This is a genomic window from Starkeya sp. ORNL1, from assembly GCF_012971745.1.
Classification (GTDB): Bacteria; Pseudomonadota; Alphaproteobacteria; order Rhizobiales; family Xanthobacteraceae; genus Ancylobacter.
In genome coordinates this window covers 4126425-4239926 of sequence record NZ_CP048834.1, presented here as the reverse complement: position 1 = coordinate 4239926, position 113502 = coordinate 4126425, and the positions used below count along the sequence as shown (strand labels likewise).

The 113502-nt window shown below is 65.2% G+C and carries 108 protein-coding genes and 2 tRNA genes (2 of these 110 running past the window's edge); 56 read left to right on the top strand and 54 right to left on the bottom strand.

Annotation, left to right across the window (positions count from 1 at the left end):
* The 4 genes from G3545_RS20195 to G3545_RS20180 all read left to right on the top strand — a co-directional run.
* Positions 1 to 1107, top strand: the 3' portion of a protein-coding gene (locus G3545_RS20195; protein WP_170015055.1) for an SRPBCC family protein. The gene continues 48 nt to the left of window position 1, outside the view; 1107 of the gene's 1155 nt are visible here — the last part of the coding sequence; its start codon lies off the left edge, out of view; the stop codon is at positions 1105 to 1107.
* Between the two features lie 4 nt (positions 1108 to 1111).
* Positions 1112 to 2284, top strand: coding sequence for an SRPBCC family protein (locus tag G3545_RS20190; protein WP_206151298.1), 1173 nt, complete (start codon positions 1112 to 1114; stop codon positions 2282 to 2284).
* Positions 2285 to 2374: 90 nt separating this feature from the next.
* Complete coding sequence (locus G3545_RS20185) at positions 2375 to 2695, top strand: 2Fe-2S iron-sulfur cluster-binding protein (protein WP_170015053.1); 321 nt, start codon at positions 2375 to 2377, stop codon at positions 2693 to 2695.
* Positions 2695 to 3912, top strand: coding sequence for an FAD-dependent oxidoreductase (locus G3545_RS20180; RefSeq protein ID WP_170018180.1), 1218 nt, complete (start codon positions 2695 to 2697; stop codon positions 3910 to 3912). The genes G3545_RS20185 and G3545_RS20180 overlap by 1 nt, the downstream gene beginning before the upstream one ends.
* 7 nt (positions 3913 to 3919) lie before the next feature.
* Here the strand turns inward: G3545_RS20180 and G3545_RS20175 are convergent, their stop codons facing one another.
* The 4 genes from G3545_RS20175 to G3545_RS20160 form a co-directional block, all read right to left on the bottom strand.
* Positions 3920 to 4738: an ABC transporter permease gene (locus G3545_RS20175; protein ID WP_170015051.1), complete on the bottom strand. Its 819-nt coding sequence runs from the start codon at positions 4736 to 4738 to the stop codon at positions 3920 to 3922.
* A gap of 21 nt (positions 4739 to 4759) precedes the next feature.
* Positions 4760 to 6019, bottom strand: coding sequence for an ABC transporter permease (locus G3545_RS20170; protein ID WP_246702922.1), 1260 nt, complete (start codon positions 6017 to 6019; stop codon positions 4760 to 4762).
* A gap of 124 nt (positions 6020 to 6143) precedes the next feature.
* Entirely contained in the window at positions 6144 to 7199 is a 1056-nt protein-coding gene (locus tag G3545_RS20165; protein ID WP_170015049.1) for an ABC transporter substrate-binding protein, read from the bottom strand.
* A gap of 40 nt (positions 7200 to 7239) precedes the next feature.
* Positions 7240 to 8343 carry an ABC transporter ATP-binding protein gene (locus G3545_RS20160; protein ID WP_170015047.1) on the bottom strand — a complete coding sequence of 368 codons (1104 nt, stop codon included), beginning with the start codon at positions 8341 to 8343 and terminating at the stop codon, positions 7240 to 7242.
* A gap of 273 nt (positions 8344 to 8616) precedes the next feature.
* On the opposite strand from G3545_RS20160, the gene G3545_RS20155 reads away from it, so the two are divergent.
* Together G3545_RS20155 and G3545_RS20150 are read left to right on the top strand one after the other, a co-directional pair.
* On the top strand, positions 8617 to 10014 hold the full coding sequence (locus tag G3545_RS20155) for an aspartate ammonia-lyase (RefSeq protein ID WP_170015045.1): 1398 nt from the start codon (positions 8617 to 8619) through the stop codon (positions 10012 to 10014).
* An 89-nt stretch (positions 10015 to 10103) separates the two neighbouring features.
* Entirely contained in the window at positions 10104 to 10976 is an 873-nt protein-coding gene (locus G3545_RS20150) for a bifunctional riboflavin kinase/FMN adenylyltransferase (protein WP_170015043.1), read from the top strand.
* A 112-nt stretch (positions 10977 to 11088) separates the two neighbouring features.
* Here G3545_RS20150 and G3545_RS20145 read toward each other — a convergent pair whose 3' ends face one another.
* The 7 genes from G3545_RS20145 to G3545_RS20115 all read right to left on the bottom strand — a co-directional run bounded on the left by G3545_RS20145 (position 11089) and on the right by G3545_RS20115 (position 16265).
* Entirely contained in the window at positions 11089 to 12018 is a 930-nt protein-coding gene (locus G3545_RS20145; protein ID WP_170015041.1) for a LysR family transcriptional regulator, read from the bottom strand.
* A gap of 141 nt (positions 12019 to 12159) precedes the next feature.
* Positions 12160 to 12837, bottom strand: a complete 678-nt coding sequence (locus tag G3545_RS20140; RefSeq protein ID WP_170015039.1) for a DUF1028 domain-containing protein — start codon at positions 12835 to 12837, stop codon at positions 12160 to 12162.
* 16 nt (positions 12838 to 12853) lie between these two features.
* A complete protein-coding gene (locus G3545_RS20135; protein WP_170015037.1) occupies positions 12854 to 13273 on the bottom strand; it encodes a RidA family protein in 420 nt (139 codons plus the stop codon).
* Positions 13274 to 13294: 21 nt separating this feature from the next.
* Positions 13295 to 14761 (bottom strand): 4-hydroxyphenylacetate 3-hydroxylase family protein, encoded by a 1467-nt coding sequence (locus G3545_RS20130; protein WP_170015035.1) that lies wholly within the window; start codon positions 14759 to 14761, stop codon positions 13295 to 13297.
* A gap of 42 nt (positions 14762 to 14803) precedes the next feature.
* On the bottom strand, positions 14804 to 15367 hold the full coding sequence (locus tag G3545_RS20125; protein ID WP_170015033.1) for a flavin reductase family protein: 564 nt from the start codon (positions 15365 to 15367) through the stop codon (positions 14804 to 14806).
* A 263-nt stretch (positions 15368 to 15630) separates the two neighbouring features.
* Positions 15631 to 15720 (bottom strand) — tRNA-Ser (locus G3545_RS20120).
* 212 nt (positions 15721 to 15932) lie between these two features.
* On the bottom strand, positions 15933 to 16265 hold the full coding sequence (locus tag G3545_RS20115; RefSeq protein ID WP_170015031.1) for a CsbD family protein: 333 nt from the start codon (positions 16263 to 16265) through the stop codon (positions 15933 to 15935).
* A gap of 229 nt (positions 16266 to 16494) precedes the next feature.
* On the opposite strand from G3545_RS20115, the gene rplU reads away from it, so the two are divergent.
* The 7 genes from rplU to G3545_RS20080 all read left to right on the top strand — a co-directional run bounded on the left by rplU (position 16495) and on the right by G3545_RS20080 (position 22295).
* Positions 16495 to 16803 carry a 50S ribosomal protein L21 gene (gene rplU / locus G3545_RS20110; RefSeq protein WP_170015029.1) on the top strand — a complete coding sequence of 103 codons (309 nt, stop codon included), beginning with the start codon at positions 16495 to 16497 and terminating at the stop codon, positions 16801 to 16803.
* A gap of 28 nt (positions 16804 to 16831) precedes the next feature.
* On the top strand, positions 16832 to 17101 hold the full coding sequence (gene rpmA, locus G3545_RS20105) for a 50S ribosomal protein L27 (RefSeq protein ID WP_170015027.1): 270 nt from the start codon (positions 16832 to 16834) through the stop codon (positions 17099 to 17101).
* 149 nt (positions 17102 to 17250) lie between these two features.
* The gene (locus tag G3545_RS20100) at positions 17251 to 17916 is read left to right on the top strand and encodes a GNAT family N-acetyltransferase (RefSeq protein ID WP_170015025.1); all 666 of its coding nucleotides are present in this window, start codon (positions 17251 to 17253) and stop codon (positions 17914 to 17916) included.
* A 157-nt stretch (positions 17917 to 18073) separates the two neighbouring features.
* Positions 18074 to 19108, top strand: coding sequence for a GTPase ObgE (obgE, locus tag G3545_RS20095; protein ID WP_170015023.1), 1035 nt, complete (start codon positions 18074 to 18076; stop codon positions 19106 to 19108).
* A gap of 126 nt (positions 19109 to 19234) precedes the next feature.
* Complete coding sequence (gene proB, locus G3545_RS20090) at positions 19235 to 20392, top strand: glutamate 5-kinase (RefSeq protein WP_170015021.1); 1158 nt, start codon at positions 19235 to 19237, stop codon at positions 20390 to 20392.
* A gap of 173 nt (positions 20393 to 20565) precedes the next feature.
* Complete coding sequence (locus tag G3545_RS20085; protein WP_170015019.1) at positions 20566 to 21513, top strand: ABC transporter ATP-binding protein; 948 nt, start codon at positions 20566 to 20568, stop codon at positions 21511 to 21513.
* Positions 21514 to 21533: 20 nt separating this feature from the next.
* Positions 21534 to 22295, top strand: a complete 762-nt coding sequence (locus G3545_RS20080; RefSeq protein ID WP_170018178.1) for an ABC transporter permease — start codon at positions 21534 to 21536, stop codon at positions 22293 to 22295.
* A 144-nt stretch (positions 22296 to 22439) separates the two neighbouring features.
* Here the strand turns inward: G3545_RS20080 and G3545_RS20075 are convergent, their stop codons facing one another.
* Positions 22440 to 22913 (bottom strand): DUF1579 domain-containing protein, encoded by a 474-nt coding sequence (locus tag G3545_RS20075; RefSeq protein WP_170015017.1) that lies wholly within the window; start codon positions 22911 to 22913, stop codon positions 22440 to 22442.
* Between the two features lie 341 nt (positions 22914 to 23254).
* Here G3545_RS20075 and G3545_RS20070 point away from each other — a divergent pair, with 341 nt between their 5' ends.
* The 4 genes from G3545_RS20070 to G3545_RS20055 all read left to right on the top strand — a co-directional run bounded on the left by G3545_RS20070 (position 23255) and on the right by G3545_RS20055 (position 27569).
* Positions 23255 to 24427 (top strand): extracellular solute-binding protein, encoded by a 1173-nt coding sequence (locus G3545_RS20070; RefSeq protein WP_246702492.1) that lies wholly within the window; start codon positions 23255 to 23257, stop codon positions 24425 to 24427.
* Positions 24428 to 24589: 162 nt separating this feature from the next.
* Complete coding sequence (locus tag G3545_RS20065) at positions 24590 to 25669, top strand: ABC transporter ATP-binding protein (protein WP_170015014.1); 1080 nt, start codon at positions 24590 to 24592, stop codon at positions 25667 to 25669.
* Positions 25666 to 26682, top strand: coding sequence for an ABC transporter permease (locus tag G3545_RS20060; RefSeq protein ID WP_170015013.1), 1017 nt, complete (start codon positions 25666 to 25668; stop codon positions 26680 to 26682). Before G3545_RS20065 ends, G3545_RS20060 begins: the two co-directional genes overlap by 4 nt.
* A complete protein-coding gene (locus G3545_RS20055) occupies positions 26679 to 27569 on the top strand; it encodes an ABC transporter permease (protein WP_170015012.1) in 891 nt (296 codons plus the stop codon). Before G3545_RS20060 ends, G3545_RS20055 begins: the two co-directional genes overlap by 4 nt.
* A gap of 140 nt (positions 27570 to 27709) precedes the next feature.
* On the opposite strand, the gene G3545_RS20050 is transcribed toward G3545_RS20055, so the two are convergent.
* From G3545_RS20050 to G3545_RS20015, 8 genes are all read right to left on the bottom strand, one after another.
* Positions 27710 to 30964 carry an error-prone DNA polymerase gene (locus tag G3545_RS20050; RefSeq protein WP_170015011.1) on the bottom strand — a complete coding sequence of 1085 codons (3255 nt, stop codon included), beginning with the start codon at positions 30962 to 30964 and terminating at the stop codon, positions 27710 to 27712.
* Positions 30961 to 32397, bottom strand: a complete 1437-nt coding sequence (locus G3545_RS20045) for a DNA polymerase Y family protein (RefSeq protein ID WP_246702921.1) — start codon at positions 32395 to 32397, stop codon at positions 30961 to 30963. The genes G3545_RS20050 and G3545_RS20045 overlap by 4 nt, the downstream gene beginning before the upstream one ends.
* Positions 32372 to 33211 (bottom strand): damage-inducible mutagenesis protein, encoded by an 840-nt coding sequence (locus tag G3545_RS29775; protein WP_246702491.1) that lies wholly within the window; start codon positions 33209 to 33211, stop codon positions 32372 to 32374. Before G3545_RS29775 ends, G3545_RS20045 begins: the two co-directional genes overlap by 26 nt.
* A gap of 131 nt (positions 33212 to 33342) precedes the next feature.
* Complete coding sequence (locus G3545_RS20035; protein ID WP_170015009.1) at positions 33343 to 33843, bottom strand: DUF1993 domain-containing protein; 501 nt, start codon at positions 33841 to 33843, stop codon at positions 33343 to 33345.
* Positions 33844 to 34078: 235 nt separating this feature from the next.
* Positions 34079 to 35599 (bottom strand): tripartite tricarboxylate transporter permease, encoded by a 1521-nt coding sequence (locus tag G3545_RS20030; RefSeq protein ID WP_348644586.1) that lies wholly within the window; start codon positions 35597 to 35599, stop codon positions 34079 to 34081.
* On the bottom strand, positions 35596 to 36045 hold the full coding sequence (locus G3545_RS20025) for a tripartite tricarboxylate transporter TctB family protein (RefSeq protein ID WP_170015008.1): 450 nt from the start codon (positions 36043 to 36045) through the stop codon (positions 35596 to 35598). The genes G3545_RS20030 and G3545_RS20025 overlap by 4 nt, the downstream gene beginning before the upstream one ends.
* 179 nt (positions 36046 to 36224) lie before the next feature.
* Complete coding sequence (locus tag G3545_RS20020; protein WP_170015007.1) at positions 36225 to 37214, bottom strand: tripartite tricarboxylate transporter substrate binding protein; 990 nt, start codon at positions 37212 to 37214, stop codon at positions 36225 to 36227.
* 80 nt (positions 37215 to 37294) lie between these two features.
* Positions 37295 to 38290, bottom strand: a complete 996-nt coding sequence (locus tag G3545_RS20015; RefSeq protein ID WP_170015006.1) for an ABC transporter substrate-binding protein — start codon at positions 38288 to 38290, stop codon at positions 37295 to 37297.
* On the opposite strand from G3545_RS20015, the gene G3545_RS20010 reads away from it, so the two are divergent.
* Both G3545_RS20010 and G3545_RS20005 read left to right on the top strand, forming a co-directional pair.
* Positions 38289 to 38432, top strand: coding sequence for a hypothetical protein (locus G3545_RS20010; RefSeq protein ID WP_170015005.1), 144 nt, complete (start codon positions 38289 to 38291; stop codon positions 38430 to 38432). The genes G3545_RS20015 and G3545_RS20010 overlap by 2 nt on opposite strands.
* A gap of 40 nt (positions 38433 to 38472) precedes the next feature.
* On the top strand, positions 38473 to 39198 hold the full coding sequence (locus G3545_RS20005) for an FCD domain-containing protein (protein WP_246702490.1): 726 nt from the start codon (positions 38473 to 38475) through the stop codon (positions 39196 to 39198).
* Positions 39199 to 39200: 2 nt separating this feature from the next.
* Here the strand turns inward: G3545_RS20005 and G3545_RS20000 are convergent, their stop codons facing one another.
* Complete coding sequence (locus G3545_RS20000) at positions 39201 to 39635, bottom strand: heme-binding protein (RefSeq protein ID WP_170015004.1); 435 nt, start codon at positions 39633 to 39635, stop codon at positions 39201 to 39203.
* Entirely contained in the window at positions 39613 to 40494 is an 882-nt protein-coding gene (locus tag G3545_RS19995; protein WP_170015003.1) for a sugar phosphate isomerase/epimerase, read from the bottom strand. The genes G3545_RS20000 and G3545_RS19995 overlap by 23 nt, the downstream gene beginning before the upstream one ends.
* Before the next feature lie 179 nt (positions 40495 to 40673).
* Here G3545_RS19995 and G3545_RS19990 point away from each other — a divergent pair, with 179 nt between their 5' ends.
* Positions 40674 to 41543 (top strand): fumarylacetoacetate hydrolase family protein, encoded by an 870-nt coding sequence (locus G3545_RS19990; protein ID WP_170015002.1) that lies wholly within the window; start codon positions 40674 to 40676, stop codon positions 41541 to 41543.
* A gap of 154 nt (positions 41544 to 41697) precedes the next feature.
* Here G3545_RS19990 and G3545_RS19985 read toward each other — a convergent pair whose 3' ends face one another.
* On the bottom strand, positions 41698 to 42621 hold the full coding sequence (locus G3545_RS19985) for a LysR family transcriptional regulator (protein WP_170015001.1): 924 nt from the start codon (positions 42619 to 42621) through the stop codon (positions 41698 to 41700).
* A 111-nt stretch (positions 42622 to 42732) separates the two neighbouring features.
* On the opposite strand from G3545_RS19985, the gene G3545_RS19980 reads away from it, so the two are divergent.
* Both G3545_RS19980 and G3545_RS19975 read left to right on the top strand, forming a co-directional pair.
* Positions 42733 to 43473 (top strand): SDR family oxidoreductase, encoded by a 741-nt coding sequence (locus G3545_RS19980; protein ID WP_170015000.1) that lies wholly within the window; start codon positions 42733 to 42735, stop codon positions 43471 to 43473.
* A 15-nt stretch (positions 43474 to 43488) separates the two neighbouring features.
* Positions 43489 to 44388, top strand: a complete 900-nt coding sequence (locus tag G3545_RS19975) for an SDR family oxidoreductase (protein WP_170014999.1) — start codon at positions 43489 to 43491, stop codon at positions 44386 to 44388.
* Between the two features lie 22 nt (positions 44389 to 44410).
* Here G3545_RS19975 and G3545_RS19970 read toward each other — a convergent pair whose 3' ends face one another.
* Positions 44411 to 44581, bottom strand: a complete 171-nt coding sequence (locus G3545_RS19970; RefSeq protein WP_170008857.1) for a hypothetical protein — start codon at positions 44579 to 44581, stop codon at positions 44411 to 44413.
* 165 nt (positions 44582 to 44746) lie between these two features.
* On the opposite strand from G3545_RS19970, the gene G3545_RS19965 reads away from it, so the two are divergent.
* The 4 genes from G3545_RS19965 to G3545_RS19950 all read left to right on the top strand — a co-directional run bounded on the left by G3545_RS19965 (position 44747) and on the right by G3545_RS19950 (position 47880).
* Positions 44747 to 44823, top strand: a tRNA-Arg gene (locus tag G3545_RS19965).
* 274 nt (positions 44824 to 45097) lie between these two features.
* A complete protein-coding gene (locus G3545_RS19960) occupies positions 45098 to 46192 on the top strand; it encodes an AI-2E family transporter (protein WP_170014998.1) in 1095 nt (364 codons plus the stop codon).
* Positions 46193 to 46376: 184 nt separating this feature from the next.
* On the top strand, positions 46377 to 47027 hold the full coding sequence (locus tag G3545_RS19955; protein ID WP_170014997.1) for a BON domain-containing protein: 651 nt from the start codon (positions 46377 to 46379) through the stop codon (positions 47025 to 47027).
* A gap of 187 nt (positions 47028 to 47214) precedes the next feature.
* Positions 47215 to 47880 carry a Crp/Fnr family transcriptional regulator gene (locus G3545_RS19950; RefSeq protein ID WP_170014996.1) on the top strand — a complete coding sequence of 222 codons (666 nt, stop codon included), beginning with the start codon at positions 47215 to 47217 and terminating at the stop codon, positions 47878 to 47880.
* 5 nt (positions 47881 to 47885) lie between these two features.
* Here G3545_RS19950 and G3545_RS19945 read toward each other — a convergent pair whose 3' ends face one another.
* From G3545_RS19945 to G3545_RS19930, 4 genes are all read right to left on the bottom strand, one after another.
* Positions 47886 to 49028: an AraC family transcriptional regulator gene (locus G3545_RS19945; RefSeq protein ID WP_170014995.1), complete on the bottom strand. Its 1143-nt coding sequence runs from the start codon at positions 49026 to 49028 to the stop codon at positions 47886 to 47888.
* 180 nt (positions 49029 to 49208) lie between these two features.
* On the bottom strand, positions 49209 to 50894 hold the full coding sequence (gene aspT / locus G3545_RS19940) for an aspartate-alanine antiporter (RefSeq protein WP_170014994.1): 1686 nt from the start codon (positions 50892 to 50894) through the stop codon (positions 49209 to 49211).
* 87 nt (positions 50895 to 50981) lie between these two features.
* Positions 50982 to 52682, bottom strand: a complete 1701-nt coding sequence (locus G3545_RS19935) for a transporter (RefSeq protein ID WP_170014993.1) — start codon at positions 52680 to 52682, stop codon at positions 50982 to 50984.
* 21 nt (positions 52683 to 52703) lie between these two features.
* Positions 52704 to 55334 carry a decarboxylase gene (locus G3545_RS19930; RefSeq protein WP_348644657.1) on the bottom strand — a complete coding sequence of 877 codons (2631 nt, stop codon included), beginning with the start codon at positions 55332 to 55334 and terminating at the stop codon, positions 52704 to 52706.
* Between the two features lie 622 nt (positions 55335 to 55956).
* On the opposite strand from G3545_RS19930, the gene G3545_RS19925 reads away from it, so the two are divergent.
* Complete coding sequence (locus tag G3545_RS19925; RefSeq protein ID WP_170014991.1) at positions 55957 to 56439, top strand: aromatic acid exporter family protein; 483 nt, start codon at positions 55957 to 55959, stop codon at positions 56437 to 56439.
* 208 nt (positions 56440 to 56647) lie between these two features.
* Here the strand turns inward: G3545_RS19925 and G3545_RS19920 are convergent, their stop codons facing one another.
* The 4 genes from G3545_RS19920 to G3545_RS19905 all read right to left on the bottom strand — a co-directional run bounded on the left by G3545_RS19920 (position 56648) and on the right by G3545_RS19905 (position 60472).
* Positions 56648 to 56974, bottom strand: coding sequence for a cupin domain-containing protein (locus G3545_RS19920; RefSeq protein ID WP_170014990.1), 327 nt, complete (start codon positions 56972 to 56974; stop codon positions 56648 to 56650).
* Positions 56971 to 57681 (bottom strand): ABC transporter substrate-binding protein, encoded by a 711-nt coding sequence (locus tag G3545_RS19915; RefSeq protein ID WP_170014989.1) that lies wholly within the window; start codon positions 57679 to 57681, stop codon positions 56971 to 56973. Before G3545_RS19915 ends, G3545_RS19920 begins: the two co-directional genes overlap by 4 nt.
* Before the next feature lie 25 nt (positions 57682 to 57706).
* A complete protein-coding gene (locus tag G3545_RS19910) occupies positions 57707 to 59497 on the bottom strand; it encodes a solute carrier family 23 protein (RefSeq protein ID WP_170014988.1) in 1791 nt (596 codons plus the stop codon).
* Between the two features lie 303 nt (positions 59498 to 59800).
* Complete coding sequence (locus G3545_RS19905) at positions 59801 to 60472, bottom strand: hypothetical protein (protein WP_170014987.1); 672 nt, start codon at positions 60470 to 60472, stop codon at positions 59801 to 59803.
* A 301-nt stretch (positions 60473 to 60773) separates the two neighbouring features.
* Between G3545_RS19905 and G3545_RS19900 the strand changes: the two genes are divergently transcribed.
* Positions 60774 to 61010, top strand: coding sequence for a hypothetical protein (locus G3545_RS19900; protein ID WP_170014986.1), 237 nt, complete (start codon positions 60774 to 60776; stop codon positions 61008 to 61010).
* A gap of 14 nt (positions 61011 to 61024) precedes the next feature.
* On the opposite strand, the gene G3545_RS19895 is transcribed toward G3545_RS19900, so the two are convergent.
* The 9 genes from G3545_RS19895 to pstS form a co-directional block, all read right to left on the bottom strand.
* Positions 61025 to 61261, bottom strand: a complete 237-nt coding sequence (locus G3545_RS19895) for a hypothetical protein (protein WP_170014985.1) — start codon at positions 61259 to 61261, stop codon at positions 61025 to 61027.
* 345 nt (positions 61262 to 61606) lie between these two features.
* A complete protein-coding gene (locus G3545_RS19890; RefSeq protein WP_170014984.1) occupies positions 61607 to 62035 on the bottom strand; it encodes a YciI family protein in 429 nt (142 codons plus the stop codon).
* Positions 62036 to 62320: 285 nt separating this feature from the next.
* Positions 62321 to 63055, bottom strand: coding sequence for an arsenical resistance protein ArsH (arsH, locus tag G3545_RS19885; RefSeq protein WP_170014983.1), 735 nt, complete (start codon positions 63053 to 63055; stop codon positions 62321 to 62323).
* On the bottom strand, positions 63027 to 64319 hold the full coding sequence (locus G3545_RS19880) for an MFS transporter (protein WP_170014982.1): 1293 nt from the start codon (positions 64317 to 64319) through the stop codon (positions 63027 to 63029). Before G3545_RS19880 ends, arsH begins: the two co-directional genes overlap by 29 nt.
* A gap of 114 nt (positions 64320 to 64433) precedes the next feature.
* Positions 64434 to 64853: a PadR family transcriptional regulator gene (locus G3545_RS19875; RefSeq protein WP_246702489.1), complete on the bottom strand. Its 420-nt coding sequence runs from the start codon at positions 64851 to 64853 to the stop codon at positions 64434 to 64436.
* A 55-nt stretch (positions 64854 to 64908) separates the two neighbouring features.
* On the bottom strand, positions 64909 to 65343 hold the full coding sequence (gene arsC / locus G3545_RS19870) for an arsenate reductase (glutaredoxin) (RefSeq protein WP_170014981.1): 435 nt from the start codon (positions 65341 to 65343) through the stop codon (positions 64909 to 64911).
* A gap of 87 nt (positions 65344 to 65430) precedes the next feature.
* Positions 65431 to 66138, bottom strand: a complete 708-nt coding sequence (locus tag G3545_RS19865; RefSeq protein WP_170018174.1) for an MIP/aquaporin family protein — start codon at positions 66136 to 66138, stop codon at positions 65431 to 65433.
* Positions 66139 to 66298: 160 nt separating this feature from the next.
* Positions 66299 to 67180 carry a helix-turn-helix domain-containing protein gene (locus G3545_RS19855; protein ID WP_170014980.1) on the bottom strand — a complete coding sequence of 294 codons (882 nt, stop codon included), beginning with the start codon at positions 67178 to 67180 and terminating at the stop codon, positions 66299 to 66301.
* Positions 67181 to 67230: 50 nt separating this feature from the next.
* The gene (gene pstS / locus G3545_RS19850; RefSeq protein WP_170014979.1) at positions 67231 to 68259 is read right to left on the bottom strand and encodes a phosphate ABC transporter substrate-binding protein PstS; all 1029 of its coding nucleotides are present in this window, start codon (positions 68257 to 68259) and stop codon (positions 67231 to 67233) included.
* Positions 68260 to 68340: 81 nt separating this feature from the next.
* Here pstS and G3545_RS19845 point away from each other — a divergent pair, with 81 nt between their 5' ends.
* Positions 68341 to 69543, top strand: coding sequence for a polysaccharide pyruvyl transferase family protein (locus G3545_RS19845; protein WP_170014978.1), 1203 nt, complete (start codon positions 68341 to 68343; stop codon positions 69541 to 69543).
* Here the strand turns inward: G3545_RS19845 and G3545_RS19840 are convergent.
* Positions 69536 to 70039: a hypothetical protein gene (locus G3545_RS19840; RefSeq protein ID WP_170014977.1), complete on the bottom strand. Its 504-nt coding sequence runs from the start codon at positions 70037 to 70039 to the stop codon at positions 69536 to 69538. The two genes, G3545_RS19845 and G3545_RS19840, sit on opposite strands and share 8 nt — an antisense overlap.
* A 249-nt stretch (positions 70040 to 70288) precedes the next feature.
* Here G3545_RS19840 and G3545_RS19835 point away from each other — a divergent pair, with 249 nt between their 5' ends.
* The 3 genes from G3545_RS19835 to G3545_RS19825 all read left to right on the top strand — a co-directional run bounded on the left by G3545_RS19835 (position 70289) and on the right by G3545_RS19825 (position 73671).
* Positions 70289 to 71239 (top strand): ELM1/GtrOC1 family putative glycosyltransferase, encoded by a 951-nt coding sequence (locus G3545_RS19835; protein WP_170014976.1) that lies wholly within the window; start codon positions 70289 to 70291, stop codon positions 71237 to 71239.
* A 328-nt stretch (positions 71240 to 71567) separates the two neighbouring features.
* Positions 71568 to 72257, top strand: a complete 690-nt coding sequence (locus G3545_RS19830; RefSeq protein ID WP_170014975.1) for a response regulator transcription factor — start codon at positions 71568 to 71570, stop codon at positions 72255 to 72257.
* Positions 72247 to 73671, top strand: a complete 1425-nt coding sequence (locus G3545_RS19825; protein WP_170014974.1) for a HAMP domain-containing sensor histidine kinase — start codon at positions 72247 to 72249, stop codon at positions 73669 to 73671. The genes G3545_RS19830 and G3545_RS19825 overlap by 11 nt, the downstream gene beginning before the upstream one ends.
* Here G3545_RS19825 and G3545_RS19820 read toward each other — a convergent pair.
* The 3 genes from G3545_RS19820 to G3545_RS19810 form a co-directional block, all read right to left on the bottom strand.
* Positions 73668 to 74437 (bottom strand): IS5 family transposase gene (locus tag G3545_RS19820; RefSeq protein WP_170009084.1). Its coding sequence is split into 2 segments (ribosomal slippage): positions 73668 to 74120 and positions 74123 to 74437, totalling 768 coding nucleotides; the frame shifts between segments, so codons are not numbered across the junction. The two genes, G3545_RS19825 and G3545_RS19820, sit on opposite strands and share 4 nt — an antisense overlap.
* Before the next feature lie 187 nt (positions 74438 to 74624).
* Entirely contained in the window at positions 74625 to 77393 is a 2769-nt protein-coding gene (locus G3545_RS19815; RefSeq protein ID WP_170014973.1) for a glycosyltransferase family 39 protein, read from the bottom strand.
* Positions 77394 to 77684: 291 nt separating this feature from the next.
* The gene (locus tag G3545_RS19810) at positions 77685 to 78083 is read right to left on the bottom strand and encodes a hypothetical protein (RefSeq protein WP_170014972.1); all 399 of its coding nucleotides are present in this window, start codon (positions 78081 to 78083) and stop codon (positions 77685 to 77687) included.
* Between the two features lie 413 nt (positions 78084 to 78496).
* Between G3545_RS19810 and G3545_RS19805 the strand changes: the two genes are divergently transcribed.
* On the top strand, positions 78497 to 79813 hold the full coding sequence (locus G3545_RS19805) for a multidrug effflux MFS transporter (protein ID WP_170014971.1): 1317 nt from the start codon (positions 78497 to 78499) through the stop codon (positions 79811 to 79813).
* A 117-nt stretch (positions 79814 to 79930) separates the two neighbouring features.
* On the opposite strand, the gene G3545_RS19800 is transcribed toward G3545_RS19805, so the two are convergent.
* Positions 79931 to 80161, bottom strand: coding sequence for a cysteine rich repeat-containing protein (locus tag G3545_RS19800; protein WP_170014970.1), 231 nt, complete (start codon positions 80159 to 80161; stop codon positions 79931 to 79933).
* Positions 80162 to 80513: 352 nt separating this feature from the next.
* Here G3545_RS19800 and G3545_RS19795 point away from each other — a divergent pair, with 352 nt between their 5' ends.
* Positions 80514 to 83351: an autotransporter outer membrane beta-barrel domain-containing protein gene (locus G3545_RS19795; protein ID WP_246702488.1), complete on the top strand. Its 2838-nt coding sequence runs from the start codon at positions 80514 to 80516 to the stop codon at positions 83349 to 83351.
* Between the two features lie 34 nt (positions 83352 to 83385).
* On the opposite strand, the gene G3545_RS19790 is transcribed toward G3545_RS19795, so the two are convergent.
* Entirely contained in the window at positions 83386 to 84408 is a 1023-nt protein-coding gene (locus G3545_RS19790; RefSeq protein WP_170014969.1) for an AraC family transcriptional regulator, read from the bottom strand.
* A gap of 76 nt (positions 84409 to 84484) precedes the next feature.
* On the opposite strand from G3545_RS19790, the gene G3545_RS19785 reads away from it, so the two are divergent.
* The 6 genes from G3545_RS19785 to G3545_RS19760 all read left to right on the top strand — a co-directional run bounded on the left by G3545_RS19785 (position 84485) and on the right by G3545_RS19760 (position 90337).
* Complete coding sequence (locus tag G3545_RS19785) at positions 84485 to 85684, top strand: MFS transporter (protein ID WP_170014968.1); 1200 nt, start codon at positions 84485 to 84487, stop codon at positions 85682 to 85684.
* A 120-nt stretch (positions 85685 to 85804) separates the two neighbouring features.
* Positions 85805 to 86956: a hypothetical protein gene (locus G3545_RS19780; RefSeq protein ID WP_170014967.1), complete on the top strand. Its 1152-nt coding sequence runs from the start codon at positions 85805 to 85807 to the stop codon at positions 86954 to 86956.
* Positions 86949 to 87704, top strand: coding sequence for an ABC transporter ATP-binding protein (locus G3545_RS19775; RefSeq protein WP_170014966.1), 756 nt, complete (start codon positions 86949 to 86951; stop codon positions 87702 to 87704). The genes G3545_RS19780 and G3545_RS19775 overlap by 8 nt, the downstream gene beginning before the upstream one ends.
* 183 nt (positions 87705 to 87887) lie before the next feature.
* Positions 87888 to 88190, top strand: a complete 303-nt coding sequence (locus G3545_RS19770; protein ID WP_170014965.1) for a hypothetical protein — start codon at positions 87888 to 87890, stop codon at positions 88188 to 88190.
* A gap of 123 nt (positions 88191 to 88313) precedes the next feature.
* Complete coding sequence (locus tag G3545_RS19765; RefSeq protein ID WP_170014964.1) at positions 88314 to 88667, top strand: diacylglycerol kinase; 354 nt, start codon at positions 88314 to 88316, stop codon at positions 88665 to 88667.
* Positions 88664 to 90337 (top strand): sulfatase-like hydrolase/transferase, encoded by a 1674-nt coding sequence (locus G3545_RS19760; RefSeq protein ID WP_170014963.1) that lies wholly within the window; start codon positions 88664 to 88666, stop codon positions 90335 to 90337. Before G3545_RS19765 ends, G3545_RS19760 begins: the two co-directional genes overlap by 4 nt.
* A 219-nt stretch (positions 90338 to 90556) precedes the next feature.
* On the opposite strand, the gene G3545_RS19755 is transcribed toward G3545_RS19760, so the two are convergent.
* The 5 genes from G3545_RS19755 to G3545_RS19735 form a co-directional block, all read right to left on the bottom strand.
* A complete protein-coding gene (locus G3545_RS19755) occupies positions 90557 to 91729 on the bottom strand; it encodes a mandelate racemase/muconate lactonizing enzyme family protein (RefSeq protein ID WP_170014962.1) in 1173 nt (390 codons plus the stop codon).
* A 63-nt stretch (positions 91730 to 91792) separates the two neighbouring features.
* On the bottom strand, positions 91793 to 93310 hold the full coding sequence (locus G3545_RS19750) for a tripartite tricarboxylate transporter permease (RefSeq protein WP_206151287.1): 1518 nt from the start codon (positions 93308 to 93310) through the stop codon (positions 91793 to 91795).
* A gap of 4 nt (positions 93311 to 93314) precedes the next feature.
* A complete protein-coding gene (locus G3545_RS19745; protein ID WP_170014961.1) occupies positions 93315 to 93911 on the bottom strand; it encodes a tripartite tricarboxylate transporter TctB family protein in 597 nt (198 codons plus the stop codon).
* A 7-nt stretch (positions 93912 to 93918) separates the two neighbouring features.
* Positions 93919 to 94890: a tripartite tricarboxylate transporter substrate binding protein gene (locus G3545_RS19740; protein ID WP_170014960.1), complete on the bottom strand. Its 972-nt coding sequence runs from the start codon at positions 94888 to 94890 to the stop codon at positions 93919 to 93921.
* A 432-nt stretch (positions 94891 to 95322) separates the two neighbouring features.
* Positions 95323 to 96573 (bottom strand): Hsp70 family protein, encoded by a 1251-nt coding sequence (locus G3545_RS19735; RefSeq protein WP_170014959.1) that lies wholly within the window; start codon positions 96571 to 96573, stop codon positions 95323 to 95325.
* Between the two features lie 257 nt (positions 96574 to 96830).
* Between G3545_RS19735 and G3545_RS19730 the strand changes: the two genes are divergently transcribed.
* The 4 genes from G3545_RS19730 (at position 96831) to G3545_RS19715 (ending at position 99835) form a co-directional block, all read left to right on the top strand.
* Complete coding sequence (locus G3545_RS19730; RefSeq protein ID WP_246702487.1) at positions 96831 to 97595, top strand: sulfite exporter TauE/SafE family protein; 765 nt, start codon at positions 96831 to 96833, stop codon at positions 97593 to 97595.
* A gap of 54 nt (positions 97596 to 97649) precedes the next feature.
* Positions 97650 to 98042, top strand: coding sequence for a MarR family transcriptional regulator (locus G3545_RS19725; RefSeq protein WP_170014958.1), 393 nt, complete (start codon positions 97650 to 97652; stop codon positions 98040 to 98042).
* Positions 98043 to 98118: 76 nt separating this feature from the next.
* Positions 98119 to 99432, top strand: a complete 1314-nt coding sequence (locus G3545_RS19720) for an MFS transporter (protein ID WP_170014957.1) — start codon at positions 98119 to 98121, stop codon at positions 99430 to 99432.
* Positions 99433 to 99454: 22 nt separating this feature from the next.
* Positions 99455 to 99835, top strand: coding sequence for a tautomerase family protein (locus tag G3545_RS19715; RefSeq protein ID WP_170014956.1), 381 nt, complete (start codon positions 99455 to 99457; stop codon positions 99833 to 99835).
* 142 nt (positions 99836 to 99977) lie between these two features.
* Here G3545_RS19715 and G3545_RS19710 read toward each other — a convergent pair whose 3' ends face one another.
* Positions 99978 to 100664: a GntR family transcriptional regulator gene (locus tag G3545_RS19710; RefSeq protein WP_170014955.1), complete on the bottom strand. Its 687-nt coding sequence runs from the start codon at positions 100662 to 100664 to the stop codon at positions 99978 to 99980.
* Between the two features lie 252 nt (positions 100665 to 100916).
* On the opposite strand from G3545_RS19710, the gene G3545_RS19705 reads away from it, so the two are divergent.
* From G3545_RS19705 to G3545_RS19660, 10 genes are all read left to right on the top strand, one after another.
* On the top strand, positions 100917 to 101732 hold the full coding sequence (locus tag G3545_RS19705) for a transporter substrate-binding domain-containing protein (RefSeq protein WP_170014954.1): 816 nt from the start codon (positions 100917 to 100919) through the stop codon (positions 101730 to 101732).
* Between the two features lie 151 nt (positions 101733 to 101883).
* On the top strand, positions 101884 to 102546 hold the full coding sequence (locus tag G3545_RS19700) for an amino acid ABC transporter permease (protein WP_170014953.1): 663 nt from the start codon (positions 101884 to 101886) through the stop codon (positions 102544 to 102546).
* A gap of 13 nt (positions 102547 to 102559) precedes the next feature.
* On the top strand, positions 102560 to 103225 hold the full coding sequence (locus G3545_RS19695) for an amino acid ABC transporter permease (RefSeq protein ID WP_170014952.1): 666 nt from the start codon (positions 102560 to 102562) through the stop codon (positions 103223 to 103225).
* A 9-nt stretch (positions 103226 to 103234) separates the two neighbouring features.
* A complete protein-coding gene (locus G3545_RS19690; RefSeq protein WP_170014951.1) occupies positions 103235 to 103960 on the top strand; it encodes an amino acid ABC transporter ATP-binding protein in 726 nt (241 codons plus the stop codon).
* Between the two features lie 49 nt (positions 103961 to 104009).
* Positions 104010 to 104906, top strand: coding sequence for a dihydrodipicolinate synthase family protein (locus G3545_RS19685; RefSeq protein ID WP_170014950.1), 897 nt, complete (start codon positions 104010 to 104012; stop codon positions 104904 to 104906).
* Positions 104907 to 105102: 196 nt separating this feature from the next.
* Positions 105103 to 106350, top strand: a complete 1248-nt coding sequence (locus G3545_RS19680; RefSeq protein WP_170014949.1) for an FAD-binding oxidoreductase — start codon at positions 105103 to 105105, stop codon at positions 106348 to 106350.
* Positions 106351 to 106366: 16 nt separating this feature from the next.
* Positions 106367 to 107368, top strand: a complete 1002-nt coding sequence (locus G3545_RS19675) for a 4-hydroxyproline epimerase (RefSeq protein ID WP_170014948.1) — start codon at positions 106367 to 106369, stop codon at positions 107366 to 107368.
* 11 nt (positions 107369 to 107379) lie between these two features.
* On the top strand, positions 107380 to 108480 hold the full coding sequence (locus G3545_RS19670; protein WP_170014947.1) for a cis-3-hydroxy-L-proline dehydratase: 1101 nt from the start codon (positions 107380 to 107382) through the stop codon (positions 108478 to 108480).
* A 137-nt stretch (positions 108481 to 108617) separates the two neighbouring features.
* Positions 108618 to 109652 (top strand): proline racemase family protein, encoded by a 1035-nt coding sequence (locus G3545_RS19665; RefSeq protein WP_170014946.1) that lies wholly within the window; start codon positions 108618 to 108620, stop codon positions 109650 to 109652.
* 95 nt (positions 109653 to 109747) lie between these two features.
* Entirely contained in the window at positions 109748 to 110593 is an 846-nt protein-coding gene (locus tag G3545_RS19660) for a universal stress protein (RefSeq protein WP_170014945.1), read from the top strand.
* 3 nt (positions 110594 to 110596) lie between these two features.
* Here G3545_RS19660 and G3545_RS19655 read toward each other — a convergent pair whose 3' ends face one another.
* Positions 110597 to 111586, bottom strand: coding sequence for a zinc-dependent alcohol dehydrogenase family protein (locus tag G3545_RS19655; RefSeq protein ID WP_170014944.1), 990 nt, complete (start codon positions 111584 to 111586; stop codon positions 110597 to 110599).
* Positions 111587 to 111800: 214 nt separating this feature from the next.
* Here G3545_RS19655 and G3545_RS19650 point away from each other — a divergent pair, with 214 nt between their 5' ends.
* Together G3545_RS19650 and fixJ are read left to right on the top strand one after the other, a co-directional pair.
* Complete coding sequence (locus G3545_RS19650) at positions 111801 to 113282, top strand: PAS domain S-box protein (protein ID WP_246702486.1); 1482 nt, start codon at positions 111801 to 111803, stop codon at positions 113280 to 113282.
* Positions 113272 to 113502, top strand: partial view of a response regulator FixJ gene (gene fixJ / locus G3545_RS19645; RefSeq protein WP_170014943.1) — the 5' portion only. It continues 393 nt past the right edge of the window; only the first 231 of its 624 coding nucleotides appear in the window; it begins with the start codon at positions 113272 to 113274; the stop codon falls past the right edge of the window. The genes G3545_RS19650 and fixJ overlap by 11 nt, the downstream gene beginning before the upstream one ends.

Genomic DNA, 113502 nt, shown 5'->3' with positions numbered 1-113502 from the left:
CCGTTCGAGGATGCGCGCGCGATGCCGCCGAGCGTGTATACGAGCCCGGAATTCCTTGCCCGCGAGATCGAGACGATCTTCTCGAAGGAATGGATTTGCGTCGGCCGCTCGAATGGGCTCGCCAATGCTGGCGACTATCTTACCTACGAGCTTGCCGGCCAGCCGGTCATGGTGCTGCGCGACAAGGACGGCCAGTTGCGCGCCTTCTCCAATGTCTGCCTGCATCGCATGTCTACTCTGCTGGAAGGCTCCGGCAACAAGCGTGCGATCGTCTGCCCCTATCACGCCTGGACCTATGGCCTCGACGGCCACCTGCGAGGGGCGCCGTTCATGACTGAGACCACCGGCTTCTGCAAGGACGACTACGTCCTGCCGTCGATCCGCTGCGAGGAATGGCTCGGCTGGATCTACATCACCCTCGACAAGGATCGTCCGAGCGTCGCCTCTGCGCTGCGCCCGCTGGAAGAGATGATCGCCCAGTACCAGATGGAAGACTACGTGGAGTGCTTCCGCGAGACCCATGTGTGGGACACGAACTGGAAGGTACTCGCCGAGAATTTCATGGAGAGCTACCACCTGCCGGTTTGCCATGCGGGCACCGTGGGCGGCCACTCAAAGCTCGAAGAGATGGAGTGTCCCCCGGGTCTGGCCGCCTTCAACTATCACTGGATCACCAAGGAGGCGTCGCTGCCGATCGGCAATGCGCACCCGGACAATACCCGCCTCGAAGGACGCTGGCGCAAGACCACTGCCCTGCTCGCCCTCTATCCCAGCCACCTCATCACGCTGACCCCCGGCTATTTCTGGTACCTGTCCCTCCACCCGAAGGGCACCGGCCAGGTGGCGATGGTGTTCGGGGGCGGGCTGTCGCCGGAATTCATGGCCGATCCGCGCGCCGGCGAATATGTGGCGACGCTCAAGAACCTGCTGGACGAGGTGAATGTCGAAGACCGCGGCTGCACCGAGAAGGTGTTCCGGGGCATGAACGCTGGCGCGGCGCGGGCCGGCCATCTGTCCTATCTGGAGCGCCCGATCTACGACTTCATGCACTACATCGCCGACCGGGCCACCGGCTTCGATCGCTCCTTCGCTCTTGCGGCGGAGTGAGGCAATGGCAATCGGTGCGCTCTCCGATATCGCCACGATGAACGAGACGTTGCGGGCGGTCGCCGCGCTCCCCGAGCACGGGGCGCAATGCCTGCCGGGCCGCTTCTACACCGATCCCGACTATTTCAGGTATGAGGTGGAAACCTTCCTCGCTAGGGAATGGCACTGCCTCGGCCGGGCCGACGAGATCCCGAAGCCCGGCGACTACTTCACCACACGATTGTTCAACGAGCCGCTGCTGGTGGTGCGCGGCGACGATGGCGTCGTGCGGGTGCTGACCAACCTCTGCCGCCATCGCGGCATGCCGCTCGCCGAGAACTCCGGCTCGACGCGGCGTTTCGTCTGTTCCTACCACGCCTGGAGCTATGGCCGCGCCGGCGAGCTGATCAACGCACCGCGCATGCGCGACAAGGGCGTGACCGAGGAAACCTGCAGCCTGCCCTCGTTTCGAAGCGAGATCTGGAACGGCTTCATCTATGCCAATCTCGATCCGGAGGCCCGCCCGCTGAGCCCGCGGCTCGGACAGCTCGGACAATTGCTCGCCAATTACGAAACCGCCGGGATGCGGATCGTGCGCACCTTCGAGGAGGAGTGGCAGACCAACTGGAAGTGCCTCGTGGAGAACTTCATGGAGGCTTACCATCTCTCGGTGGTGCATCCGGAGACGCTGCATCCGTATACGCCGACCGGCCTCAGCCGGAAGTCGATGTCGGATGACGCCTTCACCTCCTATTGCGCCAACTATCCCGAAACGGCGGCGGCGCGGGGCTTGGGCGCGCCCGGCCTCAGCGAAGAGGAGCGCCGGCGCTCCACGCTGTTCTGCCTGTTCCCCACCCAGATCGCCAGCCAGGCAGCGACACTGCTGGTCTCGCTCTCGATCCAGCCGCTGGCTGTCGACCGCATCCGGGTGCGTTGGACGATGTCGACCCATAGTGACGAACTCACCCAGGACGAGCTCGAAAGCCGGATCGCGCTGTGGCACGAGGTCAATCGCGAGGATCGCGAGAAGCTGGAGAAGATGCAGCGCGCCCTCTCCTCCCGCTTTGCCCCATCGGGACCGCTGGCGCCCCGCGACTATGAAGGCACGATCTGGGACTTCTACCGCTATCTCGGCCGGCAGCTGCCGGACGCAGCGCCCGCAAGCGAGCGGAACGTCGTGGCCTTTGTTGCGACCTAGAGACCGCCTGTCAGCCCATTGCTGAAATCTCGGCCGTCACCGACGGAGGCGATGGCGCATGCCTTGCGACACGACCCAGGGAGTATCCTGATGCCCCAAATAACCTGGCTTAGCGCCGATGGCACCGAGACCAGCGCGGATGTCGCCACCGGCACGAACCTGATGGAGGCCGCGGTGGCCGCGGGCGTTCGCGGCATCCACGGCGATTGCGGCGGCGCGCTCGCCTGCGCCACTTGCCACGTCGCGACCGATCTTGCATGGGCGGAGCGGCTCGGCTCGCCCGGCATCATGGAGGACGAGATGCTCGACATGATCGATGGCGAGCGCACGCCTACCAGCCGGCTGAGCTGCCAGATCCTTGCGCGGGCCGAGCTCGATGGGCTCGTCCTCGACGTTCCGGGGCCGGCATGATGGACGGTCGCGTGGTCATCATCGGCGCCGGGCAGGCCGCCGTTTCATGTATTGCCGCGTTGCGCTCCGCGGACGCCACCCGGCCGATCGTGCTCGTCGGCGACGAGGAGCACCTGCCCTACCGGCGTCCGCCACTCTCCAAGAGCTGCCTGGCGGAGGAAATCTCGATCGAGAACCTTCTGATCCGCCCGGCATCCTGGTACGACGGTGTCGACCTGCGCCTCGGGGCCGGCGTCGAGGAAATCTCGCGACGCGAGGGCCGCCTCGTGCTCCGCAACGGCGAGCAGCTCGCCTACGACCAGCTGGTGCTCTGCCTGGGAAGCCGCGCCCGGCCGCTCGGCCGCGAAGCCGGGGGCGATCTCGCGGGCGTCCATACACTGCGTTCGCTGACGGACGCGGCGCGCCTGCAGGCCGAATTCCGGCCGGGTCGGCGCCTGCTGGTCGTCGGCGGCGGCTATCTCGGCCTTGAGGTCGCCGCAGCAGCGCGCAGCCGCGGACTTTCCGTGCTGCTCCTCGAGGCGGGCGCGCGCATTCTCGGTCGTGTCGCCTCCGCGACCACTGCCGAACACTTCCGCACCATGCACGCGGCGCGCGGCGTCGAGATACGCGAAGCGACGGGCCTCGATGCGCTGAGCGGCGCGGAGCGGGTGCAGCGCGCGATCCTCTCCGATGGCTCGGAGCACGAGGTCGACCTCGTCGTCATCGGCATCGGCGGCCTCGCCAATGCGGAGCTGGCCGCGCATGCGAGCCTTGAGACGGCGAACGGTATCGTCGTCGACGCCGGCTGCCGTACCGCCGACCCGAATATCCTCGCGGCGGGCGATTGCGCGAGCTTTCCGCTCGGCGGGCGGACTGTGCGGCTCGAATCCGTGCAGAACGCCAGCGACCAGGGCGAGATCGCCGCGTCCAACCTGTCCGGCGGGCAGCGCGCCTATGCGCCGGTGCCCTGGTTCTGGTCTGATCAGTACGATACCAAGCTGCAGATCGTGGGCATCGGCCACGACCACGATTCCATTGTGGTGCGGCCGGGCCAGCGTGGCGACGCGAAGTCGATCTGGTACTTCCGTGGCGAGGAATTGCTCGCGGTCGACGCCATCAACGATCCTTCGAGCTACATGATCGGACGTCGCCTGCTCGCTGCCGGCGTCAGCCCGGCCCGGCGGGACGTCGCCAACGCCGACCTTCCGCTTTCGGCGATGCTGCCACCGCGCGGCTGAATGCGCCTCAGCGGCTCGGGGCGCTGTTGCGCCCCTGCAGCCAGCCGATCGCCAGGAACAGTACAATAGCGAATATCGTCAGCAGCCCGGCCATCGCCAGTATGGTCGGGTTGATCTGGTCGCGTATGCCCGCCCACATCTGGCGCGGAATGGTGCGCTGCTCGGTGCCGCCGATGAAGAGGATCACCACCACCTCGTCGAACGAGGTCGCGAAGGCGAAGATGCTCCCGGTTGCGACGCCCGGGAGGATCTGCGGCAGCATCACCCGCCGGAACGAGGTCCAGGGCGAAGCACCAAGCCCTGCCGCCGCGCGCGAGAGATTGTTGTCGAACGCCATCAGCCGCGCAGTGACGGTTATGACCACGAAAGGCGTACCGAGCGCGGCATGGGCAAGGACCACGCCGAGATGTGTGTTGATCAGCTGGAGGGGCGCAAACACCAGATAGAGGCTGACAGCGACGATAACGATCGGGATGATCATTGGAGCGATGAGGATCGGCACGATCAGCCCGCGGAACGGAAAGCTGGGTCGGCTGATGCCGATCGCCGCCAGCGTGCCGAGCACCGTCGCGATCGCCGTCGCGCTCAGTCCGATGACGAAGCTGTTGACGATGGCTGCCCGCCATTCCGCGGAGGAGAAGATGGTCTCGTACCAGCCCAGCGTCGCGCCGGTCATCGGATAGGAGAAATAGGTGCTCTGGTTGAACGAGAGCGGAATGACGATGAGCACCGGCGCGACCAGGAAGATCAGCACCGCCGCCGAGAAGATGCGCACGCCGCGCCTCGCGAGGCGTTCGGTGAGGACGGTTGTCGTGTCGACGCTCATGGACAGTCTCCGCCTCTTTTCCTAGCCGAGCCGAAGCCGGTCGACGCCGACCAGCTTGTTGAACACGACGTAGACCGCAAGCGTGAAGATCACGAGGTAGACGGAGAGCGCGCCGGCCAATCCCCAATTGAGCTGGCGGTCCATCTGCAGCGCGACGATCTGGCTGATCATCTCGTCGCCCGCCCCGCCGAGCAGCGCCGGTGTGATGTAGTAGCCGAGCGCCAGCACGAAGACGAGGAAAGTGCCGGTGCCGATGCCCGGCATGGTCTGCGGGACATAGACCCGCAGGAACGCTAGGGCAGGATGCGCCCCCAGCGAGACCGCGGCGCGCTGATAGACCGGCGGGATGCCGCGCATCACCGCGTAATTGGCAAGGATCATGAAGGGCAGCAGCACATGCGTCATGCCGATCAGCACGCCGGTGCGGTTGAACATCAGCGCGATCGGACCGCTCGTCAGGCCGCTGCCGACGAGCAGCGAATTAACGACGCCGTTGGGCTGCAGCAGCACGTACCAGGCGGTCGTGCGGACCAGCAGTGAGGTCCAGAACGGCACGATGACGAAGATCATCAGGAGATTGCTCTGCCGCGCCGGCAGGTTCGCGAGCAGCCAGGCGACAGGATAGCCGAGGATCAGGCAGATCAGCGTCACCGAGGCGCTGATCGAGAAGGTTCGTATGAAGGCATCGACATAGATCGCCTGCGACGGCTCGACCGGCACGATCGTCTGGCTGGGACCGACCTTGCGGTCCATCGCGGTGAGCAGGAAATCGGGCGTGTAGCGGGTCGCCGCGCGCTTCAGCAGCCGCCAGGTCTCCGCCTCGCCCCAGCGCTTGTCGATCTTCGGGAGTTCCTCGCTGTAGGGGCGCCCGCTGGTCGAGGGGAGCTGCCGGACCGTCTTCAGCAACAGGGTGCGGAAGCCAGGCTCGTAATTGTTCAGCCGGCGCGCGGCGGCGGCGAGCGAACCTTCCTGCTGCGCCTTCTGCAGGTCGGCGGCCAGCGTCTCGAAGGTCTGGGGTGACGGCAATTCGGGCGGGCCCGGCCATCCGGCGAGCAGCGCTGCGGTGCCGGGTACGGCGTTCACCACCTCCTCGCTCTGCACGCTCATCAGCAGGAGCTTGCCGATCGGATAGATGAAAGTGGCCGAGAGGAAGACCAGCAGCGGCACGGCCAGCAGGAATGCGCGCAACGCCTCGCGCCGCCGCGCGGCGCGATATCCGGCGCGCGGATCGACGGTCCGGCTTCGCGCACGCCCCGGCGATGTCAGCTCCATGGCGCTCATGCTCACGTCAGCGATCCCCCTAGTCAATGAAGCACGCGCCATGCCACGCGCGCCTGTCGTGGCGCGTGGCCGGCTTGTGTCTGGAAAGGCCGGGCGGTGGGTCGAACCCGCCACCCGGATGGGATCACTGGGCAAGCCAGCTCATGAAACGGCTATTGATGCTGTCGAAATTGTCCGCCCAGAACTCCGAGTCGATCTGGAGCCCGTTCTTGAAGTTATCCGGTGCGGTCGGCAGATGCGGGAGCACGGCCTTGTCGACCTGCGGAATTGCCGATTTGCGCGGCGGCGCATAGGGAATGTAGTTCGACAGCTTCCAGATATTCTCGGGGTTGGAAGCGTACTCGATCAGCTTCTTGGAGCCGGCTTCGTTCTTGGCGCCCTTGGGAATGCCCCACCATTCATAGTCATAGACCTGGCCGTCCCAGACGATCGCGAAGGGACGCTTGTCCTCGAGCTGGGCGACACGGATGCGGCCATTATAGGCCATCGTCATCGCCACCGCGCCGTCGGCCAGCAGTTGCGGCGGCTGCGAGCCGGCTTCCCACCACACGATCTGGCTCTTGATGGTCGAGAGCTTCTTGAAGGCCCGGTCGAGGCCTGCCGGCGTGCCCAACACCTTGTAGACCTCGGCAACCGGGACGCCATCGGCGATCAGCGCCCATTCCAGCGCGCCCTTCGGGCTCTTGCGCAGGCCGCGCTTGCCCGGGAACTTCGTCAGGTCGAAGAAATCCGCCATCGTCGTCGGCGCGGTCTTCATGCGCGAGGTGTCGTACGCATAGACCGTCGACCACACCATGGAGGCGACGGCGCACGGCAGCACGGCGCCCGGGATGTAGTCGGACAGGTCGCCTAGCAGCTTCGGATCGAGCTTCTGCAGAAGCCCTTCGTCGCAGCCAGCTATGGCGTCGTTCGATTCAAGATCGATGACGTCCCAGGTGGTGTTGCCTGCCTCGACCATGCCGCGCAGCTTGGCGAGGCCGCCATCATATTGCTCCTTGACGATGCTGATGCCGGTCTTGGCGGTGAAGGGTTCGAAATACGCCTTGGTCACGGCGTTCTCGAACGCGCCGCCGAAGGTGACGACCGTCAGGCTGTCGGCGGCGGACGCCGGCAGAGAGAGCGCCAGAAAACTGGTCGCGACGAGCAGAACTCGCCTTCCTGAATTCACGAGATCACGCATTTTATTGTCCTCTGTAGGTTTTTATTGGTGGTTGGTCTTCTCAGGCGCCTTCGTTCGCGACGATCTTGCAATCGTCCTGGCCCCAGGAAATCGTTGCGGCTTGCCCCGGCACCGGGGGCGCCATCGCCGTCTTGTTCGGGACCTTCATGATGAAGCCGTCCCGACCCGCGGCGGTGAGGTGCAGGCGCCAGTGGTCGCCGCAATATATGACTTCGTCGATCGTGCCGGTAAGCCGGTTGCCCTCGCCGGACGCCTCGCCATCGAACGACACGTTCTCCGGCCGGAGCGCCAGGACCGCCGGACCATCGGTTGCGATCCCCTCGCCGGCACGGCCGCGCACCGATATCTCGGGCGTCAGCGCCAGCGTCGCGTAATAGCCGTCATGGGCGGTGACCCGGCCCTGCAAGCCATTGTTCTCGCCGATGAAATTCGCGACGAAGGCATTGGCCGGGTCCTCGTAGAGTTCCTTTGGCGTGGCGATCTGCTGGATCCGGCCGTGGTGGAACACCGCGACCCGGTCGGACATGGTCAGCGCTTCGGACTGGTCGTGCGTCACATAGACGATGGTGACGCCGAGCCGCTCATGCAGGCGCTTGATCTCGTACTGCATCGACTCGCGCAGATTCTTGTCGAGCGCGCCGAGCGGCTCGTCCATCAGCACGAGCTTCGGCTCGAACACCAGGGCGCGCGCCAGCGCCACGCGCTGCTGCTGGCCGCCAGATAGCTGCGCTGGGCGGCGTTCGGCCAGATGCGCGAGCTCGACCATGGCAAGCGCGCGCTCGACCCGTTGTTGCTGTTCCGCCTTCGGCACGTGGCGAACCGACAGCGGGAAGGCGATGTTCTGCGCCACCGTCATGTTCGGGAACAGCGCGTAGTTCTGGAACACCATGCCGATGTTGCGGCGATGCGGGGGCGTCTCGTTGAGGCGGCTCTTGCCGAGCAGGATAGTGCCGTTGCTCGGCGCCTCGAAGCCGGCGAGCATCATCAGCGTCGTCGTCTTGCCCGAGCCCGAGGGTCCGAGCAGCGACAGGAACTCGCCCTCCTCGATCATGAAGTTGAGGTTGCGCGTCACGAAGGTCTCGCCATCGTACGTCTTGTCGATGCTCGAGAAGGTCACCAGCGGCTTCGAGACGGACGCAAGCATGGAAGACCTATCCGTTATGGACCCAAGCAGCGAAGCGCATCGCAAAATACGATGTTGCGTCGCAGCGCCTGCGAAATGCGCGCGATGCGAAAATGTGCAGCGCCGCCTTGCATCTGAAAAATTAAATTTTCTGAGGTGTTGCTGATAAAAAGCCGATACCGGCTCCGTTCGAGTGGAAGCGTGGCCCGGCCAAACTGATGCACAGCATCGGTTTTTCCCAATTTCGGCGCTCCTCCGACGAACCTAGGGTCATCCAGGAAACAGGGTGACGCTATGCCATCAGTCCGCACAGAACACGACACTCTCGGTATGGTCGAGGTTCCTTCCGAGGCACTGTGGGGCGCGCAGACCGAGCGCGCACGTCGCAACTTCGACGTGACGGGCCTGCCGATCGGGAGCTTGCGTGAGCTCGTCGGCGCGCTCGCCATGGTGAAGCGCGCGGCCGCGCGAGCCAATTTCCGCATTGGGCAATTGTCGCCCGAGAAGCTGCAGGCCATCGAGCAGGCATGCAACGAGATCGCCTCCGGCAAGCACGCGGCGGCCTTTCCTGTGGATGTCATTCAGGGTGGCGCCGGCACCTCGACCAACATGAACATGAACGAGGTCATCGCGAACCTCGCCAATGTGAGCCTTGGCGGCGCGCCGGGACGGTACGAGCCGGTCCATCCCAATGACGACGTCAATCGCTCGCAGTCCACCAACGACGTCTACCCGACCGCGGTCCGCCTTTCCGTCATCCTTGCCGCCGCGCCGCTCAAGGCGGCACTGGCGGACCTGGTCGCGGTGCTGGAGGAAAAGAGCGCGGCCTTCACCGCGATCGTGAAGCTGGGGCGGACGCAATTGCAGGACGCGGTGCCGATGACTCTCGGCCAGGAATTCTCTGCCTTCGCCACCGTGCTGCAGGAAGACATCGGTCGCATTGGCGAGATGGAGACCCTCCTGTGCGAGGTCAATCTCGGCGGCACCGCCATTGGCACGGGCGTCAACGCGGCGCCAGGTTACGCGAACCACGCCATCGCCGAGCTGCGCGCGATCAGCGGCGTACCCCTGCTACGCGCCCGCAATCTCGTGGAGGCGAGCTGGGACATGGGCGCCTTCGTGCTGTTCTCCGCAATGCTGAAAAGGCTGGCGACCAAGCTCTCGAAGATCGCCAATGATCTGCGTCTCCTCGCCAGCGGACCGCGCGGCGGCCTTGGCGAGATCCTGCTTCCGCAGATGCAGCCGGGTTCCTCCATCATGCCAGGAAAGGTCAATCCGGTCATTCCGGAGATGGTCAACCAGGTCGCCTTCCAGGTGATCGGCAACGACCTGGCAGTGACCCTCGCCGCCGAGGCGGGGCAGTTGCAGCTCAATGCCATGGAGCCGCTGATCGCCTTCAATCTTCACGCCTCGCTCCACCTCCTCACGCGCGCCGTAAGATCCCTGAATGTCCATTGCATTGCCGGGATTGAAGCGGACTCTGCGCGCTGCCGCGCTCATCTCGATGCCGGGGTTAGCGTGGTCACCGCCCTGGTCCCGCTGATCGGCTATTCCAACGCTGCCGCGCTGGCACTGGAAGCGCTGCGCCTCGGGCGGCCGATTGCCGAGCTCGCAGTGGAGCGTGGACTGTTCAACGCGGAAGACAGTCGCCGCCTGCTCGATCCGCTGGCGCTTGCGTTCCCGGCCGCGTGAGCGCTCGCCCTGACTGGAACGGTTTTGCTGAGGCGAGCGGTCATGTATTCATATTTTCGCTGAACCGTTCCGGCGCCCATACTCATGCCATGGAATGCGCTGGCGACACCGCCCTTTTCCCCTTCAGAGATACGCTGTCGGCCGCCGCGCCGATCCAGCGGCCTTTCGAGGTGCTGGAATCCGCGGATACGACGCCTGATCGCCTCGCCGGCAGCGTGCTGCTGCTCGGCAATTTCGATGGCTTTCATCGCGGCCATGCGGCGCTGCTCGATGCCGCCCGGCAGGTGGCGCGCGGCGCGCCGATCGGCATCATGTCGGTCGAGCCGCATCCGCGTCAGTTCTTCGCCCCCAATGCGGAAGCATTCCGCATCACCTCCGTCGGCACGAAGCTCGAGGCTTTCGCAAAACTTGGCTTCTCCTTCGCTTTCGTGCCGCGCTTCACCCATGCCTTCGCCGCCCAGTCCGCTGCGGACTTCGTCGAGGGCACGCTGGCGCGCGGCCTGCGGGTGTCGCATGTGGTGGCGGGAGCGGACTTCCGGTTCGGCCATCGCCGCGCCGGTGACGTTGCCGTCCTGCGCCGCATCGGTGGTGAACGCGGCTTCGGCGTCACCGAGGTGGCGACGTTCCATCAGCAGGATGCGGTCTGTTCATCCTCGCTCGTGCGCCAGATGCTGAAGGTCGGGGACATCGCGGCGGCGACGGTGCTTCTCGGCGCTGCGTGGTGCGTGGAGGTGGAAGCGCTTCGCAGCGACGGCTATGGCATCGAAGTGGCATGGCCGGCGGACGTCATCCTGCCGGCCGCCGGTGATTACCGGGTCCTGATCCGCGGTTCGGATGACCGCGCTTCGCAGGGCAGCGGAACATTGATTCATGGTCGGCGCGGCATGCATCTCCGACCAGGCCCCGGCACCGCCGCAATTCCCCGTCGCGACCGGCTCATGATCGAGTTCATCGCCTCCTGACGACGCAAGTTGTCGAGGTTACGCCTACGTCGGGCCTCGGCCTTGCGAGGGCGCACTGCAATAAGCGCGTGACGTGGGCGTGCTCGCGGCGGACGCGCCGCGTGCGGACGACTCAGTCTGGCCAGGAGGCCGTGCCGGGCAGACGCTCGGTGGAAATCGTCGCTCGGCAGTAGTCGATGAAGGCCTGAGCCGTGCGCGGCTTACGCAGGCCTCTCAGCGTGGCGATTCCGAGGACCATGGGCTCGTATTCGCCCTCGAGCCGCACATAGGCGAGCGGGAGGCCGTTCAGCGCTGCCTTGTTCACGGGGCGCGCCGTCAGCAGGGAAAAGCCGAAGCCACTAGCGACGTAGGACCGCACCGTTTCCGGATAATCCGAGCGTGCCACGATGTTCGGCGTAAGGCCGTTACGCAGGAATAGCGAAACGAAGTACTCGCGGCTCAGCGGCATGTCGAGCAGGATGAAAGGCTCCTCCACGATCTCGGCAAGCGCAAGCGAACGGCGCTGCGCGAACCTGTGATCGGCCGGCAGGACGATGTAGGTCGGCAGCAGCGCGAGCGGCTCGAAGTCGAGATCGGCCGTGACATTGAGCCGGTAGGTCAGGGCAAGGCTCGTCTCGGCGCGTCGGAGATTGGCCAGCAGCGATTCTTCATCGCCCTCCAGCACCGAAAGCTTGACGCGTGGGAAGAGGTCGAGGAACCCGCGGCAGAGTCCCGGCACCAGTAGTGGCGATTGTGTCCGGAACGATCCGACCTGCAGCGGGCCGGCGACCGCGTTGGCCACCTCGTCCGCGACCTCGTGCAGTTCCTCGGCCTGCAACAGCAGTGCCTTTGCCGCCTGCAAGAAGCGCTCGCCGGCCGATGTCAGCGACAGCCCTTGTGCATGATGACGCACGAACAGCTGAAGTCCGAATTCGGTCTCAAGCTGCGAAATGGCCGCCGATACCGAGGGCTGAGAGATATTCACGCGTTCCGAGGCCTGCGTGACGCTTCCTGTTTCACCGGCGGCAACGAAATAGGCGAGCTGCCTCAGCGTGAAGCGCATCGAGTAGGATTGTGAACCTGTCATGATCACGGTTGGGGGTCATCCGCCGGCGGAACAGGGAACCGGGCGCTTGACCGCGGTACGCGATTGATCACTCGGCCACTCCCGCGGTCAAGTCGCCAGCTTCGCGCGAACCGGATCTCAAAGGTTGCCGGGCACTCCATAGGAAGGCGCGGCCCGGGGATCGAGCGCGCGGGTGACATAGGCGTCCATTTGCGGCTGCCACAGCCGCCACAGCGCGGCGAGCTCACCGATCGGGTCGGCCTGCGACCAGTCGATGCGCAGGTCCGCGACCGGCCAGCCGACGGTGTCGACCAGCAGCATGCCGGCCGAATGCACCGGACCCTCCTCGCCGCCCGCCTCCAACGCCGCCAGCATGGCGGCGATGATGCGATTGCCGATGTGCTGGTCCGGACCGGCGAGGAAGGCTTCGACCATGCGCGCCGGCACGTCCGGATTGGCGAGCAGATTGCCGGCCGCGGCGGCATCGGGCGCCAGCGCGATGCGGTGCGTGCCGAGCGTGTGGGCGCCGGAATGGCCGGCGGCACGGCCCTGCCGGTCCAGCACCACCACTTGCCGGTAGTCGAAATGCGGCGCCTCGGTTGCGAACCGCGCCATCACCTCATCCGCCGACAATCCCTCAGTGAGCAGGGCAAGGCCGCGCGGTCCCAGCATCGGATCGGTGATGTTCTGCGTCGCCACCACGCCGACGCCGGCGCGCGCATGGGCGCAGCGGGCGGCGACACACGGGCTCGACGAGGAGACGGCGATGCCGAACATGCCGGTCCGGGAGCAGCGGGCGGAGATGGAGAAGGTCATTCCGGCTTCCCGCGCTTCACGAGGGATCGGGGATGACGGCGGTCACCTCGATCTCGACCACCCATTCCGGGCGGGCGAGCGCGGGCACGACGAGGCCGGTGGAGCAGGGGAACACCCCCTTCAGCCACTTGCCCATTTCCTGGTAGACCGCCTCGCGGTAGCGGATGTCGGTGAGGTAGACGACGATCCGGCAGATGTGCGCCATCTCGCTGCCGGCCTCTTCGAGCAGCAGCTTGATATTGGCCATCGCCTTGGCGGTCTGCGCGCCGGCATCACCGACATGAAGGCTTTCGCGGGTGTCGAGATCCTGCGCCACCTGGCCACGCAGGAACACCATGGTGCCCCGCGCCACCACGCCCTGCGACAGGTCGTTGTCGAGCTTCTGCTCGGGATAGGTTTCCTTGGTGTTGAACGGGCGAAGGCGCTTGTGGATCATTGAAGGCGTTTCCTGTTGAGATCACTCAGCCGCAGCGGCCGGGCGGCCATAGACGCGGTCCGACAAGCCGGCGGCTTCCTTGGTGAAGCGCAGCGAATCGTCCCAGTCGAAATTGCGGTAGACGGCGCCGAGATGGGCGAACGGAGGCGACTGTGCGAAAAGCTGAAAGGTCAGCCGATGGCCGGCATAGTCGGAATTCAGCAGGTCGCGGGCGAATGCCAGGAGCCGGCGGCGATCCTCCGCCTGCCAGTTGTCGTTCAACGTGTAATACTTGCTGAGCCATTTTCCGGCTTCCGGATCGCGGAATGAGGCCGCGTCCGGGGTCACGCAGATCTGGCCGCCGCAAAGCTCGCGCGCGAGATGCATCATATTGTGCAGCTGGGAGCAGGCGAGAACGCGGCCGGTCATCAGCAGTGACTGGTTCGGCATCATTAGACCGGCCGGGCTCTTCTCGGCGGTCGCGATGGCCGCGGTGAGGTGCGCATTGATCCCCTCGCGATAGCAGGCGAGCTCGGCCAGCTTTTCCTGCACCGCCTGCTGTTTTTCGAGGCCGGTCTGACGCACGTTCCAGAGCGCAGCGCCGATCATCATGTCAGCCAGCTTGAGATTGCGCTGAACGAAGGCGAACGCGGAGTAACGGTGCAGCGTTGCCCGGATGAAGCTGGCAGCGCGGGTGTGCTGATAGAACAGCACGTTCTCCCAGGGAATCAGCACGTCGTCATAGACGACGAGCGTGTCGACCTCATCGAACCGATTGGAAAGCGGGTAGTCCTCGATCGGCGCCCGGCCGGCGAAACCCGTGCGGGCGATGAAGCGAAGGTTCGGCGACGAGAAATCGCAGACGAACCCGACCGCATACTCGGAGAGCTTCTCGTCGCCCCAGTTGGCGATGGTTGGTTTGGTAAAGGCCTGGTTCGCGTAGGCCGCCGCCGTCTCGTACTTTGCGCCGCGCACGATAATGCCGGCATCCGTCTCCTTCACGACATGCAACAGCATGTCGGGATCCTGTTCCTGCGGACGCTTTGACCGGTCGCCCTTCGGATCGGTGTTGGCCGAGACGTGGAACGGATCGTTCTGAATGACGAGCCCGATGTGCCGCTTGATGTTCTCGGAGAAGCGGGGATCGACCTCATTGAGGACGTCCTGGCCGTCGAATAGCGACCACATTTCGCCGACGGTCTCGTCTCCCACGCGGGTAACGATGCCTTTTACGTCTTCCAGGATTGTGTCGGTTGCGCGCCTCTTAGCGTGCCAATCATCCTGCGTGTAGGGCAGCTTGAGGCCGATGGCGAAGCGCTCGCCGCCCTCCTCGTAGGTCATCACGTCCCTGAGCCGCGGCTCGTGCGCCATGTCGTATATGCGGGCGCGAATGTCGACCAGGGGCTTGAACATCGGATGCGTCGTCACGTCGGTGACGCGCTCGCCATTGATCCAGATGCGACGTCCGTCGCGAAGCGAGTCGCGATACTGATTGCCTGTCCTGATCATGTGGGACCAACCTTCAAAAGAGACATTATTTGCCGTGCGCGCTCAGGTTTGCGCGGCTATCGGCGATGCGGTGCAGTAGGTGCGGCGATGATGGGCCAGCGGGGTGTGCCCGGCGCCGAGTGCGTGGACCACACGACCGAAGAGCACGACATGCGTGCCGGCGTCGCAGACGTTTTCCACCACGCAGTCGAAGCTAGCGACTGCGTCCTTCAGAAGCTTGCAGCCGGTCGGCCCTTCACGCCACTCCGCGCAGCCGAAATCGAACGCCGCCCGATCGGGGGCGCGTCCAGCGAACACGTCGGACACTTGCGTCTGATGATCGGCAAGGAGATTGATCGAGAACACACCGTTGCGGCGGATGGCGTCCGCCGCCGGGCTGCGGCGATTAACGCAGGCGAGGACTATCGGGGGATCTGCCGAGACCGAGGCCACAGCGCTGACGGTGACGCCGAACTGGCCGGCCGGGCCTTCAGTAGCCACCACGTGGACCCCAGTCACCGCCCCGCTCATGGCAGCTATAAATGCCTCGCGGTCAGCGGAAGCCAGCGAGGCTCGTTCGCCTTCCTGGTGATGGGCTGTCGGTTGTAATTGTGCGGAAGCAGACATGGCGCCCTCCTCCAGACGTTGGCCGAGTGGCCAAAACTGACGCTGCAAGAGTAGGCGCACCTCAGGATTTGCATAATAATAGCTTCCGAGACTTTGCATTAGAAAAGCTGAGGCTTGCGGCAATCGGCGCGCAATTGCGCCGTCAATGGCGTTTGGAAACGCTACCTGCAGATGAATTGCTTCGGCCGCGGAGGCGGACGCGGTTTCCGGCTTCGTGAGCCAGATGGGCGTCAGATGACGTGAGAGGCTGAAAGATAGCTATTTGGCGGAGGGGGTGGGATTCGAACCCACGGTACGCTTGCACGCACAACGGTTTTCGAGACCGTCCCGATCGACCACTCCGGCACCCCTCCGCAGGGAGGCCACGGCAAAGCCGGGCCTTGGAGCCGGGGCTGAATAACCGAGGCCGGCGGATCGCACAAGGGCCAGAACAGGTTCCGCAAGACTTGGCAGGCTTTTGCGTTTCGAACATGCCCCAGCCTGGCGAAGCGAAAGCCGCGACATCGGCGAGCCACGCATAAAGGCCGCCGTCCTGCGACGGCGGCCTCGTCTCTGCCAGACAGCGTCAGCGCCGGTTGCTGTTGCTGCCCATCATCAGCCACGCGATCGCCGCGCCGGCGAGGCCGGCGGCCACCACCATGGCGAGGGGATGCGCGCCGGCCTGGCGCGAGAGGCTCGTCATGCCCTGGCCATAGAGGCGCTGGCCGGCCTCATAGGCGTCGTCGGCGAGATAGCGCGCCTGGTCTCTCGCCTGGCCCAGCGCGCGGGCGCCATAGCCGAGCGCCTCGTCATAGGCGCCCTCGGCGCGGCGGGCGGCTTCCTCGCTCGCGCTGCCGGCGACTTCCTTCAGCCGGCCGCTCATTTCCCGCGCGGCGCCCGTGATACGGTGCTTGTCCATCGATATGCTCCTGTCGAACCGGGTGGTGCCCGTCAACGCGGGCGCAACGGAATGGTTCGCCGCAAGCTGCGAAGACGCCGTGAAGTGGCCGCGAATCCTTGACAGAAACGGCTCGTCGCTTTAAGAGCGCCACCGCGTGGCATGAGCCGCGCAGTCCATCAACCGACCGAAAGAAGCCGGTCCAGCACTGACAAGGTGCGGAGATCGGGCTCGAACGAAAGGACATAATATGTTCGCGGTCATCAAGACAGGCGGCAAGCAGTATCGGGTCGCCGCCGACGAAGTCGTGACGCTCGGCAAGATCGAAGCCGAAGCCGGCGCGACCGTGACCTTCCCGGTGCTCATGCTCGGCGGGGATTCCCCCAAGATCGGCGCTCCGCTGGTCGAGGGCGCCGAAGTCGCCGCCGAGATCGTCAGCCACAAGCGTGGCGACAAGATCATCGCCTTCAAGAAGCGTCGCCGTCAGAATTCGCGCCGCAAGATCGGGCACCGCCAGGACTTCACGGTCGTCCGCATCACCTCGATCACCGGCGCCTGAGACCGCCAAGCGAAGATAGGAGAGCAATATGGCTCATAAGAAAGCAGGCGGTTCCTCCCGCAACGGTCGCGATTCGGCTGGCCGCCGTCTCGGCGTGAAGAAGTTCGGCGGCGAAGCCGTTCTTGCCGGCAACATCATTATTCGTCAGCGCGGCACGCGCTGGCATGCCGGTACCAATGTGGGCATGGGCAAGGACCATACCCTTTTTGCGCTCGAAGCCGGCAAAGTCGAATACCGAAACAAAGCCAACGACCGAACCTACGTCTACGTAATTCCGGCCGCCGAGGCCGCCGAATAAGGCGGTGAGATCCAAGGGTCCCACCGGTCTCGTCAAACCGGTGGAATCCTGGAGCCCGTAAATCCAGGTGCCCGAATGCCGGGGGAGGCGAGACCAACGCCTCCCCTTCGTCGTTCCAGGCACTTCGATCCAGGCACCAGGAGACCGTCATGACACTCGTTGAAGCGACCCCCGGGTCCACACTCGCCGAGAGCAGTACCGCCGTCCTCGAAACTGAACGGCTCGTGCTCCGCGCGCCGCGCATCGAGGACATGGCCTGGATCGCCGAGCTGGCGGACAACCGGAACGTCGCCGAGATGACGGCGAACATACCTCACCCCTATGGCATGGCGGACGCCGCCGCCTTCGTCGCCAATCTGCCCACCGGCGCCGGCGCGGCGACCTTCGCCATCTTCCTGCGTACCGATGGCTTCAACCCCATCGGCCCGCCGATTCCCGTGGGCATGTGCGGCTTCGTCTCGCGCAATGGCGAGCATCCGGAGATCGGCTACTGGCTCGGCGAGCCCTATTGGGGCCGCGGCATCGCCACCGAGGCGGTGCGGGCGCTGATCGACCACGCCTTTGGTGATCTGCGCCACGAGGCGCTGCTCGCCGCCGCCCGCGTCATCAATCCGAGCTCGCGGCGGGTGATCGAGAAGTGCGGCTTCCAGTGGACCGGCGCGGGCCTCACCCGCGTGCGCTCCATCGGCGCCTCGGTTCCGGTCGATCGCTTCCGGCTGGAGCGAAGCCTGTGGGCCTCGTTGCGCGCCTGGGGCGCAACCGCCCATCCGACGCGGGGCCGGCAGGTCGACCGGAGCTTGGATCGGCGACATTGAACAACCGGACGTAATTGCCCATCGTCCGTCATGCCCGGGCTTGTCCCGGGCATCCACGGGCACCCGCCGCGAGGTGGACACGAAGACGTGGATGGCCGGGACAAGCCAGGCCATGACGTGAGAAACTCAGTCATTCCGAACTGCCGCGTGAAATCAGATGAAATTCCTCGACCAGGCGAAAATCTATGTCCGCTCCGGTGACGGCGGAGCCGGCTGCCTGTCGTTCCGGCGGGAGAAGTTCATCGAGTTCGGCGGCCCGGACGGCGGCGATGGCGGGCGCGGCGGCGACGTATGGATCGAATGCGTCGATGGCCTCAACACACTGATCGACTACCGCTTCCAGCAGCACTTCAAGGCCAAGAAGGGCGGCTACGGCATGGGCAAGAACCGCGCCGGCGGCAAGGGCGACGACGTGGTGCTGAAGGTCCCGGCCGGCACCGAGGTGCTGGACGAGGAAGGCGAGACCGTGCTCGCCGACTTCACCGAGATCGGCCAGAAGATCCGCCTGCTCAAGGGCGGCAATGGCGGCTTCGGCAATGCGCACTTCCAGACCTCGGTCAACCAGGCGCCGCGCCGCGTCAATCCCGGCCTCGAGGGCGAGGAGCGCTGGATCTGGCTGCGGCTGAAGCTGATTGCCGACGCCGGCCTGGTCGGCCTGCCCAATGCCGGCAAATCGACCTTCCTCGCCGCCACCACCGCCGCCAAGCCGAAGATCGCCGATTATCCCTTCACCACCTTGCACCCCGGCCTCGGCGTGGTGCGGGTGGACGGGCGCGAATTCGTGCTGGCCGACATTCCCGGCCTGATCGAGGGTGCCAGCGAAGGCGTCGGCCTCGGCGACCGCTTCCTCGCCCATATCGAGCGCTGCCGCGTGCTGCTGCACCTCGTCGATGGCACCTGCGAGCATGCCGGCAAGACCTACAAGACCGTGCGCAAGGAGCTGGAGCTCTATGGCGGCGGGCTGGAGGACAAGCCGGAGATCGTCGCCCTCTCCAAGGCCGACGCGCTCGATCCCGACACGCTCAAGGAACAGGTCGCCCGCCTGAAGCGCGCGGCGAAGAAGACGCCTTTGGTGCTCTCCGCGCAGTCCGGCGAAGGCGTGCAGACCGCGCTGCGCGCACTCGCCCGTGTCATCACCCACGGCCGCGAGGAAGAGGTGGAGCGCGAGGTCCACGAGCCCTGGCGACCGTGACGGCGCGCCTAGAATAGCGACCTCATCCTGAGGTGGTGCAAGAACCAAGACGAAACGTCTCCCGCTGCTCTATAAGGGCACCGATTTCGCCGTCACCGACATCGCCTGCGCCCCGGCTTGAGACCCATGACCACGACCGCACCCCTGCTCCCTTTCCCAGCGTCCCTGCCCCAGCTGGCCTCCTTCCGCCGCATCGTGGTGAAGGTCGGCTCGGCGCTGCTGGTCGATTCCGCCCGCGGCCGGCTGCGCCATGCCTGGCTCGCCGCGCTCGCCGAGGACATCGCGGCGCTGCACCGCGAGGGTAAGGATGTGCTGGTGGTGTCCTCCGGCGCCATCGCGCTTGGCCGCAACATATTGAAGCTGCCGAAGCGGCCCTTGAAGCTGGAGGAAAGCCAGGCGGCGGCCGCGGTCGGCCAGATCGCGCTGGCCCGCAACTGGTCGGAGGCGCTCAACCATGAAGGCGTCGCCGCCGGGCAGATCCTGGTCACGCTGGGCGATACCGAGGAGCGCCGGCGCTACCTCAATGCCCGCTCCACCATCGCCAAGCTCTTGGAGCTGAAATGCGTTCCCGTCATCAATGAGAATGACACGGTGGCGACCAGCGAGATCCGCTATGGCGACAATGACCGCCTCGCCGCCCGCGTTGCCGGCATGGCGAGCGCGGACCTGCTGGTACTGCTCTCCGACATTGACGGTCTCTACACCGCCCCGCCCAATGACGATCCCCTGGCCGAGTTGATCCCGGTGGTGCCGCGCATCACCGCGGAGATCGAGGCGATGGCCGGCTCGGCCGGTTCGGAGCTGTCGCGCGGCGGCATGAAGACCAAGATCGAGGCCGGCAAGATCGCCACCACCGCCGGCGCCCACATGCTGATCGCCTCCGGCAAGGTGAAGAACCCGCTGCGGGCGGTGGAGAGCGGGGCGCGCTGCACATGGTTCCTCGCCCCCGCCAATCCCGTCGCCTCGCGCAAGCGCTGGATCGCCGGCGCGCTGGAGCCGCGCGGCACGCTGCACCTCGACGCCGGCGCCGTCGCCGCGCTGCGCCGCGGCACCTCGCTGCTGCCGGCCGGCGTGACCCGGGTCGAGGGCACCTTCCAGCGCGGCGACGCCGTGGTGCTGCGCGGGCCTGACGGCGCCGAGATCGGGCGCGGGCTGGTGGCGTATGACGCGGACTATGCCGAGCGGATCAGAGGCCGCTCATCGGATGAGATCGCGACGATTACGGGGTTCGAGGGCCGCGCGGCCATGGTGCACCGGGATGATCTGGTGGTTGGTGGAGGTTAAAGAAGCGACCGTGCAAAGGCGACCTACGGTCGTCGTCTGTTAGGGAGATGCCGAGGCAGCAGCCTCGGCTTTCACAAGATCGGGGATGGCATCTGGCGGATGGCTTTGCCCTCCCCCTCCTGCCCCAAATCCGCTAAACCTCCCGGCCCATCCCTCACCGGGAGCGTCGCTCTTTGGATTCCATCGTCACCATCTCCGGCCTGGAAAAAACCTACGCCACAGGCCATCAGGCGCTGAAGACGGTCAATCTCGACATCCGTCGCGGCGAGATCTTCGCGCTGCTGGGGCCGAATGGCGCCGGCAAGACCACGCTGATCGGCATCGTCTGCGGGCTGGTGCGGCCCACCGCCGGTACGGTGACGGCGGACGGTCACGACATCATCCGCGACTACCGCGCCGCGCGCGCCACGATCGGGCTGGTGCCACAGGAACTCTCCACCGACATGTTCGAGACGGTGTGGGGCACGGTGAGCTTCAGCCGCGGGCTGTTCGGCAAGAAGCGCAACCCCGGCCATATCGAGCGCGTGCTGCGCGACCTCTCGCTGTGGGACAAGCGCGACGCCGTCATCGCCACTCTGTCCGGCGGCATGAAGCGGCGCGTGCTGATCGCCAAGGCCCTCGCCCACGAGCCGACCATCCTGTTCCTCGACGAGCCGACCGCGGGCGTCGATGTCGAGCTGCGGCGCGACATGTGGGCCATGGTGCGGCGGCTGCGCGAGCAGGGCGTCACCATCATCCTGACCACGCACTACATCGAGGAAGCCGAGGAGATGGCCGACCGCGTCGGCGTCATCAACAAGGGCGAGATCATCCTGGTCGAGGACAAGGCGACGCTCATGCGCCGCATGGGTCGCACCACCGTCACCATCGGCCTGCGCGACCGGCTGGAGGCGCTGCCAGCGGGCCTCGGCGAGGTCACGCTCTCAGTGGACGGCATGGTGCTCACCATGAGCCGCGCCGGCGGCACTGAAGAGAGCGGCGTCGCCGATCTCGTCAAGGCGCTGGCGGCGCGCGGCATCGAGTTCACCTCGATCGACACCGAGCGCTCCTCGCTGGAGGACATCTTCGTCGATCTGGTCGGCAAGGATTCGGCGCGGATTCGCGAAGGAGTGCCGGCATGAGCACCAGTACTTATCCCGGCATGAATCTCCACGCCGTCCGCGCCATCTATTTCTTCGAGCTGCACCGCACCTGGCGCACGCTGTTCCAGTCCATCGCCTCGCCGGTGATCTCCACCTCGCTGTATTTCGTGGTGTTCGGCTCGGCCATCGGCTCACGGATGCAGGAGATCGACGGCATCCCCTATGGCGCCTTCATCGTGCCGGGGCTGATATTACTGGCGGTGCTGACCGAGAGCATCTCCAACGCCTCGTTCGGCATCTATCTGCCGCGCTTCACCGGCACCATCTATGAGCTGCTCTCGGCGCCGGTCTCGACCTTCGAGGTGCTGCTCGGCTATGTCGGCGCGGCGGCGACCAAATCGATGATCCTCGGCCTCATCATCCTCGCCACCGCGCGGCTGTTCGTGCCGTTCTCCATCCTGCATCCCTTGTGGATGCTGGCCTTTCTGGTGCTGATCTCGGTCACCTTCTGCATGTTCGGCTTCATCCTCGGCATCTGGGCCAATGGCTTCGAGAAGCTGCAGATCGTGCCGATCCTGGTGGTGACGCCGCTGACCTTTCTCGGCGGCACGTTCTATTCCATCGCCATGCTGCCGCCGGCCTGGCAGGTCGTCACGCTGTTCAACCCGGTGGTCTATCTGGTGAACGGCTTCCGCTGGACCTTCTACGGCATAGCGGACGTCGATGTGCGCCTCGCGCTGGGCATGACCGTACTGTTCCTGGCTTTGTGCATCGCCCTCGCCGCCTGGATGCTGCGCACCGGCTACCGCCTGAAGGCGTGAGCCATCACGGCTTTCTCCCTCTCCCCATCGGGGAGAGGGTTGGGGTGAGGGGCCTTCTTTCGCTCCGCAATGACGCTCCCCCTCACCGACCCGCTTCGCGGGCCACCTCTCCCCAATGGGGAGAGGAAATTACGGGTCAGGCTCTCAAACCCGCCGGTAGCGCACCCAGACGAACTCCTTCCAGGAGCCGTCATCATTCTTCACCCGCGAGGTGAGGATGCGCTCGTCCGCGCTCACCACGGTGATGACGTCGTGATAGGTCGACAGGCCCTCGCCGGAGAAGTTCGGTCCCTCCGTCACCAATGTCAGCACGCTCTCGTCCTCCGAAAGCTCGCCGGCATAGACCCACATGAACGGCATCATCGAGCCGACCCAGGTGCCGATATAGCCCTTCGCCGGGTCGTAGCCGAGCGTCGTGCGGGTGTGGCCGGTGCCGCCGCCGATCATTTCGCCCTCGCCCTCGAACAGCGTCCAGAACGGGCCGAGCATGCTGACGCGCTCACGACCGGTGAAGGTCTCGCGCGGCTTGTCTGGCCCCATGTCGCATTCGGAGGAGAAAGTCCACTCGCCCACGAACTGCTTCAGCCATTCATGTTCCTTGGCCGGCTCGCCAAACATCGCGTCTGCTCCCTTGCTGTTGTTCGTCACATGACCTTAGGGCAGGCATGTATCAGGTCAATGTCCGGCCATGATCCGGGCAGCGATTCAGGCGCGATCGCGCTTGCGGCTGCGGGCGAAACGAAAGCCGGCGTCTTTCACTAAAGTCGTAATCGCGCGTAATGCGCATGCCTGCCGCTCGGGCAGGCATGATGAAAACGGCGTCAGATGCGGCCACGCTGCGCGGTTTTTTCGATCAAGATGCCGACATTCCCGAAATACCGGCTGCTGGCACGCTTCCTGCTGACCCGTCTCCCGAACCTGCGCTGCCCGATCGGGTGCAAAGCCAAAGGAGCCGTGTCGTGTCGAAGAAGCCTGACACCACCAATTCATCGATCGAAACCCTGCTGGCGGCGCGGTCCTTCACCCGCCGCGTGCTGTTCAAGGGCGCGCTGGCCGCCGGCACCGTCGCCGCCACCGGCCCCTTCATCGTGAAGGACGCCTTCTCCTCCTCCGGCGAGCTGAGTCTCCTGAACTGGGACGACGAACTGCCGAACCCGGTGATCCCGAACTTCGAGAAGAAGACCGGCATCAAGGTGAAGACCACGCCGTTCTCGCAGAATGAGGAGCAGATCAACAAGCTGCAGGCCACCGGCGGCGAGGGCTTCGACCTGTGCGAGCCGACGCGCGACCGCGCCCCGCAATTCAAGGACCTCGACGTCCTCGCCCCGTACGACACCTCGAAGCTGAAGCTCGACAATCTGCTGCCCGCCATGCTGGAAGGCTCGACCAGCATCTGGACCTGGGACGGCAAGCTCTATCACGTGCCGCATTGCTGGGGCTCGGAGGCGATCTCCTGGCGCACCGACCTCACCAAGCTGGACTACAAGGACCTCAGCTACGGCACGCTGTGGAGCGAGCCGTTCAAGGGCAAGATGCAGGGCCGCCCGCATTCGCTGCTGCTGGGCATTGGCCTGTGGATGGACGCCACCGGCAAGCTGCCCTCTAACCGCATGCTCGACGCCTTCAAGGACGAGGAGACCATGAAGAAGATCTATGATCCGATTCTGGCCTTCGCCGTCGCCAACAAGGCGCAGGTCAAGCAGTTCTGGGATTCGGCCGACAACACCAAGTCCGGCTTCATGGATAATGGCGTCGTCATCGGCCAGACCTGGGACGGCCCGCCGCTCTCGCTGAAGAAGCAAGGCAAGCCGGTCACCTATATGGCGCCGCAGGAAGGCGCCATCACCTGGATCGACGGCTGGTCGCTGACCAAGGGCGCCAAGAACATCGCGCAGGCCTATGAGTGGCTGAACTACATCCACACCCCGGAGGCCTCCGCGCTGGTCGCTGAGGGCTCGGGCTACAACCCGGTGGTCAAGGGCTCCGAAGCCTTCCTGTCGGAGACGGCGAAGAAGAACTTCGCCGAAGCCTATCCGGGCGACGCGCTGTCGAAGCTGTGGAGCCGTCCGCCGGAGCCGTCATGGTTCGCCGAACTGCGCACCCAGTACGCCGAGAAGTTCAAGGCGGCGTGACCCCTCGCTTCCCACTGTCGTCATCCCGGACGCACCGCAGGTGCGATCCGGGATCGCGTCGGCCTTGAGGCGCAACACGTCACGCGATCCCGGCTCTGCGCTGCGCTTCGGCCGGGATGACGCATATCAAAGCCGGCTTCGTAAACTCGAGTTGGAGAGCCTATGGCCGCTGCCGTCGAGCTTGAGGGCGTCAACGTCACCTTCGGCGATTTCGTCGCGGTGAAGGACGCCAACCTCACCATCGAACCGGGCGAGTTCTTCTCCTTCCTTGGCCCGTCCGGCTGCGGCAAGACCACGCTGCTGCGCACCATTTCCGGCTTCATCGAGCCGACCCGCGGCACGGTGAAGATCGGCGGAGCGGACATGAAGGGCATCGGCCCCAACAAGCGGCCGACCGCGCTGATCTTCCAGAACCTTGCGCTGTTCCCGATGATGAGCGTCGCCGACAATATCGGCTACGGCCTGCGCGTGCGCGGCGTGCCGCGCCACGAGCGCGACGAGAAGGTGAAAAACCTGCTCATCCAGGTGGCGCTCACCGAGCACGGCTCCAAGCAGGTGAGCGAGCTTTCCGGAGGCCAGAAGCAGCGTGTCGCCATCGCCCGCGCGCTCGCGGTGGAGCCGTCCGTGCTGCTGCTCGACGAGCCGCTCTCCGCGCTCGACCTCAAGCTCCGGCAGCACATGCGCACCGAGTTGCGCGCCATCCAGAAGCGGGTCGGCATCACCTTCATCTACATCACCCACGACCAGGGCGAAGCGCTCACCATGTCGGACCGCATCGCGGTGATGAATGCCGGGGTGATCGAGCAGGTCGGCGGCGGCCGCACCGTCTATGCCGAGCCGCGCACGCCGTTCGTCGCCGCCTTCGTCGGCGAGAACAACGCCATCCGTGGCCGTGTCACCTCGGCAGCCGACGGCATGGCGGGCATCGACACCTCGCTTGGCGCACTGCGCGGCCGCAATCCGGTCGGCCTCGCCCAGGGCGAGGAGGCGCTGCTGTTCGTGCGCCCCGAGGCGCTCAAGCTGCGCGCCAACGGCTCGACCGTCGGCTTCGAGGGCGAAGCCATCGATGTCGCCTATGAGGGCAGCGTGACCCATGTGACGCTGCGCGTGCACACCGGGCAGAAGATGACCGCCACGGTGAGCGCCGCCTCCGGCACCGCTTTGCCGCAGCCGGGCGAGAATTTGCGCATCGGCTTCGAGCCGCAGGACGGCCTCCTGCTCACGAGGCCCGCGTCTCCATGAGCGGAACTTCGGGCCTCGCCATCGTCATCGGCCTGCCATTTGCCGTGGCATTGCTGTTCTTCGGGCTGGCAATGCTGGAGCGGCGCTATGGCATTGCCACCGGCCCCGGCTTCTTCCAGCGCAACGGCCTCGCCATCGGGCTTTATCTGGTGATTGCAGTGGGCTTCTGGGCCTTCTTCATCATCGTGCTGCCACAGCTCGCCATGGTCGACATGTCGTTCCGGCCGAAGCTGCCATTCGCGCAGATGGGCGGGCCGAAGGACGTCTTCACGCTGGAGAATTACCGCTACTTCCTGTTCGGCTCGACCACCTCGACCGCGAGCTGGAACTACCTGCATATCAAGGCCTTCTTCCTCACCATCGGGGTGAGCATCCTCATCACGCTGTTCAATTTCGCCCTCTGCTATCCGCTCGCCTTCCACATGGCGCAGTCGGCGGCGATCGCGCGGCTCAGGCTGCTGCTGTTGCTGCTCATCATCCCCTATTGGGTGAACGAGATCTTGCGCGCCTTCGCCTTCCGCGTGCTGCTGTCCTCCGGCGGCGTCATCAACAAGCTGCTGATCGGCGCGGGCCTGATCGGCGAGCCGATCGATTTCCTCGGCGCCGATATCGGCCTCTATATGGGCCTCAGCTACGCCTACCTCTTGATGATGATCTTCCCGCTCTACAATGCGATCGAGAGCCTCGACAAGAACCAGATCGAGGCGGCGCGCGACCTCGGCGCGCCCTGGTGGCACATCCACGCCTTCATCGTCATGCCGCACGCCAAGCCCGGCATCGCCTCGGGCTGCACGCTGGTCTTCATGCTCACCGCCGGCGCACTGGCGGCGCCCCTGGTGCTCGGTGGCCCCCGCACGCTGTGGTTCACCCCGATCGTCTATGACCGCTTCTACCAGGCCTTCAACTGGCCGCAGGGCGCGGCCTATGCGCTGATCCTGCTGCTCACCTGCATCCTGTTCGTGCTGACGGTGCTGAAAGTCTTCCGCCTCAGCCTCGGGGAGATCACGCGATGAAGATGGGGGCGTTCGGCCGCGTGATGTTCGCGGTCTATGTGGCGGTGTTCTTCCTCTATCTGCTCGGTCCGCTGGCGGTGATGGGCGTCTCCGCCTTCAACACTCCGGAATATCCGCAGGTCTGGCCGTTCGAGGGCTTCACGCTGAACTGGTTCGACGCGCTGTTCGCCGACCAGGACCTGATGTACGGGCTGCAGACCAGCCTGTGGATCGGCGTGCTGGTGGTGCTGGTGTCGGTGCCGATCGGGCTCGCCGGCGCCATCGTGATGACGCAGATCAACGCCCGCCTGCGCTCGACCTATTATCTCATCGTGGTCTCGCCGGTGCTGACCCCCGGCATCATCATCGGCATCTCCACCGTGGTGTTCTGGCGCCAGCTGACCACGGTGACCGGCATGCGCTTTTTCTATGATGGCATCGTCCTGACCGTGCTCGGCCAGTCCAGCTTCATCTCGGCCTTCTGCATGCTGGTCATTCTAGCCCGCCTGCAGCGCTTCGACCGCGCGCAGGAGGAAGCGGCGTTGGATTTGGGAGCGTCCTATCCGCAGGTGTTCTTCCACATCCTGCTGCCGTTCCTGAAGCCGGCTTTGTTCTCGGCGGCGATACTGGCGTTCCTGTCCTCCTTCGAGAACTACAACACCACCACCTTCGCCATCCTCTCCGACAAGACGCTGACCACGGTGCTGGCGGGCCGGGTGCGGCAGGGCTCGACCCCGGCGATCAGCGCGCTCGCCGTCATCATCGTCGCGGCTACCATTCTTGGGGCCATCGCCTATGAGTTGTGGAAGCGCCGCGAGGACGCCCTCGCCGGCCACCGCCGCCGCGCCGCCGCGAAGGCGGAGATCGAGGAGGCGGATGTGGGATTCGCGCCCGCACCGGCGGAGTAACTAGCCACCTCATCCTGAGGTGCGAGCGCAGCGAGCCTCGAAGGATGCTCAAGCAGAAGACGGCCATCGGGGGCGGACATCCTTCGAGGCCCGGCTGACGCCGGGCACCTCAGGATGAGGTCGTTTATGGAGGTGAGCCCTCAATGGAACGACCGCGTCTTCACCTTGATCGGCTCGACATCGCGGTCTCCCTCCACCACCAGATGCTCCGCATGATCGCGTGAATCCGGCGCGCCGCCGCTGCGCGCGCCGTCGCCATGGCTGCGCGGTATCGGGAAGGCGTCGTCATGATTGCCGACGCCGTGCAGCAGGGCGGTGAGATCGGTAAGCCGCTTTGCCACCAGATGGATGACGTCGCCCTCGCGCTGCACCTGGCCTTCGGCCGCGATCATGCCGCCGGCGAGCACTATGCGACGCTGCGCCTGGAACAGCGAGGGCCAGACCACGAGATTGGCGATGCCGCCCTCGTCCTCGATGGTTATGAAGGTCACCCCCTTGGCCGAGCCCGGCCGCTGCCGCACCAGAACGATACCGGCCACGCTCAGCCACGAGCGGTCGCGCATGGTGGCGAGCTTCTCACATGGGCTGATGCGCCGGCGCGCCAGCTCGCCGCGCAGGAAGCTCACCGGGTGCCGGCGCAGGCTGAAGCCGGTGCTGGCATAATCCTCGACCACATGCCGCCCCGAAGTCATCGGCACGAGCGGGACCTGAGGCTCGACCATCCCCTCGACGGCGCCGGCCGCGGCATCGAACAGTGGCAGTTTCTCGTCGCTGAGGCCACGGATCGCCCACAGCGCCTCGCGCCGGGCGAGTTTCAACGAGGGCTCAAAGGCATCGGCATTGGCCAGCTTCTCGATGGTCAGCACCGAAGCCCCGGAACGGCGCCACAATTCCTCGACCGAACCATAGGGCTCCTCGCCGCGCGCCACTGCGATGCGCGCGGCCTCAAGCTCCGCGACGCCCTTGGCGAGGCGCAGGCCGAGCCGCACCGCGAAGCGGCCCTTTTCCCTGGTCTCCTCCAGCGTGCAGTCCCAGCGCGAGGCATTGATGCAGACCGGGCGAACCTCGACGCCATGGGCGCGGGCGTCGCGCACGATCTGCGCGGGGGCGTAGAAGCCCATGGGCTGCGCATTCAGGAGTGCGGCGCAGAACACGTCGGGGTGGTTGCACTTCATCCAGCTCGAGGCATAGGCGATCAGCGCGAAGCTCGCCGCATGGCTCTCCGGGAAGCCATAGGAGCCGAACCCCTCCAGCTGCTTGAAGATGCGCTCGGCGAAATCCTGCGGATAGCCGCGCTCCATCATGCCGCCAATCAGCCTCTGGCGGAAATTGCCGATGGTGCCGGTGTTCTTGAAGGTCGCCATGGAGCGGCGCAACTGGTCGGCCTCGTCCGCGGAGAAGCCGGCACCGACCATCGCCACCTGCATTGCCTGTTCCTGGAACAGCGGGATGCCGAGCGTCTTCTCCAGCACCGCTTCCAGTTCGGGCTTGATGTAATCCGGCTTCTCGCCGCTCTGCCGCCGCCTCAGATAGGGATGCACCATGTCGCCCTGGATCGGGCCGGGCCGGACAATGGCGACCTCGATGGTGAGGTCATAGAGATGCTTCGGCTTCAGCCGCGGCAGCATCGACATCTGCGCCCGACTCTCGATCTGGAACACGCCGATGGTGTCGGCCTTCTGGATCATCGCATAGGTCGGCTGGTCATCCTGCGGAATGGTGTCGAGGCTGAGCGCCAGGCCCTTGTGCTCCGCCAGCAGCTCGAACGCCCGGCGCATGCAGCCCAGCATGCCGAGCCCCAGCACATCGACCTTCATGAACTTCACGACGTCGATGTCATCCTTGTCCCATTCGATCACCTGCCGGTCGTCCATCGCGGCGGGCTCGATCGGCACCAGTTCATCGAGCCGGTCATTGGTCAGGACGAAACCACCGGGATGCTGGGAGAGATGGCGCGGGAAGCCGACCAGTTGACGGGTCAGTTCGATGGTGAGGGCCAGGCGGCGATCCCTGAGATTGAGATTAAGCCCGTTGGTCTCCTTCTCGGTGACGCCGTCCATCGACCAGCCCCACACCTGATTGGCCATCAGGGCGGTGACGTCTTCCGACAGCCCCATCACCTTGCCGACCTCGCGCACCGCGCGACGGGTGCGGTAGCGCACCACGGTGGCGCACAGCGCGGCACGGGTTCGGCCATACTGCTCATAGATCCACTGGATCACCTCTTCGCGTCGCCCATTCTCAAAATCGACATCGATGTCGGGCGGCTCATTGCGGTTCCTGGAGACGAAGCGCTCGAACAGCAGCTTGCTTTCCACCGGATCGATCGCGGTGATGTTGAGCACGTAGCAGACGGCGGAATTGGCGGCCGAGCCGCGGCCCTGGCAGAGAATGTCTTTCGAGCGCGCATGATTCACGATGGCATTCACGGTGAGGAAATAGGGCGCGTAGCCCATCTCGCCGATCAGCCCCAATTCCTTGTGCAGCAGGTCGATCATTTCCGGCTTGGCGCCATTGGGAAAGCGCTCCGCCACCGCCTCCCAGGTCAGCTTCTCCAAAGCCTGCTGCGCGGTCAGCCCGGGAATGACCACCTCGTGCGGATACTGATACTCCTCCGCCAGCTCGGCGACCGAGAAGGTGCAGCGCCGGACGATCTCCATGCTGCGCGCCACCGCCGCCTTGTGCCGCGCGAACAGCCGCTCCATCTCCTCGGGCTTCTTGAGATGACGGTCGGCGAAGCGGTTGCGGCGGAAGCCGGCATCGTCGATTGCGCAGCCCTCGCGGATGCAGGTGACGACGTCCTGCAGGATGCGCCGCTCGGGACTATGGAACAGCACGTCATTGGTGACGACATCCGGCACCCCCGCCCGCGCGGCGAGATCGGCAAGCGCCTTGAGCCGCTCCGCATCCCTGGGCCGGCGGCGCAAGGTGAGCGCCATGTAACAGCGGCCCGGAAAATCAGTGCGCAGCCGCGCCAGCCAGCCGGCAAGCACCGCATCCGCCGCGTCCGGCACCAGCATGACGAGTTGGCCTTCGCCGAATTCCACGAGATCCGCCCAGGCAAGTTCGCAGGCGCCCTTGCCGGCGCGCTCCTTCCCGCGACTGAGCAGTCGGCAAAGCCTTCCATAGGCGGCGCGGTCGGTCGGATAGATGAGGATGGTGACGCCGTCGGTCAGGTCCAGCCGGCAGCCGACCACGAGGCGGACGTCGTGCTCCTCCGCCGCCACATGCGCCCGAACGATGCCGGCGAGCGAGTGCCGGTCGGTGACCGCCAGCGCGGAGATGCCGAGCGCCTTGGCCTCTTCGAAATATTCGTGCGGATGCGAGCCCGCGCGCAGGAAGGAGAAATTCGTCGTCACCTGCAATTCGGCGTATTCGTGCTCGGGTTGGTTCATGTGAACAACCCATGCAGGAACCAGCGATAGGAGCCGGTCTCGCGGTCGCTGCCGTCGCCATCGCGGAACAGCCAGAAGCGGGCGCCGGCCTCGTCCTCCACGGCAAAATAATCGCGCACCGCGGTGGTCTCGGCCTCGCGCCGCCACCATTCTCCGAACACTCGCTCCGGCCCGTCGGCGTGGGTGATGTCATGGCGCTGGCCGCGCCAGATGAAAAACCTGGGTGGGTGGTCCGGCATTTTCGCCAGCGTCCGCACCTCCTCCGGCGGATCAAACAGGCGCACCGGACGCGGCAGCTCGGCCGGCCAGCCCGCCCTGAGCGTCGGCGCGAGCGGCGCCACGGTGCGTACCGCGCGCTCGGGCAGGTCGCTCTCTACCGGCGCGGCGCGATAGAGCCGGTGCGCGCCGAGCCGGTTGGCCAGCGTGTCGACCAGCAGCGCGATATCGCCGCCTGCCGCGTCGGCAAAGCCGGCTGCGATCTGCCTGGTGTCGAGCGGTTCTGCCAATGGCGCGGAGAGCGTCATGGTCTCGACGCCGAAACCGGGATCGACAGTCGACAGCCGCTCGATGAGCAGCCGCACCAGATGCCGCGGCTCGCGGTTCGGCGCCGCGGTGCCGGCGCGGATGATCTCGGTGCGGCCGTCGACGCGGGCAAAGACAAGGTCGAGCCGCCGCGCCCCGAGCCCCTCTTCACCCAGGCGCACGCACAGCATGTCGGCAAGGTCGGCAATGGCGCGCGCCAGATGCTCCGGCGTGCCGATCGGCTCGATGAAGCCGAGCTTCACCCGTGGCATGTCCGGCGGCTCGATCGGATCGAGCGGTTCGGCCGCCGCGCCGGAGACCTGATCGAGCCGGCGGGTGACCTCCATGCCGAAGCGCCGCACCAGCGGCGCGCGCGGCACCGTGGCGAGCTGGCCGATGGTGTCGAAACCCAGCCGCCGGAGCCCGGCGACCGTATCTTCGGGAAGCCGCAGCGCCGCCAGCGGCAGCGCGCTCACCGCCACCCCCTCTCCGCCGGGCGGGATTATGGTGACAGCACTCCGGCCGAAGCGGGCCAGCGCATGAGCGGCGCCAGTGGTCCCAGTTAGCGCGACCCGGCAGGCATAGCCTGCGGTGTGCAGGCAATGGCGCAGATCGGCCAGCATGGCTGCCTCGCCGCCGAACAGATGATCGCAGCCGGTGGTGTCGATCCACAGGCCGTCCGGCGCATCGAGCGCCACCATCGGGCTGGTGCGACGCAGGATCTCGATAGCGAGCGCGTCGAGCATTTCCCGGTCGCGTTCCGGCTCGGCCTCGATGAGCGCGAGGCCGGGTAGCAGGGCCTGTGCCTCCGCCACCGGCATGCCGACATGGAGCCCGGCCTTGCGTGCCGCGGCATCGACCGCGCACAGGATGCGCCGCGAGCCGTCACGCCCGGCGGTGACGAACGGCACCCCCACCGGCGGCACGCCGGATTGGCGAAGGGCGCGCAGCCGGTCGGTCGGAAAGCTCGGCAGGAACAGCGACAGGAGCCGGCGCGGGGGTTGCCGGTGCCGATCTTGCCGCCCCGACGTCTGCCAATGCGATACGGCCTTGTTCATCGCACGCCTCCACAAGCCATTGCGCGGCTTCGCCATTGCGGCAACGGGTAAGCTCCAGTCGCCAGAGCGCGCGTCCGAGCCCCGGCACCTCAAGCGCGCGGGACGGCATGGCACCGACCCGCCAGCGCGTATGCGCGGCGCTCGGCTCCTCGCGCTCCACGTCGCCATGGCGCCAGCCGCGCTTCAGCGCGAAGGCCAGAACGCCGGATTCCTCCGCCGCCAGATTGAGCCGGCGCGATGCGGTGAGTCCGATGCGGTCGATCTCGCCGACCACGCCGGCGAGCGGCGCATGGCGCAGCCCCTCCTCCATGGCCAGCAGCACGTTCTTGGCGTCGCCCGCCTCGGCATAGATGACACGGTCCGGATCAAGCCCGGCATTGGCGAGCCCCGGCGCAAACAGATCACGGCGGCGCAGGCACCACAGCACCGGACCGTCGAGCCGCGCCAGCACTCCGGCGATGAACAGCGCCGCCGCGGCGCCATAGGTGAAATCCTCGCCTGCCCCGCTCACCTCGTGCAGCGCGCCGCGCAGCAGCCCACCGCCCGGCAAATGCCGGTCGATCGCTTCCACGCCGAAGGGCAGGCCTGGCCGCACCCGCACGCCGCTGCCGTCGAGATGCGCGATGCGCTCCCGCAGTTCGGCCAATAATGGGGCGTGGCCGGACATGCATGCCCTTCCCAAAACCTCTTCGATCTCTGATGTTCTCTATATGTTCTCATCGACGAAAAAGAGTCAACGGACTCTTCTGCCGAAGATTTTCCCGGCGGCGCGTAGGATGCGCGCCGCCGGAGCCGGCTTCAGAAATTGCCGAGATAATCCATCTTGCCGACGCCGACGCCCTTGTGGCGCAGGATGTCGTAGGCGGTGGTGACGTGGAAGAAGAAGTTCGGCAGCGCGAAGGTGAGCAGATAGGCCTGCCCGCTCATCGTCACCGGCTGGCGGCGGATCGGGATCGTCACGTCGCGCGCGCCGTCGAACGCCGCCGTCGGCAGGCCATTAAGATAATCGATGGTCTTGGTGATGCGCGCCTGCAATTCCGGGAAGGTCGCCTCGGTGTCGGGGAAGCTCGGATTGTCGCCAGCAGAAAGGCGCGCTCCGGCGCCCTTGGCGGAATCGCTGGCGCGCTGGATCTGGCCGGCCAGCGTCAGCATATCCGGCGCGAGCCGCGCATTGACGAGTTCAGCCTCGTCGAGGCCGTTCGCCTTGGCGTGCTCGACCGCCTTGTCGAGGATGGCCGACAGATTGCCGAAGGCCCGGACGAAGACCGGGACCGAGACGTCGTGGATGGAGAGGGACAAGGTGCAGCTCCGTGATGGAGGAAACGGGTGTGTCGCGCCTTGGACTAGCGACCGCTCCGGGAAAGTCCAGCGCGGAAGCTGTCACGAATCCTTCAGGTGCGGAGCGACCTCCCCCAGCGACCTCATCCTGAGGTGCCCGGCGTCAGCCGGGCCTCGAAGGATGCTCACGCCAAGCGCCATCTGCTTCAGCATCCTTCGAGGCTCGCTTTGCTCGCACCTCAGCATGAGGCGCTTTTTATGGTGACGCGGGACGCGCCCGGTGCAGGCGCAGCGTGTTCCACAGCCCCCAGGCGAGGATCGCGATCGTCAGTCCCAGCACCACGCCGCTGACCGGGCGGTGGAACAGCGCCAGGAAATCGCCGTCGGCCACCAGCATGGTGCGGCGGAAATGCTCCTCCATCATCGGCCCCAGCACGAAGCCGAGCAGCACCGGCGCCGCCGGCAAATCGGCGATGCGCATCGCATAGCCGAGCACGCCGAACAGCACGACCATCCACACGTCGAAGGTATTGGTGTTGACGGTGTAGACGCCGATGCACACGAACATCAGGATCGCCGGATAGAGCAGCTGGTACGGCACGGTGAGGATGCGCACCCACAGCCCGATCAGCGGGATGTTCAGCACCACCAGTATGAGATTGCCGATCCAGAAGCTCATCACCAGCCCCCAGAAAATGTCTGGGTGCTCGCTCATCAGCTTCGGGCCCGGCGTGATGCCCTGGATCATCAGCGCCCCGAGCATGATCGCCATGGTGGCGCTGCCGGGAATGCCGAGGGTCATGGTGGGGATGAAGGCGGTCTGGTCCGCGGCATTGTTCGCGGTCTCCGGGGCCACCACGCCCTCGATCGCGCCCTTGCCGAAGCGCTCCGGCTCGCGCGCCACCCGTTTCTCCACCGCATAGGACAGGAACGCCGCGATCGCCGGTCCGGTGCCGGGCAGCGCGCCGAAGAAGGAGCCGATGGCGGTGCCGCGCACCATCGGCATCATCGAGCGCCTCACGTCGTCCCGGCCGGGGATCATGGAGCGCAGCGTGATCGACTTGCTGCGGATATCCGCGCCGTGCACGGCGCGGATGCTGGTGATGACTTCGGAGACGCCGAACAGCCCCATCGCCAATGCCGCGATGCTGATGCCGTCATAAAGGCTCGCTTGGCCGAAGGTGAAGCGCTCGCCGCCGGTATAGACGTCGATGCCGACCGTGCCGAACATGATGCCGAGCACCACCATGGCAAGGCTCTTCACCACCGATTCGCCGGCCACTGTGGAGGCGGCGACGAGGCCGAGCGTCATCAGCGCGAAATACTCGGCCGAGGTGAATTCCATCGCGTAGCCGACGATCACCGGCGAGAACAGCATCATCAACAGGATGCCGACGCTACCGCCGAAAAAGGAGCCGACCGTCGTCATCATCAGTGCGATGCCGGCGCGGCCTTGCTTGGCCATCGGATAGCCGTCGAGGCAGGCCACCGCCGAGGAGGTTGAGCCCGGCACATTGAGCAGGATCGCCGCGGTCGAGCCGCCATAGGCGGTGCCGTACCAGATGCCGGCGAGCAGGATCAGCGCCGAGGTCGGCGCCAGGTTGAGGGTCAGCGGGAACAGCATCGACATCGCCGCCACCGCGCCGATGCCGGGCAGCACGCCGACCAGCATGCCGGCGAACACGCCGATGAAGCAGTAGAGCAGGTTTGCCGGGCTGAAGGCGGTGGCGAGCCCGATACCGATATTGCCGCTGAGCGTCGCGAATACGTCCATCATAGCGGCCACCGCGCCAGTGGGATCAGCATGCCGAGGCCGACCACGAAGATCAGCGCCGCCATCGCCGTCACTCCGGCGGCGAGCAGCAGTGCGCCACGCAGGCCGAGCTTGTCGTCGCCGAGCGTGGCGACCAAAGTGAGCGCGATCACCGCCGGCACCAGGCCGAACGGGCGGATCAGCAGGCCGAAGACGACGATGCTGGCAACCACGGCGACCGCCTGCCGCCATTCGACCTCAACCGGCTCGCCGACCCGCCTGAGCGCCGGCAGCGCGATCACCACGCCGAACCCGGCCAGCATCAGGCCGAGCCCGAGCGGGAACATGCCCGGGCCCATCTCGCTGATGGTGCCGGTGTCGTACTTCATCGCTGCATAGCCGGCATAGATGAGCCCGGCGAGCGTGAGCACCGCTCCCGTGACGATGTCGCGATAGTCGCGCGAGAGCATGGTGGTCTCCCGTAATCCGAACTTGGAACCACGTCATCCTGAGGTGCGAGCGCAGCGAGCCTCGAAGGATGTTGAAACAGCAGGCCGTCATTGGGGATGGGCATCCTTCGAGGCCGCTTCGCGGCACCTCAGGATGACGTGGTTCTGTGCGAGTAAGGCTCTGACGTGCCTCGCTAGACCTACTGCCCCGGCAGCTTGATCTCGTTCTCGGCGAGCACCGTGCCCCACTTGGCCGTCTCCGCCTTGACGAAGCCGGCGAAATCGGCGGCCGACTTGCTCGGCACCAGCTTGAGATACTGGTTGGCGGTCTTCTGCCTGATGTCCGGATCGGCCAGCACCTCGACCACGCCGCCATGCAGCTTGTCGACCACCGCCTGCGGCGTGCCGCCGGTGACGAACATGGCGTGCCAGGCCGAGGTGCCGATGCCGGCATAGCCGAGCTCGGTCATGGTCGGCACATCCGCAAGCTCCGGCAGCCGCTCGGTCCAGGTGACGGCATAGGGCTTCAGCTTGCCGTCCTTGATCTGGCCGATCGCGGTCGATTCATTCAGGAACTCGACCTGGATCTCGTTGGCCAGCAAGGCGGGCAGGATCTGCGCGGCGCCCTTGTAGGGAATGTGGGTCGCCTTCACCCCTTCCTTCTTGAACAGCATCAGGGCGTCGAGCTGCGGATAGGTGCCGATGCCGGGCGAGCCGTATTTGAGGCTCTTGATGGCGCCGGAGCGCATGCCCTCGATCAGCTCCTTCGCCGAGTTTGCCGGCACGGTGGAATTGCCGACGAACACGCCGGGCACCTGGATCAGATTGGTTACCGGGATCAGGCTGGCCGCCGCCTTGCGGTCGGGATACGCGGCGACATTAATGGCGTTGGTCGAGACATTGCCGACCAGCACGGTGTGGCCGTCCGCCGCGGCGGCGGCGACATCCTCATTGGCGATGATGCCGGAGGCGCCGGGCTTGTTCTCGACGACGACCGGCTGGCCCCATTTCTTCTGCAACCCTTCGGCGACCAGGCGGGCGATGATGTCGGTCGGCCCGCCGGGCGGCACCGGCACCACGACGCGGATCGGCTTGGTCGGATAGTCGGCGGCCCCGGCGCCGGCCGGCAGCATGCCGAGCATGGCGACGGACGACACGGCCGCGATCAGCAGCCGGCGTGACATGGTCATGATCTTCCTCCCGTTCTGGTTTGGCGTTTCGTCCCTTGGTAGTTTTTTTGCCGGCTTGGTTTATGGGTCGGCTTGGTGGGTCAGGCTTCGTCGCGCAGCTTGTGCGTCGAGGGATGGAACAGCGCCTCGGGCGCGATCTCGCCGGCGGTGAGCCCGTCATTGGCAGCGTAGCGCAGCATGGCGGAAAGCTCGTGCCGGCTCTCCTCCAGCCCATAGGCCCACATCTGCTTGCCGAGTATGGCGCGCGTCGCGGCAGCGTCTTCGGCGATCCAGGCAAGGCTGACGCGCGCCACGTTCATCAGCGTCAGCTCGTTGAGCGCGTAGGCCTTGGCCTTGGCGAAGGCGCGGAACACCTCGGCCGGCAGCCAGGGATTCTGGTCGACGAGGCTGCGGCGCACCACGACGCCATGCATGATCGGGAACATGCCGGAGGCCCTGAAATAGTCGATCTCGGCGGCGCGATAATCCGGGAACATCCGCGCCACGTTCGCGCTTCCGGCCATGAAGCAGGAGGGCGGGCGCGTCGCGATCACCGCATCGAGCCGGCCGTCGGCCAGCATGGCGTTCAGGGTGTCGCCCTTCGCGATCGGCTCGAGCCTTATGTCGGGCGGCAGGCTGAGCGCGAGACGCTCGCCGCCGCCGGGCGCATCCAGTCCACCGGTGCGCCAGTTCACATCCTGGGTGCGCACGCCATACTGGTCGGCAAGAATGCCACGCAGCCAGAGGCCGACGGTCTGCTGGAACTGTTCGATGCCGATGGTCCGCCCGGCGAGGTCGGCGGGCGAGGCGATGCCGCGATCGGTGCGGATATAGAGCGAGGCGTGGCGGAAGGCGCGCGACAGGAAGACGGGCACGCCGACATAGTCCTGGACGCCGCGGCCGCACTGCACGATGTGGCTCGACATCGACAGTTCGGCGATGTCGAACGCCTGCTCGCTGAGCGTACGGCGAAAGATGTCCTGGGTCTGGCCCGGCAGCGGGATGATCTCGCAGCCCTCAATGGCAATGCGGCCATCGAGCAGCGGCGCGGCGCGGTCGGTCTGCGTGCAGGCCAGCGACAGTCGAAGCTTGGTCATGCGTGTCGTCACCACCGCGCCCGGCGCGGTCCTCTCGCTCGTTTCTGGTCGTGTTGATGCCGGCCGCCGGAAGAATTTGCTCCGGACATGGCTGTCTCAGCGTCAACCCGACGGCAAACTGACCCGAAAACGCAACGTGTGAGAAGACGGCAAACGCAGCCAATTGTGCTATTGGTCGCGCCATGACCATGTCCGCCGAGCCGCTTTCTTCAAAGCCTTCCCCTCGTCCGAACGGCGACACGCTGCTGCGCCTGCGCGCCTATCTCGGCGAACAGGCGCTGGGCCTGAACGACCGCCTGCCGCCCGAGCGCGAGTTGAGCGCGTTGCTCGGCGTCACCCGCGCGGAATTGCGCAAGGCGATGGGCGTGCTGGAATCGGAAGGCCAGGTGTGGCGCCATGTCGGCCGCGGCACCTTCATCGGCGCCCGGCCCGTGCTGAACCTCGACGACGTGCAGTTCCTCTCGAGCATCACCAGCGCGGTGCAGATCATGGAGGCGCGGCTCGCCATCGAACCCGAGCTGGCGCGCCTCGCCGCCGTCCATGGCGTGCGCTCGGACTTCGCGGAACTGCGCCTGTGCAACCGGCGCTGCCGCGAGGCCAAGAGCTGGGGCATGTATGAATCCTGGGACAATCGCCTGCATTACGCGATTGCCGCTGCGAGCAAGAACAAGCTCCTGATGACGCTGTTCGAAACGCTGAACGCGGTGCGCCGCTCACTGGTGTGGCAGACGCTGCGCACCGACGTCACGCCGCCGGCCGACCATGTCAGCTTCCTCGAGCACGACGTGGTGTGCGAGGCGATCATCCGCCACGACACCAATGCGGCGGCCGAGCACATGCGCGCGCATCTGGTCTCGATCCGCTCCCGCCTGCTCGCCGGCCCGACCGAGGGGCCGGTGCGGGCGTAACCTCACGCCCCGGGATCGGCGGTCAGCCCGGCGGCCTCGATGCCGCGCAGCGCGGCGGCCTCGTCATTGTCCCCGGTGTCGCCGGAAATGCCGACCGCACCGACGACGCGCCCCGCCGCATTGCGGACCAGGACCCCACCGGGCACCGGCACGATGCGGCCCTCGGCGGCGGCAGAGACCGCGGTGAAGAACATCGGCACCTTAGCGGCACGGCCGGCCAGCGTGCGCGAGCCGAAGCCGAAGCCAAGCGCGCCATAGGCTTTGCCGAAGGCGATCTCGTAGCGCAGGATCCCGCTGTCATCCTCGCGCTTGGCGGCGACGAGATGGCCGCCGGCATCCAGCACCACCACGGTCAACGGCTCGAAAGAGTTCTCGCGGGCCTTGGCCAGGGCCGAAGCGATGATGGTGTCGGCCTCAGCCAGGGTGACGTTGGACATCTTTGCTGCTCCGCTCGGCAGATGAATCGATGGTGGGAAACGGCACCCCGGCCAGCAGCGCGCGCGTCCGGGCGACGCCCTCGATGGCGACCTCGACGGCCGGGCGCTCCCACAGTACCGGGTTCGGCGCCTCGTAGGAGAGATAGCCGCGATAGTCCATGTCACGCAGCCGGCCGAACAATTCGTCCCAGTCGACCACGCCGTCGCCGGGCGGCAGGCGATCGACCGGGCGGCGCACGCCAGCCTCGGGAACCGGCGGGACATCGCTGTACTGGAAGACGAAGATCTCCTCGCCGCGCACGCCGGCAAGGCCCGCCGCGATCCCCGGCCCGCGCTGCAGATGGTAGGCATCGAGCAACAGGCCGCAATGCGCATGCCCGGCGCCGGCCACGATCTCGCGCAGCACATTGGTGTTGTTGACCACCGGGTGCTGGGAATTGAACTCCAGAGCAAGGCGCAGCCCATATTCGCCGACGATGTCGCCGGCAATCTTCGTTGCCGCGATGGCCTGCGCCACCGTGCCGGTGACCTGGCCGGGCGCGCTCATGAGCATGTCGCAGCCGAGTTCGACCGCAATCTCGCAGGTCTCGCGCAGCACGTCGAACAGCCGGCGCTGCTCCTCGCCCTCGACGAAGAACCAGCCATATTCGGTGCCGAGGATGCCGAGCGGGATGCCACCTGTGCGTATCGTCTCGACCACGTCGTCGCGGCTCTGGCCCGCTTCGAAGCAGCGGACGAAATCGAGCCGGCGCAGTTCGACCGCATCGAAGCCGGCTACGCGCGCGGCATCGAGCACCGCCGGCAACGGGGTCGTATCGGTGGTCCAGCTATGCAATGCCAATCGGAACGCGTCACTCAATCGTGCCACCCCTGCGGACCAAAAGTGAATGCATATTAGCGACGGTGCCGGCAAATGGATGCTGCGCCGCGAAAACCAATCGGCTAATTGGGCATTCGCCCGCGCACGCGGACTGCCTATGATCGCCGCCGCCCCGCGCTCGCCCGTGGGAGCGATGTGCCGCCAATCGAGGACAGACCATGCATCTAGCCAGTTTCCGCAGCCGCGACGGCGGCGTCCCCACCGTCGGCGTCGTGGAGGGCACCGAGGTGATCGCGGTCCGCGATCTCGTGCGCGATGCGCCCGGCGACATGATCGGCCTCATCGAGCAATGGCCGGCGCTGAAGGACAGGATCGCCGCCGCGCTGCCGGGAGCGCCCGCCTCGGTGCGCCAGCCGCTCGCCTCGGTCAGCCTGCTGCCGCCGGTGCCGCAGCCCGGCAAGATCCTCTGCGTCGGGCTCAATTACGCGCTGCACGCCAAGGAAGGCGGCAATCCGATCCCCGACTATCCGGCCTTCTTCATCCGCGTGCAGTCTTCGCTGGTCGCGCCCGGCGCGCCGGTGCTGCGCCCGCGCGTCTCGGAGAAGTTGGACTACGAGTGCGAGCTCACCATCGTCATCGGCCGCACCGCGCACGACGTCGCCGAGGCCGACGCGCTGGACTACGTGTTCGGCTACACCCTCATGAACGATGTTTCGGTGCGCGACTATCAGCGCAAGTCGACGCAGTGGACCGCCGGCAAGAATTTCGACGCCACCGGCCCGCTCGGCCCGGTGATCGCCACTGCCGACGCCCTGCCGCCCGGCGCCCACGGCCTCGGCATCCGCACCCGGCTCAATGGCAAGGTCATGCAGGAGAGCGACACCTCCGACATGATCTTCAGCGTCGCCCGCACCGTCTCGCTGCTCTCCGAGGTCATGACGCTGGAGCCCGGCGACGTGATCGCCACCGGCACGCCCTCCGGCGTCGGCTATGCCCGCACGCCGCCGGTGTGGATGAAGGCCGGCGACATCGTCGAGGTTGAGGTCGACGGCATCGGCACGCTGAGCAACCCGATCGCCGACGCTTGAAGAGCGGACTTATCTCTCCCTCTCCCCGGTGGGGAGAGGTGGCCCGCGAAGCGGGTCGGTGAGGGGGAGCACGATTGCGGCGCCGCGCAGACCCCTCACCCCAGCCCTCTCCCCAACGGGGAGAGGGGGAAAAGGCGCGGTCACAGCACGTTTTCTATTGCGGACCAGCCTTTCCGACCTGGCTCGCCGGCACGCGCGCGGCGAACTCACCCGCGATCCAGTCGATGAACACCCGCACCCGCGGCGAGAGCTGGCGGCTGTGCGGGTAGAGCACATAGACCGGCGAAGGGGACGGCGGGAAATCGCCGAGCACCTCGATGAGTTCGCCCGCAGCCAACTCGCGGGCGACGCGATAGCGCGGCACCTGGATCAATCCCAGTCCGAGCAGCGCGGCGGCGGCATTGGTCTCCGCCGCCATCACGGTGAGCGCCGTCGGAATCACCACATTTCGCACCTGCCCGCCGACGGTGAATTCCAGCGGGATCACATTGCCGCTCGCCGAGGAAACGAAGCCGATCATGAGGTGACCGTCGAGCGCGTCCGGTGATTGCGGCGTGCCGTACCGGGCGAGGTAGGCCGGGCTGGCGAAGGTGCCCTCCTCCAGCAGCGCGATCCTCCGCCCGACCATCGAGCCGTCCGCCGGCTGGCCGACGCGCAGCACGCAATCGACGCCCTCGCGGATGAGATCGACGAAGCGGTCGCCCTCGCCAATGTGCAGATGGATGTCCGGATAACGCGCGAGGAAATGCGGCAGGCCCGGCAGCATGAAATGCCGCGCCAACGTGCCGTGCACATCGATGCGCAACGCGCCCTTGGGCGTGGCGCCGGTAAAGGCGGATTCGGCCTCCTCGATATCGGCGAGGATCGACAGGCAGCGCCGGTAATAGGCCTCGCCATCGAGCGTCGGCCGCACCTGCCGCGTCGTGCGCTGCAGCAGCCGGACTCCAAGGCGCGCCTCCATCTGCTGCACCGCCTCGGTGAGGGTCGAGCGCGGCAGACCGAGATCCTGCGCTGCAAGCGTGAAGCTGCGCCGCTCCACGATCCGGTTGAAGGCGCGCATGGCGTCGATCCGGTCCACACAATTGTTCCCAATATCCGAATTATCTTGCCGGAATAGACCAGATTATCCGTAACAGCGAAAGGCGTAGCACTTTCCCTGCCGGCGCGGTGCCGGCCAGGAGACAAGGCAATGTCAAACGCAACCGGAAAAGTCGCCATCGTCACCGGCGCCTCTCGCGGCATCGGCGCCGCGATCGCCGACCGCCTCGCCAGGGACGGCTTCACCGTCATCATCAATTACTCCGGCGATGCCGCCCCCGCCGAGGCGCTCGCCCACACCATCGAGCAGGCCGGCGGCAAGGCGCTGACCGCCAAGGCCGACGTCAGCGATGCCGATGCCGTGCGCCGCATGTTCGATTCGGCCGAGGCCGCCTTCGGCGGCGTCGACGTGCTGGTGAACAATGCCGGCATCATGCCGCTCGCCAGCATCGCGGACGCCGACGACGCGCTGTTCGATCGCGTCGTGTCGGTCAATCTGAAGGGCACCTTCAACACGCTGCGCGAGGCGGCCAGGCGCCTGCGCACCGGCGGGCACATCGTCAATTTCTCTTCCAGCGTCGTCGGCCTCTACCAGCCGACCTATGCCGTCTATGCCGCCAGCAAGGCGGGTGTCGAGGCGATGACCCACGTGCTCTCCAAGGAGCTGCGCGGCCGCAACATCACCGTCAATGCCGTGGCCCCGGGCCCGACCGCAACCGGGCTGTTCCTGGACGGCAAGCCGCAGGAGATGATCGACCACCTGGCCAAGCTCGCCCCGCTGGAGCGGCTCGGCCAGCCGCAGGACATCGCCAACACCGTCGCCTTCCTCGCCGGCCCGGACGGCTCCTGGATCAACGGCCAGGTGCTACGCGCCAATGGCGGCATCATCTGAGCGGGAGAAAGAACAATGTCCTACATCATCCTCGTCACCGGCGCCTCCAGCGGCTTCGGCGGCATGGCCGCCAATGAACTCGCGGCCGCCGGCCACACCGTCTATGCCAGCATGCGCGAGACCCTCGGGCGCAATGCCCCGCAGGTCGCAGCCGTCGCGGCCTATGCAAAGGAACACGGCGTCGACCTGCGCACCATCGAGCTCGACGTCGCCTCACAGCAATCCGTCGATGCCGCCATCGCCAAACTCATAGCCGAGCATGGTCGGCTCGACGTGGTGGTGCACAATGCCGGCCACATGTCGTTCGGCCCGGCGGAAGCCTTCACCCCGGAGCAGTTCGCGCAGCTCTACGACATCAATGTGCTGAGCACGCAGCGGGTGAACCGCGCGGCGCTGCCGCCGCTGCGCAAGCAGGGCAAGGGCCTCTTGGTCTGGGTGTCGTCATCGAGCACGCGCGGCGGCACGCCTCCCTATCTCGCGCCCTACTTCGCCGCCAAGGCGGGCATGGACGCACTTGCGGTGAGCTATGCCGGCGAACTGGCGCGCTGGGGCATCGAGACCTCGATTATCGTGCCCGGCGCCTTCACAAAGGGCACCAATCATTTCACCCATTCCGGCAAGCCGGCGGACGAGGCGCGGGCGAGCGCGTATGCCGACGGCCCGACCGCCGATCTCGCCGAGACCGCGCTCAAGGGTTTGGCCATGCTGGGGCCGGAAGACGCCGATCCCGAGGAAGTGGCCCGCGCCATTGCCCGCGTGGTCGACACCCCGTTCGGCAAGCGCACGTTCCGCGTCCACATCGACCCGTCGTCCGACGGCGCCGAGATCGTCAACGGCGTCGCGGACCGGGTCCGCGCCGAGCTGCTGCGGCGCATCGGACTGGAGGATGTGCTGAAGCCGGCGCGTGGGCGGTGATACGGGCGACGGGGGCGGCGCGCTATTCCTTGAGCCGCCCCGCCAGCCAGCCGAACGCGCCGAGGATCACGCCGCCGGCAACGACGCCGATGCCGCCGCCCCAGAGCGCGCCGTCGGAGCCGGCGACCAGATGGCCGCCGATGATGCCGGCGACGGCGAGGATCAGAGGAGCAAGGCAACCGATCGCGATCATGAGCCGCTATTCCCGCAAGATGCCCCTATTGCGAACGCGATGCGCGGCGACGTCAATCGCAACATGCATCAGCTCCGGCTTGCTCGGCTCTTGAACACTTACCCCGATCCGATCATAAGCGTGGCTGTGCCGTGCACCCGTCGCACGATACGGCCACATCGGTTGGTCCCGGTAGCTCAGCAGGATAGAGCAGCGGTTTCCTAAACCGCAGGTCAGGGGTTCGAATCCCTTCCGGGACACCAAATTCTCGCTCGCGGCGGCTCGCGATAGCTGAGAAATCCAGAGGCATGAGTTCTGTCGCTCGCCCTGTCACCGGGCTGACGCAAATGGTCAAGCAAGCGCCGGCGCAACGATATAATCGATAGGATCAGAATCCGCTGAATTCCGTGTAGTCGGGGCATTTCCGGGGCACCTTTAGAGCACGTCGTTCGGCAACGGCACAAAAGCGGAAGAACCCGACAAGGTGGGATGCCGAAGCCCACCCTCATTACGCGGGAGGATCATGGATCCGAGGTCATGAGGGTGCCCGAAGCGAAAAACCCATTGACGGCTCATGCGTTCGTCGATGTGGCCTTGCGGTTGGCCCTCATCGCCGCGCTCGCCTATGCGTGCTTCCGCATCATGAGCCCGTTCCTCATGGTGCTGCTTTGGACCATTCTGATGGCGGTTATGGTAAATCCCTTGCATGTCTGGCTTCGCCAGCGCACGGGCATGAACAATGCCGTCTCTGCCGTGATCATCGGCGTGGCCGGGAGCCTATTGATTCTGCTGCCGATCGTGTTGGCGACAGATTCTGTCATCCGCTCTGCGGCGCAGATCGTCGCCTACATAAACGAATATGGCGTTCCCATCCCTGCCCGGCCCATCTGGCTGGAGCGGATTCCCATGATCGGCGCGCGATTGAGCGAGCGATGGGACGCCATCGCCAATGATCTGCCGGCCGCGTTGCAGCAGTATCGGGAGCAGATACGTGACGGCGCAAATTGGCTCGGCGGCTTTGCCGCCGGGTTGGCAGGAGGACTGCTCACCGGACTGGTTTCCCTGCTCCTCGCCTCGGTGCTGCTTGCCTACGGCGATGAAGCGCAACGCTTCGCGGCGGCCGTCACTGCCCGTGTCGCCGGTAACAGGCGTGCCAAGCTCTTCATTGCGCTGATAACGTCAACGATCCGCGCGGTGGTGCAGGGCGTTATCGGCGTGGCGTTCATTCAGGCGGTGCTGGTGGGAATCGGCTTCTTCGGGGTTGGACTTGCCTCCGCCGGCGCATTGTCATTGTTGGCGCTCATATTCGGAATACTCCAGATACCCGTGGCGCTGATAACCTTGCCGACAATCGTTTACATCTTCATGCACGAGCCTACGTCCACCGCGGTCATCTTTGCAGTCTGGACGGGTATTGCGGGAGCGAGCGACAATGTGCTCAGGCCATTGATGCTGGCCCGCGGCCTCGACGTGCCGATGCCGCTGATCCTGATCGGAGTTCTCGGGGGACTTCTCGTCGATGGCATGATCGGCCTCTTCACCGGGCCGGTGGTCTTGTCTGTTGGCTATGTGCTGTTCGCAGAATGGCTCCGCGAAACGGAAGCGGAACCTGATGGAACTGAAGGCAGCTGAATGCCGATCTCGGAGGTGAGACCAGCGACGGCCTCCTTCTCCTGCTGCACGGCTTCCCGCGCGGGCCGCCTCTATGGTTCGCACAACGGATGTCCTGTTCGTAAACGAGTAACCCGAGAGTATCGCAGCGATTGCACAGATCACTTCCGTCTCGCGGAACAGCTTCGCGCACTGGAGGATGAGTATGAACGACAAGCAATTACGGCTCATCATCACCGACGAACTCGATTTCGAGCCCAGTGTCGACGCCAGCCACATCAACGTCGCGGTCGGTGACGGAGCAGTGACGTTGACGGGACACGTGCGCAGCCATGCGGAGAAGCGAGCAGCGAAGAAGGCCGCTTGCCGCGTCAAGAGCGTGCGCTTTGTCACCGAGCAGATCGAAGTGAGCTGTCCATCCGGCAAGATCCTGAACGACGCCGAAATCACCCGTCGATCGCGCAACACTCTGGAGTGGGACGAAAGGGTGCCGAGCGGCGTCAAGGTCGGGGTCAAGAAAGGATGGGTCGAACTCGGCGGTACAGTTGACTGGCACTACCAGCGGCAAGCGGCCGAGAGCGCCGTCGGCAGGCTCAGCGGGGTCGTTGGCGTCACGAACCTGATCGAGCTCAGGCCGTGCGCGGATGCTGCGTACGACATCGGGAAGGCCATCGAGGCGGCGCTGAGCCGCAGCGCCGAACTCGAGGCCCGCGCCATTCGCGTGATCGTCAAAAACGGCAACATGGTAACGCTGGAAGGCAAGGTGAGCACCTGGTTGGAGCGTTCCGCGGCCGAGCGCGCGGCGTGGTCGGCACCAGGTGTCCTGGCAGTCGAGGATCTGCTCGTCGTGTCCTGAACCTGCCGCTCCCGATCGATCGAGCCGCTCCGGGACAGTATTCGGCTTGGCGCCCGCTACGGAAATCTCCAAGATGAATATTGACCAAAATCAACATATGCAATTGCGCGCATGCGGCGTAAGGTACTACAGTAAATGAGTACTATGCTGTCCGGAATGTCGAGCCGCTGCCATGCTGAGAGGGGACATGTCCGCCCTGGATCAGGCTGCCCATTGGCCGGTCCGGTTTCAAAAGGGACAGGTCATTTATGATGAAGACGAACTCTCGGAGGCGATGTACCGCATCCGGCGAGGCTGCGTACGTCTACAGGTCAATGGCCCGCAGGGAGCACGGCAGATCGTCCGTTTTGCCATACCAGGCGAAATCTTCGGAATTTGCAGCGAGCGGCGCAATACTTCGGCAGAGGCTGTCACAGCCGTCGATCTGATCCGATATTCCCTGCATTCCGTGATGGAATTATGCGCCGCCAATTCGTTGGCCGCACTGGAATTGATGGATCATTCCACGCAAGCCTATCGAGAGCTTGCCCATCACGTCGAACGGGTCGCACATCTTTCGGCCGTTGACCGCGTCTCCTGGTTTTTCGAGTTTCTGTTGAAGCATGGCATATTTGGCGGCGCGACCAGCCCGCGGCGAATGCCCATAAGTCACAAGGATGTGGCGGATTACCTGGCTATAACGCCTGAAACGTTGTCGAGATCACTGAGAATTCTTCAGGATCGCGGGGAAATAGGCGGAAGAAAGCGCCGTGCGCGTGATCGATCGAGTACAGCAGGTGGTTCGACGCCGCCCGAGGAGAACGCCTCCCGCGTTATGGAGGCCGGGGCCGCCGCGCCGTATTCCGAAGCCTAATCGCCTCAAATTACAGCGCGCGAGCGCACCTCTCGGCGCGCCTGGGCGCAAATGGGCGGCGGTCTCAGGGCGTTTTGCGCGGCCGCAGGACGCTGCACAGTTTCCTCCGCATCGGTCGGCACGGCAGATTGCGGCTGTTTGCGGGATCGCCATTCCGAGGGGCAGGTTCCCGCCCAGCGGGTGAACGCACGGGTCAGCACCGAGGCATCGGCATAACCCAAGGCCAGGGCGATCTCCGTGACGGGCATGTCGGTATCCTGGAGGAGGCGCTTGGCCACGCCGAAATGCACATCGTCCGAAAGGCAGCGATAGCTCGTCTGTGCTTTCGTCAATTCACGCTGGAGGGTTCTGTCGCAAATCCCAAAGAGCCGGGCGACCTTGCTTGCGGAAATTGCTGCTCCCGTCGAGATGCTGCGGCTTAATTGCAGCACGACGCGCTCGGTCATTTCCGGGTCGCCGGACGCGCGCGGAATGAGTTCAGCAGCAAGGTGGCGAGGGACGCGGCGGGTGGCTATGGGCCGATCGAGCCATGCACCGTCAAAGTGGATGGCGGCCACGGTCGAATTGAAGGCGATGGGACATCTGAAGTGGTGACGATAGGGGCGGCAGTCGCGCGGTTCTCGCCGCGAAAGTTCCACCAGTTCAGCCGCCCAGCCGGGACCGCACAGCTCGACCAGAATTCGCCTGGCGATTGCCAGAGCAGCATCCGAAATGATCGCGCCGCTATCGATCGCAGGGTCTATGATTATGTACCTCAGGCAAGCGACATCCCCAGTCGTCAGTTCGATGATCGCGCCCCGATCCTGCGAGCGGAACTCCGCGGCGATCCCGCTGATGGCAGACCGGATCGTCGGTGCCTTCAAGGCTTCGAAGTAAAGTGGCCCGAACGAATCCGTGTCGCCGGCCTGGCCAAGCAATATCCCGATATGCTCGCAGTCGGTGAGTTCGGCCGCGTTCTTCAATAAATTTGCCAGCCGATGATACTCTGTGGGCACCTCGCTTCGCGGCAATTTTTCGATGTTATTAATTGATCCAATTAACTCGAAGTAATTCGATCCAAGATCTTCGATTATATCGGGAAGAAATGCGCGCGCCAGGATTTGAACTGGCGATGAATTCATTATTAAGTCTGAAGTGACGCTCCCCATTTCGCCCTCCCAGAAGCCTCATTGTAACTTTGAGCCTTCCGCGGAAGCCGGCATTGATTTTGGTCAAGTTCGGGATGTTAAACTTGCTCGACCATCAAATGGGGAAGTCAAAGGCCTGGGGTCAGACGCCGCCGCCGCCATGCCACGAGGCGAGGTCGCAGGACACCCGGCGGTTTGGCGTCAGAACGACATCATTGCAACGAGGACCGGTCCCCACGCCGTGAGCAGAATGTTGCCGACAGCATAGGGGACGGTGTAGCCGAGCGCGGGATAGCTGCTTTGGGCTTCATCCTGCACCGCACGGAGCGCGGCGGTGATGGTCCCTGCGCCGGCGCAGGCGCCAAGGACGATGAGCGGGTTCATCTTCAACACATAGCGGCCGAAGAGGATGCCGAGCGTGTGAGGAAGCAGCGACGACACAAGGCCCACGACGACCAGGCTGGCGCCGGTGGTCTGCAGGCCGGAGACGAAGCTCGGTCCTGCGCTCAAGCCGACAATGCCAATAAAGATGGTCAGTCCAAGCGTGTCGAAAATCCATACGGCCGCCTCCGGGATGCGGCCGAAGAACGGATATGCGCTTCGCAGCCAACCGAAGACCAGGCCCATCACCAGCGCCCCGCCGCTCGCGGTCAGCGTCAGCGGCACGCCCCAGACCACCACAGAGAGCAGTCCGACGAGTCCGCCAAGAAATATTCCCGTACCTACGAAGATCATGTCCGTGGCAGCCGTGGAGCGGTCGGGATAGCCGATGTCCTTCGCCGCCCGCTCCACGTCGGTGACGGTGCCGATCAGGCGCATGACATCGCCCCGGTCGATCCGCGTATTGGGGGCTACCGGGATCTCCAGCCCGGATCGCAACAGCTTCGACAGGAACACGCCTCGCGCCAGATCGAGGCTTGCCAGTTCGCCCAATGACTTTCCAACGAATTTCCGGTTGGTGACGACCACATCCAGGGACTCGACCGGCAGATCGAGCAGCGCCTTGTCGCTGACCTCGGGTCCGATCACATCGCCGCGCAGCGCATGAACCTCATGCCGGGATATCACCGCGATGACATCGCCTTCCCGAATGACAAGCGTGGGAGCGGGGTCGAGTAGCTGTTCTCCGCTGCGAACGCGCACGACGAACGCCCGAATGTCTTTCGGCGTCGCCTCGAGGTCGGCGATGGTCCTGTTGAACAGCGTCGGGTTGGCGACGCGGTAGGCGCGAATATCAAAGGGACGCGCGGCAGAGAGGAAGCCCTGCTCCAGCCCTCCACCCGACTGCGTCTTTGCGCGGATCAGCGCCGCCTCCTCGCGCAGGGTGGTCCGCATCAGCTTGGGGCCGATGGTCGGGATGTACCAGACGAGGGCGGCCGTTCCGACGAGATAAGTGACGGCATAGGCAACGGGAATATTGTTGATCAGTGCCGCCCTCTCGGCCTCCGGCAGGGCGAGGCGGTTGATCGCGTCGCCCGCTGTGCCGATCACCGTCGATTCCGAGAATGCACCCGCGAGGAGGCCGGCCGCAGTGCCGACATCATAGCCAATCAGCTTGGAGAGTATGAATGCCGTCAGCAGGCAGGATACGCAGATCAGGACGGTCAGCGTGAGCTGGGGTATGGCATCGCCCTTCAGCCCCCGAAAGAACTGCGGTCCGACCTTGTAGCCGGTCGTGAAGAGGAAAAGATCGAAGAAGATGGTCTTGACCAACGAGGGAACCTGAATTCCGAGTTGGCCGATCAGCACGCCCGCCAGCAGGCACCCGACGACGATGCCGAGGCTGAAACTGCCGAATTTGAATCGCCCGATCAGGAAGCCGACCGCAATTGTCAGGAAGATCGCCAGCTCCGGATTCTGCCGCAGCGCCGAGGCGATGTAGTCCATGATCCGGCACCCCTTTTACCGAAACCAGCGCGAGGGAGACGTGCGGCAATCCAGCCGACACGCCTCCCTGGGCACGCATCCCGCGGCCTAACTGGACAGGAGCATCGCGAAGTAGCCGAACACGGTCAGCAGCACGCCGGAGACCGCATAGGCCACAGGGAAGCCGATCCAGGGAACGTTGCTCTGGATTTCGACGGCGGCCTCGCGGCAAGGACCGGAATGGCTCCGCGCTCCAGCAACACCGCCCATGAGCACCGCCGCGTTCATCTTGAAGACGTGATACCCGATCGCCCACACCACGACCGGCGGGATCGAACAGGCGATGAAGCCGACAATGAAGATCTTGAGCGCGACCAGGCCGGTCAACTGCGTCAACAGGGAATTGCCCGCATTGATGCCGACAATGGCGACGAACACGACAAGACCGAGATCCTCGAGAACGTTGCGCGCGGCGTTCGGTGTATTACCGAAGAAACGTAGACGCGAGGACACAGACGAGACGATCACGCCAGCGACCAGAAGGCCGCCCGCATTGCCAAGCCCAACCGACGCGCCGAAGGCCGGGAACTGGATAGCCCCGATCAGCAGGCCCAGCACCATTCCGAATGAAAGTGTCAGCAGGTCGGTCGCAGCGCTTGGCCGGACGATGCGGCCGAACATGGCGCCGACCCGGCTCACCGCATCCTTGAGGCCAACCACGGTGAGGACGTCCATCCGCTGCAGAACGGTGTTGGAGCCGATCGGGATCGTCACGCCGCCACGTTCAAGCTTGACCACCTGGACCTGGTTGACGCCGGGCAGCGCCCGCATTTCCTCATGGCTGCGTTTGAGCATATCCCGGTTCGTGACCAGGACTTCAGCCTGATCGAGCGGTATATCGAGGGCGAGCCGATCGGATACTTCCGGGCCGATCAGGCCCATCTTCTCGGTCATCGTCTCGCGACGGCCGCCCAGCGCGATGACATCGCCAATCCTGAGAACGAGATTGTCCGAAAGGTCGAGCCTTGCGCGGTCACGCACGACATTGACGACCCGATATTCGGGATGGCTCTTGAGCAGCGCACCGACGCTCTTGCCGGACCATTCGGGATTGTCCAGTTGATAAGCGCGGATTGCGCCGGGCGTCCAGGCGCTGAGGGTCGGAGTGTCGCCGCTGGCAACGCCGTATTTGACCTCATACTCGCGCGCGGCGGCGCGGGCATCGACGCCCCACCACGCCGGCAAATACTTGGTGATCAGGATGATGCCGACCGTGCCCCAGATGTAGGTGATCCCGTAGGAAAGCGCGATCATCGACGAGACCTGCTCCGCGGTCGTTCCCGGCGGGAGAGCGACCACACCGGCATTGACGGCCTCCTCGGCGGAGCCGATCGCCGCCGACATGGTCTGGGACCCGGCCAGCATTCCACCAGCTGCCCCTAGCGGAAGGTCGAAGAGCCGCGCGCCGATTACCACCAGGAAAAGGCCTATAACGCAGCTCACCACCGCGAGACCGGTGAATTTGAGCCCGTCGCCGCCGAGGCTGTTCACGAAGGAAGGGCCTACGCGCAGGCCGACCCCGTACATGAAGAGGTAGTAGAACATCGACTTGGTGAAGTTGTTCAGCTCAAGCTTCACGCCATAGCTCGACGCCCAGACGGAGAGGCCGCACCCGACGATAATCGCCGCGGCCACCATGCCGAGCCCGTAGCCGCCGATGCTCTGCCGGCCGATCCAGATCGCCAGGCCGACGGTGAGGAAAAGCAGAATGTACGGATTGGCCGCCAGATACTGGAAAAAGCTGTTCATCGTCGTCTGCCCCTGCCGCGTTTACTGCTTTTTGCCATTGAGAACGTCGGGGCGCAGGAGCTTGAGCCCCTTCGCCGCCTCGTAGCCGTGGATCTCCTTCACATCGAGCTTGCGCATGAAGTCGATGGTCTCGCGGGTCAGTACCTGTCCGGGAACCATGATCGGGAAGCCCGGCGGATAGGGGATCACGAAATTTGCGGAGACGAGGTCGGGGCCGCTTTCGAGACGCTTGTCGATCGCCGCCCCTCTCAGCGGGACGTATTCGCATTCGTCCTCGACATAGGCGCCGTAGAAGGCGCTGCGCATGTCGCCTTCGGGGGTTTTCTTGCCGGCCTCCTTGCGGAATGCCGGGTGGAAATGGCTGAAGTTCGGCAGATCGGGTACATCGTCCATCAGGGACTTCACGCGCGCCTTGAAGGCGGCCTGCCCGCCGGCACCGCCGCTGTTCAGGTCGTTCTCGATCCCACGCGAAATCTCAACCAGCACCCGGATGAGATGAGCGATGTCGCTGCGCGTATTGTTGATGTTGGACTGTAGAAGCACGGAGTTGCGCGAGGTCTTGTTCAGCTGAATGTTGTACTTGCTCGCAAGAAGCCCCTTGAACTGGGTGCCGTCGAAACCCGCGGTGCCGCAGACCAGGGTCATCCGCGTCGGATCGAGATAGAACTCGTCCTCTCGCATCGCCTTGGCGATATCGCCCCAGTTCACGCCGGACCGCAGGAAGTCGACGAAACCCGATTTGCGGTACTCGGCCGGGATCAGGTCGTCGGCGCCAAGTACCCTGAAATATTTCGAGATCAGTGGATGCTGGTTCACCGCCGCGCGGATCTTCAGCGCAATGGAGATCGCGTTCATCACGAGCCCATACCCCTCGAGCTCCATCTGCCGCCGCGCGACGTCCAGGCTGGCGATGAGCTGCTGGTTTGGGCTCGTCGAGGCGTGGGTGAACACGGCCTCGTGGAACTGGCTCTCGACATGGGCGAAGTCGACGTCGTGCACCAGCACCATTGAACCCTGGCGGATCGCGGACATCGATTTGTGGGTGGAGTTCGTCTGGTATACGCGCAGCCGGATCTTGCGCGGGTCGGGAATCAGACGGGTCTCCAGGAGCGTCGCATCTGTCGGCTTCTTGCCGAGTTCCGCCTGCTGCTTTTCATAAGCCTCCACCGAGGACGGCTGGCGCATCCAGTCTTCGATCGCAGCCGCCGCGCCCATCGCGGTGCGCGGGCGCAGGAATGGCGACCAATGGGCGAAGCCGGACCAGGCTTCATCCCACAGGAAGATCAGATCCGGCTTGATCGCGAGGCATTCCTCCATCACACGGCGCGTGTTGTACATGTGGCCGTCGAAGGTGCAGTTCGTCAGGTCGAGCAGGCGCAACCGGTCGAGCCGGCCTTCGGCACGCAAGTCGAGCATGACCTTCTTGACCGTACTGAGCGGCACCGCGCCGTACATCGAATAGCGGGTCAGCGGATATGCCTCGACATAGATCGGCTGCCCTCCGCTCAAGACCATCCCGTAATGGTGCGACTTGTGACAATTGCGATCGATGATCGCGATGTCGCCGGGCTTCATCAGCGCCTGTACCACCATCTTGTTGCTGGTCGAGGTGCCGTTGGTGACGAAGAAAACATGGTCGGCGCCAAAGGCGCGCGCCGCATATTCCTGGGCTTTCTTGATGTTGCCGGTGGGCTCCAGCAGGCTGTCGAGGCCGCCGGTGGTCGCGCTGCTCTCGGCGAGGAACAGGTTGATGCCATAGAATTCGCCCATGTCCCGGATCCATTCGGACCTGAACACGGATTTTCCGCGGGCGATCGGCAGGGCATGGAAGGTGCCGATGGGGCGCTGCGTGTAGCGCTTCAGATTGTCGAAGAACGGCGTCTCGAAACGCGCGGCGACGCCTTCCAGGATCGAAAGATGGAGTTCCAGCGGCTCTTCGACGGCGTAAAAGATACGGCGTACGCAATCGGCCTTCGGGTCGCCCGCAAGCATTTCGACATTGCGGTCCGAAAGGATGTAGAGGTCGAGTTCCGGCCGGAGGTTCTTCAGAACCCTGGCAAGGTCGATTCCGGTCGCCTGATCACCCGAATAGTTGAGGATGGGGTCGAGGACGGAGCGAAGAACCGGGGCGTCATGCTGGGAGCGATAGGGCATGTCGTCGGTCGTCACCACGGCTGCTATCCGCGGATTGACGATTGCTGCGCAGACCGCGTCTTCCAGCGACCCGACGAACACCCACTCATAGATGAACTGGTCTTCGGGCCGGCGCATTCGCCTCATTTCGTCGGCCAGTGCGGGCCAACGCGAGCGCGGCTGGAGCGTAACGAACAAGGTCTCGAAGGACGGCCTGCGATGCTCGCGCACGCCGAGGCCGACTGGCAGCAAATCCGGTATTTCATCAGCTGAACCGGTCGATTGCCCCGACGTATCCATGATTTCGCGGTTCGTGACGACGGCCTCGGAGATCTGGCGAATGAGCGCCGCAGCGCCGGCTGCGTCATCGGCAGCGATGAGTTGGTCGAGGGCGCGCATGACCCGCGCCCCCGGGAACGCGTGGAACTCCTCAAGCACGCTCAAGTCAGCCAGCGCGGCCTTCACGTCCCCCCGAGTCGCGGAACCTGCAACCCAGCCCTCGGCCAAGTTATGGGCCATGCGCCAGCTATCCGCCCGGGCAGAATGAAGGACGAAGAACGCATCGATCCGTGTGCCGGCTGCTTCGCTCATGAGTGCCTCCCCGTCGAATGAATGGCGTGCTGCCGAACGACCGGGACTCATGGACCCCGGCGCGGCACAGGATTTGATGTGAGAGTCTGGGGGTGCCAGGCGTAAATCTGTGCGCGCTGCGCGCACCCAGGGTTGGTAAGAACCACCGCCCTCACGCATACCCGAAGGTATGAGGGGCGATTGCCGAAAGCGCGCACGCGTTTCATGCACTGGCAACCAATCGCCATGCTCAAACTCGCAAGATCTGGGTCGCCCGATACACGGAACTTTGCTTTCGCGTAGACCAGCCAAGCTTGACAAGTGGGCCGACGCGAGCAATCACTTTCTGCTTTCCGTAGCGTCCCTGCTTGACTTTTTGCGACTACGAAGCCGACCAATTTTCGAGCAAGTGACCCGTCGCTTTCTCCGCTGTCGCGAAATGCAAAGCGTACGCGCCCGGTGGGCCTATATTCGCCGTGGCTCGCTCGCGGAGCTGGGCCACGGCCAGCCGCGGCACACTTGATTCGCCCAGCACTGAAATCCTGCGACCCGACGAGGCCTGGGACGCGTCGTGAACCATCGGACGGAATTCGTCGGCGTTCTGCTTGCACTGCGCGTCGCGTTAGCTGCGGCGATTGCGTTTGCTCTCGCGGATTTCCTGCAATTGAACCACCCAATCTACGCCTTTATAGCCGCCGTTATTGTCACCGATCGTTCGCCGCAACTATCGAGGAAGTTGGGGCTGACACGGATAGCATCAACGATCGTTGGTGCTGCGACCGGTGCGGCACTCAGTCAGGCTATGGGGCCCGGCGTGCTTTCCCTCGGGTTCAGTGTCCTGGTCGCAATGATCGCATGCCAGGCCCTGCGCATGAGCGACGGTGCGAAAGTCGCAGGTTATATTTGCGGGCTCATCCTGATCGAGCATCGTGGCGAGCCGTGGACCTATGCCCTGGACCGCTTCATCGAGACATTGCTGGGCGTAATCGTAGCATGGGGCGTGAGTGCGGTGCCGCACCTCATCCGGATCGATCTCAAGGATGAGGGGCCTTGAGACCTGCATGACGAGCCAAGCACCTTGATGGAAGATGCAATGTGAATTGAGATGCGCCCCGTCGCCGCTCGCCAATCTGCAACCTTTCTTACCGCGCCGGGTGTCGATCAAGGCGAGCAGCAGGCCGATCACTCAAAGCAAAATGTGTACACAAATAGGCCAGTGGCCAGCACAGCGGCGGACACCACTGTCGTGCCCACCGGGGTGATCAGGCGAATTCGACGTACATGCGGCGCCACGGGGCATCATCTACCAGGCGCCACCGATGCCCTGTGCCCGTCGTGTCGGTTGCCAGGAGCACGTCGCCGGGCGCGAGCACGAAGCCCTCCCCATCGCGCGTCGTGAATTCAAGCGTACCGCTCAGCGTGATGACATACTGCTCGCAGGGCGCGGTGTGCCAATCCAATGAAGCGTGGGGCGGACTTTCCTCGAAGTGAGCGGCGCTGACCTTCTGATGAAGACCGATCGGCAAGGAAATGTGTTCCACATGCGAGCGGCCGTCAGGACCGGTGAATAGACGAATGCATTTCGTCATGTTGCAATCCACCTGGATGTAAGGGCCTTCATCGTTCTATTCGAGACGAGTCGTGATTGCGCGTCATCAAGCGCTTGCCGTAGTTCGTCATTACCCCGTCGAACGCAGATGCCGAGCTTTTCGTTGGTTATGTTCTCTTGCACGACACGGAGCGAGGCTCGATCGCGTGTCAGCCAGTGCATGACGGGCGCCAGCTTCATGATACCCGCGATTTTCCCGGCCTCCAGGTCGTCGAGCATGTCGCCTATGCCGTGATATGGGTACAGCCGAACGTCGCCTATCTTTCCTTCGGCTTTCAGACGTTCGACGACAGGCTGGGAGGTATTCCCCTTCTGGACAGCGACGATCTGGCCCCGGAGGTCTTCGATCGAAGTCGCGCCCGGTGTGCGCTCCACGTTGCAGACAAGGCTTTGGCCGGACACCAGATAGGGTTGGCAGAAGTCAGCCTTGGTTTCCCGGTCCGGCGTAATTGTTGTCCCCGACGCGACGCAGTCCCATTCACCGTTGGCTAGGCCGTCGAAGATGCCGTTGAAGTCGCCGCCTTCGTACCGGCACGGCTCCCATTTCAGTCCGATTTCCCCGCAGAGGGCGCGCATGAGGTCGATATCAAAACCGGCGAGCGCGCCGGACTGCATCATCTCGAACGGAGGATCCGGCACGGCGGACGCCACCCGGAGCGTGCCTGGGACGAGTGTCTGAAGCGTCATTGGCGGCTCCCCGTCTTGAATGAGCTTACATGTCGAAGCTGAGGCGGATTGTCGTTTCCGCGCCGCGCGACGTCGTGGCCGACCGATCCGGAAACACGCCGATGGCAATGTCCTGCAGCCCGGCGGCCATTGGCGCCTCCTCGTTCAGCTCGGGCTGGCTCAGAAGGTCGGGGACGAACATCGGCAACCCTTTGTAGTGCAACTCGATCTCCAGGGAATTGTCACGTTCCGCCGCCCGCATCGAAACCGACTGGCGCAGAAGCTGACCTTCCCTCAACAGTTCCATCGTTTGCCTGGTGTTTGCGAGCCCTCGCGCGATGACGTCCTTCGTCAGACCCCACTCCTTGGCGCGCTTCTCCAGGGTGGCGCCGAGTTCGGCGAGGGCATCCTCCGACTCCCGCCAGATAATCGTCTGCTGGTGACCCGAAGCGATGCGGAACAGCAGCAGAAGGCCGATCGCCGAGGTGAGGCCCAGAGCGAGCCCACTATTGGTGATGATGCCCAGCCATCCCGGGAGATTCTCGAAATAGCTCGTCGAGACCAATCGGGTCAGCGGGAAAAGCAGGCCGAGCCCGATGACGAATGTAAATCGGGTGTCGAGCGTCCGGGCGATCATGAGCTGAAGTCCGCTGGCGAGCATGATGGACGCAGTAAAAATCAGCAGTGCTCCCGCCACCGCCAGCGGCAATTGGAGGAAGAGGTCGGCGACTTTCGGCATGAACGCCAGAACGACCAGGACTGCCGCACACGCATAAGCGATGGTGCGTGACGTCACTCCCGTGGCGATCGAAACGCCGACAAGGCTCGGACCGATATTCATGCCGGGTGCCCCGACGAGGCCGCCCACCGCGCACCCGAGGCCATCCGCGAACACTCCTTTCCGGATGTTCGCGAAGTTCGGGCGGTTCCATGAGGCATCATTCGCCTTCTGGCATGTGCTGACCACGCCTACCGTCCGGATCGCCGCGGCGAGACCCGCAGCGATGAAGGCGGGCATGAGGCCGGGGGCCCATTGAAACGTGATGTAGCTCGGGTTGGGGACGGCGAACCAGGGTGCCGCGCTGAGTGAGACAAGGGTGCGGGTATCGAACAGACCGAGCGCGAAGGCGGCGGCGACGCCAGTGAGCATCCCGAGCAGCGAGCACACCAGTTTCCAGACGCCCTTGCCCCAGACGGTCAAACCAACCGCGACGGCAAAGGTGAGCGAAGCGACCGCGATGTGCGCGGGAAAAAGCGCGGTGCCTTCGCCGCTGACATCAAGAGCGTGCTGCAACCCGACAATGCCGAGTTCCAGGGCGATAATGCAGATAGTGAGCCCGCTGATCGTCGGCTGCATGATGATGCGCAGGCGGTGGAGAAAGCGAGCGATCAGTATTTCGGTGAGCCCGGCGCACACCGTCATGCAGGCCACCGCCGGCAGGCCGCCGGCCTTGGCAGCGAGAATCGACGGGCCAAGATAGATCGCGGAGAATACCGGCGGCGCCAGGAAGCCCGAGCCGACAGGTCCGCGAGGCAGCGCCTGAAGCACAGTGCCGATTGCGGAAGCAATCATTGCCATGCTGACCGCGCTGCGCGCCGTCTCCTGATCCGCTCCCGCTGCGCGAACAACGATAACCACGATGACGAGGTAGACGCACAGCAGAAACGCATACTGGAAGGCCAGCAGCACAAGATGGAATGCGGGCGGCGTCTCATCGACGCCAATCGTGATGTTGGCTGGCGGCTTCCGCATGGCTCCCCCAAGCATTGCGTCTCTTTTCGGCATGGTCCGCGCGAGCCATGGAAATGCAAGCAAATTGCTCGCGCGCAGGCCCATCACTCATTTGCAAGTCGCGCTTGCCGACGAGAGTGCACGGACACGGTTGATGTCTCTGGAGACGTGAGCGCGCGATTGAAGCTGCCGCCAACATATGACGTGGCGCGCCCGCAATCTCGCTGCGAGGCTTGTCGGCCTGAGGAAGGCCCGTACCTTCCGACGGCCTGCGGCGGCGCCGGAACTGGATTCTTCGGCGCCGCCGTGTGCATGCAATTGGCCCGTCATTTGCCGGCACCGAGTGCGGTCATTTGGGCGCTCGATGGGGCTGGCACTCATCCGCGGCTCCAGCTTTATTTGCCAGCTTCACCGCTCCCGTTCCCGAGCCCCGGCGCGGTACTCGTCAAGCAAAATATGTGCACTCATCATGAGCACCCATATGGGCAACACGATCAGGTGCCAGCTCGTGAAATAGCTGCCGAAGAGAAGGACGGCGGCAAGTATGTATCCCATGATGGCCATCCATCTGGGAGCGATATCCGTGAAAACCACCGCGGTCGAGCTCGCTATCAGGAAAACCGCGGCGAGCTTGAGGGCGTAGACATTTACCAGTGTATAGATGGTGGCGCGGGCAAAGACGAAGGTCTTCGTCGAGATCAGGTCGTCAGGCGCCGTGGAACTGGCCAGAAGCAACGCGCCGATGAGCGCCGCAGCCACAAAGATGATGGCAAGGAATAGGAGTCCGCTGCCGAGAAAGACCGTAGCGAAGAACCGATCCTCCTGCGCGCCGAGGCGGTCTCGCAAGACGCCGATGAACCATAGAAACGCGACACCTGCGAATGGCACGAGGTTCAATGCGACCGCAATGGACCCGCGATCGACCAGAAGCCACGCGCCCGGCTCCAGTGGGTCTGCAGGCACGGCATTCCGGAGCAGCGAGAATATGATCAGCAGAAGGACGGAGAAAATGATGCCCGCGATTGCGGTCGCCCTGGGTGTGCGCAGCTTTGGACGGGTGACATCCTTCGGTTGGGTCATGCCCGCACCTCCCTGTCTTCGGGCCAATCGCAGCTCGAACCACAAGCGCTCGTTAGCGTCCTTCCGGGACACCATCCAATCCCTTGAAATCATTAGACTACCCAATCTTGGGGGAGTCCATGCGTCGTACGGCAGGGAGCGTAGGGCGTCCCCGGATCGCCGCGGCGGGGAAATTTGCCGCCTTCCGCAGCGCGCAAAATCGGATGGCACCGCGCGCAGGATCAGATGATACTATTTTGTTTCTTGTTTCGTACCAATTTTAGGCGTTAGCTGAAGACCTTCGGTGGCTGGAGGGGCCAATGTGGAAGACGAGGACCACACCCTTCTGATGGTCATGTACGAGTCTTGGCGCCGACATCAGGTTTCCATGACAACCGTGGAAGATCTGAGCAAGCGAATGCGTGACCTCGGCTTCTCCACGGATGTAAAGGAAAGCTTGGCGCGTCTTGTCGCCGAACATTTCGTAGACCAGCATGGCGTGTGGATCATGCTCACGGAGAAGGGCCTGGTGAAAGGCTTGCGCATCGACGGCCTTTAGCGGTCGATGCGGGATCATTGATCCTGGTTGAGATGTTGCGCGGCCTCTATACCCTTGGCGGTTAGCACGAGGTTCCCGAACGGGGACTCTACCAAAAACCCTCTCTTCACGAGCTGATCGAGCGCATCGCTGCGGCTTGCGGCGACCATGGACGTCGACAATAGCTCGCGGCGGGAGACCACGGCGATGCCATGGTGCTGAAGAAGGCGATAGATCGCGCCAAGTAACTCGTGTTCGCCATCCGTGAGCATCGTTTTCCCTTGAGGCGCTCGTTTTATATGTGCTCCTACTAACGTAACGTCCCGGAAGGTCCTTGGTGCCGCTTGTACAAGGGGTTTTAACGCGGTCTCGAAATCGGCCACTCGCTCCATCAGGCGTTCTTGGGCGCAGGCATGCCCAGCGCACCATGACGCGTTCGCGGCCGGCACCTGAGTTCCGCACGATAGGAGCGCTGTAATCGGGAAAGATGCCCGCCGGCGGCGGCATGTTGCCGGCGCTGCCCACCATCACCCCGCGCCAGCCGGCGGGCGCCGGTCGGGAAGGATGATCGGACTTCCCCTTGGCAGGCGCACCGCTGGTCCGCGACAGGGCAGCGCTCAGCGGGCGCGACCGGCCAACTTTTCGCGAAGCTGCTCGTCCTGTGCAGCGAGTTCCGGAGTGAGGGCTTCGCCGAAGTCGGCGGCCTCGAACACCGGGCGGATTTCGATCTCGCTCGGGCCCGGCATCGGGTTGGGGCAGCGCTTCACCCACTCGACCGCTTCGGCCATGTCCTTGACCTCCCAGAGCCAGAAACCGGCGATCAGCTCCTTGGTCTCGGCGAAAGGCCCATCGATGACGGTGCGGCCCGGCCCGCCGAAAGCGATCCGCTTGCCCTTGGCGGACGGGTGCAGGCCCTCGCCTGACAGCATGATGCCGGCGTTGACCAGTTCCTCGTTGTATTTGCCCATGGCCTCGAAAAGCTCTGTCGAGGGCATCACGCCCGCTTCGCTGTCCTTCGTGGCCTTCACCAGAACTATCACGCGCATCGTCCTGTCTCTCCCATGACGCGGAGGCCGCACAAGGGCCCCCACATCCAGACGAACGGTAGAGCAAGGAATCGACAGGCTGCCAAAGATTTTTGTCGGCCATGATAGAGCAAGGCGCCTATCGGAGTGGATTCCGCCGGCGGCGCATCCTCCTTGGCGGGCCCTTCGCCACGACGCTTGATTTTGCGGGCCGAAGGTTCAGCAGGCACACACTGAAAACCCATATGCGCCAGGGCGCCGCGGTGGCCGGACGTTGTTCAGGCGCCACACCGAACGCTGCGATCGTCAGATCGCATTGAGGCCGGTTCGCGCCGCGAGCTTTTCGGCATCTTCCTTCCGCTCGCTATAGCGGCTCGTGAGATAATGGCCGTGGTCGCGCGTCAGCAGTGTGAACTTGATGAGTTCCTCCATGACGTCCACCACCCGGTCGTAATAAGGCGAGGGCTTCATCCGCCCGGCCGCGTCGAATTCCTGGAACGCCTTCGCCACCGAGGACTGGTTGGGGATGGTGACCATGCGCATCCAGCGGCCGAGCACGCGCAGGGCGTTCACGGCATTGAAGGATTGCGAGCCGCCGCAGACCTGCATCACCGCGAGTGTGCGCCCCTGGGTCGGGCGCACCGATCCGACCTCCAGCGGTATCCAGTCGATCTGGCTCTTGAAGACGCCGGTGACGGCGCCGTGCCGCTCCGGGCTGCACCACACCTGGCCCTCGGACCAGGCCGAGAGCGCACGAAGCTCCTGCACCTTCGGATGGTCGGCCGGAACACTGTCCGGCATCGGCAGGCCGCGCGGGTCGAAAATGCGGGTCTCGGCGCCCATTCGCGTCAGCAGCCGCGCCGCCTCCTCGACCAGTAGCCGGCTATAGGAGCGCTCCCGCAGCGAACCATAGAGCAGCAGGATGCGCGGCGGATGCGTCGACGGCGCGCGGCCCGCCAGCTTGCCGTGGTCGGGAAGGTCGAAATGTTGCGCGTCGAGCGCGGGAAATAGCTCATCGCTGGAGATCTGATCGCTGGACATGGCAAACCTGGACAGGTTGGGCGGCGCGGCGGGACAGGATTGCTGCGGACCAGAAGCTCACCGCGAGCACGAGCGTGCCGGCGATGAGCGTGAGGAGCACGGCGTCATAGGAACCCGTCGCGGACCAAAGGGCCGCCATTCCAAGCGGGGCGATGGCGCGGCTGACGGAGGACGGCGCCGAGAGGGCGCCGTTCACCGAGCCATAGGCCTGCCGCGTCAGCATCTCCGGCACCGAAAGCCCGCGCACGATGGTCATGATGCCATTGGCCGAGCCATAGAGAGCAGCCACGATGGCGATGAGCGTGAAGCTCGGCGGCAATTCCGCCAGCATCAGCAGCGCCACCGGGAACACGAGCATGATGGCGGAGCCGATGATCCGGACGGATGCGCGCGGCGCCAACACCCATATCACCACGCGCCCGGCCACCTGGGCGGGGCCTATGATCGCCATCGCGGCGACCACGGCAGCGCTGTCGAGACCGCGCTCGGTGAGCAGCGGATAAAGATGGAAGGTGAAGGCGGAGAAGGTCGCGGAATAGGCGGTGAAGGCGATGGCAAGCGCCCAGAACACCGGCTGCCGCATCGCCCAGCGGACCACCGAGCCGGTTGTCCGAGAAGCATCCTGGGAGCTGGCGTGCCCCTCTGCCGGGTGGTCGAGCCCCGGATTGATGACGCCGGCATAGAGGCCCGCGCACAGCACGAGATTGATCGCGCCGAGCACCATCAGCGTGTCGCGCCAGCCGTACCGGTCGAGCAGCAGCTGGACCAGCGGGATGAAGACGGTGGAGGCGAAGCCGCCCCACAAGGTCAGCGCGGTGATGCCGGAACGCGCGTGCCCGGCCCCGGTGCGCCGCGCCACCACGGCGAAGGCGGGCTCGTAGAGCGTCGCCGCCTGCAGCGCGCCAATGCCCGCCGCGCAGAGGTAGAAGACGAGGACCCCGGACACCTGGGACCAGGCGAACAGCAGCACGCCGGCCAGCACCGAGCCTGTGGCCATCACCAGGCGCCCATGCCCCCTGTCGATCGCCGCACCGACCGGATAGGCGGCCAGGCCGGCAAGGGCGAGCCCGAGCGTCGCCGCCCCGTAAAGCTCGGTCTTCGACCAGCCGAGATCGTGGCGCATCGCCTCGGCGATCAGCGGAAAGCTGTAATAGAGCGACCCCCACGAGCAGATCTGCCCGATGCCGAGACCAGTGATGAAAGGGCTGCGGGGACTTGGCGGCCTGACAGTGGAAGGCTGCTGGACAAGAATGCCGTCGCTCACGCCGTTCTCCCACGGCCGAAGGGTGAGGCGGCATCGGCAAGCGCCCGCTTCATCAGAGGAGCGTTATGAGCATCAATGGATTGACGATCGATGTATCTAGGCAAACAAAAAATGTCAGGAACAGCAGTCGGACGGCGCCGCATCGGTGCTCACCAGCTTTTCGGAATCGATCAGGAAGCGCGTCACGTCCATCCACGCCTCGACCGCCACCTTGAAAGCCTCGCGGCCCTTCTCGGTCAGCGTGTAGACCTTGCGCTCGCGTCCGGAGACCACTTCGGTTTCCGAGGTGACATAGCCGCCTTCCTCGAACTCACGCAGCACCGGATAGATGGTGCCCTCGGTCGGCGAGCAGCAGCCGTTCGTCGTCCGCTCGACCATCCGTGCCACGTCATAGCCGTGCATCGGCTTCTGGTGCAGCACCCGCAGGATGAAGAACTTGGAAAGACTCATCTTGATCGTGCCGTTCCAATAGGCCCGGCTCAGGAAGTCGGGAACCGGCTTGGCAACGGCGATGGGCAGCGCTGATCTCGACATGCCACAACGCTATGCCTCGATCCTCAATATGTCAATGATCAAGGTATAGGTAGGGTCAGTGCACGCGTTGCCCGTCGGCACCGATCACCGCCTCGCCGTCCTCCTTCGCGAACGGCCCCTTTTGCGGCAGCGGCAGGATGTCCAGCACGACCTCGGACGGGCGGGATAGCCGCACGCCCCAGGTGGTGAACACGAACGGCCGGTTGATCAGGATCGGGTGAGCCAGCATGGCGTCGAGCAATTGCTCGTCGGACAGCGTGGGATCGTCGAGCCCGAGTTCGGCATAGGGCGTGTCCTTCTGGCGGATCGCTTCGCGCACCGTCAGCCCGGCGGCGGCGACGGCGGAAACGATTTCCTCCCGCGTCGGCGGCGCCTTCAGATATTCGACGATGGTGGGTTCGATCCCGGCATTGCGGATCAGCGCCAGCGTGTTGCGCGAGGTCCCGCAATCGGGATTGTGCCAGATGGTGATGTGTGACGCCTCGGTCATGGCTGTATCCTTTCAAGTCTGATGAAGGCTCGGCCGAGCTTCGCCGGAATCCGTCCGCTGATGATCGGCGAATTTCTGATGCTGGAGCTATTCGGCCGGCTGGGCGGCGCGCAAGGGCGATGCCATGGCGGCCGGAAACAGGAAGGCGGCAGCCAATGCGCCGACCGCTGCTCCAATGAGCTGCGCCACCACGAAGCCCGGCACGTCGCCAATGGCGATACCGGCAAAGGTCGTGGTGAAGCCGCGGGCGAGCGTCACCGCCGGATTGGCAAAGCTGGTAGAAGCGGTGAACCAATAGGCGGCGGTGATGACAAGGCCGACCAGCCAGGGTACCGCAGCCTTGGCATGGCGCACGCCGCCGAGAATGGTCAGCACCAGGGCAAAGGTGGCGACGGCTTCGGCGAACCATTGCGAAGGGCCCGTTCGCGGCTTGACCCCGATCATCAAGGGCGCGAGGTCGAACATGAGATGTGCCACCACGGTGCCGGCGACGCCGCCAATGCATTGCGCGATAATGTAGGGTGCAACCTCGCCCCACGGCATTTCCCGGCGGGCGGCAAAGACCAGGCTCACCGCCGGATTGAAATGCGCGCCCGAGACCGGGCCGAGAATGGTGATGAGCACCACTAGGATCGCCCCGGTCGGGATGGTGTTCCCGAGTAGCGCGATGGCGACATTCCCGCCGGCCAGTCGTTCGGCCATGATTCCGGAGCCGACCACCGTCGCGACCAGAATGCCCGTGCCGAGCGCCTCGGAGAATAGTCGTCGGGATAAGCAGAGCAATTCGGTCGACATCAGGCGGCCGATGCAGGCGAACCCGCACCTCCCGCGTTGCCGATGGCGTCCAACCGCTTCCGCAAGGCGAGCATGTCCAACGCCGATGATGGAACGCGCCGAATTCCCGGTGCACAGGAACAGCACGTTCAACAGTCTCTCCTCGGTCATGTCCGTCTCCTCAGGCCGCGGCCCGCCCGTTGAGTGTCAGTTCCGTCGCGCCTTCCATCTCACCGATGCCGGCGAGACGCTCCTTCAGCGCGGCCAGGCCGAGCTGTTCGATCGGCAGGTTCACGAAGGCGGAGATGCGCGCCGTCAGGCGTCGGTAGGTTTCCAGGAAAGCGGCCCGCTGCTCGGCCTCGGTGCCGCCGACCCGAGCGGGATCCGGCAGGCCCCAGTGCGCTTGCAGCGGATGGCCTGGCCAACTCGGGCACGCTTCGCCCACCGCGGCGTCGCAAACCGTTATGACGAAATCCATCGGTGGGGCGCCCGCTGCTCCGAACTCGCGCCAGCTCTTCGAGCGGAGTTCGCTTGCGTCATAGCCGAGCGATCGCAGCAGGCTGACCGCCATGGGATGCGGCGCCTTGCCCGGCTTGCTGCCGGCAGAGAACGCGCGGAAGCGGCCGCGGCCCTCCCGGTTCAAGACCGCCTCGGCGATGACGGATCGCGCCGAATTGCCCGAACACACCAGCAATACGTTGTATTGCCGGTCGTTCGCCGACGCCGGCCGCAATTGAGGAAAGGCGGGATCGGCGGCCAGCCTGGCGTTGACGCCCATCCCCGCGATCAGCTGCGAGAAGATGCGCGCAGGCCGCACCGTGTTCGCTGCATAGATGATGGAGCGCCCTTCGCGCCGCGCGCTCACCAACTCGGCACGCTCCAGGTGCGACAGGTGCGTCGACATGGTGTTGTGCGGCACGGCCAGCAGGCGGGCGATGTCGCCCGCCGGCAGCCCATATGGCGTGTAGCGAACCAGAAGACGGTAGGTCTCGAAGCGCGTCGACTGCGCCAGCGCGTCAAAGATCCGGGTCACGTCTTCCGAAGAAAGCCTCGTCTCGTCCATCATGCCTCGCAGGTCGTGGTGGGATAGGGTCGACATTCGATGACCGCGGCTCAAGCTCCACTCTTGAGTTGCCTCGCCCAGTATTCCTTGATCTGGTCAACAAGCGTGTCCGGCAATGGCACATAGCCCAGATCCGACGCGTATTTCTTGCCGTCGCCGAGAGCGAAGCGGAAGAATTCGAGCGCAGTTCGACTACGCTGGGGCGCCTTTGGCACCTTGTACATCAGAATGAAAGTGGTCGCGGCGATGGGATAGGCATCCTCTGCCGCCGAATCGTTGATGATGACGTAGAAATCCCTGGCCTTCGTCCAGTCGAAACTCAGGGCTGCCGCCTGGAAGGAGGCTGCGCTCGGGACGATGAACTTGCCGGCGCGGTTCTGCACCAGGCCATAGGCGAGCTTCGCCTGGACCACATAAGTGAATTCCACATAACCGATCGCGTTCTTGACCTGTCGGACTTCGGTCGCGACACCTTCATTGCCGCGCGCGCCTGTGCCGGTCGGCCATGCGACCGAGCTGCCTTCCCCCACCGTGGCCTTCCACTCCGGGCTGGCCTTGGCGAGATAGGACACGAAGTTGAAGGTCGTGCCGGAGCCGTCGCTGCGTTCAATGACGGCGATCTTGGCATCCGGCAGCGGCAGATCCGGATTGATCGCCTTGATGGCGGGATCGGACCATGTGGTGATCTTGCCGAGATAGATGTCGGCGAGGACCGCGCCGGTGAAGCGAATCTGACCCGGCCCGATGCCTGCAATATTGACGATCGGGACCACGCCGCCGAACACGATTGGGAACTGGCCGAGGCCGAGCCGCTCAAGCTCCTCCGGCTTCAACGGCTTATCCGTCGCGCCGAAATCGACGGCACCGTCCTTGATGAGGCTGATGCCACCCGAAGATCCAATCGACTGATAGCCAACAATGTTTTGGGTCGATTGGCGAAATATGTCCGCCCATTTCCACACGATCGGATAGGCGAAGGTGGACCCGGCGCCTCGGACTTCCTCCGCTCGGGCGGCGGAGGCGGTCCAGGACAGGCCCATCACGAGCGTTGCAGCGATAAGGGTGGAAAGGCGTTTCACGACTCGCTCCCTTGCTTGTCTCGCCCGCCATTGGTCGGCGCGCGCTGATCTAGACAATTATCTATGTCGAGAGGTCTCGACATGTCGATAGCTTTGCTGCGCAAGCCGGCGTATTTCGCGGGCCGTGAGTTGTATTTTCCGAGGGCACTCGACATAGAAAACCCGAAGTCCCAGAACGCGCTCATGCATGGCCGGCGGAACACGATGATGGAATTCAGGAAGGCTGTGTTGATCAACGATACGTCGACCAAGGCGCACCTGGGTTGCCGTGTCGTGGTAGCCCAAATCGCCGCGCTCGCTGCACGGGCGGGCATGAGAATTACAGCGACGTCTTCTGTTCATGCCGACTGGCGTACCGATCAGGCCTTTATCGAAACGATGCGCAATTCCGATATCGTTATCGTCAACGGCGAGGGTACGTTGCATGACTCGAGTAGGCAGGCAAAAGCGCTGGCGGCGGTCGGGCCATATTGCCGGTCAGCGGGTATTCCCAGCGTCCTCATCAACACGGTCTTTGAAAGAAACGACACCGACACGGCGGACGCTTGCAGATCGTTCGATTTGATATTTGTAAGGGAAACACGGAGCGCAGGACACGCGTCTCACATGGGCTTGAACGTCAACGTCGTGCCTGATTTGACGCTCTCAAGCGACGTCATGAAGAACTACAGATCCTACGTTGCAGGCTCAACATTCGTCGTAACCGACAATGCCAACGCCGAGGTCGGTAGAATTGCAACGGAATATGCTTTGGAGCGCGACGACGTCCGCTTTATGAATATGAACACATCCGAGGCGAGGAATCCATTTCTTGAAGTAAACCTTCGCCCAGATCTGGTGCTGATGGCCAATGGCCTGACGGCAGAGCCTGCGCCACCCAAGCACCCCGAAAAAGTTGCCTACAAGGCGTGGCGGAAAGCGCTGCTGAAATCACACATGCGTCGACGTGCAAATATGATCATCGATCTCACGAGATATCGACCGTCCTCCGAAATTCTCGACATGGTCGCGCGCGCCAAAGGCGTAGTCGCAGGACGTTTTCACGCCTCATGCATGTCCATGCTCGCCGGCACACCTTTCGCCGCATTGACATCCAACACATCCAAGACCGAGGGAATGCTGGCCGACGCCGGGATGTCGCATATATTGGCCACCGACCCCAGACAGGCCTTTGATGTTATTTCGCGCTGGAAAGAAGCCGATGATGCGGCTGTAGAAATATACATCAGACGCGCCAGGAACGACGCTTCAGCAATGTTCGCTGAAATAAGAGCGATCAGCTGATAGCTCGATGAGGCTTCCTCTGCCGTGGGCAATGCCATGTATCGATTAAGCCTGCCCACGGGCTGGCGTGATGAAGATTGATGATCACTGCATCCCAGCTAATTTTTGTGGGAATCTTACGTGCGATCCCCTTTTCCGGGTAATCGACCTGTTTTCGTTGAATAGCGCTATGCGATAGCCAGTTCCAACACTGCGCATCCGCGCCTGCCAGGCGCGAGGCTTCCAATTCATCCAGGCAACTGTCGCGGTGGCGCCGGTATTCAAGCGAATTTCCCCAGGTCAGGCATTTCTGAACCACCGATGTGCAGCGTTCGCGTTCCCGCCGCCAAAAATGGGTCAACAACCCTTCGCGCTTGCCGCTCGTCCTACGGCCGGGATCAAGCGCTCGCGAGAAATGGCCCGCCGCCACCAACGACCCGCCTTCAACAGGCGCCGCCCAACCGCTCGGTAGGCAAGTGCTTTGATGGCAATTTCGATCACGGGCGGCCCAGAACATAGCCGATATTCAGGGAATTACATTCGCTTTACTAGTCAAACGGGACAGTACTACTGTATATAACCTAGCCATACGTTCATGATTGCATCAGTCGCTACCGGCAAGCGAGGGCGGCTGTTCGATTTCTCGCTCGCGTTCCTGCACACTTACGTTACGGAAAAATGAAGTTGCAGCTGCAAAACATACCATTTATGGGTGTGAGGTGACGGGCAAATCGCACAGCCCGGATGATCGCTTAAGACGAGAAACATGAACGCCTGGATTGTGAGCGAACCAAAAATTGGGACCCTCTCGCAATGCGTGGCGGTCGCGAGGCACTTTGATTCCTCTCCTGCTGAGAAGATGGTCATTCCTCGCAGGGGCATTCTCAGGCTTCTCGATCCGCCGATCTTCCGACGGTCCGAATGCAAGCCCGATTTCATCGTCTCCTGCGGCTTCCGCGCCGAGAAGCGCGTCATCAAGATGAAGCGCAGCTATGGCGACGCGCCCCTTGCCGTTCATCTGCAGCGGCCGCGAATCGAGGGGTACGACATCGTCTTCGTCTCCCGTCACGGATGGCGGCCGGAGTTCGATGACCGGGAAGATTATCATCGGATGCTCGGCGTGCCGCATCGGTTCAGCGCGGACTTCTGGGCGAGCCGGCGTCCCGCTGCGCGGCGGATCTATGCGCCGGACGGCGAGAGGCTGGTCACGGTGCTCATCGGCGGGTCGAACGGGGCCTATGCCTACGATGCCGCTTCGCATCGGATCATTGCCGCGGCGGTGGACGAACTGGTGCATCAGGGCTGGTCGGTGGTGATATCGGTTTCCCGCCGCTCCAACGACAAAACGCTGGAGGCGCTCGGCAAGCTGCGCTCGCGCAAGGTGGTGGTGTGGGATCGGGTCAGCGAGAACCCGTATCTGGATTATCTTGCCGCCGCGGATGCATTCCTGATCGCCAAGGATTCCGTCACCATGCCCTGCGAGGCGCTGTCGACCGGGCGGCCGGTCTACGCGCTCGACGTCACCCACATTCCCGGTGAGCGGCTGGAGGTATTCGAGTTTTACCACCGCGACCTTCAGCAGACCCTGCGGCTGACGAGGCCATTCGAAGGTCGCCTGGATGCTTATGACTACGAGCCGCCGCGCGAGACCGAGAGGATAGTGGGCATCATCGACCAACGCCTGCGAGCCCGCCGCGCCCGTCTCGGCCAGGAATAGCTGCAAACGGGGCGCCGGCCCGAGCAGGATGTGGAGCCGCACGACCGTCTGGCCCGCAACAGAAGCCACTACCAGTTCATCCGGTGTGTGTATCGCCACCATGTGGCGGTCCGCGCGACACCGAATGTCAGCGCGCGCGCAGCCTTACTTTGGGGCCGGAACGGCCGTTTCATCGATCTGCACAGTATCCGGTTCCGCATTTGACCGGCACGAGCTGCTCGGGCTCGAGCTGGCGTCAGGATGCGGGGCGCGAGGGTATGAGCTTTGATCTGAACCGGCTAATATTGCCGATCCGGGCTACAATGCCCGGCAGGGAAGAAGCCCCCGCATGAAGATACTACTGCTTGAAGACAATGCGGCGATGCGGGAGATCGTCGCCGATCACCTGACCCAGTGCGGATTCGTAGTCGACGCCGTGAAGACGGGCGATGAGGCCCTCTCCGCAGTCGCCACGATAAGTTACGACGCCATTGTGCTCGACCTGGGGCTCCCGGATATTGACGGCATGGAGGTGCTGAGACAGGTGCACGCCCAGACCGGCGGACGGTTGCCGGCGCTGATCGTCACGGCGCGCGACGGCCTCGAGAGCCGCCTGCTGGGTCTCAATTCCGGTGCCGACGATTATATCCTCAAGCCGTTCGAACTGGGGGAACTGGAGGCGAGGTTGCGTGCCGTGCTCCGGCGCCCGGGGCAACGCGGGTCCACCACGAATTCTTTCGGCCGCCTGATGCTGGATCCCCGTTCACGCCAGGTGTTCGTCGAAGGCGTCGCCATCGAGCTGACACGCCGCGAATTGGCGCTGCTGGAGGAACTCTTGCGCGCGGCAGGAAGGATCGTAGTCAAGGACGCCCTCGAAGATCGCCTGTATTCGCTGGATAAAGAAGTGAGTAGCAACGCCATCGAAGCGACGGTTTCGAGGCTGCGTAGAAAACTCGCGGCCGCGGATGCCAGCGTCAGCATCAACACGGTTCGCGGCATCGGCTACCGTATTGTGTTGGAAAATACCGGTGAAGCGTGAATATAGCCTCCGCCGCCGCCTGGTTGCGGCTATGTCGCTTACTTTCCTGCTCGGCCTCGGCGGGGCCATGGTGTATTATTATTTTGAAGCCTACGCGGTCGGCCAGCATCTCGAGGAGCGAACGCTCCAAAGTCAAGCTCGTGAATTGCTTGCCGCGCTGACCGTTTCGAATGACGGTGACATTACATTCTCACTCCCGGGCAATCTGGCTCAGTTATACACCGGAGCGAACTCCACATCATTCTATTCGCTCTATGACAAAGAGCAGAAGGTCGTTGCCCGCTCCCCGAACCTGTCCGTAGATCTTCCGCTGATCGACGCTCCGGCATCGGGCAAGCTTGGCAATCTTAGATTCATCGATGCGGAACCTGATCACATCGCGACACTTGGGGTTCGCGTCGCGCACGATCATACGCTCGTCGTGGGGCGCAGTAGGCCGGACGGGGATGCGCTTGCCTTCACGCTTATCGAAGAGGGGCTGGAGGGATTTTTCGCCGTCCTGGTGCCGTTCGTGCTGTTCTCCTTGCTGATCATCTGGTTGATCACGGAGTGGAGCTTGCGCCCCGTGGCGCGCGCCACCGATCAGGCCATGGCAATCGGCCCGGCGAACGCATCCGCTCGCATCGACACCGAGTCGCTTCCAGCCGAGATCCGGCCATTGGCCGATGCCACGAACGGAGCTGTCGAGCGATTGGCGAAAGCCTATGCCATAGAAAAGCGGCTGACAGCCGACGCGGCCCATGAGCTTCGAACACCCTTGGCGGTTTTGAGCCTGCGACTGCAGCAGTCCAGACTCCAGGGCAGAATGGACTGGCCGGCCCTGGAGCGCGAAGTCGATACGCTGAACCGGCTCGTCAACCAACTCCTTGACCTGGCACGCAAGGAAAGCGCTGGAGGTGATGCCGATACGACGGGCCTGGCGCTCATCAACCTGTCGCGCATCGTCCGCGAGGCGGCGGCGGCGGTTCTACCACTGGCGGAAGAAATGGGACGCGCCATCAATATTCACGAGCCCAGCAATGCTCGTGTGCGCGGTCAGCCGGACGATCTGCGCGACATGGTCCGCAACCTCATCGAAAATGCACTATTTCACGGGCGTGGCGCGATCAGCGTCAGTGTAAAACCCGTGGTGACGCCGTCACATGGCTTCGTGATCGAGGTTGCGGACGAGGGCGCGGCGGTGAGCGACGACGAGCTCTTCACACGTTTCCGTAAAGGCAACCCCGCCTCAAGCGGGACCGGTCTCGGTCTCGCCATCGTCCGGCAGGTCGCGCGCAACCATAATGGCGAGGCCTCGTTTGTGCCCGATGCGTCGACTACGCGCATCCAAGTATATCTGCCAACGAGTCCGCGGAGCGTCGAAAGCTCCCAGCATTCGGCAGCCATAGAATTTCCCGCCAGTTGGCGAGCCTAGGTGACCGACTCATAACTTCGCAGCCAGATGCGAATTGAAGCGAGCTGGATTGAGGCGAGGAAATTGTCGTCTCGCTTGTCGTAGCGGGTGGCGACGGCCCTGAAGTGTTTGAGTTTGTTGAAGAAGCGCTCGACAGCGTTGCGTTGGCGGTAGAGCCAGGCGTTGAAGGCGAGGGTTTTGACCCTGTTGGGCATGGCGCGAACATTGGCCCATGCGCCGCGCCCAGCCATCTCGTCTCGCAAGGCGTCGCTGTCATAGGCCCTGTCGGCGAGAAGGATGTTTCCCGGCTCGACCGCGTCCAGCATGTCGGTGGCCGAGCGCCCGTCGTGAGCTTGGCCCTCGGTGAGCTTCAGGCGGATCGGGCGGCCTTCGGCGTCGACGAGCGCGTGGATCTTGGTGGTCAGGCCGCCGCGCGAGCGACCCATGCAACGGGATCGCTCGTCTTTTTTTGGCCGTTGGCGGCATGCTGGTGAACGCGGATCGACGAGGCGTCGATCATCTGGATATCGCCATCGTAAGCAGCTGATACGGCTTTCAGAATGCGCGCCCAGTGGCCGGCCTTGCGCCACCGGTTGAAGCGGTTCACGCAGGTCGTATGAGGGCCATAGCGCGAAGGGATATCGGCCCATGGCGCCCCGGTGCGCAGGCGCCAGAAGATGCCGTTCAGAACGCGACGGTCATCCACGCGTGCAACCCCGCGCACCTTCGTCGGCAGAAGTGGCTCGATCACCGACCACTCGAAATCCGTCAGGTCAAATCGCGCCATCTCAACCTCCAAGGCTGAGATCAATGAATCAGAACACCGAGCCGCAGGGAATCCCTTTATGGGTATGTGACCTAGAGCATTTCCCGATCAGATGGAATCATCTGATCGAAGAGGAATTGCTCCAGTCTACTGAATCTAGAGCACTTTCTTGTCGTATCGCCGGCGCCGTAGTCGCCACGCGTCGCCCTCACCACAACGAGCCTTGCTGCTCATCGTGTCCGCCCTTGGCCTCATGGAGCGGAGGTACAGGCCGGACCGGGGGCTGCATATGGGGCGCCGGCTTCACGTCCGGTTCCTGCGGGGCTGCGGGACCGCTGCCGCCACCGCGAAACTCATAGCCGACACGGTAATAAAAGCGTCCTGCGGGTCGACCCTTCTTGGTGATGACACGCTCGACAGGCTCTCCCAGCAAGCGGAATTGGGCGGCAAACTTGGAATCGTCGATCTGATATTTCTTCAAGGCGAATATAATGACTGGCCGACCCTGTAGAGACTCAGGATGGAACCAGAAATCGTACATCAAGCTGTTGGCGTGGCCGAGAATGCCGCGCCCGACAGCATCCTTGGCGCCCTCGCCGGCATCCTCGCTATAGAAAGCGAGCTGGCTGGTGATGTGATAGGTATCCAGGCCCAGCAGCACCGGCCTCTCGCCGGTCGCCTGCTCGACATCGCGAGCAATGGATCCCGCCTCACGGCCGAATTCACGCCACGCCACCGGAACTTTCGCGACATAGCCGAGGCCTGGCAAGCCGAACACCAGGTAGTTCAGCGCCAGCCCGTATATCACCAGGATGGAGGCAAGGCCCGGCGTCCAGAGCTGGCGAGCGACGATATCGAATTTGGTTGATTGCTTCACGATGGCGAGGATGGCGGCCGCGATCGCCGGAAGCGTGGCGAGCCACAATGGGCCGGTCCAGTTCAACTTGACGCTGTGGTCGAGGCTGAACACCACGAAGACCGACAATGGTACCAGAGTGTAGACCATCATGAAGCGGGACGATCGGCGGTCGTCGGACGCCAGTTCGCTCGGGCGCCGCCTCCGTCCTTTCGCCGCCAGGGCCATCACGGCTGCGGCTAGTCCAAGCGGCGAGAGGAGCAGCGCCGCGCAGGCGATCAACATGGGAAGCGAAAACTGAAAATCGGTTTCAAGTCGCCGCGTGCCCTGGAAGGCAAAGGATGCCCAGTCGTTCTGGTAGTTCCAGTAGATGACGGGTGAGAAAATCACGAGGCCGATCACCGCCGCGAGGTAAGGTCCCGGGCGCGCCAGCCATTTCCGAGCCCGGACGTCGATCAGCATGAAGATGAGGGTGGCGGGACCGAGCAGGGCTATCGTGTATTTCGACAGCATGCCGAGGCCGATGCAGACGCCCACGCCCCACCACGCGCGGGGCTTGCCTGCGAGCAGTGCCCGCTCGAGAAAATACAGGGTTCCGGCCCAGGCTGCGGTCAGCGGCGCATCCGGGGTGATGAGCAGCCCGGTCACGAAGTAGAACGGCAATGCCGCCACGAGAAGCAGGCTGACGAAAGCCGCCGATTTGCCGAAGAGGTTTCGCGCCAGCTGGAAATTGAAGTACGCCGTTGCGAACCAGCACACATACGCGCCGATGCGGACGCCGAACTCATTATCGCCGAACAGCCTGCTGCCCGCCCAGATCAACCACGCAACCATTGGCGGGTGATCAAGATAGCCGATGTCCAGATGCTGCGCGTAATTCCAGTAATAGGATTCCTCGGGGATGAGGTCCGGCAGGCCCAGAAACAGCAGCCTGAGCACCACGACATAGCCGACCACGCCGATGGCCGCCACGCGCCAGCGGATATCATACGGCACGCGCGGGTTGGCGGACGGGAAGACAAAGAAGGCGTAGCCGAGATAGCTCACGATTGCCGCCGCCCCGATGGCGAACAGGATGGCAATCTGCGGGGTCAAGTCGAAGACGGCCGTCGCCCCGGCGAGCACGCCACCACGAATGGCGAGCGCCAGGAAGCACACCGTCAGGAAGCGTGTGTAATACTCCCGCGAGGCCACCCATCCGGTGCCCGATGAAGATCGGAACGCCCATCGGGAATTCAGGAAATAATTGGAAATCGTGGCGATGGTGAAGCTGCCGACATGGGCCGTAAGCAGCGGCGCTCCCAGGCCGAAGAAGGTCTGGAACGCGATCAGGTCGACCAGCATGCCGATCAGACCCACGACGGCGAACCGCGCGGCGCCTGCCACGGAAACGGCTCCGCCGGCGAGGACCAGCAGGCGGCGTATATAGGCGACCATCTGGCCCATGCCGATTTTCGACTGTCCGTGGATTCGGTCGCGGAAGACGATCGGAACTTCCTTCACACGAAGCCAGCCGCCGCCACGAGCGATGACTTCCAGGCCGATCTTGAAGCCGGCGGCCTTCGGGTCGATCTCCAGGAGGCGCTCCCTGCGCACGGCGAAGAAGCCCGACATCGGATCCTTCAATTCCGTCAGCGGCCAGGCGAGCAATCCGCCGAGACGCGACAAGAGCCGCCGCCGCCACGGCCAGTCCGGAGTGGCACCGCCATCGACGTAGCGGCTGCCGACCGCCATATCGCTGGTGCCGTCGATAATAGGCTGGACGACAGCCCGGATCCGAGCCGGTGGGTGGCTGAGGTCGGCATCCATGACGACGACGACATCCGCGGTGGCCGCCTTGGCCGCAGTCAGCACATCGCCGGCCAGGCCGCCATTGCCGGAACTGGGCACGAGGCGGACATTGGCCGCCCGCTCCCACTCGCGCACCCGCTCGATGGTTCCGTCGGTCGAGCCGCCGTCGGCCACGAGAATTTCGAACTCAACGCCGCTGTCGGCTTCCGCCACGATAGCAGCCAGCACCAGGTCGATATTGTCCACCTCGTTCAGCGTCGGAACGATCACCGAAACGAGGACAGGCGGTTTGACTGAATTGAGCAACGAGGGGGAGCCCTGGTGGAACACGCGAACTGCGGGCCGACCGGTGCGGTCGCCGTCGCGACCATTCGAGCTTTAGCTGACATCAAGCTGACATGCGCGGCATCGATTTCCGCCGGCGAGCGACTTATCCACGCTAGTGGGCGAGCATAAGCCGGGCTGTTGTCGGCGGGCCACATGGCGAAGACTGACGACGGGGAAGCATTGCTGACGCGGCGGGAATAATGATGCAGCCTAACCTGGACGTGCAACCTGGGCCGCCGCCGCAGTTGCTAAGAGCGACCTCCGCCCGCTGAAACGTGGCGGCGGCAGGTGATGTCAGAAGAGCACACCCTGGGCCAGACACGACGCGCGGATCTCGTCTGACCCGCTGAGCCCATCACCGATTTTTTCGACGGCGAAACGCTGGCCGACGAGCGTGCCCCGGAACGGCTGATAGCCGGTGGAGCCTGACTTGCTCTTGGCGTTGACGTTCCCGCAGACGAGGATTCCGTCTGTCGTCTCGCCTGCCCCCATCGAGAAGAAGTTCGCTGTTTCAGGGTGGTCCAGGACGGCTCTGACGCTTTCCTGGACGTGCGAGATCTGCTCGTAGTCGAGCAAGACGACGCGCGAAATGCGCTCCCTCGTTGCACATGCGGTCAGTAGCAGCGGCGCGCAGAACACGACGCAAATCACCCCCCGCTCCCCGTGGCAGACGCTCAGAAGAACCTTCAACACGAGCTTCTCCACCAGACAGGACGCAACCGGCGCGCCGTACGGCGAGACAGGCATCCTCCAACGGTCGCCATGCATCCGCGTTCGGCGCGCACGCGATCATTGCGTGCGCATCGTGACCGGCAAATCACGCGACAAGAGATGACTATGGACTATCGCGAGCCGCGCATCCGCAAGAAAGCGTGCCACCTATAGTTGGAGGAAGCGAGTCCGAGACCTTCAGAGCCTGACCGAAAATGCCAATTGACCCTCATCCCCGGGCTTGACCCCCGGGATCCGGCCCATCCGCATGCACCCGGTCGCTCGCTTACATTCATGAACCTGAGATATAAAAGCATGCCGCTTACATGATCTAACCAGCGTGCCGCCAGCCGTCTATGTAACGCTCCGCCCAACCGCGCAGGAGCCGTGACGGCATGCTCGACGTTACCCCGGAGGACGCGGCTGTCGTTGCGACCGAGGCCGCCCCGCTTGCCACCGACGTGTTTCCGGGCGACGCGACCGAGGCGGCGGTCGCGGTCGGCTCCAGCGCGTCGGCGCGAGGCGACGCCGCCCGTCACGGCTGGCGGGTGCTCGCCATCCTCAGCGCGCTCATGGGCTTCGCCTCGATCTCGACCGATCTCTATCTGCCTGCCATGCCGGCGATGGGTGAGGCGCTCGGCGCGGATACGGGCACCGTCGAGCTGACGGTTTCGGGTTATCTCATCGGCTTCAGCCTCGGGCAGCTGCTATGGGGACCGATCAGCGACCGCTACGGCCGTCGCCTGCCGGTGGCCGTTGGCCTCATCCTGTTCGTGATCGGCTCGGCCGGCTGCGCGCTGGCGGACAGCGCCTCGACGCTGATCGCCGCGCGCATCGTGCAGGCGGTCGGCGCCTGCGCCAGCGTGGTGCTGGCGCGCGCCATGGTGCGTGACCTCTATGAAGGCAATCGCGCGGCGCAGATGCTGTCGACGCTGATAACGGTGATGGCGATCGCACCACTCATCGGGCCGATCCTGGGCGCACAGATCCTCGCTTTGGCCGGATGGCGCGCGATCTTCTGGACGCGGGTCGGCTTCGGGCTCGCCACGCTGGCCGCACTGTTCACCTTGCCGGAGACGCTGCCGGCCGGACAACGCAGCCAGGAGTCGCTGGGGCGATCGCTCATGCGCTATGGCGAGTTGCTGCGCCAGCGCCGGCTGCTCGGCTACGCAGCGGCGGGCGGATTCTTCTATGGCGGCATGTTCGCCTATATCGCGGGCACGCCGTTCGCCTACATCACCTATCACCATGTGCCGGCGCAGCTCTACGGCCTGCTGTTTGCCGTCGGCATCGTCGGGATCATGATCACCAACACGGTCAATGCGCGGCTCGTGATGCGCTTCGGCAGCGATCGGCTGCTGGTCCACGGCAGCACCGCAGCGGCGTTCTCCGGCCTGCTCCTGGCGGTTGCGGCCTGGGCCGGCTGGGGCGGACTCTGGGGATTGGTGATCCCGCTGTTCCTGTTCGTCTCGGCCACCGGCTTCATCGTCGCCAACTCGATCGCCGGCGCGCTGGCCGACTTTCCGAAGCGGGCCGGTGCCGTATCGGCGCTGATCGGCGCGATCCACTATGGCAGCGGCATCATCGGTTCCGCGCTGGTCGGGGCCTTCGCGGACGGCACGCCCCGGCCGATGGGCCTGGTGATTGCGCTCGCCGGAGTTGGCAGCCTGCTCGGCGCTCTCACGCTCCTCCGTGGCAGCGCGAAGGCATAGGCTGCCCTTCACGCATATTGCAGGCCGGGCGGAACGGCGCACGCGCCGCGATGGTGCACGACGCTTGCCCTCGACTGTGCCGCGGCGAGGCCGCCGCAGCACAGTAACGGGTGTCAATCAACCGCCATGGGCTTCCACGACTTGCCGGCAGGCATCCGACAGGTTCGCCTTGTTCTGCTCGAGGCACGCCTTCATCGCCGCAGGCTGGCCAACATTGGAGGAACACAGCTTGATCGCGTCCGGGCGGCAAGCGGCCTGCTCCTGGCTGGTAAACGGGGTGCTCTGCGCCATTGCAGCGGAACCGCTCACCGCGATCAGCGAGAGAGCAAACAGCATGGACTTGTTCATGGGATCTTCCTCTTTACGCCGGAACCGACGCCTGTCCGTCTCGGCGGTGCCGGGACTGGCCGATACCATTGGTGACGAAGGTGAAAAATCCATGCCATGGGCGCCATCGAATGCGAACTTTGCGCACTAAGCCGCCGGATTCTCGAAATATTGCGAAGCGCCATCGATTATTTTTGCGGCAACATATAGCCTTTGATTTGCCCGATTCGGGGGCAGGGGCAGAACCGTGACAATTCGATCGACATTGCGCGACGCGCCGTTGGCGCGCGGACGGACTTTTATTGCCATAGGCCTGGGTGTCGGCGTTTTGGCCTCCACCGCACACGCGGAACCGCTCACGATTTCCGAGTACGTGACGCTGGATTATGAAGGGGCGAGTACGTTCCTCACCGGCATTCGCGGCAACAACATAGTCGGCAACTATGTGATCCCCGGAACCAGCGACACCGGCGGGCTCTATTATAATCTTGAGACGCAGACATGGTCGCCGATGCCGGTCGCTACCCCGAACGGGGCGAACTTCCCCGGCGCCATTGGCTCATCGCCCTATGGCCCGGGCTTCGGCAACCCCGGCGGCATTTTGCGCGTCGTCGGCAGTTACCAGACCGAAGCCTCCGCTCCGTACGATCTCAGCTACATCTATGACGGTGCCGCAGCTCCGGGCGAGACCATCAAGACCCTTGCCTATCCGAGCAGTGCGGACGCCGAGACCCTGTTCACGATTGCCCACAGCACGTTCGGCAACAAGGTAGTCGGCAACTACGACACCAAGATCGCGACCGGTAACGCCTTTATTTACGACATCAATACCGGCACCTATACGACCAACAACATTCCCGGCGCCGTGAGCACCACGGCCTACGGCATCTATGGCAACAAGGTTGCCGGTGGATATGCGGCGATCGATCCTGGCAGCGGGCTATCGGTCGAGCACGGCTATATTTACGACCTGAGCACCGACACCTATGTCACCTACGACCATCCTGGCCCGGGCGTGATCGCCACGCATTTCGAAGGCATCACCGGAGCGGGTCGAGCGGGCGAGTATAACCTCGTCGTCAACTGGGTGACGGCGGACGGCGTGGTCCATCCGGGCGTTCTGTACGTCGACGCCGACGGCAACAAGACCTGGTACGAGATCGACATCCCCGGCAATGTCGTGTCCTCCAATTCCGCCTATGGCGACCACGTCGTCGGCATCTATCTGGACGGCACCACGACCCATGGCTACGTCGCCACCATGCCGGCGGGCATGTACAACCCGATCCGCAACAACACGCCGATCGTCAACTCCACCGATGGCGCCACCGGGATCGCGACCAATCCGGGCGGCGACGACGTCATCAACAACTCGACGATCCTGATGACCGGCGCCGGCAGCGTCGGCATCAAGGGCGAGACCTATGGCGTGATCACCAATACCGGCACCGTCGTCGCGACCGGCCTGGTCGGCGCCGCGGTGGAGATGCACGGCGAATACGGTACGCTGCTGAATTCGGGCACCTTGAGGGCCCCGGGAGAAGCCGACGCCCTGCGCACCGGTGCCGACAGCTACGGCACAGAGATCGTGAACACCGGCATCATCGATGGCCGGATTGCAGCCATGGCAGGAGCCGACAAGCGCTTCGAGAACAGTGGCTGGATCGGCGTTACCGGCAACGGCATCCCGATCACCGACCTCATCAGGGGCACCTTCGTGCAGACCTCGGCCGGCACCTTCGCGGTGCGCATGACCGACACCGGCAATGATGCGCTGGCGGTGACGGGCGTGGCGCGGCTCGCCGGCACGCTGCAGGCCTCCTTCCAGACCCGCGATTTCGCGGCGAGCTATACGGTCGTCGGCGCGACGCAGGAGATCACCGGCGCGTTCCAGACGCTGACCACGACCGGCCTGCCGGCGCTGTTCGATGCGACCCTCGATTACACCCCGACCACGGTCACGCTGAACCTCGCCGCCGATCTCGCCGGCTTGCCGAACATCACGCCGAACCAGCGTGCGGTCGGCGGCGCGATCGACGGCTTCATCAACACCACGACGAACGACATGCTGACGAGCCTGCCGGACTCGCTGGCCCCGCTCTACGACCTCAGCGCCGGCCAACTGCCCGGCGCCCTCACCGCATTGTCGGGCGAGGCCTATGCCAGCGAGCGCTCCGTGCTGATCGGCGACAGCCTCTATGCCCGGCAGGCCTTGCTCAGCCGCATGCGCCAGGGCTCATACCAGGGCAGTGGCAGCGACACCGCAGCGCTCGCTTTTGGCGGCCCCGCCCTCGCCTACGCCCCGGGCACTCCGCAGCCGGCCGGCATCAACGCCCTCGCTTTTGCGACCAAGGCTCCGGCGGCGGCGGCGCCGCCAGCCTTCGCCGGCACGGTGTGGGCGCAGGCCTTCGGCGGCTGGACCAACCTCGACGGCGACGGCAACGCGTCGCGCGTCAGCGAGACGATCGGCGGTGTCGTGGCCGGCACCGATGTCCGCGTCGACAATTGGCTGCTCGGCGCCGCGCTCGGCTATTCCCAGTCGAATGCCGATGTCGACGCCGTGGCGAGTTCGTCCGAGGCCAACAGCCTGCTGCTGGCACTCTACGCCGGCACCAGCTCCGGCCCGTGGAACCTGCGCCTCGGCGCCAGCTATGCGTTCAACCAGATCGATGCCGACCGGACCATCGCCTATCCCGGCTACTCGGAGCGGGCGAGCGCGGACTATGACGGCGGCACCGCGCAAGTGTTCGCCGAAGTCGGCTACGGATTCATGTTCCAGTCGGTGGCGCTGGAGCCCTATGCCGGCCTTGCCTGGGTGAACCTGCACACAGACGGCTTCACCGAAAGCGGCTCGGATGCCGGCCTGACGACATCGTCGTCCTCCTCCGGCGTCGGCTACAGCTCGCTCGGCCTGCGGGCGGCCGCCAAGATGGAGCTGAGCGGCAGCACCGTGCTGGAACCCCACGTCTCGCTTGCCTGGCAGCACGCATTCGGCGACACCACGCCGACCGCGCAGTTCGCCTTCATCGACCTGCCGGGGACCAACTTCACGGTCGGCGGCGTACCGCTGGCGGAGAACACCGCGCTCGTCGAAGCCGGCGCTGACTGGCGGCTCAACGCGGCGACGAGCCTCGGCCTGTCCTATCTGGGCCAGTTCGCCGACAGCGCGACCGTCAACGCGATTCAGGCGAACCTGATCTGGCGCTTCTGAAGCAGCAGGGAGTTACAGTCACCCCTTACCCGACCTACCGTCGGTAATGGCTCGGGGGGGCGCCGAGGACGCGCTTGAAGGCGCGGCTGAAGGCGGCCTCCGATTCGTAGCCGAGCCGCTCGGCGGCGAGCGACACCCGCATGCGGTCGCGCTGCAGCCACAGCCGGGCCTGGTGCATGCGCACCCGCAACATGTAGCGCGCCGGAGTCTCCCCGACGATGTCGGCGAAGCGCTTGGCGAAGCCGGAGCGCGATGCGCCCATCACCTTGGCCAGCGCCGCGACGCTCCAATCGTGCTCCGGATTCAGATGGATCGCGGCCAGCACCCGGCCGACATCCGGCTCGCGGACCGCCGCCAGCCAGCCGGTGGCATCGCCGCAGCCATGCTCCACCCAGGAGCGGATGAGGCTCGCCGCCAGCACGTCGGCAAGCCGGGCGAGGATGCCCGCGGCGCCGACGCGATCGAGCTCGGTCTCCCGCGCCATGGCCTGGATGAGATGCGGGATAGCCGGCTCATGCTGTTCGAGGTCGCACGCCCGCATCACCTCCGGCATCAGCTGCGCCAGTGGATGCAGGGCATCGATGTTGAAATGCAGCGAGCCGCAGAACAGCAGGCAGACCTGACCCGTTGGGTGTCCCGTGACCTCGCTCGCACCGCCGCCGCCGCCATCCACCGAGAAGACATTCTCGCAGATCGGCGAACGCTTGCAGGTGCCGGCGACCACCGGCGGCACGCCGGGCGTGCTGGCCAGCACATGCGCGGCGCCGCGCGGCAGGAGGACAGCGTCGCCCGCCTTGAGCTCGAGCCAGTCGCCCTCGCCGCAGCGCAACCAGCACCCCCGATTGGAGACGAAATGCAGGCGCGCCGCCTGCTGCTCCGGGAAGGACAGCGCCCAGGGCTCGGCCATGCGGAAGCGGCTATAATCGACGCCGTCGAGCCGCAGCCCGCGCAGCATTTCGGTGAGCGGGTCGGTCGGGCACGCGGGGGCAGCGGGCACGACACCCGCCTTGGGCGCATCCGATTTTGCAGCGCGAGATTTGGACGATCGATCAAGCATTGGCCACTTTCTAGCATGTAAGCGCCAGGCGATCAGCCCTAATCTTCCGCTCCGAAACAACCCCCTGAGGTTCTCCATGTCCGACTCCACCGCGGCGTCTGCGGACGCCGCCGCAGAGACGGCGCCTGCCGCCTGGCCGGCCGTCGTCTCGCTCTCATTGGGCGTCTTCGCCCTTGTCACCGCCGAGTTCCTGCCCGCCTCCATCCTGACGCCGATGGCGACCGACCTCGGCATCAGCAACGGCCTTGCCGGCCAGGCGGTCACCGCCACCGCCGTCGTCGGCGCCATCGCCGGGCCGGCGATCGTCGTCGGCACCTCGCAATACGACCGGCGCCTCATATTGTGGGGCCTGACGGCGCTGCTCATCGTCTCCAACGCGCTGGCCGCGCTGGCGTCAAACCTGCCGATCCTGCTGTTCTCCCGCATCCTGCTCGGCATCAGCCTCGGCGGCTTCTGGGCGATGTCGGCCGCGCTCGCCATGAGGCTGGTGCCCTATGCTTTGATGCCGCGGGCCATGGCCATCATCTTCACCGGCGTTTCGCTGGCCACCGTCTGCGCCGCTCCGGTCGGCGCCTGGATCGGCGATCGCTGGGGCTGGCGCGTCGCCTTCATCGTCGCCGATGTGGTAGCCGTGGTCGCGTTCGCCGCGCAGCTCATCACGGTGCCGCGCCTGCCGCCGGCGGACAAGGCGACGTTCAGCACCTTCCTGCTGGTGCTCAGGCGGCCGCGGGTGCAGAGCGTGCTCATCATCATCGCGCTCGTGGTCTCCGCGCACTTCGCCGCCTTCACCTATGTCCGCCCGTTCCTGGAGCAGGTGCCGCGCATGGGTGTGGACATGATTTCGCTGGCGCTGCTCGCCTATGGCATTGGCGGCTTCTTCGGCAATCTGGTCGGCGGCTTCCTGGCCGAGCGCAGCGAGCGCACCGCGGTCGTCTTCGCCTCGGGGTTGATCGCCGCCTCGGCGCTGGTGCTGGTGCTGCTCGGCGTCTCGATGGGGCTTTCCGGCACCGCCACCGCACTGTGGGGTTTCGCCTTCGGCGCACTGCCGGTGGGCGTGCAGACCTGGATCACCCGCGCCGCGCCGGACCATGCCGAGAGCGCGGGCGGATTGCTGCTGACGGCATTCCAGATCGCCATCGCCTCGGGCGCGGTGCTCGGCGGCTTCCTGGTCGACGGCTTCGGCCCGCGTGGCCCGATCGGCTATTGCGCGGTTGCGGCTGGGCTGGCGTGCCTCGTCGCCCTTGCCGCGCGCAGCCGCCGCCCGGCGCTCGCCTGAAAGTGTCCCGCCGGAGCGGACTGACCGCGCCGTTCCGGCGAGATCTCGCACATTTTCGCCCCTTTGGCGGCGAAGCATCGGCGGATGGCGAATCACATGGGCCGGTGCAGTTGAGGCGCGATGCGGCATAGCACTCTGGTCCTGAAGCTGCTCGCCCATGAGCTGAGCGTGGGCGTGCGCTCGATGACGCGGTATCAGCTCATCTCGATCGGTCTCGGCGGCGCCGTGCTGCTGGCCTACGGCATCGCCGATGCCGTCGTCGCGCTGCGCGGCTCGGCCGACACGCTGCGTCAATTGCCCTGGCTTTGGGGCAGTGGCCTGCCGACCGTGATGCTGGCGGTCGGTGTACTGGCCGGCCTTGCGATCGGCCGGCTGGCGCGCGACCGCGCCTTTGCACCCTTCCTGAAGGCATTGCCGCTCTCGATCGCCAAGCGCCGCGTCATGGCGGCGGTCGCCGCCGCGACATTCGGCATCCCGTTGGCAGCGATGCTCGGCGGCACCGTGTTCCTCGCCTGCATGCTGATCGAAAAGCCCGATCCGCTCAAATGGGCGATCGGCAGCGCGGCTCTCTTCGCCGCCGGCCTCTTTGCCGCCGCGACCTGGCGCGTCCTGCGCAGCGCCGGCCAAGACCACCCGCAAAGGCGGGACGGCGGTACCCGCCGATCGCTACGGCTCGGCTCGATCGATCGCGCCAGGCCCGCCTGGATCGGCATCTGGGCCTGGAAGATACCCGCCGGCGATATCCGGCGCAGCGGCCAGCTGATCGCCGCCATCATCATCTTCACGCTCAGTGTCCTGCTCGCAGCCGGGGCGAGCCTCGCCCAGCGCCAGGCCGCGCCCGCCGCTCTGGCTGCCCTGGTGATCGGCTTCATCGTCTTCATGCTGACGCTGCGCTATCACCCGCTCGGCTCGCCGGTGCTGCGTACCGCGCCCATCGGCTTCACCCGGGCCTGGCTGCGCCTGATGCGCTTGCCGCTGCTGCTGTCGGCCGCGGTCTTCGTGCTGCCCGCGAGCGCGGCATTGGCTGCGGAGCCTGCCGCATGGGCGCTGCCGGTCGCCGGCGGCTTCTGGCTCCTCGTGCTCAATCTCGCTTATGCCGCCTTCGCCGCCCATTTCATGAAGACGCCCTTCCTCGCCGCCTTCAGCTTCATCGCCGCGCTCGGCTACAGCTTCTATGAATCCGTCGAGTATGGCCGGACCATCCTGATCGGCTTTGTCCTGCTCATACTGTGGCTGTGGCACCGTGCGCGCCTGAGGTTCCGCCATGGATAGCGGCAGGGTGCTCGCGATCCGCGCAATGAGCGCCGGCTATGGCGGGCGGCGCATTGTCGCCGACATCGACCTGGAGCTGCGCCGCGGCGAGATCCTTGGCCTGCTCGGCGCCAACGGCTCGGGAAAGTCCACCTTGCTGCGTGCCATCACCGGGCAGATTCCGCGCACCGGCAGTGTCGAGATCAACCACATCGATCTCGCCAAGGCGCCGGAGCGCGCCAAGGCGGCGTTCGGCCTCGCGATCGATGGCGACGACCTGCCGGCCGCTCTGTCCGGCCGGCAGTATCTCGACCTCGTCGCCTCGATCCGCGGCTGCCAGCCGACGGACTGGCCGTTTTCCGATATCCCGGCGCGGCTGGATCTTGCAGCCTGGCTTCATCGGCCGATCGCGGAATACTCGCTCGGCACCCGCGCCAAGATCTCCATCGCGGCGGCGCTCATCGGTTCGCCGCCGCTGCTGATCTTCGATGAATCGCTGAACGGCCTCGATCCGGTCGCCGCCTGGGAGGTCAAGCGCATGATCGCCGATCTCGCCGCGACCGGCCGCCACGCGATCATCGTCTCGACCCACATCGTGGAATCCGTCCCGACGCTCTGCACCCGTGCGGTCCTGCTGGCCGACGGCCGGATCGTCGAGAGCTGGGATGCGGACGACCTCGCCGATTCGTCGAGCGCGCCCGGACAGTTCGAGGCCCGGGTCATGCTCATATTGCGCGCCCGCTCCGCCCGCCCCGAGGCGGTCGGCTAGAGCATTTCCCGATCAGATGGAATCATCTGATCGAAGAGGAATTGCTCCAGCTCATTGATTCCATGGCCGCGCCAGGACCGCACATCGATCCGGGTCGACATGCCGCGTCTCGGATTCCCGTACGAGTGCCCTACATTCACACTCAATGCGGTGGCGCACGGTCGACCAGCCGAGGGGGAAGCAATGACGGACATGCGAATCGAACTGCAGCGGGCGCGCCGGCACCTCGACCTGCTCGAACAGGATGCGACCCATCCGCTGGAATTCCTGGTGCAGAAATCCCCGACGTCGCAGCCCTTGATCCTGCGGCCCGGCTATGGCCTGCGCACCGCGCATTCCGATGTCGAGGTGGAGTATGAGCAGTTGCGCGGCGCCCTGATCGACAGCCTCCGGCGCCGGGTCGACGAGCTCACCCGGCAGCTGACGGACATCGAGCCGGGCTTCACCCTCGAGCAGCTGGAATATGGCGATCAGACCGAGGCGTGACGCATGGTGACCTTCACCTGATTGTCACAAATGCCGCCGATAGGGCCGTTTGTCTGTGAATGATGTAAGATGTGATTAAATTCTGAGTCGTATGGCTGCCTCTCGAAATACTCGGAGGCACCCATGCGTCGTCTCTACCACGCGACGGCAAATACGCTCCGCGGTCTCAGCTTTGCCGCGAAGAGCGAAGCCGCGTTCCGCGAAGAGATCATCCTGCTGGCGATCGCCCTGCCGGTCGGCGTGTTCATCGCTCCCAGCGCCGGGTGGTATGTCGCCATGGTCACCGCGCTGTTCGTGGTGATGGCGGTCGAATTGCTCAATACCGCGGTCGAAAAGCTCGCCGACCACATCACGCCCGAGTGGAACGCGCAGATCGGCATCGTCAAGGACATGGGCTCCGCCGCGGTGTTCGCCACGCTCTGCGCCGCCGGCCTGATATGGCTCGTCGCCCTGCTGGTACGGGCGGGCCTGCTGTGAGCACCCCGGCCCCGCGATTCCGGCCGCTGCCGATCCTGCTGTCGGTCTGCGCCATCGCCGCCTTCGTGCTGCTCACCAATAGCGGCTTCACCCAGCGCATCGCGCTGCTGGTCGAACAGGGCCGGCTCGGCACCATTGTCGGCTATGTCGGCGTCTGGGGATTGTCCGCCCTCGCTCTGCTGGCGGTCGCGTTCCAGCCGTCGCTGCTGATCCGCAGCATCTGGGCGGCGCTGATCGCGCTGACCGCGGCGGTCGGCTTCGCCTTCCACATGGCGAGCGGCAATGAGTTTACCGTCTTCGACGTGATCTCGCTGTGGAACGCCCGCCATGAGGCTGGGCGCGCCGCGGATTTCTACCAGCGGGACATCTACTGGTTCGCCCTCGCCCTCCTCGGCGGCTTTCTCGTGCTGATGCTGACGCCGCGGATCCCGGCACTTGCCCGGCGCCGCTGGCGAGGCGCTCTGGCGCTGATGCCGCTGGTGCCGATCCTCGCCATGGCCGCGATCATCGTGGTGAAGGAAGGCGGCGGCTCGGAGGGCCTGCCGGTGCAGTTCCAGCCGCTTGCGGTCGCCGGTGTCGCCGGCGGCGCGCTCGCCGCCAATCCGCTGCCCGACCGCAAGGACGTGGCCTGGGAGCCGATCGGACCCAAGGTGAAGAAGATCGTCTACCTGGTCGATGAGAGCGTGCGCGGCGACTATATCGACTGGACCCCGGACAATCCCTACACGCCCGAGCTCGCCCGCCTCAAGCCGCAGATCGTCGATTTCGGCCATGCCGCCTCGGGCGGCAATTGCAGCCACTATTCCAATTCGATCCTGCGCTTCGGCCCGGCGCGCTCCGAGATCGGGCGGGACATGCTGAGCCTGCCGACCATCTGGCAATACGCCAAGAAGGCCGGCTACCGCACCGTCTATATTGACGGCCAGGCGGCCTTCAACCGCAACCCCGGCAAGATGCAGAACTTCATGACGACGGAGGAGGCGAAGTCGATCGACAGCTTCCGCCCGCTGCCCGAAGACGTCACCGCTCCCGATCTCGACGACCGGCTGCTGGACATCATCGACACCGAGCTGAAGGGCGACGGCCCGGTCTTCATCTACGCCAACAAGAACGGCGCGCACTTCCCCTATGACAATGCCTATCCCACCGACAAGGCGAAGTTCCACCCGACCATGAGCGAGACCGAGGGGGATACCTCGGAAGGGCGCATCAATTCGTTCCGCAATGCGGTTTCCTGGACCGTCGACCGCATCTTCAAGCGGCTGTTCGCCGAGAACGACCTGAAGGACACCGTGATCATCTACACCTCGGATCACGGCCAGCAATTCAATCCCGGCCATCTCTCGCATTGCACGGTCGAGGATCCCGATCCACGCGAGGGCCTGGTGCCGCTGTTCGCCATCACCCCCGACGCCGCCCTGAAGCAGCGCTTCACCGAGGGCGCCGAGGCCAGCGTCGGCCATGCCACCCACTTCGCCATCGCGCCGACGCTCTACGAGCTGATGGGCTACCGGCCGGTCGACATTGCCACGCGTTACAAAGAGAGCATGTTCTCGCCCGACCGCGAGCAACCGGCCTTCACCACCGGCGACATTTTCGGCCTGTTCGGCAACGACACCCGCTGGCACCCGCTCGATCTGACGAAGAACTATCTCGAGAGCGGGAAATAGGCGCGAACCGTCCTCTCAGGCCCTCATCCCCGGGCTTGACCCGGGGATCCAGACTTCGACCGGGCGCATGCGGGTGGGCTGGATCCCCGGGTCAAGCCCGGGGATGAGGGCGCCGCCATATAGAAAAAATGCCCGGCCCGGACGCGCAACAGGAGGGGAAGCGTCCGGGCCGGAAGTAAGCGCCCGTAGGATCGGTACGCTCAGGAGTTCCGGAGTGCTCTAGGCATTCCAGCGTCGCGAGCGGCGCTTGCCGTGGCCGGCGATCTCCTCGCCGGTCGAGAACGGCAGGCTCTTCAGCACGTCCCAATTGATGTCGGTGCCGAGGCCGGGGCCGGTCGGCACCTTGAGGAAGCCGTCCACCACCTTGATCGGATTGGTGAGCAGCGCGTCGCGCAGCGGATTGTGCGGCGAGGGATCCCATTCGACATGGCCGCGCACATGGGCCGGGATGGCGGCGGCGAAATGCACGTTCGCCACCTGGCCGAGACCGTTGAGGGTGTGCGGCGCCACGATGGTGTTATGGGCGCTGGCGAAGTGCGCCACCTTCACCGCTTCCGAGATGCCGCCGCACTTCACGGCGTCCGGCGTGATGTAGTCGACGCCGCCACGCTCGAACAGATTGCGGACGTCGTAACGGGAATAGACATTGCCGCCCGAGGCGATCGGCACCAGAGCCAGCCGGGTGAGGCGGCCGACATCGTCGTGATGGTTGGCGACGGTGAAGTCGAACGGGTCTTCCATCCAGAAGCACCCGGCCTCGCCAAGCCCGCGCGCGACGCGCACCGCCTCGGCCCAGCTATAGGCGGCATTCATGTCGATCATGATGTCGACGTTCGGCCCGGCGAGCTTGCGGGCGGCCTTCACCACCTCGACGTCGCGCTCGACACCTGCGCCGCCGCGCACCTTGATCGCCCTGTAGCCCTGGTCGAGATAGCTCTTCACCTCGGCGAGCAGATCCTCGAGCGGCTTGTGGCCGAGCACCATGCAGCCAATATAGGCCACCACCTTGTCGACGCCGCCGCCGCCGAGTAGCCGGGCGATCGGCTGGCCGGAGACCTTGCCGAGGATGTCCCACAGCGCGATGTCGATGCCGGAGACGGCGCACACCGCCGAGGAGCCGAGATAGACCGAGCCGTAATAAAGCTTCTCCCAGACGCCCTGGATGTCGAGGGCGTCTTCGCCGAGCGCCATCGGCGCCAGCTTCTCGTCGATGATCGCCTTCACCGCCAGCGGCGCATGCGCGTGATAGGACGAGCCGACGCCGTGCACGCCTTCATCGGTGCGCACCACGACGAGGAGTTCGTCGCGCCGCGTTCCGGTGCCGATGCCGGTCTGCCACACCACATCGAGCGGCGAGGATACGAGATAGGTCTCGATGGCGGTGATCTTCATGGTGTCTCCTTTGGCCCGTCCATGGCCGCATTCCGGTTGGTGACGATGGGGTGGTGATCGTTGCTAATGGGCGTCCGCCTGTGCCGCTTGCGCGAGACGCCGCGCGCGGCCGCGACGCGCCAGCAGCGGCGGAGCGATGAGGCTCACCAGGGTGAAGAGCAGCAGGGTCAGCGCGATCGGCCTGGTGACGAGGACGCTGAGGCTGCCCTCGCCCATGGCCGAGGACTGCACCAGCGACTTCTCCAGCGGATTGCCGAGCACCAACGCCAGGATGAAGGGCGCAGCGGGATAGCCGAACGAGGTGAGGCCGAGCCCGAGGGCGGCGGAGAGGATCACCACCCAGACGCCGAACAGTTCGGCCTGCAGCGAATAGGCGCCGAGCACGCTGACGACGAGGATGCCGGGATAGAGGAAGCAGTAGCGGAACCGCAGCAGCGAGGCGAACAGCGGTGCCAGCGGCAGGTTCAGGATCAGCAGCAGGACGTTGCCGACATAGAAGGAGGCGATCAGGCCCCACACCAGGTTCGGCTGTTCCTTGATCAGCAGCGGACCGGGCTGGATGCCGAACAAGAGGAAGCCGCCGAGCAGGATCGCCGTGGTCGCCGAGCCCGGAATGCCGAGCGCCAACGTCGGGATGAAGGAGCCATTGACCGAGGAGTTGTTGGCGGCTTCCGGTCCGGCGACGCCCTCGATCTGGCCGGTGCCGAGCTTGAGGCCGCGCTTGGCCGCCATGCGGCGCTCGACATCATAGGCGAAGAAGGAGGAGAGCGTGGCGCCGGAGCCTGGCATCAGGCCCATGAAGAAGCCGATCAGCCCGCCGCGCAGGATCGGCATCCAGGAGCGGCGCAGATCCTCCCGCGTCAGCACCATGTCGCGGAAGCGGGCGCGGATCGGCTCGGGCTGGCCGGTGCCGACGGCTTTCAGCACCTCATTGATGGCGAACAGGCCGATGACGACATAGAGGAAATCGATGCCGTCGAGCAGCGGCGCGATGCCGAAGGTGAAGCGCGCCGTCCCGGTCATGGCGTCGATGCCGACGGTGGAGATGACGAGCCCGGCCGCCGCCATGGCGAAGCCCTTGGCGACATTGGCACCGGACAGGCCGACCACGCTTATGATGCCGAACAGCATCAGCGCGAAGGTTTCGGGCGGGCCGAACTTCAGCGCCACTTCGGCCAGTGGCACCAGCAGCACCATGAGGAAGATGATGCTGATGGTGCCGGCGAGGAACGAGGCGATCGCCGCGATGGCGAGCGCCGCGCCGCCGCGCCCGGCCCGCGCCATCTTGTAGCCGTCGAATACGGTCGCCACCGAGCTCGCTTCGCCTGGGGTGGCGACCAGCACGGAGGAGATGGTCCCGCCATATTGCGCGCCGTAATAGATGCCGGCGAGCAGGATCATCGCGGTGAGCGGGCTGAGGCCGAGCGTCAGCGGCAGGAGCAAGGCCACGCCGGTAGACGAGCCAAGGCCCGGCAGCAGCCCGATGATGGTGCCGAGCGTGACGCCGATGGTGCAATAGAGCAGGTTCAGCGGCGTCAGCGCCGATGAAAACCCGCCAAGGATGTCCATCATCGTGTTCATTGGCTCACCATCCCAGTGCTTGCCAGGCGCTGCCCGTGGGCATCGGCACTTCGAACAGCTGGACGAAGAGTAGCCAGCTCAGCAACATGCTGCCGGCGGCCATCAGCGCCGCGGTGAGCAGCCCCTCGCGCTCGAATACGGCGACGCAGACGAAGACCAGCACGCCAAGCATCGGGATCAGCCCGAACACCGGCGCCAGCAGCACGGCCAACACCAGCATGCCGAGGATGCCTGCGACCGTGACCGGCTTGCCGGCGGCCTCGCCCTCATCCTCGCTGAAGTCGCTGAGCGAGAGGACGCCGTCGGTCTCCGCGCCCGCCGGTTCGCCTGCGGCCGCCGTCGCGGTCCGGATCGCCTGCACCTCTTGCCAAGCCCGAACTTCGCGCCACGTCAGATAGGCCGCGATCACCGTGAGTATGATGCCGGTGATGGTCGGCATCAGCCCCGGCCCCACCACCCCATCGGCGATAATGGGGTAGCGGTAGCCATAGGCTAGGACGAAGACACCGACGGCAAGCAGGCCGGCAGCGCAGACGAACTCGCCGGTGAGCAGGCGGCCGAGCGAAGTTGTGGACGATGAAGTCGACGATGAACTCGACATGGTGCCCTCACTTCGTCTTGAGGACCTGTTCGAGCGTCGCCTGCGTCTTCTTCAGATAGGCGTTGAAGTCGTCGCCGCGCCGGAATTGCGCGAACAGATTGTTCTTCGAGACATAGTCCTTGTAGGACTGCGTCTTGGTCCAATCCTCGATGGCATCCGCCCAATAGTCGGCCTGTGCCTTGGTGAGGCCGCCGGCGGCGAACAGCGCGCGATACTGCGCGAACGAGACGTCGACACCCTGTTCCTTGGCGGTCGGGATTTCCGCGAGCGGAGAGGCCGCGTCATAGCGCTGGTCGGAGAAGGCGGCGAGCGGGCGCAGCATCTTCGCCTTCATCTGGCCGATGGTCTCGCTGGGATTGAGGATGGTGAAGTCGATGTCGCCATTGAGCAGCCGCGCCACCGAGTTCGAGCCGGATTCCAGCACTACCGGCTGGAAGGTCACGCCCTGGCTGCGCGCGAACAGGCCGGAGACGATGGCATCGCTCGAGGTGGTCGAGGTGAGGCCGACCTTGAGCTTGCGCTTCTTGGCGTCCGCCACGAGGTCGGCAAGGGTCTTGTAGGGCGCGGCTTCCGCGACCACGAGCAATTGGGAATCGCCGGCGATCTGCGCGATCGGAGTGAAATCGGTCCACTGGAACGGCGGCGGGTCGATCAGCAACGGCAGGGCCACCGCGGCGGTCTCGGAGGCCAGCAGGGTCTGCGGGTCGCTGGCGCGCTGCTTGAGATAATTATAGCCGAGCACGCCATTGCCGCCCGGCCGGTTCTCCACCGAGACATGCACGCCTTCGCGCACCGCCGAGATGCCAGCGGCCATGGCGCGGCCCATCAGATCGCTGCCGCCGCCGGCGGCGAACGGCACCACCATCGAGACGGCGCCCTTCGGCTTGAAGGCGTCCTCGGCCGAGGCGGCCGCGAGGGTGACAAGGGTGAGCGCACCGGCGCAAGCCGCAACGCGCACGGCGTTTCGGAACGAAGCCATTTTCGTTTTCCTCCCAAAGGAAACTGCAAGCGGCGCTTGTGCGCCTTATCTGCATTATGAATTCAGTTTCGCAGGTTCTGGGATGAATGCAACAGTCTTCTTCAGAACAAACAGAAGTAGAATTACGTCATTGCATGGTAAAAGCGAACGTTACCCAGCAACGGCGTCCGCCCCCGGGCTCAACACTACTATACAGTCGCACGTTCGGCTTTCGCCGATTCCGGATTTCCGTTGGATCCTGTGCGTACGGCGTCAACGGACGCGGACGACGCGCACGGACAACTTCACGATCCAACGAATGCCTGCCCACGGACGCCGAGCCTTCCCCAACAGAGAAGTCTCCAGACAACGTTATCTCGTCAAGACAACGCTGTCTAATGGATTAACGACGATGCTCGCAAGGGGAAACGCTGCGGAGGTCGGGGGGTTAATTCAGTGGCCGTAGCGACGCCCGGCCTCGATGGCGAGGCCGGTGCCGACCGAGCCGAAGGTGTCGCCGTCCACCACGCGCGCGCCCGGCGCGGCGGCGACGATGGCGCTGTGCACATGCGGCAGCCGCGTCGAGCCGCCGGTCATGAACACGGCGTCGATGTCCTTGATGCCGAGCCCAGCCTGCTTCAGGCAGATCTCGACCCGGGCTGCGATGCGCCGGGCGAGCTCGCTGGTGTGGCGCACCAAAGCGGGACCATCGATGTGGACCTCCAGCTGCGGCTCCAGCCAGGTGAGGTCGACCACGGTTTCTCCGGTGCTGGAGAGCGCGATCTTTGCCTCTTCGGCTTGCATCGCCAGCGTGTGGCCGCGCTGCTCGCTCACCACCCGGATCAGCCGCTCGACCAGAGCGGGCCTGGCCGCCTCGCGCCGCACTTCCTGCAATTCGCGCAGCGTGCGCGCATTATAGAGCCGGTTGATGCTCGACCAGTTGGCAAGCTCATGGAAATAGCCGCTCGGCACGTCGCGGCCGGCGCGCTTCATCGGTGAGCGATAGCCGAGCAGCGGCATCAGTTCGCCGAGGCTGAGCAGCCGGTCGAAATCGGTGCCGCCGATGCGCACGCCGTCATTGGCGAGGATGTCGCCGGCGCGGTCCTCCTTGTTGTGACGCTCCGGGCTGAGGCGCACGATCGAGAAGTCCGAGGTGCCGCCACCGATATCGGCGATCAGCGCGATCTCCTCGCGCCTCACCTGTTGCTCATAATCGAACGCCGCGGCGATCGGCTCGAACTGGCACGACACTTCGGCAAAGCCGATCTTGTGCGCCACTTCGCGCAGCACTTCCTCGGCGCGGGCATTGGCGCGCTCGTCATCATCGACGAAGAACACCGGCCGGCCGAGCACCACCGCTTCCAGCGGGCGCCCGGTCTCGGCTTCCGAGCGCTTCTTCACCTTGGCGAGGAAATCGCCGATCACGTCGCGAAAGCCGATGGCGGCGCGCCCGATCTGTGTCTTCTCCTCCATCAGCGGACTGCCGAGCACCGATTTCAACGAGCGCATCAGCCGCCCGTCATAGCCGTCGACATAGCGCCCCATCGCCGCCCGGCCGATCGAGGCGGCGCCGTCGCGGCCATAGAACACCGCGCTCGGCACCGTCACCTTGTCGCCTTCGAGCGCGGCCAGCCGCGGCCCGGCCGGCGTCGCGACGCCGAGCGTGGTGTTGGAGGTTCCGAAATCGAGGCCGCAGGCAATCATGGCAAGGCTCTCAGCAAGAACGGGGCCGCGGCGTTTGCAACAGCAATGTGGCCGCAATCGCACAAGTCCGACGACTTATGCGGTGCCGTTCATGTCGTGCTGTTGTCGTGATGGACAAAAGCCGGCTCAGTGCGTTGTGGACGCCGGCACGCGCGACCGGCATAAGGCTCCTCGATCGGCATTTGGCGGGATGAATGCCGTGCGCGACGACCCGCCTTGGCGCGGGGCTCGCCGTGCCATCAATGGAATTGGCTCGCATGGATCTGGTATCCGCCGGACTGCCGCTGATCGGAATGTGGCAGTTCGTCTTTCTCGGCGTGATCGCGTTTCTCGGGGCGGTCGTCGGCGGCCTCAGCAGCTTCGGCGCCGGCCTCCTGGTCACGCCGTTCCTGGTGCCGATCGTCGGCATCAAGGGCGTGGTGCCGGTGATGGCGGTGGCCATGACCTTCGGCAACCTGTCGCGCATCTGGGTCTATCGCCACGAGATCCAGGCGCGCCCGATATTCCAGATCCTGGTTCCCGCCATGCCGGGCGTGGTGCTCGGCGCCTTTCTCAACGACCTGCTGCCGCGCGCCGCGCTCGGCCTCGCGCTCGGCCTGTTCCTCATCGCCTCGATCCCGTTGCGCCGCTACCTCGCGCGCCACCGCATCACCCCGACGCCGCGGGCGATCATCGGCGGCTCGCTGGCCTTCGGCCTCATCTCCGGCGCCATGCCGGGCGGCGGCGTGGTGGTGCTGCCGCTTTTGCTCGGCATCGGCCTGAAGGGCGGCGGGCTGGTCGGCACCGACGCGGCGATCGGCGTCTGCGTCAACATCGCCAAGGTCATACTGTTCGGCGCCTTCTCGCTGCTCGATAGCGAACTGGTGGTCGGCGGCCTGCTCATCGGCCTGTGCATGATCCCCGGCGCCTATGCGGCGCGCTGGCTGCTCCAGCGCATCAACCTGACCGCGCACACCGTGCTGGTCGAATTGCTGGTGCTGTTCAGCGGCGCCTCCTTCATCTGGGCGGCGATGTTTCCGTAGCTTTCCGGTTCGCGCCACTTGCACCGCGAAGATATGCGGGTATATACACGCACCATGAGCGATTGCTATTGCACCTTGCTGCGGACCGCGGCGCGGAAAGTCACCGGCCTCTATGACGAGGCGCTGGCGCCGCTCGGCATCAATATCGCGCAGTTCAGCCTGTTGCGTCGCATCGCGCGCAACGCGCCGATCTCGCTGACCGAACTCGGCAAGCTGTGCGAACTCGACCGCTCCACGGTCGGGCGCAACACCAAGCTGCTGGAACGCATGGGCTTGGTGACCACCGTGCCGAGCCGTGACCAGCGCGAAGCTGCGCTGGTGCTCACCGAGCGCGGCGAAGCGCTGCTCCGCGATGGCGCCGGCCCGTGGGAACAGACCCAGGCCTCGATCGAGGCCGCGCTCGGCGGCAATTCCCAGCAACTGAAATCCCTGCTCCACGCGCTGTAATTTTTCGCTTACCCAAGGGTATATACCCGTAGATCAGGTCGGACGACACGGGTCGCCGCCAGAAGGACCAAGCCGCATGGACGCTGCCGCACGCCCGATCTCCTTCTCCAATCGCCTCGCCGCGAACCTGCGGGCGCGCAACATCCATTATGGCTGGGCCGTCATTGCCACCACCTTCCTCACCATGCTGGCCACCGCAGGCGCGATGGGCTCCGCCGGCGTCATGATCGGCCCGCTCCAGCAGGAGTTCGGCTGGAGCAATGCCGACATCTCCTCGGCCCTGGCGGTGCGCCTCGTGCTGTACGGACTGATGGGCCCATTCGCCGCCGCCTTCATGAACCGCTTCGGCGTCCGCAAGGTGGTCACTGCGGCGCTCATCATGATCTCCGCCGGCCTGCTCGGCTCGCTTCTCATGCGCGAGGTCTGGCAGCTGGTGCTGCTCTGGGGCGTCATTGTCGGGCTCGGCACCGGGACCACGGCGCTGGTGCTCGGCGCCACGGTCGCGACGCGCTGGTTCTCGGCCCGCCGCGGCCTCGTCGTCGGCATGCTCACCGCCAGCAACGCCACCGGCCAATTGATCTTCCTGCCCTTGCTGGCGAGCCTTTCCACCACGCTGGGCTGGCGCGCCGCGCTCATCTTCGTGCTGGCGGTGCTGATGCTGGCGCTGGCGCTGGTCACGCTGCTGATGCGCAACTATCCGAGCGATGTCGGCCTGCCCGCCTATGGCGACACTTCGCTGTTGCCGCCCCCGGCGCAGCAGCACGGCCTCGGCACGCTGCTGATGTCGCCTCTGGTCGCGCTGCGCGAAGCGGCCGGCACCCATACGTTCTGGGTGCTGTTCCTCACCTTCTACGTCTGCGGGCTCAGCACCAACGGCCTGATCCAGACCCACTGGATCTCGTTGTGCGGCGATTTCGGCGTGCCGCCGGTCGGCGCCGCCAGCATGCTCGCGGTGATCGGCGTGTTCGACTTCGCCGGCACCATCGCCTCCGGCTGGCTGTCCGACCGCTACGACAATCGCTGGCTGCTCTTCATGTTCTACAGCCTGCGCGGCCTGTCGCTGATCTATCTGCCGTTCTCGGACTTCAATTTCTACGCGCTGTCGATCTTCGCGGTGTTCTACGGGCTCGACTGGGTGGCGACGGTGCCACCGACCGTCAAGCTCGCCGCCGAGCGCTTCGGCCGCGAGCGCGCCAGCCTCACCTTCGGCTGGATCTTCGCCGGCCATCAGCTCGGCGCGGCGACGGCGGCGTTCGGCGCCGGCGCCACCCGCACCGAGTTCGCCACCTATCTGCCGGCGCTCTATGTTGCCGGTACCTTTTGCCTGTTCGCGGCGCTGCTGGTGATGACGCTGGGCCGCCGCGCCAACCCGACACCCGCAGCCGCGTGACGTTGAAAAGGAGGAGCATCCGATGCCGCTCGCCCGTATCGACCTGCCCGCCACCGCCTCCACTGAGTATGGCCGGGCCGTCGCCGATGTCGTCTATGAGGCGATGATCGCGACGCTGAACGCGCCGAAGGACGACCGCTTCCAGATCGTCTCCCGGCGCACGCCCGACGAACTCATCATCGACCCGTCCTATCTCGGCATTGAGCGCAGCGCGGAGGCGCTGATCGTCCAGCTCACGCTGAACGAGGGACGCACCGTCGAGATGAAGCAGGCCTTCTACAAGGCTCTCGCCGACGGCCTGCACGAGCGGGTCGGCCTGCGCCGCGAGGACGTCTTCATCAACCTCGTCGAGGTGAAGAAGGAGAACTGGTCGTTCGGCAACGGCATCGCGCAATATGCGTGAGGGGTAATGAGCCACGTCATCCTGAGGTGCGAGCGCAGCGAGCCTCGAAGGATGCTGAAGCCGTGCAACGGCCGTCGCCGACGAGCATCCTTCGAGGCTCGGCCTGCGGCCGAGCACCTCAGGATGACGTGGTGCGGTGGGCCTACCCGCCCGCCGCCTCGCGCTCGGCGCGGGTGCGCTCGAGGAAGGTGATCAGCGAGACGCTGGCGCCGAGGATATGGTCTCGGGTCAGCAGCGCCGCCTTCTCGGCGTCCCGCTCGATACAGGCCTGCAATATGCCCTCATGCTCGCGCCGGGCTCGGGCCATGCCGTCGGTCAGCACCAGTTGGGCGCGCAGATAGCGGTCGACGCGGTCGAGCGCGCCGCTGATGGTCTGCAGATAATAGGGCCGCCCCGCCGCCTCATAGAGGCTGTAATGGAAGCGGCGATTGAGTTCGCCCCAATGCGATGAATCGGGTTCGGTGGAGAAGGCGCCGGCGTAGCGCTTGGCATTCTCCAGCGCCTCGTCCGACATCCGCGCCACCGAATAGCGCAGCACTTCCGGCTCCAGCAGTGCGCGGAACTCGAAAATCTCGCGGATCTCCTCGGTCGACAGGGTAGTGACGACGGCACCACGATAGCGCTGGGTCGAGACCAGGCCCTGCTCCTCCAGGCGCGTGAGCGCCTCGCGCACCGGGATGCGGCTGACATTGAACATGCGGGCGATGTGGTCCTGCCGCAGCACCTGGCCCTCGGTGACGTCGCCCTTGGCGATCGCCTCGCGCAGGGCGTCGAAGATCACGTCGGAGGCCGACGCCATCTGCGCGATGTCCGTTGCCTTCACCTTCACGCCCGTCTCCCGGAACCGTCCGACCCGTTCAGCACCTGGCTGATTCGCCGCCGGATCTATCACACAGCCTGCAATTCCAACGCCCGCCGCGCCAGCGGATGCGGCGGGCCGTAAAAACGCAACCTGTTGGAAAAAGGATATTGCAAATTGGATCCAAAAAATAGATGCTCCTTGCGTCGCCGGATGGCGTCCAATTGAACAGCGCCGACGACTGCTCAAGAAATCAACACCTTCCTCCAGAGGAGAGCCGTTATGGCTAAGGGATTCGGCGTTCTCGCCGCCGCGGTATTGACCCTCGCGGCCGCCATGCCCGCCCAGGCAGACAAGCTCGACGACATCATCGCTTCCGGTACGCTGCGCTGCGCCGTGGTGCTGGACTTCCCGCCCATGGGTTCGCGCGATGCCAGCAACAATCCGATCGGCTTCGACGTCGACTACTGCAACGACCTGGCGAAAGTGCTCGGCGTGAAGGCGGAGATCGTCGAGACGCCGTTCCCGGATCGCATTCCGGCGCTGGTCTCCGGCCGCGTCGATATCGGCGTCGCCTCGACCTCCGACACGCTGGAGCGCGCCAAGACCGCCGGCTTCACCATCCCCTACTTCGCCTTCAAGATGGTCATCCTCACCAAGGAAGGCCTCGGCCTCGACACCTATGACAAGCTGAAGGGCCGCAAGACCGGCTCCGTCTCCGGCACCTTCGAGGCGCTGGCGCTGGAGAAGGACGTCAAGGCATGGGGCGGCGGCACCACCTTCCGCGGCTACCAGAACCAGGCCGACGTGTTCCTCGCGCTCGCCCAGGGCCAGATCGAGGCCACCGTCGTCACCTCCACCGTCGCCGCGGCGATCGTGAAGGAAGGCAAGTACAAGGGCCTCGCCATGACCGGCGACGCGCCCTACGACATCGACTACGTCGCGCTGATCGCGCTGCGGCAGGACCAGGGCCTGATCAATTACCTGAACCTGTTCATCAACCAGCAGGTCCGCACCGGCCGCTACAAGGCGCTCTACGACAAGTGGATCGGCCTCGGCAGCCCGCCGAACCTGACCGTTCCCGGCGTCTATCGCTGAGCTGCTCGACGCAGCTGCCCCCTCTCCCCGGCGGGGAGAGGGATGGGGTGAGGGTTGCGCCCGAACACTGCACGCTCCCTCCCCCTCACCCTACCCTCTCCCCCGCGGGGGAGAGGGCTTCGTCTCACGGCCTGACGAGCAAGCACGAGCGATGAACTACACCTTCCATTGGCTGCCGGCGTTCCGGGCTTTGCCGGACATGCTGTGGGGCGCGCTGGTGACACTTGAGGTCGCCGTGCTCTCCATGGTGCTCGGCGTGTTCTTCGCCGTGCTGCTGGCGCTGGCCAGCCGCTCGGAATACCGGGTGCTGCGCGCCATTGCCACCAGCTGGGTCGAGCTCGCCCGCAACACGCCGGCGCTGTTCCAGATCTACATGGCCTATTTCGGCCTAGGCTCGTTCGGCATCCATCTCGACAGTTTCCCCGCGCTGCTCGCCGGCATCACCTTCAACAATGCCGGCTATCTCGCCGAGACCTTCCGCGGCGGCCTGCGTGCGGTGCCGGATACCCAGATCCGCGCGGCGCGCTCGCTTGGCATGGGGCCGATCCAGGCGTTCCGGCTGATCGTCATGCCGCAGCTGTTCCGCGTCGTCTTCTATCCGATGACCAACCAGATGGTCTGGGCGATCCTGATGACCTCGCTCGGCGTCGTCGTCGGGCTGAACAACGATCTCACCGGCGTGACCCAGGAGCTGAACGTCCGCTCCTTCCGCACCTTCGAGTATTTCGCCCTCGCCGCGGTCATCTATTACCTGATCGCCAAATTCGTCACGCTGTCGGCCCGCCTGATGGCGTGGCGGCTGTTCCGTTACTGAGGAGGGCTGGCCGATGTTCTCTTCGCTCATCGACACGTCCTTCTCGCTGAACGACCTGTGGTTCATGCTGAAGGGCGCCGGCATGACGCTCGCCGTCACCTTCTGGGCGGTGCTGGCCGGCACGCTGCTCGGCGTCGCGTTTGGCGTCGCCCGCGCCACCTCGCCCTGGTGGCTCAATGCCCCGATCGGCTTCGTGCTCGACATCTTCCGCTCGATACCGCTGCTGATCCAGCTGGTGCTGGCCAACGCCTTCAAGTCGATCATCGGCCTGAACTGGTCGCCCTTCACCGTGGGCTGCGTGGTGCTGGCGCTCTATATGTCGGCCTACTGCACCGAGATCGTGCGCTCCGGCTTCCTCGCCGTTCCGCTCACGACCCGGCGCGCGGCGCGCTCGCTCGGCCTCAGCTATCGGCAGGACCTGACCGAGATCGTCTTCCCCATCGCGCTGCGGGTCGCCTTGCCGAGCTGGATCGGCCTGACGCTCGGCGTGATGAAGGACACCGCCATGGTGTGGTGGATCGGCATCGTCGAATTGCTGCGCTCCTCGCAGGTGATCGTCACCCGCATCCAGGAGCCGCTGCTGGTGCTGTCCATCGCCGGGCTGATCTATTTCCTGATGAGCTTCCCCATTGCCCGCCTCGGGGCGCGGCTGGAGAAGCGCTGGCGCGAAAACGACTGAGAACCCGCAATGTCAATCGATATCCACGACGTCCATAAATCCTTCGGCTCGCTCGAAGTGATCAAGGGCGTGACCATGAAGGTCGACAAGGGCGAGGTGGTCTCCGTGATCGGCGGCTCCGGCTCCGGCAAGTCGACGCTGCTGATGTGCATCAACGGCCTCGAGCCGATCAATGCCGGCCGCATCGTCGTCGACGGCACCGATGTCCATGGCCGCGGCACTGATCTCAACCGGCTGCGCCGCAAGATCGGCATCGTCTTCCAGCAGTGGAACGCCTTCCCGCATCTGACCGTGCTGGAGAACGTCATGCTTGCCCCGCGCAAGGTGCTGGGCAAGAGCCGGGCCGAGGCCGAGGCCATCGGCGTGGAGAAGCTGACCCATGTCGGCCTCGCCGAGAAGCTGAAGGTCTATCCTTCCAAGCTGTCCGGCGGCCAGCAGCAGCGCATGGCAATCGCCCGTGCGCTCGCCATGTCGCCGGACTACATGCTGTTCGACGAGGTGACCTCGGCGCTCGACCCGCAACTGGTCGGCGAGGTGCTCGACACCATGCGCCTGCTCTCCTCCGAGGGCATGACCATGATCGTCGTCACCCATGAGATCGCCTTCGCCCGCGAAGTCTCGAACCGCGTCGCCTTCTTCCACAAGGGCCGAATCCACGAGATCGGCCCACCGGGACAGGTGATCGGCAATCCGCAGCAGCCGGAAACCATCGGCTTCCTCAAATCCGTCCTGTGAAGACGACCTAAACGCTCAAAGCACCAAACGTCTAAGAAGGAGAAGAACCATGTGGACAGGTGTCCTTCCTGCCGTCACCGCCAAGTTCAAGGAAGACGATACGCTCGACCACAAGGAGATGGAGCGCTGCTTCGCCTTCCAGCTCGAGGCCGGCGTCGACGGTCTGATCGTCAACGGCTCGCTCGGCGAGGGCCCGATGCTCTCCCATGACGAGCGGCTCGACGTGCTGAAGCTCGCCCGCACCGTCGCCGGCAAGAAGCCGGTGCTGATGACCATCGCCGATTCCGCCACCCGCGACATGGCCGAGCTCGGCCGCCGCTCCGCGCAGGCCGGTGCCGACGGCCTGATGGTGGTGCCGAGCCTCGTCTACCACACCAATCCCAAGGAGACGGTGGCGACGCTGCGCGCGGTCGCCGAGGCCGCCGACCTGCCGGTGATGATCTATTCCAACCGGCTCGCCTACCGCGTCGACGTCACCGTCGACGTGATGGAGGAGCTGGCCTCCGACAAGCGCTTCGTGGCGATCAAGGAATCCTCCGACGACATCCGCCGCACGCTGGAGATCTTCCACCGGCTCGGCGACCGCTACGACGTCTTCACCGGCGTCGACAACCTCGCCTTCGAGGCGCTCACCGTCGGCGCGGTCGGCTGGGTGGCTGGCCTCGTCATCGCCTTCCCGCACGAGACGGTCGCCATCTACCAGCTGATCAAGGCCAAGCGCTATGACGAGGCGCTCGCCATCTATCGCTGGTTCCGCCCGCTGCTCGATCTCGATGTGTCGACCTATCTGGTGCAGAACCTGAAGCTGGTCGAGGCGCTGGTGATCGGCACCACCGAGCGCGTGCGCGCCCCGCGTTTGCCGCTGGAAGGCGAGCAGCGCGCCATGGTCGAGCGCATCGTGCGCGAGTCCCTCGCCACCCGCCCGACCCTCGCCAAGGCGGCGTGAGGCCGGCTCCGTCATACGCAGAACCTTCTTCCCTCATCCCCGGGCTTGACCCGGGGACCCAGGGGACCGGGCGCGTCCGGCCCAAGTCTGGGTGGCCGGGGAAAGCCGAGGCTGTTGCCTCGGCGTCTCTCCGGGAACGGCGACCGGCGGTCGCCTTTGCCCGGCCATGAGGGATGGTGAGGTAGCTTTGAGTGCAATGAACCCTACGCAGGACGAAATCGCCATCGTCGGGGCCGGCATTGTCGGCCTCGCGATCGCGTTCCATCTGCAGCGCGAGGGCCGCAAGGTGCGGCTCGTCGAGCGCGGTGGCGTGGCCGAAGGCGCGAGCTACGGCAATGCCGGCGCCTTCGCCTTTTCCGATGTGCTGCCGCTCGCTTCCCCCGGCATGCTGCGCAAGGCGCCGAAATGGCTGTTCGACCCGCTCGGCCCGCTGTCGATTCCACCCGGCTATCTGCCCTCGATCGCGCCGTGGCTGCTGCGCTTCTGGCGCGCCAGCCTGCCGGACCGCTACCGCGCCAGCATCGCCGCGCAGAGCGAGCTGATGCGGCTGTCGTCACGTGCCATGGACGGCATGATCGCGGGCGCTGATCTGTCGGACCATGTGCGCCGTGACGGCAATCTCCAGCTCTATGAAAGCGACACCGAGTTTCGCGCCTCGCTGCCGGGCTGGGAGGCCCGCGAGCAGGAGGGCATCCCGTTCGAGCACGTGCGCGGCCAGCGCCTCGCCGAGCTTCAGCCGGGGCTGTCGCCGCGCTTCATCATCGGCAGCTTTACCCCGCATTGGCAGACGGTGAGCGATCCCTATCGCTTCGCCCTCGCTCTGTTCGATCGCGTCATGGCGCAGGGCGCGCGGATCGTGCGCGGCGATGTTACCGAGGTGGCCCCGGCGGAGGGCGGCGTCTCGCTGCGCCTGAGCGACGGCACCTCGAGCAAGGCCAGCGCGGCGGTGATCGCTGCCGGCGCCTGGTCGCGTGCGCTCAGCACGCGGCTGGGCGATGACATCCCGCTGGAAACCGAGCGCGGCTACAACACCACGCTGCCGCCCGGCGCCTTCGAACTGCACCGCCAGCTGACCTTCGGCGGCCACGGCTTCGTCGTCACCCCGCTTTCCACTGGCATCCGAGTCGGCGGCGCGGTCGAGCTCGGCGGCCTCAAGCGCCCGCCGAACTTTGCCCGCTCCGAGATCATGCTGAAGAAGGCGGCGAGCTTCCTGCCGGGGCTGAAGACCGACGGCGGCAAGCAATGGATGGGCTTCCGCCCCTCATTGCCCGACACGCTTCCGGTGATCGGCACCTCCAGCGCATCGAACCGTATCGTCTATGCTTTCGGCCACGGCCATTCCGGCCTGACCCAGAGCGCGGCGACGGCGCAGCTGGTCACCGACCTGGTGGCGGGCCGGCCGTCCGAAATCTCGCTCGACCCGTTCCGGCCCGACCGCTTCTGACATGTGAGAGTCCCCCATGGCGCGACACAGCTTCTTCTGCATAGACGGCCACACCTGCGGCAACCCGGTGCGCCTCGTCGCCGGTGGGGGGCCGAACCTCAATGGCGCCAACATGATCGAGAAGCGGGCGCACTTCCTCGCCGAATATGACTGGATCCGCACCGGCCTCATGTTCGAGCCGCGCGGCCACGACATGATGTCCGGCTCCATCCTCTACCCGCCGACCCGGCCGGATTGCGACGTCGCCATATTGTTCATCGAGACCTCGGGCTGCCTGCCGATGTGCGGGCACGGCACCATCGGCACCGTGACCATGGCGATCGAGCACGGCCTCGTCACCCCGAAGACACCGGGCACGCTGCGCCTCGACACCCCCGCCGGCCTCGTCATCGCGCAGTACCGGCAGGAGGGCCAATATGTGGAGGAGGTCCGCATCACCAATGTGCCGGCCTTCGTGCATTCCCGCGGCCTGACGGCAGAGTGCCCCGGCCTCGGCGAGGTCACGGTCGACGTCTCCTATGGCGGCAATTTCTACGCCATCGTCGAGGCGCAGGAGCATTATCGCGACATGGCGGACTTCACCGCCGGCGAGCTGATCGGCATGAGCGGCGCGCTGCGCCGCGCGCTCAACGAGAAGTACGAGTTCGTGCATCCGGAAAAGCCGGAAATACGCGGCCTCTCGCATATCCTCTGGACCGGCGCGCCGAAGCACCCGGAAGCCGACGCCCGCAATGCGGTGTTCTATGGCGACAAGGCGATCGACCGCTCGCCCTGCGGCACCGGCACCTCGGCGCGCATCGCGCACTGGGCGGCGAAAGGCAGGTTGAGCGTCGGCGACGACTTCATCCATGAGAGCATCATCGGCTCGCTGTTCAAGGGCCGCGTCGAGGGTGCGGCGAAGGTCGGCGAGCACGACGCCGTCATCCCCTCGATCGGCGGCTGGGCCCGCATGACCGGCTACAACACCATCTTCATCGACGACCGCGACCCCTTCGCGCGCGGCTTCGTGGTGGTCTGAGGAGCAATGCAATGAAGATCACCGGCATCAAGGCGTGGAAGGTCGGCCTGCCGCTCAAGGAAGGCCGCTACAACTGGTCGAACGGCAATTTCGTCGAGGTGTTCGATTCCACCGTCGTCGCCGTGGAGACCGATGCCGGCATCACCGGCTATGCCGAGTGCTGCCCGCTCGGCTCGGCGTATCTTCCGGCCTATGCACACGGCGTGCGCGCCGGGCTGGAGGAGATCGGACCGAAGGTGATCGGCCTCGATCCCACCGACCTCAATGTGCTGAACCGGCACATGGATTCGGTGCTGCGCGGCCATCCTTACGTGAAGGCGCCGATCGACATCGCCTGCTGGGATATCCTCGGCAAGGCGACGGGGCTGCCGGTGTACAAGCTGCTCGGCGGCGCGGCGCAGGAGAAGGTCGCACTCTATCGCGCCATCTCGCAGGAAGCCCCCGAGGTGATGGCGAAGAAGATCGCCGGCTACAAATCCGAGGGCTACACCAAGTTCCAGCTCAAGGTCGGCGGCGACGCCGACATGGATATCCTGCGCATCCGCGAGACCCGCGGCATCCTCGATGCCGGCGACATACTGGTCGCCGATGCCAATACCGGCTGGACCCGCGCCGAGGCGGCGCGCATCGCGGCCTCCGTGGCCGACCTCGACGTCTATATCGAGCAGCCTTGCCCGACCTATGACGAGTGCGTCTCGGTGCGCCGCCGTACCGTGCGCCCCTTCGTGCTCGATGAGGTGATCGACGGCGTCGGCACGCTGATGAAGGCGCTGGCCGACGACGCCATGGACGTCATCAACCTGAAGATCTCCAAGGTCGGCGGCCTGACCAAGGCGCGGCTGATGCGCGACATCTGCGTCGCCTCCGGCACACCGATGACCATCGAGGACACCTGGGGCGGCGACATCGTCACCGCCACCATCGCCCATCTCGCCCGCTCGACGCCGGAGGAGTTCTCCTTCTCCGCCACCGACTTCAACAGCTACGGCACGGTCGATATCGCCACCGGGGCGCCCAAGCGTGTCGACGGCTTCATGACCGCGCCTGACGCCCCCGGCCTCGGCATCACGCCGATCTTCGACGTGCTGGGCGATCCGGTCGTGGTGATCTGACTTCCTTCTCCCCGACGGGGAGAAGGTGGCTGGCGCAGCCAGCCGGATGAGGGGTGGGTGACTGCAAGTCCCCCTCACCCCAACCCTCTCCCCGTCGGGGAGAGGGAGTGGTTTCTCCTCTCGACGAGGTATCCGCCATGCGCTCCTCAAAGGTCATCCATGTCGTCGGCTGCCACGCCGAGGGTGAGGTCGGCGACGTCATCGTCGGTGGCGTCGCGCCGCCGCCGGGCGACACCATCTGGGCGCAGTCGCGCTTCATCGCTGCCGACAACAGCTTGCGCAACTTCGTGCTGCAGGAACCCCGCGGCGGTGTGTTCCGCCATGTGAACCTGCTGGTGCCGCCGAAGGACCCCAAGGCCGTGATGGGCTGGATCATCATGGAGCCGGAGGACACCCCTCCGATGTCCGGCTCCAATTCGATCTGCGTCTCCACCGTGCTGCTCGACACCGGCATCGTGCCGATGGTCGAGCCGGAGACCCACATGGTGCTGGAGGCACCAGGCGGGCTGATCGAGGCCACCGCCTATTGCAAGGACGGCAAGGCCGAGCGCATCCGCATCAGGAACCACCCCTCCTTCGCCGACAAGCTCGACGCCAGGCTGGAGCTGGAAGGCCACGGCACGCTGACCGTCGACACCGCCTATGGCGGCGACAGCTTCTGCATCGTCGACGCCCATGCGCTGGGCTTTGCCATCAAGCCGGACGAGGCCAAGGACTTCGCCGATCTCGGCATGAAGATCGTGAAGGCGGCGAACCAGCAGCTCGGCTTCCAGCATCCCACCAATGCCGACTGGTCGCATATCTCCTTCTGCCAGTTCGCCGCCCCGCTCATCGACGATGACGGCGTGCCTTCGGGCGCCAATGCGGTGGCGATCCGCCCCGGCAAGATCGACCGCTCGCCCTGCGGCACCGGCTGCTCGGCCCGCATGGCGGTGCTGCACGCCAAAGGCGTACTGAAAGTCGGCGACCGCTTCGTCGGCCGCTCCATCATCGGCTCGCGCTTCGACTGCCGTGTCGAGGCGGAGACCACGCTCGGCGGCCGCCCGGCCATCGTACCTTCCATCATGGGCCGCGCCTGGGTGACCCATACCGCGCAGCTGATGGTCGATCCCACCGACCCGTGGCCGACCGGCTATCGGCTGACCGACACCTGGCCGCTCTGGCAAGGCTAGAGCGTCACCAGAGCATTGCTGACGTTGCGGCAGATCAATGCCAGGTCTATTTCGATAGACGAGGTTGGCCTTGATCATGTCGGACGGAGGCAGCCATGCTGGCGAACGTGAAGAGCATCCTCATCGGGATCACCTATGACACCGGGGAGGTGGACAAGACCTCGTCGGCTCTGCCCTACGGCCTGTCGCTGGCGCGCCAGGCCAACGCGCATATCACCGCGCAATCGGCTTCCGTGCGGGTCACGGTGCCGCACAGCCTCGTCAGCAATCTCTCGGCAGGTCTGGCGAGCGCGGAGAACCGCCGGCTCGATGCCCTCGCCAAGGCGGCGAGCGAGACCGCGCGCGGCGCCGCCACCGAGGCGGGCCTCATCTGCACCACCGAGCACCTGCAGCTCTCCTATGCCGATCTGGTCGAGAGCTTCGTGGCGCGGGCGCGGCTGAACGATCTTGCCGTGCTCGATTCCGAGCGCAGCCCGCTCTCCGCCGATCGCGGCCTGATCGAGGCCGCGCTGTTCGAATCCGGCCGCCCGGTCATCGTCGTGCCGCATGGCGTAACGGAATTCGCCGCCCGGCGCGTCCTCGTCGCCTGGGATGGCAGCGCCCGGGCTTCGCGGGCCGTTCACGACGCCCTGCCCTTCCTGAAAGCGGCCGACCATGTCGAGATCGTCCGCGTCACCGGCGAGAAGGATCTGAGCGGCGCGATCTCCGGCGCGGAGGTGGTCCCGTATCTGGAGACCCATGAGGTGCGCGCCACGATGACGAGCCTCGCAGCCGAGGGCGGCGACGTCGCCGAGACGTTGCGGCGCCATGCAACGGACGGCGCATTCGACATGATCGTCATGGGCGCCTTCGTGCATTCCTGGATGCGCCAGATGGTGCTCGGCGGCGTCACCCGCTCGCTGCTCGATGCCAGTCCGGTGCCGCTGTTCCTGTCCTATTGAGACTCACGCCTCCGGCACCAATACCGCCGCGCCCTGGAGCCGGCCGTCGCGCAGATCGGCGAGCGCCTCATTGGCGCGGCCGAGCGGATAGCGCACCGTCTCGATGCGCAACCCGACCGTCGGCGCGAGGCCGAGGAATTCGGTGGCGTCCTGGCGCGTCAGGTTCGCCACCGAGCGCACCTGCCGCTCTTCCCATAGCAGGGCGTAGGGGAAGGCCGGGATGTCGCTCATATGGATGCCGCCGCACACCACGCGCCCGCCCTTGCGCACCACCTTGAGCGCCGCCGGCACCAGGGCGCCCACCGGGGCGAAGATGATGGCGGCGTCGAGCGGCTCCGGCGCGGGCTGGTCCGAGCCGCCGGCCCAGGCGGCGCCGAGCGTGCGCGCAAAGGCCTGCGCCGCCTCGTCCCCCGGACGGGTGAAAGCGTGGACCCGACGTCCCTGGCGGATGCAGACCTGCGCGATGATGTGGGCGGCGGCGCCGAAGCCATAGAGCCCGATGGCCCTGCCCTCGCCGGCGAGCTTCAGGCTGCGCCAGCCGATCAGGCCGGCACACAGCAGGGGCGCCAGCGCCACCGGATCGGCGGCGTCATCGAGCCGGAAGGCGTAGCTGGCCCCGGCGATGGCGTGCGAGGCATAGCCGCCATCGCGCGTATAGCCGGTGAACAGCGGATCGTCGCAGAGGTTCTCCTGGCCACCGGTGCAATACGGGCAGTGGCCGCAGGTGCGCCCGAGCCAGGGTATGCCGACCCGCTGGCCGATGGCAAAGCCGCGGACGAACGGCCCGATGGCGTCGATCCGCCCGACGATCTCATGGCCCGGCACGATCGGCAGGCGCGGGTGCGGCAGCTCGCCATCGACCACATGCAGATCGGTGCGGCAGACACCGCAGGCTTCGACCCTTATGCGCAGCTGCCCCGCCTCCGGCACGGGGTCGGCGCGCTCCTCGCGCTCCAGCGCCGCGCGTGGTCGCCTCAACACCATTGCGTGCATCGCCGCGGCCTCCCCAGCTGCCGGCCTCGCCCGGCAGGGAACACTCGATTGGACAGGGTAACGCCATGCGCTCCCTTGATGTCGATCAAGCGCGGCGTACCGTAAAGCCCTGAAAGCATCCGCGCACATCTGCCGCGACGCCGGACGCTTCTCAGGCGCGGCCAGTAGTCCTAGAGATAGCGGGCACCGGTCGCGGAGTGATGAAGTGGGCGCCTTGCCGGATAAGGCTTGGGAATTGCAGGCCGACGATGAACTGGAGGCGGCAACCGATCTCGCCGTCATCCTGCTCGACGAGGCCTGCCGCGTCGTCGCATGGAATGGTGATACCGCGAGCCTGACGGACGGCGACCGCGCCGCGATGATCGGCAGCGACGGTTTCGGCAACGATGCCAGGGCCGGCCAGCAGAGCCGCCACAGCTCCATTGTCCTCACCCGAGGCGACGGCACCAGCTTCATCGCCCGTCGGACCGTCGCGCCGATGCTCGGCGATGATGGCCGCATCAATGGCTTCGTCGTCGTCATCCGCGACGTGTCGCAGCAGCTCGGTGCCTCGGCGCGGCTGAAGGCGCGGGAAGCGCATCTGCGCTCGATCCTGGAGACCGTCCCGGACGCCATGATCGTGATCGACGAAGCCGGCCTGATGCAGTCCTTCAGCGCCGCGGCGCGCCGGCTGTTCGGCTATGCGCCGGACGACGTCATCGGCCGCAATGTCAGCATGCTGATGCCGGCGCCCTATCGCGAGCAGCATGATGGCTATATTGGCCGCTACCTCTCCACCGGCGAGCGCCGCATCATCGGCATCGGCCGCGTGGTGGTGGGCCAGCGCAAGGACGGTTCGACCTTCCCGATGGAACTTTCGGTCGGCGAGATGCGCTCGTCCGGGGCGCGTTTCTTCACCGGCTTCATCCGCGATCTCACCGAGCGCCAGGAAACCGAGGCCCGGCTGCAGGAGCTGCAGTCGGAACTGGTGCACATGTCGCGCTTCACCGCGCTCGGCGAGATGGCCTCCGCCCTCGCCCATGAGATCAACCAGCCGCTCACCGCCATCGCCAATTACCTGAAGGGCTGCCGGCGCCTTCTCGAACAGAGCGAGCGGCCGAATCCCGAGCTGCTGCGCGACGCCGTCAACGAGGCCGCCGACCAGGCGCTGCGCGCGGGCCAGATCATCCGCCATCTGCGCGACTTCGTGGCGCGCGGCGAGAGCGAGCATCGGGTGGAGAGCCTCTCGCGGCTGGTGCAGGAAGCCGCCGCGCTCGCCCTCGTCGGCGCCAAGGAACGCGGCATCCGCGTCGCCTTCCGCCTGGCATCCGAACCGGATGTCGTCTTCGCCGACCGCATCCAGATCCAGCAAGTGCTGCTGAACCTGATCCGCAACGCCATCGAGGCGATGGAGGCCACCAGCATCCGCGAGCTCACGATCGCCACCGCGCCGGCAGGCGGCGCTATGGTGGAGGTGAGCGTCGCCGACACCGGTCCCGGCATCGATCCGGGCATCGCCTCGCAATTGTTCCGGCCCTTCATCACCACCAAGCCTCACGGCATGGGCGTCGGCCTGTCGATCTGCCGGACCATCGTCGAGGCCCATGGCGGCAGGCTCTGGACCGAGCCGAACCCGGGTGGCGGCACCGTCTTCCGCTTCACGCTGCGTACGGCAGCGCACGGGCCTGCCGACGAGGATGCGCATCATGTCGAATGACCTGATCGTGCACGTTGTCGATGACGACATCGCCGTGCGCCGCTCGCTCGCCTTCCTGTTCGCAACCGCGGGGATTCCGGCGCGGCTGCACGAATCGGCGCTGGCCTTTCTCGACGCCGCGCCGGACGATGCCTTCGGCTGCATCCTGACCGACATCCGCATGCCCGGCATGGACGGGCTGGAGCTGCAGCGCCGGCTCCGGCAGCGCGGCAACACCATG

What these genes read in the sequence shown, in the direction of transcription:
- G3545_RS19655 (WP_170014944.1), bottom strand. Translation starts at nt 111,586, where the DNA reads ATGCACGCAATGGTGTTGAGGCGACCACGCGCGGCGCTGGAGCGCGAG.
- G3545_RS20030 (WP_348644586.1), bottom strand. Translation starts at nt 35,599, where the DNA reads ATGATGGACGTATTCGCGACGCTCAGCGGCAATATCGGTATCGGGCTC.
- G3545_RS19715 (WP_170014956.1), top strand. Translation starts at nt 99,455, where the DNA reads ATGCCGCTCGCCCGTATCGACCTGCCCGCCACCGCCTCCACTGAGTAT.
- G3545_RS20135 (WP_170015037.1), bottom strand. Translation starts at nt 13,273, where the DNA reads ATGATCCACAAGCGCCTTCGCCCGTTCAACACCAAGGAAACCTATCCC.
- G3545_RS20155 (WP_170015045.1), top strand. Translation starts at nt 8,617, where the DNA reads ATGCCATCAGTCCGCACAGAACACGACACTCTCGGTATGGTCGAGGTT.
- G3545_RS19740 (WP_170014960.1), bottom strand. Translation starts at nt 94,890, where the DNA reads ATGGCTTCGTTCCGAAACGCCGTGCGCGTTGCGGCTTGCGCCGGTGCG.
- G3545_RS19785 (WP_170014968.1), top strand. Translation starts at nt 84,485, where the DNA reads ATGTCCGACTCCACCGCGGCGTCTGCGGACGCCGCCGCAGAGACGGCG.
- G3545_RS19750 (WP_206151287.1), bottom strand. Translation starts at nt 93,310, where the DNA reads ATGAACACGATGATGGACATCCTTGGCGGGTTTTCATCGGCGCTGACG.
- G3545_RS20140 (WP_170015039.1), bottom strand. Translation starts at nt 12,837, where the DNA reads ATGACCTTCTCCATCTCCGCCCGCTGCTCCCGGACCGGCATGTTCGGC.
- G3545_RS20175 (WP_170015051.1), bottom strand. Translation starts at nt 4,738, where the DNA reads ATGAGCGTCGACACGACAACCGTCCTCACCGAACGCCTCGCGAGGCGC.
- G3545_RS20130 (WP_170015035.1), bottom strand. Translation starts at nt 14,761, where the DNA reads ATGATCAGGACAGGCAATCAGTATCGCGACTCGCTTCGCGACGGACGT.
- G3545_RS19945 (WP_170014995.1), bottom strand. Translation starts at nt 49,028, where the DNA reads ATGGGGAGCGTCACTTCAGACTTAATAATGAATTCATCGCCAGTTCAA.
- G3545_RS20015 (WP_170015006.1), bottom strand. Translation starts at nt 38,290, where the DNA reads ATGACCAAGCTTCGACTGTCGCTGGCCTGCACGCAGACCGACCGCGCC.
- G3545_RS19790 (WP_170014969.1), bottom strand. Translation starts at nt 84,408, where the DNA reads ATGCTTGATCGATCGTCCAAATCTCGCGCTGCAAAATCGGATGCGCCC.
- G3545_RS19865 (WP_170018174.1), bottom strand. Translation starts at nt 66,138, where the DNA reads ATGTCGACCGAATTGCTCTGCTTATCCCGACGACTATTCTCCGAGGCG.
- G3545_RS20050 (WP_170015011.1), bottom strand. Translation starts at nt 30,964, where the DNA reads ATGAACCAACCCGAGCACGAATACGCCGAATTGCAGGTGACGACGAAT.
- G3545_RS19935 (WP_170014993.1), bottom strand. Translation starts at nt 52,682, where the DNA reads ATGAACAGCTTTTTCCAGTATCTGGCGGCCAATCCGTACATTCTGCTT.
- G3545_RS19745 (WP_170014961.1), bottom strand. Translation starts at nt 93,911, where the DNA reads ATGTCGAGTTCATCGTCGACTTCATCGTCCACAACTTCGCTCGGCCGC.
- G3545_RS19895 (WP_170014985.1), bottom strand. Translation starts at nt 61,261, where the DNA reads ATGCTCACGGATGGCGAACACGAGTTACTTGGCGCGATCTATCGCCTT.
- G3545_RS20075 (WP_170015017.1), bottom strand. Translation starts at nt 22,913, where the DNA reads ATGTTTGGCGAGCCGGCCAAGGAACATGAATGGCTGAAGCAGTTCGTG.
- G3545_RS19930 (WP_348644657.1), bottom strand. Translation starts at nt 55,334, where the DNA reads ATGGCCCATAACTTGGCCGAGGGCTGGGTTGCAGGTTCCGCGACTCGG.
- G3545_RS20025 (WP_170015008.1), bottom strand. Translation starts at nt 36,045, where the DNA reads ATGCTCTCGCGCGACTATCGCGACATCGTCACGGGAGCGGTGCTCACG.
- G3545_RS19675 (WP_170014948.1), top strand. Translation starts at nt 106,367, where the DNA reads ATGGCGCGACACAGCTTCTTCTGCATAGACGGCCACACCTGCGGCAAC.
- G3545_RS19720 (WP_170014957.1), top strand. Translation starts at nt 98,119, where the DNA reads ATGGACGCTGCCGCACGCCCGATCTCCTTCTCCAATCGCCTCGCCGCG.
- G3545_RS19735 (WP_170014959.1), bottom strand. Translation starts at nt 96,573, where the DNA reads ATGATTGCCTGCGGCCTCGATTTCGGAACCTCCAACACCACGCTCGGC.
- G3545_RS20180 (WP_170018180.1), top strand. Translation starts at nt 2,695, where the DNA reads ATGGACGGTCGCGTGGTCATCATCGGCGCCGGGCAGGCCGCCGTTTCA.
- G3545_RS19805 (WP_170014971.1), top strand. Translation starts at nt 78,497, where the DNA reads ATGCTCGACGTTACCCCGGAGGACGCGGCTGTCGTTGCGACCGAGGCC.
- G3545_RS19695 (WP_170014952.1), top strand. Translation starts at nt 102,560, where the DNA reads ATGTTCTCTTCGCTCATCGACACGTCCTTCTCGCTGAACGACCTGTGG.
- G3545_RS19915 (WP_170014989.1), bottom strand. Translation starts at nt 57,681, where the DNA reads ATGACGCTTCAGACACTCGTCCCAGGCACGCTCCGGGTGGCGTCCGCC.
- G3545_RS19950 (WP_170014996.1), top strand. Translation starts at nt 47,215, where the DNA reads ATGTCCGCCCTGGATCAGGCTGCCCATTGGCCGGTCCGGTTTCAAAAG.
- G3545_RS19670 (WP_170014947.1), top strand. Translation starts at nt 107,380, where the DNA reads ATGAAGATCACCGGCATCAAGGCGTGGAAGGTCGGCCTGCCGCTCAAG.
- G3545_RS19800 (WP_170014970.1), bottom strand. Translation starts at nt 80,161, where the DNA reads ATGAACAAGTCCATGCTGTTTGCTCTCTCGCTGATCGCGGTGAGCGGT.
- G3545_RS19890 (WP_170014984.1), bottom strand. Translation starts at nt 62,035, where the DNA reads ATGCGCGTGATAGTTCTGGTGAAGGCCACGAAGGACAGCGAAGCGGGC.
- G3545_RS20160 (WP_170015047.1), bottom strand. Translation starts at nt 8,343, where the DNA reads ATGCTTGCGTCCGTCTCGAAGCCGCTGGTGACCTTCTCGAGCATCGAC.
- G3545_RS19960 (WP_170014998.1), top strand. Translation starts at nt 45,098, where the DNA reads ATGAGGGTGCCCGAAGCGAAAAACCCATTGACGGCTCATGCGTTCGTC.
- G3545_RS19660 (WP_170014945.1), top strand. Translation starts at nt 109,748, where the DNA reads ATGCTGGCGAACGTGAAGAGCATCCTCATCGGGATCACCTATGACACC.
- G3545_RS20005 (WP_246702490.1), top strand. Translation starts at nt 38,473, where the DNA reads ATGACCATGTCCGCCGAGCCGCTTTCTTCAAAGCCTTCCCCTCGTCCG.
- G3545_RS20010 (WP_170015005.1), top strand. Translation starts at nt 38,289, where the DNA reads ATGCGTGTCGTCACCACCGCGCCCGGCGCGGTCCTCTCGCTCGTTTCT.
- G3545_RS20145 (WP_170015041.1), bottom strand. Translation starts at nt 12,018, where the DNA reads ATGCGCTTCACGCTGAGGCAGCTCGCCTATTTCGTTGCCGCCGGTGAA.
- G3545_RS19705 (WP_170014954.1), top strand. Translation starts at nt 100,917, where the DNA reads ATGGCTAAGGGATTCGGCGTTCTCGCCGCCGCGGTATTGACCCTCGCG.
- G3545_RS19780 (WP_170014967.1), top strand. Translation starts at nt 85,805, where the DNA reads ATGCGGCATAGCACTCTGGTCCTGAAGCTGCTCGCCCATGAGCTGAGC.
- G3545_RS20170 (WP_246702922.1), bottom strand. Translation starts at nt 6,019, where the DNA reads ATGAGCGCCATGGAGCTGACATCGCCGGGGCGTGCGCGAAGCCGGACC.
- G3545_RS19990 (WP_170015002.1), top strand. Translation starts at nt 40,674, where the DNA reads ATGCATCTAGCCAGTTTCCGCAGCCGCGACGGCGGCGTCCCCACCGTC.
- G3545_RS29775 (WP_246702491.1), bottom strand. Translation starts at nt 33,211, where the DNA reads ATGTCCGGCCACGCCCCATTATTGGCCGAACTGCGGGAGCGCATCGCG.
- G3545_RS19725 (WP_170014958.1), top strand. Translation starts at nt 97,650, where the DNA reads ATGAGCGATTGCTATTGCACCTTGCTGCGGACCGCGGCGCGGAAAGTC.
- G3545_RS19680 (WP_170014949.1), top strand. Translation starts at nt 105,103, where the DNA reads ATGAACCCTACGCAGGACGAAATCGCCATCGTCGGGGCCGGCATTGTC.
- G3545_RS19845 (WP_170014978.1), top strand. Translation starts at nt 68,341, where the DNA reads ATGTCGATAGCTTTGCTGCGCAAGCCGGCGTATTTCGCGGGCCGTGAG.
- G3545_RS20185 (WP_170015053.1), top strand. Translation starts at nt 2,375, where the DNA reads ATGCCCCAAATAACCTGGCTTAGCGCCGATGGCACCGAGACCAGCGCG.
- G3545_RS20080 (WP_170018178.1), top strand. Translation starts at nt 21,534, where the DNA reads ATGAATCTCCACGCCGTCCGCGCCATCTATTTCTTCGAGCTGCACCGC.
- G3545_RS19665 (WP_170014946.1), top strand. Translation starts at nt 108,618, where the DNA reads ATGCGCTCCTCAAAGGTCATCCATGTCGTCGGCTGCCACGCCGAGGGT.
- G3545_RS19840 (WP_170014977.1), bottom strand. Translation starts at nt 70,039, where the DNA reads ATGTTCTGGGCCGCCCGTGATCGAAATTGCCATCAAAGCACTTGCCTA.
- G3545_RS19835 (WP_170014976.1), top strand. Translation starts at nt 70,289, where the DNA reads ATGAACGCCTGGATTGTGAGCGAACCAAAAATTGGGACCCTCTCGCAA.
- G3545_RS19970 (WP_170008857.1), bottom strand. Translation starts at nt 44,581, where the DNA reads ATGATCGCGATCGGTTGCCTTGCTCCTCTGATCCTCGCCGTCGCCGGC.
- G3545_RS19920 (WP_170014990.1), bottom strand. Translation starts at nt 56,974, where the DNA reads ATGACGAAATGCATTCGTCTATTCACCGGTCCTGACGGCCGCTCGCAT.
- G3545_RS19855 (WP_170014980.1), bottom strand. Translation starts at nt 67,180, where the DNA reads ATGGACGAGACGAGGCTTTCTTCGGAAGACGTGACCCGGATCTTTGAC.
- G3545_RS20055 (WP_170015012.1), top strand. Translation starts at nt 26,679, where the DNA reads ATGAAGATGGGGGCGTTCGGCCGCGTGATGTTCGCGGTCTATGTGGCG.
- G3545_RS19980 (WP_170015000.1), top strand. Translation starts at nt 42,733, where the DNA reads ATGTCAAACGCAACCGGAAAAGTCGCCATCGTCACCGGCGCCTCTCGC.
- G3545_RS20165 (WP_170015049.1), bottom strand. Translation starts at nt 7,199, where the DNA reads ATGCGTGATCTCGTGAATTCAGGAAGGCGAGTTCTGCTCGTCGCGACC.
- G3545_RS20020 (WP_170015007.1), bottom strand. Translation starts at nt 37,214, where the DNA reads ATGACCATGTCACGCCGGCTGCTGATCGCGGCCGTGTCGTCCGTCGCC.
- G3545_RS19765 (WP_170014964.1), top strand. Translation starts at nt 88,314, where the DNA reads ATGCGTCGTCTCTACCACGCGACGGCAAATACGCTCCGCGGTCTCAGC.
- G3545_RS19730 (WP_246702487.1), top strand. Translation starts at nt 96,831, where the DNA reads ATGGATCTGGTATCCGCCGGACTGCCGCTGATCGGAATGTGGCAGTTC.
- G3545_RS19910 (WP_170014988.1), bottom strand. Translation starts at nt 59,497, where the DNA reads ATGGGCCTGCGCGCGAGCAATTTGCTTGCATTTCCATGGCTCGCGCGG.
- aspT (WP_170014994.1), bottom strand. Translation starts at nt 50,894, where the DNA reads ATGGACTACATCGCCTCGGCGCTGCGGCAGAATCCGGAGCTGGCGATC.
- rpmA (WP_170015027.1), top strand. Translation starts at nt 16,832, where the DNA reads ATGGCTCATAAGAAAGCAGGCGGTTCCTCCCGCAACGGTCGCGATTCG.
- G3545_RS19685 (WP_170014950.1), top strand. Translation starts at nt 104,010, where the DNA reads ATGTGGACAGGTGTCCTTCCTGCCGTCACCGCCAAGTTCAAGGAAGAC.
- G3545_RS20065 (WP_170015014.1), top strand. Translation starts at nt 24,590, where the DNA reads ATGGCCGCTGCCGTCGAGCTTGAGGGCGTCAACGTCACCTTCGGCGAT.
- G3545_RS19875 (WP_246702489.1), bottom strand. Translation starts at nt 64,853, where the DNA reads ATGTCGAGATCAGCGCTGCCCATCGCCGTTGCCAAGCCGGTTCCCGAC.
- G3545_RS20190 (WP_206151298.1), top strand. Translation starts at nt 1,112, where the DNA reads ATGGCAATCGGTGCGCTCTCCGATATCGCCACGATGAACGAGACGTTG.
- G3545_RS19905 (WP_170014987.1), bottom strand. Translation starts at nt 60,472, where the DNA reads ATGACCCAACCGAAGGATGTCACCCGTCCAAAGCTGCGCACACCCAGG.
- arsC (WP_170014981.1), bottom strand. Translation starts at nt 65,343, where the DNA reads ATGACCGAGGCGTCACACATCACCATCTGGCACAATCCCGATTGCGGG.
- G3545_RS19755 (WP_170014962.1), bottom strand. Translation starts at nt 91,729, where the DNA reads ATGAAGATCACCGCCATCGAGACCTATCTCGTATCCTCGCCGCTCGAT.
- G3545_RS20150 (WP_170015043.1), top strand. Translation starts at nt 10,104, where the DNA reads ATGGAATGCGCTGGCGACACCGCCCTTTTCCCCTTCAGAGATACGCTG.
- G3545_RS20000 (WP_170015004.1), bottom strand. Translation starts at nt 39,635, where the DNA reads ATGTCCAACGTCACCCTGGCTGAGGCCGACACCATCATCGCTTCGGCC.
- G3545_RS19830 (WP_170014975.1), top strand. Translation starts at nt 71,568, where the DNA reads ATGAAGATACTACTGCTTGAAGACAATGCGGCGATGCGGGAGATCGTC.
- rplU (WP_170015029.1), top strand. Translation starts at nt 16,495, where the DNA reads ATGTTCGCGGTCATCAAGACAGGCGGCAAGCAGTATCGGGTCGCCGCC.
- obgE (WP_170015023.1), top strand. Translation starts at nt 18,074, where the DNA reads ATGAAATTCCTCGACCAGGCGAAAATCTATGTCCGCTCCGGTGACGGC.
- proB (WP_170015021.1), top strand. Translation starts at nt 19,235, where the DNA reads ATGACCACGACCGCACCCCTGCTCCCTTTCCCAGCGTCCCTGCCCCAG.
- G3545_RS19690 (WP_170014951.1), top strand. Translation starts at nt 103,235, where the DNA reads ATGTCAATCGATATCCACGACGTCCATAAATCCTTCGGCTCGCTCGAA.
- G3545_RS20060 (WP_170015013.1), top strand. Translation starts at nt 25,666, where the DNA reads ATGAGCGGAACTTCGGGCCTCGCCATCGTCATCGGCCTGCCATTTGCC.
- G3545_RS20115 (WP_170015031.1), bottom strand. Translation starts at nt 16,265, where the DNA reads ATGGACAAGCACCGTATCACGGGCGCCGCGCGGGAAATGAGCGGCCGG.
- G3545_RS20125 (WP_170015033.1), bottom strand. Translation starts at nt 15,367, where the DNA reads ATGTCTGCTTCCGCACAATTACAACCGACAGCCCATCACCAGGAAGGC.
- arsH (WP_170014983.1), bottom strand. Translation starts at nt 63,055, where the DNA reads ATGTCCAGCGATCAGATCTCCAGCGATGAGCTATTTCCCGCGCTCGAC.
- G3545_RS19775 (WP_170014966.1), top strand. Translation starts at nt 86,949, where the DNA reads ATGGATAGCGGCAGGGTGCTCGCGATCCGCGCAATGAGCGCCGGCTAT.
- G3545_RS20100 (WP_170015025.1), top strand. Translation starts at nt 17,251, where the DNA reads ATGACACTCGTTGAAGCGACCCCCGGGTCCACACTCGCCGAGAGCAGT.
- G3545_RS19975 (WP_170014999.1), top strand. Translation starts at nt 43,489, where the DNA reads ATGTCCTACATCATCCTCGTCACCGGCGCCTCCAGCGGCTTCGGCGGC.
- G3545_RS19700 (WP_170014953.1), top strand. Translation starts at nt 101,884, where the DNA reads ATGAACTACACCTTCCATTGGCTGCCGGCGTTCCGGGCTTTGCCGGAC.
- G3545_RS19955 (WP_170014997.1), top strand. Translation starts at nt 46,377, where the DNA reads ATGAACGACAAGCAATTACGGCTCATCATCACCGACGAACTCGATTTC.
- G3545_RS19770 (WP_170014965.1), top strand. Translation starts at nt 87,888, where the DNA reads ATGACGGACATGCGAATCGAACTGCAGCGGGCGCGCCGGCACCTCGAC.